Source organism: Mesorhizobium sp. B1-1-1, assembly GCF_006442955.1.
Classification (GTDB): Bacteria; Pseudomonadota; Alphaproteobacteria; order Rhizobiales; family Rhizobiaceae; genus Mesorhizobium.
In genome coordinates this window covers 223,109-337,618 of the sequence record NZ_VFWW01000009.1, presented here as the reverse complement: position 1 = coordinate 337,618, position 114,510 = coordinate 223,109, and the positions used below count along the sequence as shown (strand labels likewise).

Annotated in this window: 105 protein-coding genes and 18 pseudogenes (2 of these 123 only partly in view); 89 read left to right on the top strand and 34 right to left on the bottom strand. The window is 60.4% G+C overall.

The window, feature by feature from the left end; translation table 11 throughout:
• A pseudogene (locus FJ986_RS30960) lies at positions 1-369 on the bottom strand (alpha/beta fold hydrolase) (it extends 716 nt beyond the left edge of the window).
• Positions 370-562: 193 nt separating this feature from the next.
• On the opposite strand from FJ986_RS30960, the gene FJ986_RS20920 reads away from it, so the two are divergent.
• The 9 genes and pseudogenes from FJ986_RS20920 (at position 563) to FJ986_RS20880 (ending at position 7,089) form a co-directional block, all read left to right on the top strand.
• Complete coding sequence (locus FJ986_RS20920; RefSeq protein WP_181167750.1) at positions 563-1,375, top strand: hypothetical protein; 813 nt, start codon at positions 563-565, stop codon at positions 1,373-1,375.
• A 41-nt stretch (positions 1,376-1,416) separates the two neighbouring features.
• Complete coding sequence (locus FJ986_RS20915; RefSeq protein WP_140525824.1) at positions 1,417-1,812, top strand: phage holin family protein; 396 nt, start codon at positions 1,417-1,419, stop codon at positions 1,810-1,812.
• A complete protein-coding gene (locus tag FJ986_RS20910) occupies positions 1,809-2,726 on the top strand; it encodes a hypothetical protein (protein ID WP_140525825.1) in 918 nt (305 codons plus the stop codon). Before FJ986_RS20915 ends, FJ986_RS20910 begins: the two co-directional genes overlap by 4 nt.
• A gap of 53 nt (positions 2,727-2,779) precedes the next feature.
• Positions 2,780-3,124 carry a SemiSWEET transporter gene (locus FJ986_RS20905; RefSeq protein ID WP_224656178.1) on the top strand — a complete coding sequence of 115 codons (345 nt, stop codon included), beginning with the start codon at positions 2,780-2,782 and terminating at the stop codon, positions 3,122-3,124.
• Between the two features lie 83 nt (positions 3,125-3,207).
• Positions 3,208-4,125, top strand: coding sequence for an NAD(P)/FAD-dependent oxidoreductase (locus tag FJ986_RS20900; RefSeq protein WP_140525826.1), 918 nt, complete (start codon positions 3,208-3,210; stop codon positions 4,123-4,125).
• A gap of 303 nt (positions 4,126-4,428) precedes the next feature.
• Positions 4,429-4,950, top strand: a pseudogene (locus FJ986_RS20895) (ferritin-like domain-containing protein).
• Positions 4,951-5,032: 82 nt separating this feature from the next.
• Positions 5,033-5,329: a hypothetical protein gene (locus FJ986_RS20890; protein ID WP_140525827.1), complete on the top strand. Its 297-nt coding sequence runs from the start codon at positions 5,033-5,035 to the stop codon at positions 5,327-5,329.
• Positions 5,326-6,610, top strand: a pseudogene (locus tag FJ986_RS20885) (SDR family oxidoreductase). Before FJ986_RS20890 ends, FJ986_RS20885 begins: the two are co-directional and overlap by 4 nt.
• Positions 6,610-7,089: a DUF2269 family protein gene (locus FJ986_RS20880; protein WP_140501403.1), complete on the top strand. Its 480-nt coding sequence runs from the start codon at positions 6,610-6,612 to the stop codon at positions 7,087-7,089. The pseudogene FJ986_RS20885 and the gene FJ986_RS20880 overlap by 1 nt, the downstream one beginning before the upstream one ends.
• Positions 7,090-7,258: 169 nt before the next feature.
• On the opposite strand, the gene FJ986_RS20875 is transcribed toward FJ986_RS20880, so the two are convergent.
• Together FJ986_RS20875 and FJ986_RS20870 are read right to left on the bottom strand one after the other, a co-directional pair.
• Complete coding sequence (locus FJ986_RS20875) at positions 7,259-8,140, bottom strand: manganese catalase family protein (RefSeq protein ID WP_140525828.1); 882 nt, start codon at positions 8,138-8,140, stop codon at positions 7,259-7,261.
• A 227-nt stretch (positions 8,141-8,367) separates the two neighbouring features.
• The gene (locus FJ986_RS20870) at positions 8,368-9,213 is read right to left on the bottom strand and encodes an SIR2 family protein (protein WP_140525835.1); all 846 of its coding nucleotides are present in this window, start codon (positions 9,211-9,213) and stop codon (positions 8,368-8,370) included.
• 372 nt (positions 9,214-9,585) lie between these two features.
• On the opposite strand from FJ986_RS20870, the gene FJ986_RS20865 reads away from it, so the two are divergent.
• Positions 9,586-10,761: a beta-glucosidase gene (locus tag FJ986_RS20865; RefSeq protein WP_224656177.1), complete on the top strand. Its 1,176-nt coding sequence runs from the start codon at positions 9,586-9,588 to the stop codon at positions 10,759-10,761.
• A 73-nt stretch (positions 10,762-10,834) separates the two neighbouring features.
• Here the strand turns inward: FJ986_RS20865 and glf are convergent, their stop codons facing one another.
• The gene (gene glf / locus FJ986_RS20860) at positions 10,835-11,977 is read right to left on the bottom strand and encodes a UDP-galactopyranose mutase (protein WP_140501399.1); all 1,143 of its coding nucleotides are present in this window, start codon (positions 11,975-11,977) and stop codon (positions 10,835-10,837) included.
• A gap of 2 nt (positions 11,978-11,979) precedes the next feature.
• A complete protein-coding gene (locus FJ986_RS20855) occupies positions 11,980-13,152 on the bottom strand; it encodes a glycosyltransferase (RefSeq protein WP_140525829.1) in 1,173 nt (390 codons plus the stop codon).
• A 387-nt stretch (positions 13,153-13,539) separates the two neighbouring features.
• Here FJ986_RS20855 and FJ986_RS20850 point away from each other — a divergent pair, with 387 nt between their 5' ends.
• Positions 13,540-14,463 (top strand): hypothetical protein, encoded by a 924-nt coding sequence (locus FJ986_RS20850; protein WP_140501395.1) that lies wholly within the window; start codon positions 13,540-13,542, stop codon positions 14,461-14,463.
• A 242-nt stretch (positions 14,464-14,705) separates the two neighbouring features.
• Here the strand turns inward: FJ986_RS20850 and nadE are convergent, their stop codons facing one another.
• Positions 14,706-15,545, bottom strand: coding sequence for an ammonia-dependent NAD(+) synthetase (gene nadE, locus FJ986_RS20845; protein ID WP_140525830.1), 840 nt, complete (start codon positions 15,543-15,545; stop codon positions 14,706-14,708).
• Between the two features lie 156 nt (positions 15,546-15,701).
• On the opposite strand from nadE, the pseudogene FJ986_RS20840 reads away from it, so the two are divergent.
• The 3 genes and pseudogenes from FJ986_RS20840 to FJ986_RS20830 form a co-directional block, all read left to right on the top strand.
• Positions 15,702-16,213, top strand: a pseudogene (locus FJ986_RS20840) (DUF2243 domain-containing protein).
• A gap of 364 nt (positions 16,214-16,577) precedes the next feature.
• On the top strand, positions 16,578-16,760 hold the full coding sequence (locus FJ986_RS20835; protein ID WP_140525831.1) for a hypothetical protein: 183 nt from the start codon (positions 16,578-16,580) through the stop codon (positions 16,758-16,760).
• Positions 16,761-16,854: 94 nt separating this feature from the next.
• Positions 16,855-17,160 (top strand): annotated as a pseudogene (locus FJ986_RS20830) (hypothetical protein); the annotation flags it as partial.
• Positions 17,161-17,241: 81 nt separating this feature from the next.
• Here the strand turns inward: FJ986_RS20830 and FJ986_RS20825 are convergent.
• Positions 17,242-17,739, bottom strand: a complete 498-nt coding sequence (locus FJ986_RS20825) for an RES family NAD+ phosphorylase (protein WP_140525832.1) — start codon at positions 17,737-17,739, stop codon at positions 17,242-17,244.
• Between the two features lie 8 nt (positions 17,740-17,747).
• A complete protein-coding gene (locus tag FJ986_RS20820; RefSeq protein WP_140525833.1) occupies positions 17,748-18,098 on the bottom strand; it encodes an antitoxin Xre/MbcA/ParS toxin-binding domain-containing protein in 351 nt (116 codons plus the stop codon).
• Between the two features lie 421 nt (positions 18,099-18,519).
• On the opposite strand from FJ986_RS20820, the pseudogene FJ986_RS30955 reads away from it, so the two are divergent.
• Positions 18,520-18,750 (top strand): annotated as a pseudogene (locus tag FJ986_RS30955) (AAA family ATPase); the annotation flags it as partial.
• A gap of 59 nt (positions 18,751-18,809) precedes the next feature.
• On the opposite strand, the pseudogene FJ986_RS30950 reads toward FJ986_RS30955, so the two are convergent.
• Positions 18,810-19,679: pseudogene (locus FJ986_RS30950) on the bottom strand (ISNCY family transposase); the annotation flags it as partial.
• Between the two features lie 183 nt (positions 19,680-19,862).
• On the opposite strand from FJ986_RS30950, the gene FJ986_RS20810 reads away from it, so the two are divergent.
• The 3 genes and pseudogenes from FJ986_RS20810 to FJ986_RS20800 form a co-directional block, all read left to right on the top strand.
• Positions 19,863-20,114, top strand: coding sequence for a type II toxin-antitoxin system Phd/YefM family antitoxin (locus tag FJ986_RS20810; protein ID WP_140522731.1), 252 nt, complete (start codon positions 19,863-19,865; stop codon positions 20,112-20,114).
• A 2-nt stretch (positions 20,115-20,116) separates the two neighbouring features.
• Positions 20,117-20,560 carry a type II toxin-antitoxin system VapC family toxin gene (locus FJ986_RS20805; protein ID WP_140522733.1) on the top strand — a complete coding sequence of 148 codons (444 nt, stop codon included), beginning with the start codon at positions 20,117-20,119 and terminating at the stop codon, positions 20,558-20,560.
• Positions 20,561-20,731: 171 nt separating this feature from the next.
• Positions 20,732-21,352: pseudogene (locus FJ986_RS20800) on the top strand (ISNCY family transposase); the annotation flags it as partial.
• A gap of 364 nt (positions 21,353-21,716) precedes the next feature.
• Here the strand turns inward: FJ986_RS20800 and FJ986_RS20795 are convergent.
• Complete coding sequence (locus FJ986_RS20795) at positions 21,717-24,341, bottom strand: EAL domain-containing protein (protein ID WP_140523374.1); 2,625 nt, start codon at positions 24,339-24,341, stop codon at positions 21,717-21,719.
• Positions 24,342-24,552: 211 nt separating this feature from the next.
• Here FJ986_RS20795 and FJ986_RS30945 point away from each other — a divergent pair.
• The 9 genes and pseudogenes from FJ986_RS30945 to FJ986_RS20760 all read left to right on the top strand — a co-directional run.
• Positions 24,553-24,695 (top strand): annotated as a pseudogene (locus FJ986_RS30945) (IS630 family transposase); the annotation flags it as partial.
• Between the two features lie 403 nt (positions 24,696-25,098).
• Positions 25,099-25,254 (top strand): hypothetical protein, encoded by a 156-nt coding sequence (locus tag FJ986_RS30530; RefSeq protein ID WP_181165398.1) that lies wholly within the window; start codon positions 25,099-25,101, stop codon positions 25,252-25,254.
• Positions 25,255-25,275: 21 nt separating this feature from the next.
• Positions 25,276-26,172 carry a LysR family transcriptional regulator gene (locus tag FJ986_RS20790; protein WP_140501511.1) on the top strand — a complete coding sequence of 299 codons (897 nt, stop codon included), beginning with the start codon at positions 25,276-25,278 and terminating at the stop codon, positions 26,170-26,172.
• A 185-nt stretch (positions 26,173-26,357) separates the two neighbouring features.
• A pseudogene (gene wrbA, locus FJ986_RS20785) lies at positions 26,358-26,956 on the top strand (NAD(P)H:quinone oxidoreductase).
• A complete protein-coding gene (locus tag FJ986_RS20780) occupies positions 26,908-27,582 on the top strand; it encodes a DUF1003 domain-containing protein (RefSeq protein WP_224647543.1) in 675 nt (224 codons plus the stop codon). Before wrbA ends, FJ986_RS20780 begins: the two are co-directional and overlap by 49 nt.
• A gap of 149 nt (positions 27,583-27,731) precedes the next feature.
• Positions 27,732-28,337, top strand: coding sequence for a sulfite oxidase-like oxidoreductase (locus FJ986_RS20775; protein ID WP_140501506.1), 606 nt, complete (start codon positions 27,732-27,734; stop codon positions 28,335-28,337).
• Positions 28,330-29,076 carry a ferredoxin reductase gene (locus FJ986_RS20770; RefSeq protein ID WP_181165397.1) on the top strand — a complete coding sequence of 249 codons (747 nt, stop codon included), beginning with the start codon at positions 28,330-28,332 and terminating at the stop codon, positions 29,074-29,076. The genes FJ986_RS20775 and FJ986_RS20770 overlap by 8 nt, the downstream gene beginning before the upstream one ends.
• A 250-nt stretch (positions 29,077-29,326) precedes the next feature.
• Positions 29,327-30,013, top strand: a complete 687-nt coding sequence (locus tag FJ986_RS20765) for an antibiotic biosynthesis monooxygenase (protein WP_140522735.1) — start codon at positions 29,327-29,329, stop codon at positions 30,011-30,013.
• Positions 30,014-30,174: 161 nt separating this feature from the next.
• Positions 30,175-30,669, top strand: a complete 495-nt coding sequence (locus FJ986_RS20760; RefSeq protein WP_140522737.1) for an OsmC family protein — start codon at positions 30,175-30,177, stop codon at positions 30,667-30,669.
• Positions 30,670-30,852: 183 nt separating this feature from the next.
• Here FJ986_RS20760 and FJ986_RS20755 read toward each other — a convergent pair whose 3' ends face one another.
• Positions 30,853-31,398, bottom strand: coding sequence for a carboxymuconolactone decarboxylase family protein (locus FJ986_RS20755; protein WP_140501500.1), 546 nt, complete (start codon positions 31,396-31,398; stop codon positions 30,853-30,855).
• 113 nt (positions 31,399-31,511) lie between these two features.
• Here FJ986_RS20755 and FJ986_RS20750 point away from each other — a divergent pair, with 113 nt between their 5' ends.
• From FJ986_RS20750 to FJ986_RS30940, 7 genes and pseudogenes are all read left to right on the top strand, one after another.
• Positions 31,512-32,459, top strand: coding sequence for a LysR family transcriptional regulator (locus FJ986_RS20750; RefSeq protein ID WP_140501498.1), 948 nt, complete (start codon positions 31,512-31,514; stop codon positions 32,457-32,459).
• A gap of 192 nt (positions 32,460-32,651) precedes the next feature.
• The gene (locus tag FJ986_RS20745; RefSeq protein ID WP_281405129.1) at positions 32,652-33,242 is read left to right on the top strand and encodes a peroxiredoxin-like family protein; all 591 of its coding nucleotides are present in this window, start codon (positions 32,652-32,654) and stop codon (positions 33,240-33,242) included.
• 171 nt (positions 33,243-33,413) lie between these two features.
• Entirely contained in the window at positions 33,414-34,349 is a 936-nt protein-coding gene (locus tag FJ986_RS20740) for a LysR family transcriptional regulator (protein WP_140522739.1), read from the top strand.
• On the top strand, positions 34,346-35,077 hold the full coding sequence (locus FJ986_RS20735; protein WP_140522741.1) for a peroxiredoxin family protein: 732 nt from the start codon (positions 34,346-34,348) through the stop codon (positions 35,075-35,077). Before FJ986_RS20740 ends, FJ986_RS20735 begins: the two co-directional genes overlap by 4 nt.
• A gap of 250 nt (positions 35,078-35,327) precedes the next feature.
• On the top strand, positions 35,328-35,780 hold the full coding sequence (msrB, locus tag FJ986_RS20730) for a peptide-methionine (R)-S-oxide reductase MsrB (RefSeq protein WP_140501490.1): 453 nt from the start codon (positions 35,328-35,330) through the stop codon (positions 35,778-35,780).
• 2 nt (positions 35,781-35,782) lie between these two features.
• Positions 35,783-36,295 carry a peptide-methionine (S)-S-oxide reductase MsrA gene (gene msrA / locus FJ986_RS20725; protein WP_140522743.1) on the top strand — a complete coding sequence of 171 codons (513 nt, stop codon included), beginning with the start codon at positions 35,783-35,785 and terminating at the stop codon, positions 36,293-36,295.
• Between the two features lie 158 nt (positions 36,296-36,453).
• Positions 36,454-36,691 (top strand): annotated as a pseudogene (locus tag FJ986_RS30940) (SUMF1/EgtB/PvdO family nonheme iron enzyme); the annotation flags it as partial.
• Between the two features lie 234 nt (positions 36,692-36,925).
• On the opposite strand, the gene FJ986_RS20715 reads toward FJ986_RS30940, so the two are convergent.
• Positions 36,926-37,879, bottom strand: a complete 954-nt coding sequence (locus FJ986_RS20715; RefSeq protein WP_210239479.1) for an AraC family transcriptional regulator — start codon at positions 37,877-37,879, stop codon at positions 36,926-36,928.
• A 729-nt stretch (positions 37,880-38,608) separates the two neighbouring features.
• Between FJ986_RS20715 and FJ986_RS31200 the strand changes: the two genes are divergently transcribed.
• From FJ986_RS31200 to FJ986_RS20700, 3 genes are all read left to right on the top strand, one after another.
• Complete coding sequence (locus FJ986_RS31200; protein ID WP_347439607.1) at positions 38,609-39,181, top strand: zinc-binding dehydrogenase; 573 nt, start codon at positions 38,609-38,611, stop codon at positions 39,179-39,181.
• Between the two features lie 65 nt (positions 39,182-39,246).
• Positions 39,247-40,164 (top strand): NADP-dependent oxidoreductase, encoded by a 918-nt coding sequence (locus FJ986_RS20705; RefSeq protein WP_140501484.1) that lies wholly within the window; start codon positions 39,247-39,249, stop codon positions 40,162-40,164.
• A 1,161-nt stretch (positions 40,165-41,325) separates the two neighbouring features.
• Complete coding sequence (locus FJ986_RS20700) at positions 41,326-41,859, top strand: DUF1993 family protein (RefSeq protein ID WP_181165396.1); 534 nt, start codon at positions 41,326-41,328, stop codon at positions 41,857-41,859.
• 212 nt (positions 41,860-42,071) lie between these two features.
• Here FJ986_RS20700 and msrA (FJ986_RS20695) read toward each other — a convergent pair.
• A pseudogene (gene msrA, locus FJ986_RS20695) lies at positions 42,072-42,601 on the bottom strand (peptide-methionine (S)-S-oxide reductase MsrA).
• 257 nt (positions 42,602-42,858) lie between these two features.
• Between msrA (FJ986_RS20695) and FJ986_RS31195 the strand changes: the two are divergent.
• From FJ986_RS31195 to FJ986_RS20655, 6 genes are all read left to right on the top strand, one after another.
• A complete protein-coding gene (locus FJ986_RS31195) occupies positions 42,859-43,341 on the top strand; it encodes a hypothetical protein (protein WP_318013163.1) in 483 nt (160 codons plus the stop codon).
• 350 nt (positions 43,342-43,691) lie between these two features.
• Positions 43,692-44,198: a DNA starvation/stationary phase protection protein gene (locus tag FJ986_RS20685; protein WP_140501480.1), complete on the top strand. Its 507-nt coding sequence runs from the start codon at positions 43,692-43,694 to the stop codon at positions 44,196-44,198.
• A gap of 562 nt (positions 44,199-44,760) precedes the next feature.
• Positions 44,761-45,468, top strand: a complete 708-nt coding sequence (locus FJ986_RS20675) for a glutathione S-transferase N-terminal domain-containing protein (protein ID WP_140522747.1) — start codon at positions 44,761-44,763, stop codon at positions 45,466-45,468.
• Positions 45,469-46,576: 1,108 nt separating this feature from the next.
• Positions 46,577-46,759, top strand: a complete 183-nt coding sequence (locus tag FJ986_RS30935) for a hypothetical protein (protein ID WP_224656240.1) — start codon at positions 46,577-46,579, stop codon at positions 46,757-46,759.
• A gap of 391 nt (positions 46,760-47,150) precedes the next feature.
• Positions 47,151-47,552, top strand: coding sequence for a hypothetical protein (locus tag FJ986_RS20660; RefSeq protein ID WP_140522749.1), 402 nt, complete (start codon positions 47,151-47,153; stop codon positions 47,550-47,552).
• 153 nt (positions 47,553-47,705) lie between these two features.
• A complete protein-coding gene (locus tag FJ986_RS20655) occupies positions 47,706-48,980 on the top strand; it encodes an MFS transporter (RefSeq protein WP_224656239.1) in 1,275 nt (424 codons plus the stop codon).
• Positions 48,981-49,051: 71 nt separating this feature from the next.
• On the opposite strand, the gene FJ986_RS20650 is transcribed toward FJ986_RS20655, so the two are convergent.
• Complete coding sequence (locus FJ986_RS20650) at positions 49,052-49,465, bottom strand: hypothetical protein (protein WP_140501470.1); 414 nt, start codon at positions 49,463-49,465, stop codon at positions 49,052-49,054.
• A 341-nt stretch (positions 49,466-49,806) separates the two neighbouring features.
• On the opposite strand from FJ986_RS20650, the gene FJ986_RS20640 reads away from it, so the two are divergent.
• From FJ986_RS20640 to FJ986_RS20595, 7 genes and pseudogenes are all read left to right on the top strand, one after another.
• The gene (locus FJ986_RS20640; RefSeq protein WP_140522750.1) at positions 49,807-50,049 is read left to right on the top strand and encodes a hypothetical protein; all 243 of its coding nucleotides are present in this window, start codon (positions 49,807-49,809) and stop codon (positions 50,047-50,049) included.
• A 263-nt stretch (positions 50,050-50,312) separates the two neighbouring features.
• Positions 50,313-50,924: pseudogene (locus FJ986_RS20635) on the top strand (molybdopterin-dependent oxidoreductase); the annotation flags it as partial.
• Positions 50,925-51,103: 179 nt separating this feature from the next.
• Positions 51,104-51,574 (top strand): annotated as a pseudogene (locus FJ986_RS20630) (cupin domain-containing protein).
• Positions 51,575-52,035: 461 nt separating this feature from the next.
• The gene (locus FJ986_RS20625; protein WP_140565795.1) at positions 52,036-54,969 is read left to right on the top strand and encodes a lysozyme inhibitor LprI family protein; all 2,934 of its coding nucleotides are present in this window, start codon (positions 52,036-52,038) and stop codon (positions 54,967-54,969) included.
• A gap of 47 nt (positions 54,970-55,016) precedes the next feature.
• Positions 55,017-55,709, top strand: a complete 693-nt coding sequence (locus FJ986_RS20620; protein ID WP_140522756.1) for a hypothetical protein — start codon at positions 55,017-55,019, stop codon at positions 55,707-55,709.
• 796 nt (positions 55,710-56,505) lie between these two features.
• The gene (locus FJ986_RS20610) at positions 56,506-56,856 is read left to right on the top strand and encodes a DUF2200 domain-containing protein (RefSeq protein WP_140522758.1); all 351 of its coding nucleotides are present in this window, start codon (positions 56,506-56,508) and stop codon (positions 56,854-56,856) included.
• Positions 56,857-57,447: 591 nt separating this feature from the next.
• A pseudogene (locus tag FJ986_RS20595) lies at positions 57,448-57,616 on the top strand (DUF4158 domain-containing protein); the annotation flags it as partial.
• 169 nt (positions 57,617-57,785) lie between these two features.
• Here the strand turns inward: FJ986_RS20595 and gcvA are convergent.
• Positions 57,786-58,700: a transcriptional regulator GcvA gene (gene gcvA, locus FJ986_RS20590; RefSeq protein WP_140522762.1), complete on the bottom strand. Its 915-nt coding sequence runs from the start codon at positions 58,698-58,700 to the stop codon at positions 57,786-57,788.
• A gap of 170 nt (positions 58,701-58,870) precedes the next feature.
• Between gcvA and leuC the strand changes: the two genes are divergently transcribed.
• From leuC to FJ986_RS20555, 7 genes are all read left to right on the top strand, one after another.
• Positions 58,871-60,358: a 3-isopropylmalate dehydratase large subunit gene (leuC, locus tag FJ986_RS20585; protein ID WP_140522764.1), complete on the top strand. Its 1,488-nt coding sequence runs from the start codon at positions 58,871-58,873 to the stop codon at positions 60,356-60,358.
• Positions 60,355-60,993: a 3-isopropylmalate dehydratase small subunit gene (gene leuD, locus FJ986_RS20580; RefSeq protein ID WP_140522766.1), complete on the top strand. Its 639-nt coding sequence runs from the start codon at positions 60,355-60,357 to the stop codon at positions 60,991-60,993. Before leuC ends, leuD begins: the two co-directional genes overlap by 4 nt.
• A complete protein-coding gene (locus FJ986_RS20575) occupies positions 60,990-61,868 on the top strand; it encodes an isocitrate lyase/PEP mutase family protein (RefSeq protein ID WP_181165395.1) in 879 nt (292 codons plus the stop codon). The genes leuD and FJ986_RS20575 overlap by 4 nt, the downstream gene beginning before the upstream one ends.
• 114 nt (positions 61,869-61,982) lie before the next feature.
• Entirely contained in the window at positions 61,983-62,975 is a 993-nt protein-coding gene (locus FJ986_RS20570) for an ABC transporter substrate-binding protein (protein WP_181167710.1), read from the top strand.
• Positions 62,972-63,790 (top strand): ABC transporter ATP-binding protein, encoded by an 819-nt coding sequence (locus FJ986_RS20565; protein WP_140522772.1) that lies wholly within the window; start codon positions 62,972-62,974, stop codon positions 63,788-63,790. Before FJ986_RS20570 ends, FJ986_RS20565 begins: the two co-directional genes overlap by 4 nt.
• Positions 63,787-64,539, top strand: a complete 753-nt coding sequence (locus FJ986_RS20560) for an ABC transporter permease subunit (RefSeq protein ID WP_140522773.1) — start codon at positions 63,787-63,789, stop codon at positions 64,537-64,539. The genes FJ986_RS20565 and FJ986_RS20560 overlap by 4 nt, the downstream gene beginning before the upstream one ends.
• The gene (locus FJ986_RS20555) at positions 64,536-65,366 is read left to right on the top strand and encodes an ABC transporter permease (protein ID WP_140522775.1); all 831 of its coding nucleotides are present in this window, start codon (positions 64,536-64,538) and stop codon (positions 65,364-65,366) included. Before FJ986_RS20560 ends, FJ986_RS20555 begins: the two co-directional genes overlap by 4 nt.
• Before the next feature lie 661 nt (positions 65,367-66,027).
• Here FJ986_RS20555 and FJ986_RS20550 read toward each other — a convergent pair.
• Positions 66,028-66,471, bottom strand: a complete 444-nt coding sequence (locus FJ986_RS20550; protein WP_140522777.1) for a hypothetical protein — start codon at positions 66,469-66,471, stop codon at positions 66,028-66,030.
• A 68-nt stretch (positions 66,472-66,539) separates the two neighbouring features.
• The gene (locus tag FJ986_RS31190; protein ID WP_210239480.1) at positions 66,540-67,004 is read right to left on the bottom strand and encodes a metalloregulator ArsR/SmtB family transcription factor; all 465 of its coding nucleotides are present in this window, start codon (positions 67,002-67,004) and stop codon (positions 66,540-66,542) included.
• A gap of 161 nt (positions 67,005-67,165) precedes the next feature.
• Here FJ986_RS31190 and FJ986_RS20540 point away from each other — a divergent pair, with 161 nt between their 5' ends.
• The 6 genes and pseudogenes from FJ986_RS20540 (at position 67,166) to FJ986_RS20515 (ending at position 72,057) form a co-directional block, all read left to right on the top strand.
• Positions 67,166-67,675 (top strand): hypothetical protein, encoded by a 510-nt coding sequence (locus FJ986_RS20540; protein ID WP_140522779.1) that lies wholly within the window; start codon positions 67,166-67,168, stop codon positions 67,673-67,675.
• Between the two features lie 10 nt (positions 67,676-67,685).
• On the top strand, positions 67,686-68,225 hold the full coding sequence (locus FJ986_RS20535; protein WP_140522781.1) for a hypothetical protein: 540 nt from the start codon (positions 67,686-67,688) through the stop codon (positions 68,223-68,225).
• A gap of 172 nt (positions 68,226-68,397) precedes the next feature.
• Positions 68,398-68,829, top strand: a pseudogene (locus FJ986_RS30920) (ion channel).
• A gap of 198 nt (positions 68,830-69,027) precedes the next feature.
• Complete coding sequence (locus FJ986_RS20525) at positions 69,028-69,996, top strand: GAF domain-containing protein (protein ID WP_140522783.1); 969 nt, start codon at positions 69,028-69,030, stop codon at positions 69,994-69,996.
• 142 nt (positions 69,997-70,138) lie between these two features.
• A complete protein-coding gene (gene adh / locus FJ986_RS20520; protein ID WP_140522785.1) occupies positions 70,139-71,656 on the top strand; it encodes an aldehyde dehydrogenase in 1,518 nt (505 codons plus the stop codon).
• A 41-nt stretch (positions 71,657-71,697) separates the two neighbouring features.
• Positions 71,698-72,057, top strand: a complete 360-nt coding sequence (locus FJ986_RS20515) for a DUF779 domain-containing protein (RefSeq protein WP_140675469.1) — start codon at positions 71,698-71,700, stop codon at positions 72,055-72,057.
• Between the two features lie 46 nt (positions 72,058-72,103).
• Here the strand turns inward: FJ986_RS20515 and hemN are convergent, their stop codons facing one another.
• Positions 72,104-73,453: an oxygen-independent coproporphyrinogen III oxidase gene (gene hemN / locus FJ986_RS20510; protein ID WP_140675466.1), complete on the bottom strand. Its 1,350-nt coding sequence runs from the start codon at positions 73,451-73,453 to the stop codon at positions 72,104-72,106.
• Between the two features lie 160 nt (positions 73,454-73,613).
• Here hemN and FJ986_RS20505 point away from each other — a divergent pair, with 160 nt between their 5' ends.
• Positions 73,614-74,342 carry a Crp/Fnr family transcriptional regulator gene (locus FJ986_RS20505; RefSeq protein ID WP_140522791.1) on the top strand — a complete coding sequence of 243 codons (729 nt, stop codon included), beginning with the start codon at positions 73,614-73,616 and terminating at the stop codon, positions 74,340-74,342.
• 2 nt (positions 74,343-74,344) lie between these two features.
• Here the strand turns inward: FJ986_RS20505 and FJ986_RS20500 are convergent, their stop codons facing one another.
• Positions 74,345-74,881, bottom strand: a complete 537-nt coding sequence (locus FJ986_RS20500) for a hemerythrin domain-containing protein (protein ID WP_224680308.1) — start codon at positions 74,879-74,881, stop codon at positions 74,345-74,347.
• Between the two features lie 105 nt (positions 74,882-74,986).
• Between FJ986_RS20500 and ccoN the strand changes: the two genes are divergently transcribed.
• The 18 genes from ccoN to FJ986_RS20405 all read left to right on the top strand — a co-directional run bounded on the left by ccoN (position 74,987) and on the right by FJ986_RS20405 (position 92,922).
• A complete protein-coding gene (gene ccoN / locus FJ986_RS20495; protein ID WP_140522793.1) occupies positions 74,987-76,597 on the top strand; it encodes a cytochrome-c oxidase, cbb3-type subunit I in 1,611 nt (536 codons plus the stop codon).
• 11 nt (positions 76,598-76,608) lie between these two features.
• Positions 76,609-77,340 (top strand): cytochrome-c oxidase, cbb3-type subunit II, encoded by a 732-nt coding sequence (ccoO, locus tag FJ986_RS20490; protein ID WP_140522795.1) that lies wholly within the window; start codon positions 76,609-76,611, stop codon positions 77,338-77,340.
• A gap of 11 nt (positions 77,341-77,351) precedes the next feature.
• On the top strand, positions 77,352-77,501 hold the full coding sequence (locus tag FJ986_RS20485; protein ID WP_140522798.1) for a cbb3-type cytochrome c oxidase subunit 3: 150 nt from the start codon (positions 77,352-77,354) through the stop codon (positions 77,499-77,501).
• A 2-nt stretch (positions 77,502-77,503) separates the two neighbouring features.
• Positions 77,504-78,367, top strand: a complete 864-nt coding sequence (gene ccoP, locus FJ986_RS20480; protein ID WP_140522800.1) for a cytochrome-c oxidase, cbb3-type subunit III — start codon at positions 77,504-77,506, stop codon at positions 78,365-78,367.
• A 173-nt stretch (positions 78,368-78,540) separates the two neighbouring features.
• On the top strand, positions 78,541-80,100 hold the full coding sequence (gene ccoG, locus FJ986_RS20475) for a cytochrome c oxidase accessory protein CcoG (RefSeq protein ID WP_140522802.1): 1,560 nt from the start codon (positions 78,541-78,543) through the stop codon (positions 80,098-80,100).
• Complete coding sequence (locus FJ986_RS20470) at positions 80,097-80,615, top strand: FixH family protein (RefSeq protein ID WP_140522804.1); 519 nt, start codon at positions 80,097-80,099, stop codon at positions 80,613-80,615. The genes ccoG and FJ986_RS20470 overlap by 4 nt, the downstream gene beginning before the upstream one ends.
• Positions 80,590-82,875, top strand: coding sequence for a cation-translocating P-type ATPase (locus tag FJ986_RS20465; protein WP_140522806.1), 2,286 nt, complete (start codon positions 80,590-80,592; stop codon positions 82,873-82,875). Before FJ986_RS20470 ends, FJ986_RS20465 begins: the two co-directional genes overlap by 26 nt.
• Complete coding sequence (ccoS, locus tag FJ986_RS20460) at positions 82,875-83,030, top strand: cbb3-type cytochrome oxidase assembly protein CcoS (protein ID WP_140522808.1); 156 nt, start codon at positions 82,875-82,877, stop codon at positions 83,028-83,030. Before FJ986_RS20465 ends, ccoS begins: the two co-directional genes overlap by 1 nt.
• Positions 83,031-83,237: 207 nt before the next feature.
• Entirely contained in the window at positions 83,238-84,344 is a 1,107-nt protein-coding gene (nirK, locus tag FJ986_RS20455) for a copper-containing nitrite reductase (RefSeq protein WP_140522810.1), read from the top strand.
• 53 nt (positions 84,345-84,397) lie between these two features.
• Positions 84,398-85,267 (top strand): SUMF1/EgtB/PvdO family nonheme iron enzyme, encoded by an 870-nt coding sequence (locus FJ986_RS20450; protein WP_140522812.1) that lies wholly within the window; start codon positions 84,398-84,400, stop codon positions 85,265-85,267.
• An 885-nt stretch (positions 85,268-86,152) separates the two neighbouring features.
• Complete coding sequence (locus tag FJ986_RS20445) at positions 86,153-86,530, top strand: hypothetical protein (RefSeq protein WP_140522814.1); 378 nt, start codon at positions 86,153-86,155, stop codon at positions 86,528-86,530.
• Between the two features lie 122 nt (positions 86,531-86,652).
• Positions 86,653-86,910 (top strand): hypothetical protein, encoded by a 258-nt coding sequence (locus tag FJ986_RS30525; protein ID WP_181165394.1) that lies wholly within the window; start codon positions 86,653-86,655, stop codon positions 86,908-86,910.
• Between the two features lie 177 nt (positions 86,911-87,087).
• Entirely contained in the window at positions 87,088-87,429 is a 342-nt protein-coding gene (locus tag FJ986_RS20430; RefSeq protein ID WP_140522818.1) for a DUF982 domain-containing protein, read from the top strand.
• Positions 87,430-87,737: 308 nt separating this feature from the next.
• Complete coding sequence (locus FJ986_RS20425) at positions 87,738-88,448, top strand: c-type cytochrome (protein ID WP_140522820.1); 711 nt, start codon at positions 87,738-87,740, stop codon at positions 88,446-88,448.
• Positions 88,449-88,457: 9 nt separating this feature from the next.
• Positions 88,458-89,735: a cytochrome c gene (locus FJ986_RS20420; protein WP_140522822.1), complete on the top strand. Its 1,278-nt coding sequence runs from the start codon at positions 88,458-88,460 to the stop codon at positions 89,733-89,735.
• Between the two features lie 202 nt (positions 89,736-89,937).
• Positions 89,938-90,495: a cytochrome C oxidase subunit II gene (locus tag FJ986_RS20415; RefSeq protein ID WP_140522824.1), complete on the top strand. Its 558-nt coding sequence runs from the start codon at positions 89,938-89,940 to the stop codon at positions 90,493-90,495.
• Entirely contained in the window at positions 90,485-92,107 is a 1,623-nt protein-coding gene (locus FJ986_RS20410) for a b(o/a)3-type cytochrome-c oxidase subunit 1 (protein ID WP_140522826.1), read from the top strand. The genes FJ986_RS20415 and FJ986_RS20410 overlap by 11 nt, the downstream gene beginning before the upstream one ends.
• Positions 92,107-92,922, top strand: a complete 816-nt coding sequence (locus tag FJ986_RS20405) for a c-type cytochrome (protein WP_140522828.1) — start codon at positions 92,107-92,109, stop codon at positions 92,920-92,922. Before FJ986_RS20410 ends, FJ986_RS20405 begins: the two co-directional genes overlap by 1 nt.
• Before the next feature lie 160 nt (positions 92,923-93,082).
• On the opposite strand, the gene FJ986_RS20400 is transcribed toward FJ986_RS20405, so the two are convergent.
• Entirely contained in the window at positions 93,083-94,273 is a 1,191-nt protein-coding gene (locus FJ986_RS20400; protein ID WP_140522830.1) for an NnrS family protein, read from the bottom strand.
• Between the two features lie 247 nt (positions 94,274-94,520).
• Positions 94,521-94,877: a hypothetical protein gene (locus FJ986_RS30520; protein ID WP_181181900.1), complete on the bottom strand. Its 357-nt coding sequence runs from the start codon at positions 94,875-94,877 to the stop codon at positions 94,521-94,523.
• Positions 94,878-95,070: 193 nt separating this feature from the next.
• On the opposite strand from FJ986_RS30520, the gene FJ986_RS20390 reads away from it, so the two are divergent.
• A complete protein-coding gene (locus FJ986_RS20390) occupies positions 95,071-95,382 on the top strand; it encodes a hypothetical protein (RefSeq protein WP_140522834.1) in 312 nt (103 codons plus the stop codon).
• A gap of 57 nt (positions 95,383-95,439) precedes the next feature.
• Here the strand turns inward: FJ986_RS20390 and FJ986_RS20385 are convergent, their stop codons facing one another.
• The 3 genes from FJ986_RS20385 to FJ986_RS20375 are packed head-to-tail and all read right to left on the bottom strand — an operon-like array spanning position 95,440 to position 97,821.
• On the bottom strand, positions 95,440-95,694 hold the full coding sequence (locus tag FJ986_RS20385; RefSeq protein ID WP_140522836.1) for a DUF2249 domain-containing protein: 255 nt from the start codon (positions 95,692-95,694) through the stop codon (positions 95,440-95,442).
• A gap of 37 nt (positions 95,695-95,731) precedes the next feature.
• Positions 95,732-96,316, bottom strand: coding sequence for a UbiX family flavin prenyltransferase (locus FJ986_RS20380; RefSeq protein WP_140522838.1), 585 nt, complete (start codon positions 96,314-96,316; stop codon positions 95,732-95,734).
• On the bottom strand, positions 96,313-97,821 hold the full coding sequence (locus FJ986_RS20375; RefSeq protein WP_140523388.1) for a UbiD family decarboxylase: 1,509 nt from the start codon (positions 97,819-97,821) through the stop codon (positions 96,313-96,315). The genes FJ986_RS20380 and FJ986_RS20375 overlap by 4 nt, the downstream gene beginning before the upstream one ends.
• A gap of 156 nt (positions 97,822-97,977) precedes the next feature.
• Between FJ986_RS20375 and FJ986_RS20370 the strand changes: the two genes are divergently transcribed.
• The 6 genes and pseudogenes from FJ986_RS20370 (at position 97,978) to ric (ending at position 102,788) form a co-directional block, all read left to right on the top strand.
• Positions 97,978-98,418: a hypothetical protein gene (locus FJ986_RS20370; RefSeq protein WP_140522840.1), complete on the top strand. Its 441-nt coding sequence runs from the start codon at positions 97,978-97,980 to the stop codon at positions 98,416-98,418.
• A gap of 28 nt (positions 98,419-98,446) precedes the next feature.
• Entirely contained in the window at positions 98,447-98,995 is a 549-nt protein-coding gene (locus tag FJ986_RS20365) for an SCP2 sterol-binding domain-containing protein (RefSeq protein WP_140522842.1), read from the top strand.
• A gap of 108 nt (positions 98,996-99,103) precedes the next feature.
• A pseudogene (locus tag FJ986_RS20360) lies at positions 99,104-99,990 on the top strand (peptidase U32 family protein).
• A gap of 4 nt (positions 99,991-99,994) precedes the next feature.
• A complete protein-coding gene (locus tag FJ986_RS20355) occupies positions 99,995-100,597 on the top strand; it encodes a U32 family peptidase (RefSeq protein WP_224656235.1) in 603 nt (200 codons plus the stop codon).
• Between the two features lie 318 nt (positions 100,598-100,915).
• A pseudogene (mog, locus tag FJ986_RS20350) lies at positions 100,916-101,445 on the top strand (molybdopterin adenylyltransferase).
• Positions 101,446-102,023: 578 nt separating this feature from the next.
• The gene (gene ric, locus FJ986_RS20345) at positions 102,024-102,788 is read left to right on the top strand and encodes an iron-sulfur cluster repair di-iron protein (protein ID WP_224702965.1); all 765 of its coding nucleotides are present in this window, start codon (positions 102,024-102,026) and stop codon (positions 102,786-102,788) included.
• Between the two features lie 234 nt (positions 102,789-103,022).
• On the opposite strand, the gene FJ986_RS20340 is transcribed toward ric, so the two are convergent.
• The 10 genes from FJ986_RS20340 to nosZ form a co-directional block, all read right to left on the bottom strand.
• Positions 103,023-103,382: a hypothetical protein gene (locus tag FJ986_RS20340; protein ID WP_140522844.1), complete on the bottom strand. Its 360-nt coding sequence runs from the start codon at positions 103,380-103,382 to the stop codon at positions 103,023-103,025.
• A 186-nt stretch (positions 103,383-103,568) separates the two neighbouring features.
• Positions 103,569-106,682: a molybdopterin cofactor-binding domain-containing protein gene (locus tag FJ986_RS20335; RefSeq protein ID WP_140522846.1), complete on the bottom strand. Its 3,114-nt coding sequence runs from the start codon at positions 106,680-106,682 to the stop codon at positions 103,569-103,571.
• Positions 106,679-107,149: a (2Fe-2S)-binding protein gene (locus tag FJ986_RS20330; protein WP_140522848.1), complete on the bottom strand. Its 471-nt coding sequence runs from the start codon at positions 107,147-107,149 to the stop codon at positions 106,679-106,681. The genes FJ986_RS20335 and FJ986_RS20330 overlap by 4 nt, the downstream gene beginning before the upstream one ends.
• Before the next feature lie 117 nt (positions 107,150-107,266).
• Positions 107,267-107,545 carry a DUF2249 domain-containing protein gene (locus tag FJ986_RS20325; protein WP_140522850.1) on the bottom strand — a complete coding sequence of 93 codons (279 nt, stop codon included), beginning with the start codon at positions 107,543-107,545 and terminating at the stop codon, positions 107,267-107,269.
• Between the two features lie 465 nt (positions 107,546-108,010).
• Positions 108,011-108,883, bottom strand: coding sequence for an FAD:protein FMN transferase (locus tag FJ986_RS20320; protein WP_224656233.1), 873 nt, complete (start codon positions 108,881-108,883; stop codon positions 108,011-108,013).
• Between the two features lie 133 nt (positions 108,884-109,016).
• The gene (locus FJ986_RS20315; protein WP_224656242.1) at positions 109,017-109,577 is read right to left on the bottom strand and encodes a nitrous oxide reductase accessory protein NosL; all 561 of its coding nucleotides are present in this window, start codon (positions 109,575-109,577) and stop codon (positions 109,017-109,019) included.
• Positions 109,574-110,404: an ABC transporter permease gene (locus tag FJ986_RS20310; RefSeq protein ID WP_140522856.1), complete on the bottom strand. Its 831-nt coding sequence runs from the start codon at positions 110,402-110,404 to the stop codon at positions 109,574-109,576. The genes FJ986_RS20315 and FJ986_RS20310 overlap by 4 nt, the downstream gene beginning before the upstream one ends.
• A complete protein-coding gene (locus FJ986_RS20305; RefSeq protein ID WP_140522858.1) occupies positions 110,401-111,318 on the bottom strand; it encodes an ABC transporter ATP-binding protein in 918 nt (305 codons plus the stop codon). The genes FJ986_RS20310 and FJ986_RS20305 overlap by 4 nt, the downstream gene beginning before the upstream one ends.
• Complete coding sequence (locus tag FJ986_RS20300) at positions 111,315-112,664, bottom strand: nitrous oxide reductase family maturation protein NosD (protein ID WP_140522860.1); 1,350 nt, start codon at positions 112,662-112,664, stop codon at positions 111,315-111,317. Before FJ986_RS20300 ends, FJ986_RS20305 begins: the two co-directional genes overlap by 4 nt.
• A 37-nt stretch (positions 112,665-112,701) precedes the next feature.
• Positions 112,702-114,510, bottom strand: partial view of a TAT-dependent nitrous-oxide reductase gene (gene nosZ, locus FJ986_RS20295; protein WP_140522862.1) — the 3' portion only. The gene runs 117 nt beyond the window's last position; 1,809 of the gene's 1,926 nt are visible here — the last part of the coding sequence; its start codon lies beyond the right edge, outside the window — the gene reads right to left on this strand; the stop codon is at positions 112,702-112,704.

Below are 114,510 nucleotides of genomic sequence, written 5' to 3'. Positions count from 1 at the left end.
AATAACGCGATAACGCTTGGCTGCTTTGTCGACTAGACCGCTGGTTTGGAAGTCCTCAGCGGCGGAACCGTTCCCATGCAGGAGAACCAGGTCCCTGCCGCTTCCAGCCTCGACATATCGAAGGCGGACACCGTCGACCTCTATGGTCCTTCCTTTCGCGCGGACGGAAAGCGCTTGCTTGGTCGCTGCTCGATTGTTCAACGCTAGCAAGGCCACCGCCGCAACCAGGCCGCCGACCCAGACGCGTGATGATCGTTTCAGTGAGAATTGAAACCGGAAAGACAAGCTGCCGTGCTCCTTGCGTAGGTTGCGGCGACTGGCGAATCGCCGCTGGGACGTCGCACCCAAAAGGCTCACCGTTTTCGCCATCCGAACTGAGACGCCACAAGGTTGTTCCGGCGCCTGATCGCCTGACCTTCGAACGAGGCTACGGGCTTAGCTCGGCCTAGGGCTCCTCGAGATTGAGCCCGCGGAAGGTCGAATGACAGCCGGGGGAGGCGTTAGTCTTGCCAGCCGTTTCCACAGACTGGATAGCCAAAAGAGCACCGGTGACGAGTAACCCTTGGGCTCCAAACATGGCGACGTGCTCGCGTTCAACTCGCACGATCAACCCACGCAGGGGGTCTTTAAATCTAAGGGAGCTAAAAAAGTTTTGGCTGATGGAACATCGCGCGGTTCAGCGTGTTTGCTTTCGACGAAAATGGAGAAATCAGGCCGTGAACAGCGTCATTTATCTCATAGGTCTCGTTGTCGTCGTGCTGGCAATTCTCTCCTTCCTCGGTTTTCACTAGGAGCCATTATGCAACGCGAAGGCGATCCAGGACGTCCAGCATCCGATTTCGATACGGCAAAGAGCGAGCTCTCCGACCGGCTCCAGGAAGAAACCCAAAATGCCACCCGGTTGATTCACGACGCCAGTGACGAAGTCGTCAGCAAAGCTGGCGAGTACGCGTCGGAAGCGCAGGAGGCTTTGTCAGGGAAGGCGCAGGAAACGCAGCGCGACATGAGCGCGAGCTTAGCCGCTTTTGGGGGCGCGTTGCGGGCAGCAAGTGAGCATCTGGCCAACAGCGATCAAGCCACCGTTTCGAAGTTCGTGCTTACTGCCGCTGGCGGGCTGGAGCGCCTCTCGTCCTCTTTGCGGGACAAACCAGTCGAACAAGTCTTAGGCGAGGTCAGGTCCTTCGGGCGCGAAAACTCTGGAGTGCTTATCGCCGGGTCGGTTTTCGCCGGTTTGGCTCTGGGACGCTTCATCAAAAGCTCGCAACCCGCTGATTCGAGCGAAGCGGACGGTCGGCTGAAAAGCAGTGGCGCCCCAAAGACTGTAACGCGCCCGAAGACCACAGGCAGCTCTCCACGGGACGACCTCACGTCATAACGAATGCAGCCACTTTCTTGGCCGAGCACGGAGCATGACCGATGAACAACGATCAGGACGGCCGCAGTCTCGCGAGCCTTGTGAGCGACCTTACACAGCAAGTGACGACCCTGCTACAGACCGAAACAAGGCTTCTGCGGGCCGAAATATCCGAAAACGTCAGCAAAGCCGGGCACGGCGTGGTCGAAGTCGTAGGCGGTGCCGTGTGCTTGCTGGCATCGCTGGTGGTACTGCTCCAAGCGCTCGTGATCGCTTTGGCTAAGGCGGGTCTGGGGGCCGGGTGGGCCTCGCTGCTCGTCGGTGTCGTCGTGGCGATCCTGGGGGTGATTCTCCTTCGCACGGGAATGGCCGGCATTGCGCCTTCCGGATTGGCTCCTGACCGCACACAAGAACAACTCAACAGCGATGCGCGTGTGATCAAAGGACAAATGAGATGAGCGAGAAATCGGCAGCCGAACTCGAACGCGAAGCCGAGATTGCCCGCGCAGCGGTCGTCGATACCGCCGAATCCATCCGCAGCAAAATGACACCCGGTCAGTTGATCGACGAATTCACCGGGTTGTTTTCTGGCGGCGCAGGGACCGCCGCCCTCAGCAGATTCCAGACCCAAGTCAGCGACAACCCTTTGGCCCTGATGCTGGTTGGGACCGGCCTGGCTTGGCTGATGCTTGGCAGCGGTGCTTCGGCGGGTGGCTCTCCTGCAACCCAGGCTGTCAACAATCAGGCCGACACGGATGGGGGGACGTTCGGGGTCAGCGATGTGACGGGGGCTGCGGAAGGGCCGAGTTCCGGACAAGAGATCCCCAATGGTGGACCATCGGCGGTCGCAGAGATGCTCTCGGATGCCGGCGCGACCGCTGGCTCGATTGCGAGCAATGCAAGCGAAGCGGCCGCAACTGCGGCTGGCGAGACCAAGGATAAGGTTGTAAACACCGTGGGGCAGCTTGGCTCCAGTGCGAGTGATATGGCTGTGCAGGCGAGTCGAACCGCGCAGGAACTATTTGAGCGCGAACCACTGGCACTTGCCGTCCTCGGCCTGGCGGCGGGTACGGCTATAGGCGTGCTTCTGCCTCGCACAACCATGGAAGACGAGCAACTCGGCGGCTACCGCGACAAACTACTTGGCAGCGCCAACAGTGCTTTAGAGGACGGCGTGGAGCAAGCGAAAGAGATCGCTGCCGAAGCTTACGAGACAGTCAAGAGCGAGGCGGACCGGCAGGGCTCGAGCGGCACCGCCGACACGTTAGCCGGTAAGGTCGGTGAGGTCGTCAAGGCCACCGCAAAAACTACCGAAAAGGCGGTTCGAGATCGACTTCCCGAATCGGATCAGTCCTCCACGGCCAAGCCCTAAGCCATCTGCAGGGTGCCAGGGCAGCGGTCAAATTGAACTTAGAGACACCCGTCGTGAACAAAACCGCGCGCCGACGGTTTGATTGCATGGAAACTGAGACACTGGTCGGCTATCTCGCGGCACTATGTTCGATGGTGAGCTTTACGCCGCAAGCCTGGAAGATCATAAAGACGCGAGACACGGGCAGTATCTCCGCGCCTATGTATGCGATTACGGCAGCAGGGTTCGCCCTCTGGCTCATCTTCGGGTCCATGAAAGGCGAGTGGCCGATCATCATCACAAACGCCGCCTGTCTCGTTCTCTCGGCATTCATTCTTCTGATGACGCTCCTTCCTCGCGCGAAGAAGGACGCGGTCGCGGACGTGCTGGATCCCGCTGCCTCAAGGACTGAGCGATGATCTTCGTTTGGTTGCGTTCTGAGGTTTACGAGGCGCTCAGCGGTGGCAGCCAGGAATGACGCGCTCATGTCGGGAGTTCTCTTGTGGTTTCAGACGATGAAATCCGTCCTGGCGAATCATACGACTGCCTGGTCATCGGCGGCGGACCGGCCGGCCTGACCGCCGCGACCTACCTGGGGCGTTTTCGGCGCCGGATCGTCCTTGTGGATGCCGGCCAAAGCCGCGCAAAGTGGATACCGGTAACCCACAACTGTCCCGGGTTTCCTGACGGTATTGCCGGTGTTGAGCTGCTTGATCGTCTGCGGCAGCAGGCACTGCTGAGCGGAGTCGATCTCGTGGACGATACGATCCACGACATTAAGCGGGGTGGGACCGATTTCATCGCCACGGCATCGGTTCCCATTCGGGCTCGCGCGGTGCTCATGGCCACCGGTATTGTCGATACGCTTCCAGACACGCCCGACGCCGCCGATATGATCAAGGCCGGCACGTTGCGGCTGTGTCCGATCTGTGACGCCTACGAGGTCATCGACGGACGGGTTGCGGTGATGGGCCCGGCAGATCACGCAATGAAGATGGCGTTGTTTATGCGAAGCTACACAAGTGACGTCACCATGTTGGTCGAGACGACAACTCGATTCGACCCCGCCGCCGACGCCTTGCTCAAAAAGGCTGGAATCAAGGTGCACGCGTGCCTCCCGGGCTCGATCCGCTCTGCCGGCCATCAGGCGACCATCAGGCTCGTTGCCGGAAACACGCTGTCTTTCGATACCATCTATCCCGCATTGGGCTGCACGATGCGATCGAAGCTGGCCACCAACCTCGGCGCGGAATGTGACGAAATCGGCAATCTTGTCGTGGATTCGCGCCAGCGAACCGCAATTGCGGGCCTCTACGCCGCAGGCGATGTGGTTGACGAAATCAACCAGGTCGCGGTCGCCTTCGGACACGCGGCGATCGCCGCAACCGATATGCACAGCTATCTTGCGCAAAACGAGTGAACAGGTCCGCCCTCGTTCAGTCGTTCAGTCGTTCAGTCGTACAGGATGGCGCGTGGCGCAGCCCTCGCGGGGATATTCGTCGCTTCCCCGGCATCCTGGTGCCCCCCATTGGCGCCGTAAGAGCCTCAATGCGGCATTGGCGAGACAACACCTATTGTGTGCGCATTCAGGCACTGCCGTCGATGCCGCTTATTCGCAACCGACGGGGTGCCGGCGTCTGCTGGGGAAAAACGGCGGAACAAACAAGGAGCCGCCTCGTTTGAACGGGGTGCCGCCCGGCGCGCTTTCAAGCAGGAGATGAGGATGGCAACCAAGAAAGCTTCGCAGACAAAGGGACTTGAGGATCTCTTCCACGACGGCTTGAAGGATATCTACTACGCCGAGCGCAAAATCCTTCCGCCTTGAAGAAGATGGCGAAGGGAGCTGAATCCGAAAAGGTGATTGCTGCCTTTGAGAAGCATCGAGGTGAGACGGAAGGCCAGATCGAGCGCCTGCAGCAGGTGTTCGAGATCTTCGGCAAGCGGGCACAGGGAAAGACCTGCCCGGCAATCGACGGCATCATAGAAGAAGGGCAGGAGATCCTGGAGGACTTTCAACAGGCTCCAGCCCTGGATGCCGGGCTCGTGGCCGCCGCGCAAGCCGTCGAGCATTATGAGATCGATCGCCCGATATGGAACGCTGATCACCTGGGCCGGTTTGCTTGGGCTGAAAAAGGCCGTTCCGCTGCTTGAACAGTCGCTCAAGGAGGAGAAGGCGACCGATGAAGCACTGACGCAACTCGGGGAGGCCGGTGTGAACGAGAGAGCGATGCAAAAGGCGGCCTAGATATCCGCACTGGATCACGCCGAGGAGGTCCGTCATGGATGTCCGGCAACCCATGCCGCTTGACCAAGCATCGGTCGCGCCTATGTCCGCGGAACCGGCGTCGAGCAAAAGACAGCTCCTGTTCGAACGTCGCACCAAAGCTGTTGAGATCGATGAGATCGACCCAGGCGACGGCCGGGTGATCAACCATGATGGCGAGCAACTCGCTATCAGCGAGGCGGCAGACGGTTCGAGTGCCGGCTGCATCGACGGTTGGAACCCGGTCGACCGGATATGGTACTGGTCCTGCCACAGATGGGGATTCGACGAACAAGGCGTGCTGCCGGCAAACAGGCCGCCGGCGGCTCGAGCGACGCCGCAGGCCGGGCTCACGGGATGAAGATCCTCGTCACCGGCGCTACAGGTTTGATAGGCGCCTCACTATGCGCGCGCCTGGAGGCGGAGGGACACGAAGTACGGCGCGTGCTCCGCCGCTCCCGACCTGCCGGCTCTTCGAAAAGTTCGGACGTCATTTTGGACATGACGGAGGCGGTCCGACCGGAGGACTGGAGTTCGCCTCTTTCAGGCGTCGATGCCGTCGTCAACTGCGCCGGCGTTCTGCAGGACAACGCGCGGGAAAAGGTTCAGGAGGTCCATGCCATCGCCGCTTCCGCTCTCTTCAGGACCTGCGAACGGGCCGGCATCAAGACGGTCATCCATTTCTCGGCGATCGGTGTCGACCGCGATCAGCTGTCCGCCTTCTCCGCCAGCAAGCTGGCCGGCGACAAGGTATTGATGGCGCTCGATGTCGGCTGGGTGATCCTGCGTCCCTCGGTGGCGCGGCGCGGCGTCTTTGGCGCAAGCGCATTGTTGCGTGGGCTAGCCGCGCTGCCATTGTTGCCGGCCATGCCCAATACCGGTCGCCTGCAAGTCGTTCAGCTCGATGACATTGTCTCCACCGTTCTTTTCTTCCTCCTGCCCACGAGTCCTTCTCGCTTGACGCTGGAGCTTGCGGGGCCGGAGGCGCTCACCATGACAGAGCTCGTCAGTCGTTACCGCCAGTGGTTTGGATGGAAGAAGGCAGCCATATTCACCTTGCCCGGCTGGGTGGCGAGAGGCCTCTATCGTCTGGGCGATCTGGCTGGATGGCTCGGCTGGCGACCGCCGATCCGCAGCAATGCGCAAAAAAGAAATCACGCGAGGCGCTGTCGGTGATCCGCAGCCCTGGATTGTGACGACAGGCATTCACCCGGCAAGCCTCGCATCAGCACTTGCGGCCGATCCGGCAACGGTCCAGGAGCGATGGTTTGCCGGGCTCTATCTCATCAAGCCCGCGATCTTCGTTGTGCTGCCATTCTTCTGGATCATGACCGGCATCATCTCGCTCACGACAGGCTGGCGTAATGGCGTCGAACTGCTGATCGGCACTGCGGTGGCGCCCCACGCCGAGGCCGCGGTCGTGGCCGGTGCAATCGCCGACGCGGCTGTCGGCGCTCTGATCGCGTTCCGGCCGACAAGCCGCCCGGGTCTTTGGGGTGCGATCGCGATCTCGCTGTCCTACGCCATCGCCGGCACCATCCTGCGCCCGGATCTCTGGAACGAGCCACTCGGCCCGCTGATGAAAATCCTGCCGATCCTCGCCTTGCACTTCGTTGCGCTGGCGATCTTGGACGAGCGCTGATGCTTTATTTCGTGGTCAAATATCTGCACGTCATCGGCGCAGCCGTGCTGCTTGGGACAGGGGCGGGGATTGCCTTCTTCATGCTTCTCGCTCACCGGACCGGCAATGCCGCAACAATCGCGGCAGTTGCCCACATCGTGGTTGTCGCTGATTTCCTCTTTACCGCGACTGCCGTCGTCGCGCAGCCGATCACCGGCGTGGCCCTCGCCTGGCAGGCTGGCTATTCATTGAGGGAAGGATGGATCGTGCTGTCGATTGTGCTCTATGTCGTGACCGGCCTGTTCTGGCTGCCGGTCGTTTGGATGCAGATGGAGATGCGCAATCTGGCGACGCGCGCCGCCACATCTGGCGACCCGCCGCCGGAGCGGTACAACAAGCTGTTTCGGTTGTGGTTTGTCTTCGGTTTTCCTGCCTTCGCCGCCGTGCTCGCCATCTTCTGGCTCATGATCACGCGTCCCCTCATCGTTTTGTTCGATTGACGGTGACAAGAGCTTCGCTGGCCACTGATGGGCAGCAGGTCCTTTGGCCAGGTGGTGAGTTCGGGAACCAACACGGCTTCTCACCCTGAACAGAAGGCGCGACGCCATAGGTGCTTTCCGACGATTGGAGGGAGAAAGCGTTGCCATCAGCCTAAGCTGGAGAATGACACTAGCCGCGAGCGCCGTTACCGTCTGACCCCCTGGCGCGACTGGAGCCCCGGGTAGAACCGATCTGTTCGCTCTGTGCTCCGCTGTCCACGCGGGGGGAGCCAAGCATGGGTTCCTCACCCATCGGCTCGCCCGCGACCGTCGTGAACTCTCCGTTGCCGTCAATGGATTTGCCGCTCGACCAACGGCCCTCGGGCGGCGGCACGCCGTCGACGAAACAGTTGACGAAAGCATAGCTGACGTCGCGAAGTTCCTGTTCCTGGGGGAAGGAATTGGGAACCGGCAGTGAAGCCGCGAGCCCGCCCATGTCCTCGATGGCTGCTAACCATTGCTGCTGGTGCATCGTGTCGCGGGCGATCAGGAACGACAGCATCTCCTTCATGCCGGGATCGTCGGTCATATTGTAGAGGCGTGTGGCAAGCACTCTGCCACTGCTTTCCGCCGTGACATTGGCGATCATGTCGGCGGCGAGATTGCCGCTGGCGTAGACGTGTGAAGCATTGAAGGGCACGCCGTTTGAATTTTCCGGCAATGCCGCGAGTCCGGTGGAAAGGATGTGGCGGAAGTTCATGCCGTTCAACACGGAGCCGCCGATCGTATCGGCTGAAATGTCTTCTTGCAAAGACAGCGGCGCCCCTTCCAGATTCAACGCCACGGCCGTCGCGAGCATCTCGATGTGGGCGAGTTCCTCAGTGGCGGTGTTCAGCAGCAGGTCCCGATACTTGCTTGGGCCGCGCGCGCCCCAGGCCTGGAAGAAGTACTGCAGCGCAACTCGTATCTCGCCTTCGACGCCACCGATCGCCTGCTGCAAAGCACGAGCAAAGATCGGGCTGGGCGTTTCCACGCGCACAGGGAATTGCAATTTCTTGTCGGTGTAAAACATCTCATATTATCTCCGTTGATCTCGCCCAACCGACCGCAGAACCAGATGTTCCTTCTGTTCGACAGTATTTATCCTGACCATGTCGAGTTGGACGCGCGTGCGCGAAACGTGTGCAATCCGCTTCGGCAGGGCGCGGTTGTTTGGCGCAAGACCAAGATGAAGCGACCCGCGGGGTGATCGCCTTCACCCCGCCCTCAAGGCGGCCCTGGTGCCCGGTTCGTCCCCCCTCATGGACCCCTCATGGCGTCAAGCAGCTTGGAAAGAAACGCTGCTAACGCTTGTTCAGGCTGAGCCGCCTCTTCGCTCAACATTTCGATGCCCCATCGACCCAGCACCGCCTCCTGGACGACGCTCGGGCTAGGCATGAATACGAACGATCTGGGGCGGTCGGTCTCATAGCCGGACAGCCTCCAGGTCTGCCACAGGCGGTGCAAAAGCAGGCGAATGTTCATATCCGACATGCTGTAGCCGATGAAAAGGATCGTCCGCCCCAATGCATCCGCGCGGAATTTCACATCCAGCGGTGAATCGAAGGACAGCCGGTCGAAATAGTCGGTCTCGGCCAGAATGAGGGAGGAGTCGTCGTCGAAGTCGCCGTGGTATTTGACGATCTGGGTGACCCCGTTGCTGGCTTTGGCGATGTCTTTTGCGTTTGCCACCTTCACGTAGTCGCGGCTATGGACTTCGAAGGCGACCTCGAGGTTGCGATCGTAGTTGGTCGTGTAGATGATCGGGAAGTCCAGTGCCACGATCAGGCGGTGGATCTCCGAACGTCTCACTTTCTCATGCGAGACACTCCAGTTCCGATCCATCCAGCTTCGCAGCGGTCCGATGGTGCCCCGCTTCAACCGGTAGAACTCCGCCAGGGTCTGGTAGCTGACGTCCGACGGCGCGATGATGCCGTCATCGATGCCCAGGTCCTCGACCAGATGATCGATGAGCTTACGCCAGGAGGGCAGGCCGACACTCATTGACACGCCAGCCCCAACGAACAGGATCGCGCGCCGCTCCCTGACGGAACGCGCGAGTTCCTCGATGGGGAAAGCATGGACAAACCTCCGACCGATAATCATCCCAACTACCGGGACGGTCGCCGGTTCCATTCTCGTGCAGGCGGTGACCCGCCGTGGGGTTTGCGACGCGCCGGGGAACAATCATCCGCATGGGGTTCGTAACGGGCGCAGCCGGAACAAAGCATTGTGCTCGCGGTTTAGCTCCGGCGCCGATCGCCAGCGGAGAAATGCATCAATGACAATCAAGGAGCCGGCACACTCGGGTAGGCTAGCCTGGCCGCACACAGCCAAGCGCGGCATGGACGAGCAGGACAGAAGCCAAGCAGAGGCTCGCGCCAGTCGGCATCCTGAAGCCGATCCTGTCGACGAATCGCGTAGCACCGTGAACTGTAACGAGCTACGGGCAAATCGCCAGACCCGCGAGAGAGCATGATGGCCAGGCCGGCCCCCACCGAACGATCCGGCCCGGTCCAGGATGTGGTAGACGATGGTCAACACCGAGCGGTCGGCCGAACCTTCGAAAGCTTCTTCATGGCCGGCTTTGAATGTTCCTCCCACAGGCGGAGCGACGGTGTCCGGCTCGATCTTGTTCGCGCTACCTCGCACAACATCCATGCCTTGGCGGACTACCGGAGCTGTGCCGAGCTCGGGCTTCGAACGATCCGAGACGGGTTGCGCTGGCACCTGATCGAAACGGCGCCGGGCATCTATGACTGGTCGAGTTGGGCGGCCATGATCGAAGCGGCTCGTGCCGTTGGCGTGCAGGTGATCTGGGATGTTTTTCATTACGGGTCGCCCGATCACATCGATCAGGGATCGCAGGAATTCATCGACGCCTACGCCGCTTTTGCCGCGGAGGCCGTGCGGTTCCATCGCTCCTTCACGGGCACCTCTCCGCTGCTTTGTCCAATCAACGAAATCTCGTTCTTTGCCTGGGCCGTCGAAGTCGGCTACTTCCCGCGTGTCGGCCCAAAGAAGCGCGGATGGTTCAAACGGCATCTCGTTAAGGCAGCGGTCGCGGGCATCCGTGCAATGCGACAGGCCGACCCCGACTGTCGATTCGTCTGGGCTGAGCCGCTGATCCATATCGCGCCTCGCGACGGCAGCCGAGCGGAACGGCAACGCGCGCAGAACGCCCGGCGAGGTCAGTTCGAGGCGTATGAGATGCTGATGGGACAGGTCGAGCCTGAACTGGGCGGCAGCCAAGATCTTGTCGACGTGATTGGCCTGAACTTTTATCCTCACAACCAATGGTATCTAAACGGTCCGACCATTCCCATGGGCCACCATGAATATCAGGCGCTGTCCGAGATGTTGCTCGAGGTCGCTCACAGGTTCCGCAAGCCGATGTTCATTGCTGAAACCGGGTCCGAAGGATCCGCCGGGCCAGCATGGCTGCATTATGTCTGCGATGAGGTCCGCGCCGCGATGAAGCTGGGCGTCCCCATCCAAGGCATTTGCATTTATCCCGTGACAGCCTATCCGGGTTGGGACAATTCCCGCCACGCCGAAGTCGGCTTGTTTTCTACCGTGCACGCGGATGGTTCGCGCAGCATCCGGCAGCCAGTTGCGGACGAGCTGGCGCGCCAGCGCCTTCTGTTCGCGTAAGCCCGGCCATCACGCGTGCAGCATGGGCCTGTCGGGTAGAACGGCATCGCGTTCGGCTTCGTCCGGCAAATGGTTACGGCGCGAGCACAGCAAATGTCGGCGCCTCCAACGAAGCCGAGGCCGGCAGGGTCTTCTGTATCCTCGCGAATGTGGCCAAGGCCTGACCCACCACTTGATCCATGTTGTAATAACGGTAGGTCGCTAGCCGTCCAACGAACCAGACGTTTGGGCAGGCGTCCGCCATTGCCTCGTAGCGTTTGTACAGCTCCTCGTTTTCGGCTCTCGGAACAGGATAATAGGGATCGCCTATATCGGTCGGGTATTCGTAGGTGAGGCTGGTTTTCGGATGCCGTTGGCCTGTCAGATGCTTATACTCCGTGACGCGGGTGTAGTTTTCCGTCTGCGGATAGTTCACCACCGCCACTGGCTGGAATTGTTCGCAATCCACTGTCACATGGTCGAACCGCAAGGAACGGTAAGGCAGACGGCCGAGCCTCCAATCAAAATATTCATCAATCGGCCCAGTATAGATCAGCTGCCGAAAGCCGATCTTGTCGCGTATCTCGCCATAGTCGGTCTGCAGCATCACCTTGATTTCAGGCCTGTCCAGCATCCGCTCGAACATCCGCGTATAGCCGCCGGCGGGCATGTTCTGGAACGTATCGCCAAAATAGCGGTCGTCGCGGGTGGTGCGGGTCGGCACCCGTGCCGTTACGGATTTACTCAGTTGGGACGGATCCACGCCCCATTGTTTGCGAGTATAGCCGCGAAAGAATTTTTCGTAGAGTTCCCTGCCCACGGTGCTGACCACCACGTCTTCGGCGGTTCGGACCTCCTCCACCGTTTCTCGTCGCGAAGCGAAAAATTCTTCCAGTTGTTCGGAGGTGAGATCAAGTCCGTAGAGACGATTGATCGTGTCGAGATTGATCGGGATGGGCAGCAGTTTGCCGTCTACCGAAGAGAGGACGCGATGTTCGTAGGGCCGCCACGCCGTGAACTGCGACAGATAGTCGACGATGGATTGCGCGTTGGTGTGGAAGATGTGGGGACCATAGCGATGGATCAGGAGTCCCGCTTCGTCGTAGCAGTCATAGGCGTTGCCGCCGACATGATTTCTGCGGTCTATGAGCAGGACACTTTCGCGGCGTTGCGATGCAATGCGCTCGGCAAGCACGCTGCCGGCAAAGCCGGCTCCGACGATCAGCCAGTCGAACATCGTCAGGCTCTCCTGCGCAGCGGAACGACAGTTTTCATCGCCTGGACACCGTGGATGTGTGAGGTCATGGCATCCCAAGTGCGTTCCCACGACTTGTCGGCGAGATAGGCATCAACTGCCCTCACCTGCAGGTCTCTGGGGCGGGCAAGCATGCAGCGAAGCTTGGTCGCAATGTCGTCGGCGTCGACGATCTCGACGAGACCAGCCGCACCGTAGGTGCGAACGACATCAACGATCGCGGTGGAGATCACGGGCAGTCCGGCCGCAAGAAACTCGGGTGTCTTGGTTGGGCTGATGTATCGCGTTGCCTCGTTGAGCGCGAACGGCATCCAACCGACTGCCCAATGACGAAGATAGCTCGGCAGGTCGGCATAGTTCTTGGGCCCGAGCCAATGCAAATTGTCTGCCCGTGGCAGGGTCGCCGGATCGATCTTGACCACCGGCCCAAGCATGACGAACTGGATGTCGGGCATCGCGGCAGCCGTCTGGCCAACAAGGGCGATGTCGAGCCGTTCGTCGATCACGCCGAAATAGCCAACCCTTGGATGGGGAATGGCTGCCTGGTCGGATGGTTCCTCGCCCCCCTCTCTCGCCATGTTGAAATGAGCAGCGTCGATGCTGCTTGGAAACGCAAAGATCGAACGATGCTGACTGCGCTTTGCCTCATAGAGGCTTTGCCCGCCCGTGAAGACCAGATCGGCACGGCGGAACAGCGCTCTTTCCAGCTGTGCCAGTTCCGCGGGCGCGTCGCGGAAGGCGGACAACTCATCCATGCAATCGTAGACACACACATTGCAGCGCAGATGACTGCTGAAGCGCAGCGCCATTGGCGTGTAATACCACGCAATCAGCCGGTCATGAGGAACGGGTGCGACGAGTTCATTGACGAAGCTTCGCTGGATGGCGTCCACCTTTGTCGCGGATGTTCCAAGCGGGACGACCGGCGTGACAACCCTGATTGCCGGAGCTACGTCGTTCACGCGCATGAAGGGACCGCGGACATCTTCGAAGGCTGGTTCTTCGAAGTAAATTACCTGTTGCTGCCGGGCGGCGAGGGTCAGGAGGTGCTGTGGCCTTTGAAATACAAAATTCCATCGGAGATGTGAAAAGCAGATAACTACTGCATTGTACGCAATAGACGTGATTTTTTTTGTTTTTGCCGGCGCGATTTCCATATATTTTCCCTTTTAATACGAGTCAAGTCTCGAAGAATTAACCTAGGTTAATTTTCGACACTCCTGCCTGATGCTTTCAGTTCCATCTAACTTTCGATTTAGTAAGTTGTTCCCGCGGTATTAATTGATTTGCGTGGCCGATCATCGGCCTCAACGATCAGAGGTAGGGCCGCTCGACTGCTTCGCGGGCGGTCCGAATGCGGCACGAGATCCGCTGGAATTGGGACCACGGCGCCCTAACGTGGCGCTTTGTCACTCCTCGAGCTGTTGAAGGCCTGTGGGAAAATCGACACGTGTTAGCCGACGCTGCTAGAATAAGAGCGCCTCGAATCAGTTTGTTTGGACCTGGGTGTCGGAAGCTGAGAGAGGCTGTCGAGGTTTATGGACATGCAGATCAATTTTGAAACGCACGTCTTTCCGTTGTTTCACCCGCAGCAGGTGGACGACCTGAAAGATCCTTGTCCCGTATTCGACGGAACGCTCTGGCACATGTTCGGATCGAGCGGCACCGTCACGAGCGAGGAATGGAAGATACTGCACGCCACAGCGCCGGATCCGCGTGGCCCCTGGACCGAGCATGAACCGATCGCCTTGCCGATCACCGGCTCGGGTGTGGCGGCGCCCGGTGTCATCCACGAAGGCGGGGTTTTCCACATGTTCATCCAGACCGAATTCATGAAGTCGGGTGGGCGGTGCGAGCATGCGGTGTCTAATGATGGTTTCCACTGGGTTGTTTTGACGTCGGCGATATTATCCCTGCCGGACACCGATGAAGATGGCATCTACGATCCCCATCCGGCGGTCATCGGCGGCAAGCGCTACATCGTCTACTCGGGAATGCCGAAATTCAGCAGGGTCCCGCAACCCGACGTCTATCTCGCACGCAGCCAGTCCGACTCCTGGTTCGGACCATGGAAGCGCGCTGGCAAGATCCTGGACCACCTGGACGTTCCGCATCACAACGCACGCGAGCATCCCGACTATGAATGGGGCATCGAAGGCGCTCAACTGGTCGAGTTGCCGGATGGACGCGTGCTGCTCAATGCAACCTGCTTCCTGCCCGAGGGGCCGCGCGGCAGCCGCCAGCGTGTATTCTTCGCAATTGCCGATCGCGTCGAAGGACCTTACGTGTCCGTCGGCCCAGTGCTGGATCCGGGCGAGCCGGGAGAGAACGGGCACTCGACTGTGATGATAGAGGGCCGGCAACTGACGCTGTTCTATCAGAGCCGGCGCGAGGCAACGAATCACAGGTGGCGCTATGGGCTGGCCACGTGCGACCTGGATCAGCAGATTTTTTCAAACGTCGCTTAACCCAGCGCGCCCGGAAAGGCGCCATCACCGCGACGGACAACCGTCCCTACGCAGTGCTCGTTTCGATCGAGAGTCGCCCTCGGGGCCGACGGCCGATGCATTGCGCGCGATAGGACGGCTCAACTTATTCGCTGAATCCAAGTGAGCCCGAGGGCGGGATTCGGCACCTGACGCTGTCGGATCGGACGTGGAAGATCTGGCGGCGGTCGCAGCAATAGTGAGCATCCATCCCGAGAGTCCGGCTACTGTCGTGATGGACCGGACGAGGCGACGGGCGCCACTGGAAGCGCGCGCTTGTGTGCGGTGCCGGCGTGCGCTTGAAATATGCGCGTGCGCGCTGCTTCGTCGATCTCCCGACCTTCAAGGAAATCGTCGATTTGATCGTAAGTTACGCCATAGGCATCTTCGTCCGGGCGAAGCGGAATTAGGTTCTCCAGGTCGGCAGTCGGAATCTTGGCAACTAATTGAGGCGGAGCGCCCAGATGCGCCGCCAAGGCGCGAACCCTACGCTTGTTCAACCCGGAAAGAGGAAGGATGTCGGCAGCACCGTCGCCGAACTTGGTGAAGAAACCCATCAGTGCTTCGGCCGCATGATCGGTACCGATGACCAGCCCTCGGGTGGCGCCGGCAAGCGCAAACTGGGCAATCATCCGCTCACGAGCCTTGATGTTGCCAAGCAAAAAGTCCTCTCCGCCGGCATCGCCGAGGTCGGTGCCCGCAAGCTTGATCGAATCCAGCATCGCGTCGGCGGCGGGCTTGATGTCGACCCGGCGCACTTCGTCTGCTTGTATTGTATCCAGTGCCCGCTGCGCGTCGCTCTCGTCGGCCTGTAAGCCGTATGGAAGCCGAACGGCCAGGAATCTGGCCTCATATCCTGCCGTTCGCAGTTCCTCCACGGCCCGTTGCGCAAGAAGAGCGGCAGCAAGCGAATCTACGCCACCGCTTACGCCCAGAACGTAGGTGTTGAGATTCGAGGCACGCAGATAGGTGCCGAGAAAATCGATGCGTCGGCGCGTTTCAAGCGCGACGTCAAAACTGGACGAGACTCCCAATGCTCCTATAATCAGTTGTTGGTCGGTCATGCGAAGTTGCTCCTGACATCATAGCGTTCTGTCCAGTCGCATACCACAAGGTCGGTGGCGGTCACCGTCTCGGTCTGCCAGCTGAAGCGGTTCTCAAAAAGCGATGATGACGCGCCGGTAGCGCAAAAACGGTGATGTACATTGGCGGGCTCGACGTTGGGTCCCCTTAGGAGAAAAAGGAACAGCGACGAAGAGCCTCACAGGTTCCCGACCTCGGCCGGAATCCTGCTCGGGCTCAGGCTGGTTCTTCGAGGGAATCGTTCTGCATCAGTTGCTCCAGTGGCATCATATGGCGACCAGCCGGCTATCCCGCCGCAATCTTGAGAACCTTCGGTTCAACACGTCCCTCGATGGCTGGTTCCACGCCGGCACATACGTGTTCGTCGCATTAGGTCTCATTGTGCTATGGCGTGCGGCGCGCCAACCTCATCTCGGGTGGTCAGGAAAGTTGCTACTTGCAACGATGCTCATGGGCTTTGGCATATTCAACCTGGTCGAGGGAGTGGACGATCACCAGCTTCTCGGCACACACCATGTCAACGAAACCGTCCCGCGGTCCCAGTGGGTCTATTGGGACCGCGGGTTGTTTGATTTGGGGTGCGCTGATGCTGCTCGGCGGGTGGGCCTTGTCAAACGGCAAGCGGAAATCCTGGCTGTGGCAGCTATGAAGCGTTGGACTCTAGCGCTTATTTCAGGATGCCTTGGAACCGGATTGTAGCAGCGATGTTGTAGGCCTCTCGAGAACGCGGGGAACTGAAGGCGAACGGGCTCGGTATGAACGGCTCTCGGGCGAGCACGTGAAGGAGTGTGAGACGGGGGACAGGGCGGCCGCCATTGAGGAGGTGCAATCCCGCTCTCATGTCCGGCTTTCCTGGTTCAGGTCCTGGCCTTCCACAATCAACCCGCAAGGGGTTCGCTACGCAAGCGTGCGACCTCTGCGGCTGCGCCTTCAAGGTGACCGCGGCCATGCCCTGAACACGTCGGGCGCCTGTCGAGCGGGGATGGACCCCGCCCAAAGACGGGAGCCAAACGATGTCGCACAATTTCACCCTTGCTCAGCACCATGCCTTCAATCTCGCGCAGACCTTGATGGTCCCGGTCACGCTCTTCCAAGTCGATGGCGAGTTCGGCGTCATGGTGTCGAGCGAATATGACGGTGACAAGGGCACGGTGGTCCACGAATACGATCCTTACGAGTACCGCCCGGCTCACTAAGAGGGGATCGTTGCCTGCCACTTGCGCCCGACAGGGCGCAAGTGAGGCTTCGCCGCGTACACGCCCCGGCAATGACGACGAGGTCAACGGCCTCTATAGCACCACGCTGATGCGCACCGGTGCCGATTCCGAAATCGAGCTTGCCATGACGGTCACGCCGCTCGGAGCGATTTCGCGCCTCAAGCACGCGCTCGACGATTTCGAAGGAGAGCGCGAGCGCTATCGCCAGCGCCTCGCCGACGCCCGCCGCCGGCTTGCGTCGTACCAGTCCCGGGATGATAGTGCCGAGTTCGCCTTCGCGGGTGAATTGGCCGACAAGCGGCGGCAGCTTGCTGAGGTGGAGGCGGCACTGGCGACGGATATTGAAGGTGCCGGGGCGACCGACGCAATTGCCGCCTGATCGAATGTGCTGGCCGGTCACGCCTCGCGGCGTGGCCGGCCTTTCTTCTTGTTAACCATAACCGGCTGTCCTCGATCGCCGCTATCGCGACAGGCGGTTTTCATCGTCGATCAGGGTGAGACGGCAGGGCGCCACATCGCTCCATGTCCAGAGGACGAGATTAAGGCCGTCCTCCGTCGCTCCGGGGGCGAAGCTTCTGACGAGCAATCCATGATAGCCAGCCGCGACAAGTCTTCGTGCGAAGGCTTGCGTCTTCGCCTCTCCGGTTGCTTTCATCTGATCGCGCCAAGTCGTACCGGCGAGCCCCGCCGCATCCATCCCCTCCGCACGCAGGCGCTCATGGTCGCGGCTGTCAAAAACCGCCTCGATATCCGCATCATAAGACACGAGTGTCGTCGGCTGCAAACTGCCGGCCCGATTGGCTTCGCGCAACGCCGTCATGACCGACAAGGACATATAGAGCGCTTGCGTTCCTTTCCGGTTGAAACGGCCACCGTAAAGCTCCGCGCCACGGCCAGACATCCGCTCGCGTGCATAGATCGGATTCAGCGCCCGATAGAGTTCCCCCTTGAAATGCATCGACCGGATCAGGCGTGAACGCCGGCGTCGACCGCGTCGATATAGTCGAGCACGTCATCGGCGCGCCCATCACGGACCAGTTGCATCGCGGTCAGGCCGGAAAAGCCGGGCAGGGGCTCGGAGCGATACCAGGCATAGGCCATCAGCGCCGAGCCGAAGCGGGGCTCGACCTTGTTGACGATCTCCGACATCTCGCGCAGCCGTCGCTGCGTCTTGTCCGAGCCAATGCGGTCCTTGCGCTGGATGGCATCCTTTCCGAGACCGGCGGTTCGGGCGATCTCCTCGCTGGTAGTACGCAAGGCGTCTGCGATTTTGCGCGGTGAAAAAAGTCCGCCGTCAGCATATTGGGCAAGTCCCATGACGCTTACCTCCATTCCTGTATGTCAATAATTATGACGCAATATAGCGTCAGAATAGCGGGGTTCAATCCAAATTTGGGAAGAAGGCTGAGAAGGAAGGGGAGGGGAAAACCTGCTCGCAGATCGAGCGGACCGCTGACGCTTGCGCTCAACCGCGCCGCTCGCGATCCCGGCCACGTCGTCCTTCGCAGGGCTGTTAGCCCCGCTTGTCCTGCCGGGCAGGGATGCTCGGCCGCAGTTGCACCGGCCCGCTCGCTCCGCGGGCCGGGGGGTGTCTTCGAGAAGAAGACGAGAAAGGACGCAGCGACGGGCTGTGTCCGGCAACCCCGTAAGGAGCATTTCCATGGAACTGAAATTTGTCGATCCGCGCGCGCTGAAGGGCAACCCCCGACAAGGCGCGACGTTCCAAGTCCAGCCCGCAAAAACCAGCGCGCTGAAAGCGGCACGGGAGGCTTGGGAACGCGAAGGTTTTCGCGTCGTTGGTGGGGCGCTCGCCGGCAAGGCGGCCGAAGGCCTGGAAAAGGAAGCGGCAATCGCGGCGCGCACATTGGCGTCATGGGAGCTTCGGTGGGGGAGGGGTACTGACCTCCTCGACGGCAAGACCGTTTTCGTGATGGACGAGGCCGGAATGGTTGCGTCGAGGCAGATGGCGTTGCACAGGATCTGGGCCAGTTGTTGCGGATCTGCGGCGACAAAGGCGCTGTCCTCGACCGCGGCCGGCCTGGCGAAGCGGGCATTGTGAGCTGGTAGGTAGGTCTGGGCGATGAACCGGTTGGCGGCCTCGATGTCGGCAATTCCGGCCAGCGCCAGCTCCCTCGGCAGCCGATCCTGCAAGGTGGAGAACATCCGCTCCGAGCGGCCTCGCGCTTCAGGGGAATAGGCTGGAATATGTTCGATACCCAGCCGCTCGAGCGCCCGGCCGACCTGGGTCAGCCGGCTTTTGTCGACCGCCTCGCCGGCCTTCAGCGTCACGAAATAGTGGCTGCCGCGATCGCTGTAGAGGCTCGATGGCAATCCCTTGGCGACGAATGTCTCCAGAAGGCCCTGAAAGCTCGACGCCGTGCCTTCCTCCTCGATCAGGAAGGCCGAATAGATCGTGCTCGTCGCATCGTCCATCGTCACGATCAGGTCCAGCATCGGCTCACCCACCAGCCATCGATGACGGCTGCCATCCTGATGCAGCATCATCCCCTCGCAAGGCTTCCTCTCCCGCTTGCGCCGGTGAGCACCGCGCCGCTTGGCCCGTTCCACAAGGCCCGCCGCGTGGAGCTGCGTCTTGATGAAGGTGTAACCCCAGCTGAAATGGTGATCGCGCAGCAGGTGCTCGTGGAAATGCTTCACATTCCAGCCGAGGTAGCGATGACGGTAAAGCTCCAGCATCTCCTCAATCGCTTCCGCCGGCACCCGACGCGTCGAAAGCTTGCCCAAGCGCCGATCCAGCAACCCTGCTTCCCCAGCCTCTTCGTACCGGTCGCGGTAGCGTCGGAATTGCCGCTCCGACATGCCAAGCAACTCGCCTGCCTCCATCATCGAAAGATCGCCACCATTCCAGCGGCTCAATACGTCTCGAAACTTCTGCATTCTCCGGTCCTGTAGCCACGCTGCCCGCTTCATCCCCAGCCTCCATCCGCTGGCGATAAAACCGGACAACTCACGTGCTACCTAATCCGGACAACTCATCTGCTTACGACAGTTGGGCTACGGCCTTCTTGTCAAGGCTCGCTCCATAAGCTATATGACTACTTTGGTCACAGGGCTGTCAAGATGAAAGAGATTCAGCTTAAAGACGTGAAGGCGACGTTCTCGCATGTGGTCGACGAAGCGGTTGCAGGCGCACCGACGGTTGTCACCCGTCACGGCAAAAGAGAGGCTGTCGTAATCAGCTATGCGGACTACGAGCGCCTTTCCCGTGTGCCATCGCTGGGTTGGTTGCTTACAAACTCGCCCTTGGAGGACGGCGACCTGCCAGCGCGAAGCCGAAAGCCCGCACGGGCTCTGCGTGACCCGGCGTTTTGACGTTGTACCTTCTGGATACGAATGTCGTCAGTTTGCTCGCCCCCTCGAGACGCAGGACACCCTCCGATGAAAGACTAGTTGCCTGGATCGTCGACAGATCCTCCGACCTTTGGCTGTCCGTCATCACCTCGGCTGAGATCGAGGACGGTATTGCGAACGCCAAGCGAACCGGTGCCACCAAAAAAGCGGCCGCGCTCGCTGAGTGGTGGGGAGAAATTCGTCACTACTACGGTAGCCGCATTCTGCCTCTTGATCTCGAGACGGCAACGATAACCGGGCAACTTATGGCAGTCGCCCGCGGAGCTGGCATCTCTCCCGGTTTCGAGGATATCGCGATTGCTGCCACAGCCACGCAACACGATCTAATCGTGCTCACGGACAATGAAAAGGATTTCAGACCGCTCGGAGTTCGGTATCAGAATCCGTTCATCGGGCTTCCCGGTTAGCTTGTCCAATCGAAATATTGAAGTTCACATAAGTATATGAATAGTAATCACAAATGTTAGTTCCATAATACATGTTATGCGACTTATGGGTATTGCCGCAAAATAGAAATGTCTTGATTCCGCAAAGTAGGAATGTCGCCCTGCTCGCCGATGAGCGAGGGAGACGGCGGGTTGGGACTGATCTTAATGAGCGAGCGCGAGCTGCAACGCATCGAGGTGCTGTCGAAGGTTTTGGAGCGGCGCATGACGGTTGTCTCGGCGGCGCATGTCCTGGATATGACAACGCGCCAGGTCCAGCATCTGCTGAAGGCGTTCCGGACTGAAGGCGCCGCGGCACTTCGGCACAAGGCTCGAGGACGACCGTCGAACCATCGATATGTCGCCGGCATCGGTGAGTTGGCGGTTCGGCTGGTTCGGGAACACTATCTCGACTTCGGGCCGACCTTGGCGGCCGAGAAGTTGGCGGCGAACCACGGCCTGATCGTGTCGCGAGAGACGTTGCGCAAATGGATGGCGGAAGCCGGAATCTGGCTGTCGCGCAAGCAGCGCCGGACATTCCATCAGCCTCGTTTGCGTCGAGAATCTTATGGCGAGCTGGTGCAGATCGACGGCAGTGATCACCGTTGGTTCGAGGAGCGGGGCGATCCATGCACCCTGCTCGTCTTCATCGACGACGCCACGAGCAAGCTCCAGCAGCTTCGCTTTGTGAAGTCGGAGAGCACCTTCAGCTCCTTCGAGGCGCTGGAACTCTATCTGAAGGCACACGGCTGCCCAGTCGCATTCTACTCCGATAAGCCCCAGTCCCCTGGTCGATCATGAGAACCTGAAAGAACCTACCCGGCCTGTCGTATCCGAAGTGAGCCGCGAGCCTTCGGTTCTGCTTCCTTCCCTTCGAGAAGCTTAAGGATGTGACCAATCTCCAAAAGCTTGCCAGTGACGCCAGCGGCTATCGCCTGCGTCATGCGGCGCGAGGCATCAATGCGTCGCTCAATTGTAATACCTGGAATGGAGGCCACCGGGCTGGCGTGAGCCTCTGCCTTGTTAGAAAAGCCATTGGTCTGGCGCGTGAAATGGCGCTAGTACATCCGCTTGGTCATGCGCAGGGGCCGCAAACGGGGGTTGGCGGGCGCCGATGCTCGTCGCGCGCGCGCTGATCTCATGATGCTGCGAGCATTCGCCGGTTGTTTAACAACTTCGTGATGCCGTGTGCGGTCATTGGTCGGCTCAGCGCATAGCCTTGCAAGATGTCACAGCCTAAATTCTTGAGGACCTTGGCCTGCTGCATCGTCTCGACACCTTCGGCGATGACCTCCACGCCCAAGGACCGGCCAATCTGCACAATCGATTGTACGACCTCTCGCTGCTGGGCTGACCTGGCGATTGGACCAACTAGCTGGCGTGCAATTTTCAACCGTCGCGGTTGAAGCTTGAGCAAGCTGACAATCGACGCATGGCCGGTGCCGAAATCGTCAATTTCGATGTCGATTCCGAGTTCCTTGATCTGGTTGACGTTCCAGATCATAAGCTCATCGTTGTCGTCGAGGAAGATTGATTCTAGAAGTTCGAACGAAACGGTTCCTGGTTTTATCGAAAGTGACGTCAGGCTGGTGATCAGCTCCTCGTCCTGAAGCCGTCTCGCGGAGACGTTCACCGAAGCGCGCGGAACCAGGAGGCCGGCCCTCTGCCAGCGATCAAGGTCGTGGAGGGTTTGTTCCAGTACTAGTCGGTCAATAATTGAAACGACATTCAACTCTTCAGCAATCTTGAGGAACCCGGCTGGCGTCTGAAGTCCGTCGGCGGGATGGTTCCAGCGCGCCAGCGCCTCAACGCCCGCAACCTCCAGCGTTTTGGCATCGAACTGTAGCTGGTAATGTGGAACAAACTCGTTGCGTTCCAACCCTGCGAGGATCTCGTCGGCTACCCGTTTGGTCCGGATGATCTCAGAGTGGAGGTCCTGGGTGAAGAACTCATATCGATTGCGTCCCCGACTCTTGGCCCGGTAAAGGGCTATATCCGCGTTGACCATCAGGCGTGGGCCGTCGATGGGACCGTCCGCATCGACTGCGATCCCGATGCTAACGCCGATACGGCATTGATGGTCCTTGTAGGGAATCGGCTGCCGCAATCTATGTATGATGCGGTCGGCCAGCTGTTTAAGCTGATCAGTTGAGATATCGCGTCTGCAGACTACCACAAACTCATCGCCTCCGACTCGGGCAACGAAGTCTGATGAGCGAACAGTTGATGTCAGCTCCTTTGCGGTATGGATCAGCACGGCGTCGCCGATGGCATGGCCGAGCGTGCCATTTATCTGTTTGAAACGATCGAGATCAAGATGCAGAAGCGCGGCGCCGCTGCCAGGCGTTGAGCCTGTGACGGCGTAGCTATCGAGCATCGTGTCAAGGTGGCGGCGATTCGGAAGGCCGGTCAGTGAGTCGTGAAGCGCCGTATGCTCATTGCGCGCTGTCGCCGCCTCAAGCTCAGCACTCCTCGTTTCGGCGAGATCCTTTGCCCGTTCCAGTTCCCGTGTCTGGATCACATCCGCCGTCACGTCCCATTCCGCGCCAACCATTTTGTGATCGGTGCCGTCCCTGTAAGTCTTGGCACGCACGCGGACGTGTCGGACAACTCCATTGGGAAGCACCACACGATATTGCGAAGAGTATATGCCGGTTGCGATCCCTTGCGCGAAATCCCGCTTAGCCTCGTCGAGATCGTCAGGGTGGATCGATCTTGACCACTCTTCGAAGGTTCTTGGTTCGCCATCTGCTGACTTGCCATAGATTTCGTTCAGGCGGTCGTCCCAGAATATAATGTCCGAGTCGAGATCCTGCTCCCAGACGCCAATTTGCGAGGCGTCAAGCGCAAGCTCCAGCCTCTCTGAAAGCTGTGCCAGTCGTCGTTCGCCGCGGCGCAGATCGGCGTAATGCTTATACCGCTGATTGAGAAGCCGCCCCGCAAAGACGATCGGAACCACGACCAGGGCGCCGCCGATGAGCATTGTTAGTCGCAAAATCCAGGCGTTGCGGGGCGTGGTGTTCCAGCCACCCTTGGGAATGGCGGAAATTTGCCAAGATCCTGTCGGCAACCGCACCTCGGAAGTGACGGGATCTTGTTCCGTCACGTACGCGGGACCGTAAAATCGCGCCCCGCTTCTCCCGAGAGCGTCCTTACCTGTCAGAGCGATTTCGATTGGCAGGTTCTTGTCTAAAAGACCGCTGTCCGCGTACAGCTTCGGAACGTCGATCACGGCGGCCACTATGCCCCAGAACGTCTCGCGAGGGCCGTCACGGTCAAGGAAGACAGGAAATCGCCCGATGAATGCCTGACCTCCTTGTTTGAGTTCTACCGGCCCGGCTAACACCAGTTGCTTGTTATCGCGTGCCCGAAGTACTGCTTCGCGCAGCTTTTCGTCTTCGCGGAAGTCCAGCCCTATCGCTTTTTCATTGCCTTCCCTCGGATACATCAACGAGACGACCAGGTCAGGGGCGCCGGCAATGTTTCTGATCTGTGTCTTCTCGCGAAAGAGGCTCTTTGCCAGTTTGGCAAAGCGAGCTTGGCTCATGTTCGGTTCAGTAACGATCGTCGCGACCAGACCACGCGCCAGTTGAAGGTCTCCGTTGACATTACCCTCAAGTTTGGCGCGAACGAGGTTCATCTCCTTCGCAACGTCAACGCGCAATGCCTGCTCGGTTACAATGCTGTTTTGATGGTCCGCAAAAATTCCGGCAGTTAACAGCACCGCAAGGGCGATCACTGCCGGAAGACTGGTCCAGGTCATCAAGGTGCGGAAGCGCTGATGAATAGCAAATGGCAAGATGGAATCTCGGTCGCCCTGATTTCCAGTTGGCGCAGGATATCGGAGCCGACTTAATCGAATCTCTTCGCCTCTACTCAAAATTTATAAAAGACACCTGGAAGACTAACGCGTATCTGGCGTGCGCTGATCTCGCCAGCAGGCGCTTGCGTTTGGATCCTCGCAGACCGGGCCCGATCCCCAGTGCCTGTTCGATGAGCCGTGGATCAAGGCCAACATGGCTCGCTGTCATGTTGGCGGCCGAAGTGGAAGCGGCTGTGCGCCCTGGCTCCGCGCGGCCATTGGCGCACCCTGACCTTCCGTGGCGCGCTGCGCTGTATGGGTGCGCGGCTGCTCCACGAATATAAGGCGATCAGCGCGGCCGGCATGGACTAAGCGGCGCCCCGCGGCAAAAAGATAATCAGCGGCCAGAGCTAACGACCGCACCTGAGCGACGAGCGGTTGAATGATACCGGCGTTTCGCGGTTTGACACCAACTGCGCTGCGCGCTGAATGAAGAGGCGCGCTGAGATCAGAAGCGTGGGGGCGGCTCGTAGCGAGGGACCGTGACTTCCTAATCGCAGGGGATATTGCCGCCGACATCCCATAGCGCCGCCAGGAGCACGCAAACTACCTACTCTCATATGCCGAGAGGCGGTGTCTCACAGATAGACGATTATGTTGAGAGTCGATAGGCACTACTTCCCAGGTGTTGCAGAGCATGGTGCCGCTGAGGAGACCGATGAATGCCTGGAAAGCCGCACTCGCGACCGCAGTCGGCCTTTTTCGCTTCCAACGAGCACGGGGGTTTGGGGTCGCCGCCGTCTGCGCTGCGGTGGCGGTGGCCGCCGCGCTCGATACGATCCTGGCCCTCGTGCTGGATCCGACCTCCGTGTAGCCCGCCGCGAGCCACCAAGTGATGAACGACCGACTCTCAGCACTCAGACTGTTTGCTCGCGCCGCGCGCGTCGGCAACTTCTCCCGTGCCGGGCGCGAACTTGGCCTGTCGCAGCCGTCCGCATCCAGGCTGATCGCTGCGCTCGAGGAGGAGGTCGGCGCGACGCTTTTTAGCCGCACCACGCGAGCAGTGACGCTGACCGAGGCCGGCGCGACGTACTTGATGCGCGTCGAAACGATCCTCGCAGCGCTCGACGATGCCGACCACGAGGCGCGCGGAACAGGAGAGTTGCGCGGCTCGCTTCGCGTCGGCACGCCGACAAGTTTCGCGCTCAGGGAGATCATCCCGCGGCTTGGCGCGTTTACGAAGCAGCATCCGGCGCTGAAAATCGAGCTCCGAGTGACGGACCGCTACCCAGACCTCGTGACTGAGGGCCTCGACGTGTCGTTGCAGTTCGGCGCCCTCCCCGACTCCAGCGCGATGGCGCGCAAACTCATCCACCAGCCAAGGGTACTCACGGCCTCGGCAGGCTACTTACAGGAGCGCGGCACACCCACGATGCCGTCGGATCTCGTGCACCACTCGGTGATCATCAGTCCAGCGCATCCCTCGCCGACTTTCTCCTTCCGCAAGGGCGGCCGCATCACCTCCGTGCGCGTTGATAGCGCGCTCTCGATCACCACCAACGAAGTAGCCACGGCAAGCGCTGTCGCCGGGTTGGGGGTCGCCGCATCGAGCGAAAACAGCGCGCGGGCAGAGCTCGACGCCGGGAAACTTGTTCGGGTGCTGCCCGACTGGGATTTCGGCTCGATGGAACTGAATGCGCTCTTTGTCAGCGCAAAGACCATAAAGCCCGCCGCCCGTGCGTTTACCGACTTCCTTCTCAGGGAACTCCGCGCTGCAGACGATCGACCATAGGATTGCAGCGATAGCGCGGCATTCCCGGCAGTTATTGATACGATACGTTTACCCTTCCTGCCCCGAAACTTAATGCTAGCAAAGCAAGCACCCGACCGGACGCCCTCGCGCCGGAGGTTTTCTGCATGCTTCGAAATAGCCGAAGACGCGTAAGCGGGCGGCGGTCAATACGATGAACGGCTCCCATGGCCAAAGTGCTAGTACTCTACTGCTCCTCCTACGGGCACATCGAAAAGCTCGCACACGAAATCACCGCGGGCGCGCGCGAGGCGGGCGCGTCCGCCGACGTGAAGCGAGTGCCTGAACTTCTATTTCCGGAGGCGCGAAGGCAGCCAACGACAACCTCGACCAGACCGCTCCAGTCGCGTGCATCGACAACCTCGCCGTGTAGGACGCGATCGTCTTGGGCGCAAGCAGGCGCTGCGGCAGGATGTCGTCCCAAATGGCAAGTTTCCTCGACCAGGCTGGCGGCCTATGGGCGAAGGGAACCCTCAATCGCAAGGTCGGCGGCTCCTTCGCGTCATCGACGACGCAGGATGGCGGCCAGCAGACGACGCTGTTCACCATCATCACCAATCTGCTCCACTTCGGCATGACGGTGGTCGGAATGAACTGCGGGTTTGCCGGCCAAAGGAAAGTCGATGAGATCGCCGGCGGTACGCCTTACGGCGCCACGACAATTGCCGGCCCCGACGCGCAGCGGCCGCCGACCGAGAACGAGCTTGCCGGCGCCCGGTGCCGGCGACGAGCCATCGCGGATATCGCCACGAAATTTCACGGCTAAACGACGCGATCAAAAACGCGGTGGGGCGCTGGCGCGTCGACCGTGCAATCAAGCGGAACGGTGCTGGCAACGTGGAAGAGAAGGTGGAAGACCAGGACGGCATGGAACAAGCCGAGCATGACCTGCTCGCCGACCTCAGGCGAGCGCGTCGCTCATTTCGTCTCCAGGACATGGATGAGTCCGCGGCGGCTGCGTGCCTGACGCCCGGGCAAAGGATAGCTGACGCCGTCGCCAGCGTCATGGGATCGTGGAGTTTCATCATCGTGCAAAGTGCGATCCTGGTCGTCTGGATAGGGGCCAACCTAGTCAGCGCGATCAGGGGCTGGGACCCCTACCCGTTCATCCTTCTCAATCTCGCGCTTTCTTTCCAAGCGGCCTACGCCGCGCCAGTCATCATGATGAGCCAGAACCGGCAGCAGGACATCGATCGCAAGGCCGCGGAGAATGACTACCGCATCAACGTGAAGGCGGAGCTCGAGATAGAGTTGCTGCATGAAAAGATCGACCAACTACGTGAGCGCGAAGTCCTGAAGCTGACGGAGGCCGTCAGGATGCTGACCGAGCTGCTGGAGCAGTCGGCGTCGGGCGCACGCGAGGCCGATGCGGAAGGCGGACGGCGATCATAACGCCCGGCTATCGACTTCATGGCGTGACGTCATTTCCCATTCGCGGCGCGGAATACTATGTTACGCCGGTACCTTGCTCATCCGGCGCACTACGGCTTGGCGTTGCGCGGGACGACGCTCTTTTTACCTGCCGAGGAAGGATGTCCGCCATGGTTACTCGCGGTTTTACCGGCCGCCAATCCGGATCGGAACTATCGGATCGGATTCCCCCGGGACAGCACCTCGTCGACAATTTCCCGGTGCTTACGGCCGGTCCCACGCCGAGGATCGAGCCCGCGGACTGGACATTCACGCTAAAGGTCGGACCTCGTCCGGTCAAAGCTTGGAGCTGGTCGGAGTTCAACGCCCTCCCACGAACCAAGATGACGCGAGACATCCACTGCGTGACCTCCTGGTCGAAGCTCAACACCGCGTGGCAGGGCGTGGCCGTCGACGATATCCTCGCCGACGCCGGCCTCAGCGCACCCACTCCGTTTGCGCTCGCCCATTGCTACGACGGCTACTCCACGAACGTGCCACTGGCGGACCTCGCGACGGGCAAGGCGATGATCGCACTCGAGTACGAAGGCCAGCCACTGCCGCGCGACCACGGGGGGCCGGCGCGGCTCTTCGTGCCGCATCTCTACTTCTGGAAGTCGGCGAAGTGGGTAAACGGGCTTCAGTTCACCGAGCGCGACGAGGCCGGCTTCTGGGAGCTGCGCGGGTACCACATATACGGGGATCCGTGGCGCGAGCAGCGATACACGAATGACTGAAGCGATTGGCACAACCGCGCGATGGCAGAGCTGCGCGATTGTCGAGATCGCGACGAGAACGCCGGCTATAAAGAGCTTCTTTCTTCGCCTATCCGAACCGTTCGAGTATACGGCCGGACAGCACGTTGACGTGCGGCTGACTGCACCCAACGGCTACACTGCCATGCGCAGCTACTCGATCGCGTCGGCCCCGGGCAATTCCAAAGTGATCGAGCTGGCGATCGAGCGCCTCGCGGACGGCGAGGTCTCCCCGTTCTTCCACGACGTCGCTCGAGCAGGAGATATGATCGAGCTTCGCGGGCCGCTTGGCGGTCACTTCCTCTGGCCGGGACCGACAGCGAAACCGCTGCTCTTGATCGGCGCGGGCTCCGGCGTCGTGCCGCTGATGGCAATGATCCGGCATCGGAAGGCCAGCGGCGAGCCAGTGCCTGTCGCGCTGTTGCTCTCCTCCAGGACCTGGCGTGACGTGCTTTTCAGGGACGAGCTCCTCGAGCTCGAGAGGTCGCTTCCCGATTTCGCACTCGCCCTGGCCTTGACGCGCGAGCCGGCGATGCGCAGCAGCGACTTCAGCAGGCGGATCGACGCGGCGATGGTCGCCGACGTCGCGGCACGTCAGCCTGTCTCTCCCGGCAGCGTCTTCGTGTGCGGGTCGACTGCTTTCGTTGACATCGCGGCGGACGCGGCGCTCGCATTGGGACTGGAAGCGAGAGCGATCAAGGCCGAACGCTACGGCGCTTGAGGGACCGTTCCTTTCGTTTTGCGAGAGCATAATTTTCGCAAACGCCAGATTATCCGTGCGGCCTGCAGCGACTTTAGTGGTTGAATGCGAGGACCCGCGCAGTGAATGAACGGGAGCCACTGGGGTGCTGTCCAAGGCGACCGATGTCGACGGCTGGAACGTCTTCTGCCGTCAAGAATATGTGCCTTTGTCGGGCCATTTCGACATTGGGACTGACTGCGTCGAAGCACTCTAGAGACGGGATACGAACATGTTTTCAGTGATTTTCGAAGTCCTCCCCAATAAAGAGAACTGGGATGACTACCTCGACAGCGCCAAGATGCTGCGCCCCGAGCTGGAGCAGGAAGAGGGCTTCGTCGACAACATCCGCTACAAGAGCCTGATCCGCGAGGGCTGGATCCTTTCGCTTTCGAACTGGCGGGACGAGAAGTCGCTCGTGCGCTGGCGCACCCGCAGGCATCATCACGAACTCCAGCAGAAAGGCCGCGACGAAATCCTCGCCGACTACCACCTGCGCGTGGGTCAGATCACTGCCGACAATCAGCTGCCGACGGGGTACGCCCTCACGGAGCAAAGGCTCGATGAGACTGAATTTGGGGAGGGCACGACGGTTACGCTGATCAACGCGACTCGCCCCGCGCAGTGGAAGCAAACCAACAACCCGTACGATTGTGCCGAGTGGCTTGGCCTGAATCCGTGGGCCGCCGACAGCACGTTCTGGGACATCTTTGACGCCGTACTCACGCCCGGCGACCTGATTCTCCTCATATCGTGGAAGAACGCCGCTGCCGCGCAGGCTTATGAGGACGCTTCTGCGCCGAATAACAAGGCCAGGATCCGAAGAGTGCGGATCGTGCGCGACTACGGAAAGTATGACCGTCGCGAGGCGCCTCAGTACTACGCGGATGCCGAAGGTGGCGAGACCCTCCACGCCTGATACCCACTGTCGGGAACCGTCGACCCGCAGCGTGATAAACCCTACGTTCGCAAAAGTGCGGGCCGCGGGGGAGCCAGGTCGCGCTCGCGAGGCCGTAGCTACGATACCTGGTCAAGGCGGGCCTGCCAAAAGGCCCTGTCGAAACCTGAAAGGAAAGCACGATGACGAACTCGAATGATGGCGCTCCCCACCCGCAGGCCGTGGTAGGCGGCGATCTTGACGGCGCCGGCGCGCTCAACGGCCGCGCCGGCGCATCGGAATTCTCCATTGGCGGCCTCAATGGGAGGGGCGGCATCACGGCCGGGGCAAACCCCTACGAGCTGCTCAGCGCTTCGCTCGCCGCGTGCACAGCGATGACGATACGGCTGCAGGCGCGAAGGCGGAAATTCCCGCTTTCTCATGTCGAGGTGGCTGTTTCATATCACCACGGCATCGAGGGCAGCCGCGACTCCTTCGAGCGTTCCATCCGGCTCGAAGGAAACCTGAGCGACGAGGAACGTGCCCAACTGATGCAGGCCGCGGACATGTGTCCGGTGGGGCGGACGCTTGGCCTCAGCGCCGACATCCGCACGAACGACAACGTCAGCGTCGGGCGAGCGGCTAGCTATGACGACGACTTGCGCAAGCTTCCGATCCCGAACATCGACCCCGACTAGAGGCATAATGCCGAAGAATGTGAAGCGGTTTTCGGGCAACACCATGCTCAACTTCTCCGATTTAGAGACGAATTCAGATTTCAGGTCGATTCGACCTGAAATCATCTGCTAGCGGGCCGCGAGGTAGACGGCGAACGCATCGGCATCGTCGCGTCGAGCGCCGGAGAGCGGCGTCACCTGGCGTTAGACTGCCTTCGCGGGCCTCACCTCCGGAAAATCAATCGGGGTCCGCACTGCATTGTTCACGAAGTTGGTCAACAGGAACTGAGCAGTCAGCGCGATCATTTCGAGGGTACTAGCATCCGTCCAGCCCGCATCCTTGACCGCCGCAAACTGGGCGTCGGAGAGTTTGCCGCGCGTCTCGATAAGCGCCTTCGCGAAGGCGACCGCAGCTTGGCGCTTGGAGTCGCTCGATCGGCCCTGCCGGTTTAGATCGATTTCCTCCGGAGGGATCTTCGCGAGGTTCGTTGAGACATAGCTGTGCGCTGCAAGGCAATAGTCGCAGCCATTTGCCTCCGAAACCGCGAGCGCGATGCCCTCCCGGGTCTTCAGATCGAGGGCCTTGGACAGCGACCCCATCAGACCGGCCCAGCCGCCCAGAACGTTCGGACTGATGGACATGAGGCGATAGTGGTTCGGTACGAAGCCGAGCATCTTGTTGATGTTGTCGAGGATTGGCTGGGATTCGGCAGGCGCGTCGTCGCGACCCGGGATAGCGATGCGGGACATTTCTTCTCCGTTGGACTCTGGCCGGCTCGGTTTTTGAATTGCTGTGGTAGCCTCTGCCGTTCGGCGCCATAATTGCCTAATCGTGAGAAATGGCCTCTCGGAGGGTGAGAGAAATGGACCGGTTTGAAGCAATGTCGCTTTTGGTAAGGTCGGCGGAGGCCGGCAGTTTCTCCGCGGCAGGCCGTCAGCTCGGCGTCCCTCTACCGACCGTCAGTCGGAAGGTCGCCGAATTGGAGACCCACCTCAATACCCAGCTGCTGGTCCGATCGACGCGGAAACTGTCCCTGACCGAAGCGGGGCTCGCCTACGTCGCCGCCTGCAAACGCATCCTGGAACAGGTCGAGGAAGCCGAATCGCAGGCCTCTGGGGAGTACACAGTCCCGCGCGGTACGCTCACGATGACCGCGCCTATTGTCTTTGGGCGCTTCCACGTAGTGCCTGTCGTGAATGAATTCCTCGCGCGTTTCCCGCAGATCAGCATTCAACTGACGCTCACCGATCACACGATCAACATCGTCGACGAGCACATCGACCTGGCCGTCCGCGTCGGCATGTTGCCCGATAGCACACTCGTCGCGACGAAGGTGGGCGAGATCAGGCGTGTGGTGTGCGGCAGCCCCGACTATTTCGCCGCCCATGGCGTCCCGAAAACGCCTGACGACCTGGCCGAGCACATGTGCGTGACGTTCACGGCACTCGCAGCTGGGATGACGTGGGTTTTCAAGCCGCGCGGCAAGGCGACGAGGAGCGTGCGTCCCTACTGTCGGCTGAAGATCAACACGGCGGAGTCCGCGATCGACGCGGCGCTCGCCGGCGTCGGCGTGACGAACGTGCTCTCTTACCAAATCGCGAGGCCTGTGGCCGCGGGGAAGCTCAGGATCATCCTGGAGGACTACGAGCCTGACCCGATCCCGGTGCATCTGGTGCACACCGGACAGGCGATCCTGCCCCTCAAGCTGCGGCGCTTCATGGAGTTCGCCGCTTCTCGGCTGCGCAAGTCGCTTGCGGCCGACCTGGCCAAGCTCTCCGCGCCAAAGATATGCGCAAAAACGACGAAGTAGCCAACTCTCTCTCGGGCGATCATTCATGCATGAGAAAAATAACTCAAACTCGCGCGGCAAGACTACCGGAGCCACGCTGCACCAGCGATTATGCTAGTGGCATGCCGGGCCGCGCGCGACGAGCCGAAGATGTTACTCCAAGACGAATTGGACGCCGTTAGAGCCGAGGATTTGGCCAGGACCCCGCCGAACGTGACGCTGGTTCGGCAACGGGCGGTGGAAGCGCTTGCCACATCCGGATTGGCCGAGCGGGCCGCGCAGGCCGGGGATCAAGCCCCTCCGTTCCGGCTGCATGATGGGCATGGCCGGGCATTCTCATCATGCGAGGCGCTGCGTCGAGGCCCGATGGTTCTCTTCTTCTACAGGGGGAGATGGTGTCCCTACTGCACAGTCGACCTTCGCGCGATCGAGGCGTGCTCTCACGACATACGCAGCCTCGGCGCCTCGCTGGTTGTCATCTCACAACAGACGGCCCACAACAGCCTTGAGACGCAGAGGTGGAATGCCCTTTCATTCGCGAGCCTGGTCGACGCGGGTGGCAAGGTCGCGCACGCTTTCGGCCTACGCTGGAGGGCCTCCGACGAACTGCGTTTCGTCGAGAAGGAATGCGGCATAGATCTCGCGACCTTCAACGGCGATCCGAGCTGGACGTTGACTATGCCGGCCCGGTACGTCGTTGCGCCCGACGGAACGATCAAATACGCCGATATCAGTGTCGACTATACGCGACGCGGCGACCCGTGCGATCTGATTCCGGTCCTCGCCAACCTCGCTGCGCACTAGCCGCTTTCTGGGGCTCCAGAAAGCGTGTCCGGGCGTCCAAACGAATAGACCCGGCCATTCCAACGTGCGCCTGCAAGTGGCATCCATGCTCCGTTGTTACGGCGTGCCCCGCACGCCACCGGGTGCATAACCTCGCCATCATAATGGTCAGCCACTTGACGGAGAAAACACATGGAGCTTCATCAAGTCCGCTACTTCCTCGCCGTCGCGGCCACCCTCAACTTCACTCGCGCGGCCGAGCAGTGCAACGTAACGCAGCCCGCCCTGACAAAGGGGGTGCAGAAGCTTGAGCAGGAGCTCGGCGGCGAATTGATTTACCGTGAGCGCCAATTGACGCAGCTCACCGACCTCGGAAAGGAAGTCCTTCCGATGCTGGAACGCACATTGTCCTCGGCGGAGGCGGTGTGTCGCAGAGCCCAGGAGTTCCAGCGCAAGGAGGTCGCACCACTGAAGATCGGCCTCGCCCCCTCCATCTCGGCGTCGCTCGTGCTCGATCCGATCGCGGAGATTGCAAAGTTCGTGCCTGGACTTCACGTGGAGCTGTACGAGGGTGTAGCGCAGAGACTCGTCGATTTATTGCTTGAGGGGGAGATCAGCGCCGCAATCGTCGGTGACGTGCCCGACATGCCCGCCCGCATCGACGACTGGTTGCTATTCGAGGAGCGCTACGTCGCAGTTCTCGCGCCAACACACCGCTTGGCGAACCGTCTATCGATCGGTATCGACGACCTCCGACAGACCGTCTTGCTGGATCGCGCGGGATGCGACGTCGCCCCAAAAATCCAACAGACGTATTTTCCAAAGGGACCACCCCATCTCGGCCACTGCAGCGGTCATGAATTGCACCTGCAGCACATGGCGGCGGCTGGCTTCGGCGTGATGCTCGCACCAGAGCACATGCCGCGCCTTCCCTCACTCAAGACCATTCCGCTCGAAGGCGATCAGGTTTGGCGGGAAGTCCGGTTGCTGGCTGTGCAGGGGCGCCGCTACTCGCCGGCGCTGGACGCTTTTGTCAAGGTCGCGCGGCTTCGCGACTGGTCGATCGATGTCCCCCATCGCGGGATGCTGGACCCAACGTTTCCGAAGGCGGCGGGCGTGCCGGCATGACCGCGGCACGCACGCCGCCGGCCAACCGCTTCCAGCCAACCGATCCGCAGTTTGACGCCAAACGGATGCCAAGCCAGATCGACAAGACACTCGCCCAGATTCGTTCGGAGCTGTTGACGAGGTTCAGCGAAGCGGACTGGGCGTCATACAACCACCTCGTGGGCTGGCTTCGCGATATAGACGTGGTATCGTACGCGTTGAAGGTCGGAGATGCCGCGCCGGACTTCCTCCTTCCGGACGCGGACGGTCGTCTTCACTCCTCCGACCAGCTGCGCCGGGGCGGCCCCCTCGTCCTGAGTTTCTTCCGAGGAGACTGGTGTCCGTTCTGCACCGCCGAGCTGTGCGCCCTTCAGGCGGCGAAGGAGGAGTTTGAGAGCGTCGGCGCAACTCTCGCGGTCGTGACACCCGAGACGGGACAATTCCCGCGGCAACTCAAGCGAAGTCTGGGCCTAGACCTGAAGGTACTGTCTGACGTCGACTACGGCGTTGCGTTGTCGTATGGCATATTGTTCCGGGTGCCTGACGAAATCAAAGCGCACTATTCCGGGCTCGGTTTCGACTTCGGTGCGCGGCACGGTTCGCCAGTCTGGATGCTGCCCATTCCCGCGACTTACATCATCGACACGGAGGGCCGGATCCGCAGCGCGTCCGTCGAACCCGACTTCACGATGCGGGCGGAGCCGGCGCAAATCTTGGCCTCGCTGCGCCGTGCCGCTTCCACGTCTTAGCCGGAGGGGTCCGCCACCCAACACCACGACCTGTTGCGGACCGCGGCCGGTGGGCGCGTCGCCCCGACAGGGATCGACGGCTTTGAACAAGCATGTCGAGGACGGAATCACTCCGACCGACGGCTCGCCAAAGCAGTGCTTCTTGCCGCTTGCGCTGCGTCGATGGCATCGTTTCGATAGCCCGAGGTGATTAGACGCTCGCCAACCCGCTACCTATTCTTCCAGCCTGCGCGAGAAGGAGCTCCGCGAAATGCCGACCTATAGGAAAAACCCAGCGACGGTCTCGAAGCTGACTCCGGAGCAGCACCGCGTCACGCAGACTGACGGGACCGAGCGCCCTTTTGCCAACGAATACTGGGGCAACAAGGAGCCTGGCCTCTACGTCGACGTGGTTTCCGGCGAGCCGCTGTTCGCATCTTTCGACAAGTCCGACAGCGGCACCGGGTGGCCGAGTTTCACGCGGCCTCTCGAGGCCGCGAACGTCGTAGAGAAGGACGACAGCTCGCATGGCATGACACGGACCGAGGTCCGCTCCAAGCACGGCGACAGCCACTTGGGCCACCTCTTCCCGGACGGACCGCTCGACAAGGGCGGGTTGAGATACTGCATGAACTCGGCCTCCCTTCGTTTCATCCACCGCGATCAAATGGAGAGCGAAGGGTACGGCCAGTACGCGAAGCCCGTTGCAAAACAGGAGGTCTGACAATGGCAGCGAGTACAGAACGAGCGATCCTTGCCGGCGGTTGCTTCTGGGGAATGCAGCAGCTGATGAGGCGTTTGCCCGGCGTCGTGTCGACACGGGTCGGATATTCCGGCGGTGACGTCAAGAACGCCACCTATCGCAATCGCGGCACGCATGCAGAAGCTATCGAGATCATCTTCGATCCAAGCAAGACGAGCTTCCGCGACCTGTTGGAGTTCTTCTTCAAGATACACGACCCGACCACGCCCAACCGGCAGGGGAACGACCGCGGCACGAGCTACAGGTCTGCGATCTTCTACACCAACGACGAACAGCTACGCGTCGCGCAAGACACGATCGCCGACGTTGAAGCCTCAGGACTGTGGCCGGGCAAGGTCGTGACCGAGATTTATCCCGCTGGCGATTTCTGGCAGGCGGAGCCCGAGCACCAGGACTACTTGGAACGTTACCCGAACGGCTACACCTGTCACTTCGTCCGGCCGGGTTGGAAGTTGCCGCGAAGGAACGCCGCCTGAGGGCGGCTGCGGTACGTGTGACCTGCGGCGGGCACATCTTGACTGCATGTGCCTCACAAACCGTTTTGTTAAATATTCCCGCCGCCGCGAAGTCGCCCACACACGACAAGGCTGCGAGATTTGGACGGCCGGACACAGCTTTCAGATTCCAAGCGCGGATGCATCAGATGTTCGGCGACGCCTGGGAATGGACACGCACAGCCCGTCCTCGCCTCACCGGGGTTCCGCGCGGTCGAGGGCGCGGTCGGCGAATACAATGGCAGTTCATGTCCGGGCAGTTCGTTCTACGCGGCGGATCTTGCGTGACGCCGCCGGGATACCTCCGCGCGAGCTATCGCAATTTCTTTCCGGCACACGCGTTGGCAATTCTCAGGACTTCGCTTGGCGGCGGACAGCTCGGTCCGCCTGTTCGCGAACGACTTGAAGGCGCTCCGCCGGAGGATCGCCGAAAGCCTTCTGTGAGTTCCGCGACGTCGCCTCGGCTGAGAGAAAACGCGGAGCCGTGATGATCTTCGTGTACCACCTGAAAGCCTTGATGTCTCAAAGCGTCCCGTGGCTGCTGGGGGCGCTGGTGCGTCCAGCGCACCTTACCGCGGTCGCGCCTACGCAATCCCGGAGCGAACACCGGCGTCAGGCTGCGTCGGATTCCTCGATCGCGTCTTCGATCGGCGTAGCGCTGTTGGACCAGGCTCGCTGCGCCTTGGCGCGGTACTCTGATGGGTCGCTGCCGTAATATCTGCGGAAAGTGCGCGTGAAGCTGCTTCTACTCTGGTAGCCGGCGTTCAGGGCGACCTGATCGACAGACAGCGCATTGGCCGCGAGCAGGTCCGCCGCGTGACGCATCCTCACGCGGCGGAGCAATGACATTGGAGACTCTTCGAAGGCGGCGGAAAACCTAGCCATAAAAGCCGAGCGGCTGAGACCGACGGCATGAGACAAGCTCTGGACAGTGTGCGGCGCGGATGGGCGCGAGGCCATTTCGGCAAATGCCCGTGCGATCGGAGGATCGCTCAAGTTCGAAAACCGCTCCACCCACGCGTTCGTCGACACCAGGCTGCGCCGGAGCAATGCGAGGAGAACAAGTTTCAGCAGTGCCGCCGACATCGGCCCTCCACCAACCTCCTGGGCTGCGAGCTCGGCCATCGCGTAGGTCATCACTTGGTCGAGCTGGTCGTGCACGTCGAACCTCTCGACAATGGGCGTTGCCAAGGAGGCGAACAAGTCGAGCGCCGGACCATAAGTGGCCCGGAAGGCCCCGCACGCAAGCACCAGTGTCGGATCACCGTCTCCGACGGTGTGCCGCTGAGACGACCCCAGTGTGAAGCCGCCGTTGTTGTGTTTGCCGGCGTTCCTTAGTGCGATCGGATGCTCCGTTGCGGTGATCGTCATCGCTCGCCCAGGAGGGACGACTACCAGCGTGTGCGGTATCAGGCGTATGGGCGTTTCATGATCACGGAGAATGAACCCGGCGCCTCGAAAGCAGTAGTGGATGGTGGAGGTTGCCGCGCGGGCAACCGCCAAGTGGGCTCCCGCCGCAAGCGTGCACTCCGACAGGCTGACTAGGGTGACGTCCAAAGTGGTCATCAACTTGTCGAGGTCTTGTCGCGATATACGCCAGAACGGCTCGCCTGCCACGTCCAGAAGCCTTCTTTATGGTGCTCAGGCCCAGCTCGACTGCGAGACAGCGGGACGATGCCATCTCGCCCACGCCTTCGGCCTGCGCAACCGGGCGAAGGGCCATTCACGCTCCCACCTGATGTGGGATTGATCGGTTCGATCTTCACTGCCTTCAACTGAAGACGCTGAACAATCACTCAGTTGCAGCTGACGGAGTAGTGGCTGAAGTCGAATTAGATATATTCAGGCGCAACATGAATGATCCTGCTGAGCGTCTCAGCGACCGGCAAACTTTATAAATTCACACAAACCGATGCCCAGGCGCCTCAACAGGAAGCCCCGAGTCTCGGTCGCACGGCCGAATTCGCGACCGACCGATCGCGACGCACCAGTATCGGACGTCAGCGTCATACCTACACTGTGCGTGCCGCGCGGCCACGCGGCTCCTCGGTCTGCGACAGTATCCGGGACAGTCCGGCAATGAGCGTCCTTGCAACGGCCCTGGGCAATTGTGAGCATGGCACCTTTGGATGACGATACCTCGCGCCTATCGAAAGCATGTCCAAAGGGAATTTCTAATTTCGTCCGCCGCGTCCGATCTTTGAGTCTGGCTGGGCCGGCCGAGCACACGCGGCCGCCTTGACATCGATTGAATTTATTGCAGCGCGTCGCGCGTGGGCTGCAAAGGAGCGCTCTATGGACTCGCGATTATGCCGCGACCAAAAAGTGGTTTGCAACTTCCTGAGCAACGAACAGAGCGACAAAATTTTCCATACGTCCGTCGCGGCTTTCTCGACGTTGCCGCTCCCCGCGGGCGCTGCTTCGCTGGCGCCGGGCGTCCTGGCAGGAACGGCGGCAAAGATCGCCGCTCTCGCGGAAGCATCCCAACCCACCTCCTCCCAAGCCGTGGATGCTTCCGCGAGTACTATCGCCACCAGATTGCCATCGCCAACGCCCTTCTATCTTTCATTCGGCCGGAACGAAGCCGGCTTCGTCGAGGTAACGGCCAACGTGATGTTTCCTGCGGAAGCGCTGATACCGCGCCCGCTGACCATCGCCGGCCCGGCCGGAGCACGGCCCACCAATGGATTGGCGGTCGACTTTGTCGTCGAGTCCAATCGTGACCAACTGAATGAGATTGTCCAACGGGTGCGGGACGGACGATTGCGGACGAACATCGACAAAGTCGTAACCCTCGACGAGGCGATCGCCGCGTTCAACGTGACCGAGCGACGTAAGGGGAAGACGATCATCCGCATTCGTCCGTGAGCGAATCGCGCTCATCGATGAAGCATTTCCGCTAAGCAGACAAAAGACCCGAGGAGACAATTCCCATGAAAGCGATCGTAGTGACGGACCAGGCTGCAGGAACGGCCGGGATGAAGTTGGTGCAGCGGCCCGAGCCGCAGGCGGCGATAAACGATGTCGTCGTCGAGATCCATGCGTCGGGGTTCGTCCCGACCGAGCTGACGTGGCCCTCGACCTGGACCGATCGCGTCGACGGCGACCGGACGCCATCGATCCCCGGGCACGAACTGGCCGGAGTGGTCACCGCCCTGGGCTACGGTACGACGGGACTGTCGGTGGGCCAGCGGGTGTTCGGCCTCGCCGATTGGTATCGCGACGGCACCCTGGCGGAGTATGTAGCCATGGAAGCGCGCAACCTCGCGCCATTGCCGGGCGATATCGACTTCACGGTGGGCGCTAGCCTGCCGATCTCGGGCCTGACCGCGTGGCAGGGACTGTTTCAGCACGGCCGTCTTCAGGCGGGGCAGAGCGTCCTTGCGCATGGTGCGGCCGGCGCCGTCGGGTCGATGGTGACGCAGCTCGCACGAGAGGCCGGCGCCTACGTCATTGGCACCGGACGCTCTGCCGACCGCCAGAAGGCGCTCGACTTCGGCACAAACGAATTCGTCGACCTCGAGAACGACACCCTGGAAGACGTGCGCGCAGTCGATCTGGTGTTCGATGTCATCGGCGGCGACATCCAGAAGCGGTCCGCGGCGCTGATCCGAGCCGGAGGCACGCTGGTGACCGTCGTCGGCCCGGCCGAGACGCGGCCCGTGGAGGGCCTGGCGGTCGACTTCGTCGTCGAAGCCGATCGTGCCCAGCTGAGCGAGATCGTCCAGCGGGTGCGGGACGGACGGCTGCGGACGAACATCGGCAAAGTCGCGCCCCTCGACGAGGCGATCGCCGCCTTCAACTCGACCGAACGACGCGCGGGGAAAACGGTCATCCGCGTTCGCCCGTGAGAGACACGTGCCGATCGATGCACGCAGCCAGCCGACGCCTTAATCCTTACCGGTCATACCGTTCCTGTCGCCGTGAGTGCAGGGTGACGGTCGGGAGCCGATTCGTCCGCATGGGGGCCATACCGGACGATGCACCATTCGAGGGAGTGGCTCCAAACAATGCGGCTCCGCAAGCTTGTGGCAAGGAGTTCCTCAATGGGTCTTGATGGATAACGGCGCGATCCGAGATGTCCTAGAGCGGTCGATAGAAATTGCCTTATGAGCTGCGAAGCGTCTTCGTGGCCCGCGTTGCCAACGTCCTGACGGTGGGGCGTTGCGCCGCGTTATTCGATCGCCGTGCTTCCAGGCACACGCTTCGCTCGCCGTCTGCCGGCAGACCACCGCCTATTGGCTGCTAACTTTGTTAGGCTGATGAGCAAGGAGACAGAAGGTGAAAAGGGAGATCCGGGACAATCCGCCATGAGCCGGTTTGCATTGCCTCTAGATTCGAAGACGGCGGGGTCGTCCTGCACACATTGGTGTCATAAGAGCTGTCCGGCCTGGGTACGGATCGCGGCTGGCGCATGGCGTTTTCGAAGCATTGCAACGCGACGGCAAAAGAGCGATCGCGAAGTGCCCCTTCATGTCTTCCTACGCCGCGCCGCACCCTGAGTACGGTGCGTTCCTCGACGGCTGATCGAAGACCGACGCGACGCCGGTTGCGACCGGAGCTTTTGGACAACGATATCCCATTCCTATCAAATGCATATCCAAAAGGAATTTCTAATTTCGTCGGTTGAGTCGGATGCTGACGTCCATTCGCCCGGTCGCGATGCGTGGCCGCCTCCAAAGCGATTGAATTCGCCAGCCAAGTCATAGTGTCTTCAGCGAGCGACAAAGGAGACCTCCAATGAAGTTACCGAGGACTGTCAGCCTGGGCGTTGCCATTGCGCCGGTCGCCGGCACCGCAGTGGCGCTCGCACAGGTCAGCGGAGCGGCTCCAGCCTGCCGCACGCGTAGGCGCTCACCTGCTGCGGCGGTTTCTCCGAGCCAATGTCGAGTCCGGCAGACTGGCGTGGCTAAATCGGAAGATTGATGGGCTTATTGTGACCACTCGTTCCCGTCAGCGACCTTTCGGGTCCGACGGACGTTCAAAGTACAAACGAGCGCATGGAGATTGGCGTGTCCTTCTCGGTCTATGACATCACTGTCCCTGTCATGGTACATGGCCTGAACGTGATGGATGATTATCTCGACCACGCTCAAGCGCTCGAGCGGAGCAAGGGATTCGATCCCGGGAGGATCCTTGGCGAACGGCTCACGCCCAGCATGCTGTCTTTCGGAGGACAGTTCTCCGTAAGCTGCAACAAGGTCGACGCGCACATGGCGAAGTTGATGCAGCGCCACCCGCCGGCACCCCGCACCACGGCGATGATGTATCCAGCATTGAAGGGGCGGCTCGTTGAGACGCGCGGCTTTCTACAAAACGTGCAGCCGGAGGAAATTGCCGGCGCGCAGTCCCACACATACGAGCTGACGCCGCCTATCGTGCGCGGGTGGTACGGCGGCGACGACTATATCCGGCACCTGGTTCTGCCTGACTTCTTCTTCCACATCTCGATTGCTCACGCGATCCTCAGGCGGCTCGGTGCGGCTATTGGGAAGCGCGACTATCTCGGTAACCTCACTCAGCAGAGCGGCGGTGATTACTCGTGAGGTGGTGGCGCGACGCACGATAACAGCCGATGCCTTCAAGCCTGGAAACGAGCTCCAGGCACATCAGTAGTGAGCGAGTTGCGAGAGGTCATTGGCGCGCGACAAGGCTTAGTTGAATTTGAGGCCGATATAGCCGAGCTGGGAGCTGCGGGTATCGACCCTCTCGTTTAGGTTCGGGCACAAGGGGATATGGCAGGCTCCTGGAAGGCGCCTCAGTCCTCCGGTCCCTCGACGGTCCGCGTCGCCTGGCATGCACGAGCCGACGGCAGTCGCCAGTTTGGCCGGATAATGGCAGCTTTGGCCGCCCGGGTGCCGTTGCAGGTAGTCCTGGTGCTCGGCCTCGGCCTGCCAGAACCGCTCCTCGGAGTTGATTTCAGTCGTGACAGGACCGGGCCACAACCCAGAGACATCGATTTCTGCGGCCGTCGCGAGCGCCGTCTCCTTCTGCCGTTCGTCGGGGGTAGAAGATGGCAGCTAGCTTGGTCCAAAGTCGCTCCTGCTCGTAGGTTGTCGGGTCGTGAAACTGGAAGAAGCGTTCAAGGATGGCCCGGTAGCTTACCACCGCGGGATCGAAGATGATCTCGATTGCCTCTGCGTGCGCTTGATGGTTGCCGTAGGTCGGATTGGGGAGGTCGCCGCCAGTGTAGCCGACGCGTGTCGAGACCACGCCTCGCACTCGCCGGGACATGGCCTGCATGCCCCAGAAGCATCCACCAGCCAACACCGCCTTTTCCGTCGCCATGTTGGAGTTCCTCTGACCGGCCACACGCCGTAGTGAGAGTACCGGTCGCCGACATGGTAAGATCATAGAAAGCGGACATCCAATCGATAACCGGCCGGGATGAGGTCGTCACGGACAGTCCTGCTACCCAGCCTCCGACAGGGCGCCTCCACGACCGGCTCTGACGTGCAGCTCGCTACGTGGAAAGCGGAGAACGAACTTACAAGCGGCTTGGGCGGTTTTGAAGGCTGACCGCCGGTATCTGATGAGCGTGATCTTTGTCTGACATCATTTGCTTTTGGCGAAAGTGGAAGAATTCGTCGCCTACAATTCCCGACCGGCATGAAATCCATACAACGTTTTCATTGGCCTGGATTGGCGGCTTCGGGCGAAATCTGAGCGCGCCAGAAACAACGCAATTTTCGATCCTGGGCAAACACACATTGCAGAAGAACTCCCGCAAACCAGAAGGACACCTACTAATGAACCTGAGACCCATTCTGTTCGGAGCATTGGCTTTTTCAACGCTTGGTGGCGGGGCTTTCGCAGGCGCTCTCGACTCGCCAGCGATGATGGCGCCGTTTTTCAATGATGCAGGAATGAAAACGATGAAGCCCAAGGCCGAATTCGAGGCCGCGTGGAAAAGCATGTCGAAGAGCGATCAGGACGCGATGATGAAAGAGTGCCAAGATGAGGCAATGAGCAAGCCTTACGCGGAATTTTGTGCGAACCTAAAGCCGCTAGGCGGCGCGAACCATTAGGCCGAAGCCCTTGATCGGCGACGGGCCTCGCGCCCGTCGTGCATGACTTGGCTGCAAGCCTACATCGAACGGCAACACTCCGTCAGTGGAAGACGGCTCATCATAAGCTGCTCGAGTCGACTTGATCGAGGCGTTTGCGTCCCCCCGCCCTGGGATCGTCGCGTGCGGCGTGGCGCCTGACGAAATGCCGGACCTTCCACATCGCTCGAACAGGTCGGCGGCTATGCGCTCGAGAACGTCAATAAAGCGATCGTCGCCCTAACCGGCGGTTTGACGAGCACGCGCCCTCCCCGCTCGTTCCACGCACGCCAGGGACTCCCACGTACAAAGACAATGAAAGGGCTGCCAACATGACAACAAATGTCCAAGAGCTGCCGAACGGCGAGCGAGACGAGCCGGCGGTGCGAAACTCGATTGCGACCTTCGCGGCAAAAATCAACCAGCTCCTTGCTGACGCTCTGTCGCTCTATCTCAAAACCAAAAACTTCCACTGGCACGTGAGCGGCCCCCATTTCCGGGATTACCACCTCATGCTGGACGAGCAGGCGAGCGACATTCTCGACCTGATCGACCCACTCGCGGAGCGCGTCCGCGCGGCCGGCAGCAGGACGATCCGCTCGCTTGGGCAGGCGGCGCGGCTGCGAACCATTGCGGACAACGATGCCGATGGCGTTGCACCGGTCGCTATGCTCGCCGAGCTCATGGAGGGCAACTTGGCCTTGGCGGCTTCGATGCGGCTGGCGCACAAGCTCTGCGACGAGTTGGACGACGTTGCGACGGCAAGCCTTCTCGAAGGGTACATAGACGCCGCCGAGAAGCGCGCGTGGTTCTTGCGCGAGGCGGCGCAGCCGCACTGATCATCGACGGATGCACTGAGCCGAAAGTTCAAAACACGATGGCGCGAGTCTGAAGCGGCGGCGTGTTCGCCAGGACTCACATTCGTTCATATCCAGAGTGAGCTCTGGTCTAGGCGGAAATCGGCGTGCGCGGACAAATACGGTCAGCGCACGCATTTCGACCGCCCACAGAATGGATCGGATGCCTGAGTTGAGCGACACGGACGAATTGCAGTGACCTCCAGCCGCGTCGAGACTGGCGCCCGCCGCTTCAGCGCCTTCCGGTGAAGTGGAATTCGATGTCGACCTTGTTCGTGATCGGGGGCGGGTCAGGAGACGTCCGCGCCGCGGGCGTGGCGTCGGGACCCGGCGCGAAGGTGATGCTCGCCGAGGGCTGCAGGTCGTGGTGCCGGTCGCGATCGAGTGTAGGCGTCAGGCGGTCGGGAATGAAATCGATAATGCAGCGGCACTTCCGTAGGGACGAACGCATTGGCAATGTGGCGTCGGCGGCTTGGTCCAGTGGCTCCGTCGACCCGGCGCCCGGCCCTTGTGCGCAGTCTGTGAAATCCTGAAGGTGAGTGCGATGATCAGCTTCTATTTCCACCCTACGCCCAATCCAGCCAAGGTGGCCCTGTTCTTGGAGGAGTCTGAGCTAACGTATGAGCTGGTGCCGGTCGACACCAGCAAAGGCGAACAACACCAGCCCTCATTTCGCGCCGTCAATCCCAATGGCAAGGTCCCTGTGATCGTCGACCCAGAAGGCCCAGGCGGAAAAAAGGTGCGGGTTTTCGATTCCAGCGCAATTCTGCTGTACCTGGCCGAGAAAACAGGCCGCTTCCTTGGTCAGCCCGCCGACCGGGGTGAGCTTTTGTCATGGCTTTTCTTCCTAGCAACAGGCCTGGGGCCCTTCTCGGGACAGGCTGTGCATTTCCAGTTTGCGGCTCCCGACGGCCTGGACTACGCCGTCAACAGATATCGCCGCGAAGTGGAGCGCCACTATCGCGTACTCGACAGTCAACTCGTCGGCCGCGACTATATCGTCCGGTCCGACTACACGATCGCCGACATGTCCGCCTGGGGCTGGATAGACCGTGCCTCACGTGTGATGAAGGGCGCCGACGATCCCTTGGCGCCGTTCCCGAACGTCAAACGCTGGTTCGCCGCAATCGATGGTCGGCCCGCCGTCGCGAGGGCGCGTGCGGTCGGAACGGATCACGAGTTCAAGAAGGTGAACGACGAGGAAACGATGCGTGCGCTCTTCCCGTCGAACTACGTCGCGGCCGACGGCTAGACCAGAGGCGACCGGATCTCATCCGGCCGCAATTGCGAGAATGGAAACCAGAACAGTACTGCATTTCCCAACGTCTGTTACGAAACTTAGCGTTCGGTGCGGGGTGTCTAGGGACCACTTGTCGTGTGGTGTCGCGTTCGCGGGTCTGTTCCTGTGACCGATATATTTTGCCGCCTGAGCGGCGAAAATCTAGGAGGATGTAGATGAACCTCGACGCGAGGGACATGGTCGTGGCTGTTTCAGATCTCTTGAGACGCGGCTACGACCACAAATACCGGATAAGGATGGCCAACTCTACGACCTGACTGCCGAGAAGCCCGTAGGTGGCGGCGGCGCCCGCGTTGATGGCGCGATAAGGTTCGAGAGCCCGCCCGAAGCGGGAGACGGTTCCAACATCTATGCGATCACCGACAGGGGGGGCGGCAGCAAGGGCTTGTTGATCGATACCTTTGATGCCTTGGACCAGGAGCGCTCGCGGGGGCTTGACGAACAGCTAAACGCGAACCGCCCCACACGTCACGACAACGGAGACTAAATAGCGAGCCGATATGGCCTGCGAAAGATATTTAAGGAGGAATTCGATCGGGATCCCGAGCGGTTTGTGCTGCGCATCGGGTTTCCTGACTTCCCCCCGTGTCCGTTAGGGCAGTCATCCTCCATGCTCGGGTTCGACACGGTGAAGCAATCCTACGTCTGTCTGGTCGCCAGCATCCTACGAGATTCCAGGGTTGAGAGAATCCCTTACCAGGGGGCTGACGTTCCCGACAACGAATGAGCGCGCAGTGGTCGGGCTTGCCGACACTGTCACCACAGCGCCGGCCCGCGGCGCCTCCTTTAAAACGACGTGAGATGAATAAGCAGATCGTGAAGCAAACAATGCTGTCGCTCGAGGCGCGCGACCTCGAGAGCGCGAGAGAAAAATACCTGGAGTATGTCGCGAGCGCCCGGCTGGATAGAAGTGAGCCGATCGAATACGATGAACAAGCGCAGGCGGAGCTCGCAAGCGACCTGTCTGAAGCCTTCGACGACACTGTTCACTCGCACTCCGACAAGATCGAGAAGCTCGACGATAGACTTCGGACCAAAGAGCAAGGTCGAAGAAGGCGCAATGCTGAAGCTACACGGTCGGTTTTTCGTTGTTGCCGTGCCGACGGCCAAATTTGCGTGCGACGGCAACGAAATTATGGGCATCTCCACGCAAGCGCCGATCTATGCTGAGTTGGAAGGCAAGCGCGCCGGTGACACGGTCTCGTTCAATGGAAGGGACCTCGTGATCGAAGAGGTCGCCTGACGGCTGCGACGCCGAATGTTGAAGGCAAGCACCCCGGCATAACGCGCGGCAAGTGATCCGGCTCTTGTGGGGTGGCTAGGGAATAAGCTGATGACGTAAGGTCTGAAGCACGGTCACGTCGTGCGCCTGAAGTGCACTCCGCACTTACTGTCGGCCGACGCTCTACGCCGCATTAACGCTTCCATGGCGCGCCGGGCGACTGGAATGGAAACGATAACAACCCGGCATTTCTAATGGTCAGCCTTTCGGGATAGCTCTGTGCAATTAACCGAGCTGACCCGAGAGACGCATGGAGTGGCCGCTAGCGTAAGGCGTCGTGATCGCCCTCTTAGATGATGCGCTATCCACGTCGCAAGGACCCGCCCAAGCAAACAAGCCATAGGAGTCACCAATGTCGTTCCGCTTCATCACCAAGTCTATGCACGCCTACCTCATCGATTATCCCGTCGCTGTCGTCTTGATCGCAGCACCGTTTGTGCTGAAGCTCGGCCAGAGCGGACCGATCGCGGTGTGGCTTTCGGTTGTTGTCGGTGTCGCGGCGCTACTCTTGCCCGCCCTTACCGACCATCCCACCGGGCTCGTCCATATCATTCCCTACTGGCTGCATCTTTGGGTCGACCGGGCCGTTGGCGTCGTGTTTGTCATCGCACCGTTCGCCTTCAAGTTTGCTGGGCTCGACGCTTGGTACTACTGGGTCCTCGCTGCCGCTGTCCTACTCACCACGTCGGTCTTTAACGCGCCTGAGGAGCCAGCCGCGACGCATTTGGGAGCGGACAGGCGTAGGGCGGCTTGAGGGCGACGATTGTCGCAGCGCTCTTCTGCGCCGCTAAGAAAACCATATGCACCGGCTAGTGGAAGGTTTCGTTCCTCGCTGCAATCGATGCCTATCGCTTCCGCAGATCTTCTCGAGTGACGCGCAGCGCAGCCTGGAACGGACAAAGCTCAATTGCGTGAGGCAGAAATGCACGGCTCGGTGCAAGACGTGCCACCAGTGATCAATGAGGCTCGCCGGGGCGGAATGCGCCAGCTGGCTTTCATATCCGCCATGGTGTCCCTGGTCGCTTCCTTTGCCGTAGCGGCCGCTCCAATCCCGCTCTACAACACCTACCGGGCGGAGGACGGGTTCACCAACGCCGGCATCTCTATGGCCGTGGTGGCGTACGCCATCGGCACTATCGCCTCACTGTTGGTGCTGGGACGTCTGTCCAATCATCTGGGCCGCCGGCTCACTTCGATCGCTAGCCTCGGTCTGCTGCTGCTGGGCTGTCTGCTGTTGCTGAATGTGCGCGACATCGAAATCCTGCTGGCCGGTCGGCTCCTGGTGGGTGTCGGCACTGGGTTGGCCAGCAGCAGCCTGACTTCCTACATCGTCGACGCCGCGCCCAGCAGGCCAGAATGGTTGGCCTCCGTCGCCTCCAGCCAGGGACCGATGCTGGGCCTCACTGTCGGCGCCATCGCCTCCGGTGCTTTGGTCCAGTTCGGCCCTTGGCCACGCGACCTCATCTATCTGGTTTGCGTCGGCTTTCTATTGCTGTCTGGTGGACTCATCTCAATCAGCCCGGAAACCGCAACTCTGACCCCGGGCGCTTGGCGATCGCTGTTGCCTCGGGTGGGCGTACCGGCCCACGTTAGGCATCTGCTCCCTGTGGCGGCAGCGGTGTTCCTGGCCACCTGGGCGACCGGAGCCTTCTACCAAGCGTTCGTGCCTGCGCTGGTGGAAGATCAACTCCAGACCCGCAGCCCGCTCATTCTCGGATTGGTGTTCGCCGCCTATATGACGCCCAGCGTTCTCGGCGCTCCTATCGGCGGCCGGTTCACATCGGCGGTCGCCCAACGCGTCGGAATGGTCATCTTCCTGACCGGAATGATCGGCGTCATCACGGCGATCGCCGCCGGCACACTTGTGTTTTTCATCATCGCAACCATCCTTGCGGGCGCCGGCCAAGGCATCGCCATCAGCGCCGCGACACGCGGTCTGTTGCGCGGCAGCACGCTAGCCGACCGCGCACCGATCTTCAGCGCGATCTATCTCCTCTGCTACAGCGGCGCCGCCTTCCCCAGCCTCATCTCCGGCAAGCTGTCCAACACTTTCTCGCTGCCGCAAATAGCCGTCGGGTACGGAGGGCTTGCCCTCCTCGCCACCTTGTTCGCGGTCATCGGTGCACGCAACCCGCACGCTTACACGACCGCGAACGACGGCTCATCGCGGTCGATAAAATGACCCAGAAAGAGAACGCCAGGACGGAAGCACAGTTGGCTGTCGCGCACCATGCTCCGCGCCGGCAAGCCGCTCTAAGTCTCCCGCCAGCCGGTCGAGCAAATCGCCACGCATCGCCAATATTCGCCCTGCTGCCTCTCCTCCCATTTGCTCTCATTGGCGACCCGGTGGTCCTGCTGGATGGGACGGTCGTTACTGATCACGAAAAGCAGGTTTACCGCGAGGCTCCGGGCGTAGATGCGATAATTGTCCGGCGTGATCACGACGTCGGGATTGGTGTTGCGCTCCTGGAGCCATTCGATCGTTTGATCGACCTTGCCCTCGGCGGGCTCTTCCCAATTTTCGATATCCTGGTCGAGCGTTTGCTGGACCCTATAGGTGTACTGCAGAAACTGTACCGTCGGCTGATCACTGGCGTGCTTGATCAGACTCGCCACAAACTCCGTTTCCGTGACTGGGTAGAGGACCGGTTTTCCGACGGCGGTCATCCAGGTACCTCTTTCGCAACCGCCATTCACGTCTCCCTTTAATCCAGTAGTTTCGCGCGGGCGAAGCTTTTTCTTCACCCTTGAAGAATTTGACCCGACCGACAAGGCCTGGCTTGAGCCATTCGGCCTTTTCTTTTCAGGCCCTTCGACACCGGTCCGCCTATCTGCCCCGTTGCCGATGCTCCCAATAGGCGGCGGGCTTCTGTGGACGCACCACTGGCGGCGCGGTGCGGTTTCGGCAGCGGACGAGCTTAGCGTAAAAGCCATCGCGAAATGGAAGAGCAGCCCGCCTTGACGTAATGTTTGGCATCTCGGGGATGCGCGACCGGTGGGGAAGTCCGATGAGAGTAGCAATATTTTTCGCGGCGATCGTGATCGCTGCGACTGGTGGTGCCTTTGCCAAGGAGAAGAAAGTGGTGGTCGGTGATGCTGCGGCCCTGTGTTCTACGAAGCATTCGACCAAGAAGCCGGTGAGAGATCTGGACTGCGGTTTGACTGGCACGGCCAAATTGCCGGATGGAACAACGCCGGAAAAGCCGCGCCTCGGATACGACACCGATCCGTGGATCCTAAATGGCTTTTAAAGCTGGCTTCAGATAGCCGCCAACTTGCAGCGTGGCCGGATGGAAGCGTTTTCAGGTACTTGGAACGACACTCGCATGAAATTCCAACACAACCACACGAGTATCCCCTTTTACGCGAAATGCGGGGTCCGATTCCACGGTCATTGCCGTTCAATCGTATCCGTCCTGTCCATTTCGCCTGTGGCGGAGCTTGTTGAACCGCAAACCGAGTGTAAGGCGTGATGCGGAAGATTCCGAGCCGCAACCCTCGCCACGACAACAAATGGGGCGCCCGCAGCATGTCGCTGGCCGACGCCATGGATCCCAAAAACATCCTTTGTTACGAGATGAACGGGACTCCCTTGCCGCCTGATAATGGCTTCCCGTTGCGGCTTATAGCGCCTGGCTGGTATGGGATCGCGAATGCGAAATGGCTACAGCGTATCGATGTGCGCGACCAGCGCTTCGAGAACCGTTTCATGGGACGCGACTACGTCACACGGCGCGAGGAGGACCACAACGGCGAGACTGTATGGGTGGAGACTTCTGTCGGGCGGGCGCGGCTGAAATCGGCACCGGCCCGGGTCACTCATATCGGCAATGACTATCGCATTGTCGGGGCCGCCTGGGGCGCGCCGATCGACCGGGTTGAGGTGAAAGTCGACGATGGGCCGTGGATGCTGGCGGCCATCGATGAGACGGACAAGGCGGACTTTGCTTGGAAGATATGGTCGGTCAACTGGCCCAAGCCCTCCGCCGGGGAGCACAGCGTCACCTCGCGGGCGGTCAGTACAGAGGGGCAAGTTCAACCGGCTATGGACGATCCTTTGATTGCAAAAAAGCACACATACTGGGAGAGCAATGGCCAGGTAACGCGGCACGTCAATATCGTTTGAGAAGCGTGCTCGAAAATTCCCTTGGGTGAAGCGCATGCGCGAGACTCGCATGCGCTTTCGCCAAGGGCAGCGGTTATACTGAGCCGACAAATCGCTTGCCTAGGTGTGACGCGCGGACCTTGGCGAGCCCAACCCGGCACGCCGCCGGAATGGGTAGCCCGCCTAGACGGGAGGCTACCATGAAAGTTGCATCGCTACTTGCAGTCGGCTGGATCATATCCTGCGCAATCGCCCCCTTTGCTTCGGCCGAGGACGCGCACACTGTGACCACTCCCAGCGAGGTTAAGTGGGGTCCGGGCCCCAAAACGCTTCCTGCTGGAGCAGAGTTGGCAATCCTGTACGGCGATCCGGCCAAGGAAGGTCCGTTTGCCCTTCGGCTCAAATAGCCGGCTGGGTATGCGATCGCGCCCCATACGCATCCGGGGCTTGAAGTTGACACAGTAATATCGGGAACCATTAATCTTGGCATGGGCGAGACCGCCAACCGTAGCGCCGTCAAAGCAATTCCTGCGGGCAGCTACTTCGCTTTGCCGCCAGGCATGGCGCATTTTGCATATTTCGACGAAGAGACGGTGCTCCAGCTCACCACTAACGGCCCGTGGGGCATAAAGTACATCAATCCGGCCGACGATCCTCGAAAGACGAAATAGCTACGAAGGCTCGAAAACGACAGGGTGGTGTGGACCCAGACGAGGTCGCCGCCGGCACTGACGAGACTAGCCAAGATAGTCTCAAGTGCACAACTTGCGCGCGCTGGGCAAGCGGGCATTTTTGGCAATGAGACGAGAACTCGCGCGGCTGCGGAGAAGTCAAGACTAGCTGCAAGAGAGCAGGGTTTCCGAACGCAGATCAAAACCAAGACAAGGGAGCTTGCCTCGCTCGTCGGACAGAGTCGCTCTCCGAAAGGCGTACTTGTGTCGATACGTGAGATGACCGAGGCTATCCTGCCTTGCCTATAATCGGATTTGTACGTCGATACTGCGGGATTCTGGGTATCAGGTGGCGCGGAGGTTTGGGCGGGAGCATCCTTCTGCAGGCAACCGATCCCGATCTGCGGCATGGCGGTTGCGGCAGTGGTTGTGCTGGAACGACACTTTTCCGGAGGGCGGCTATGCGAATTTTTATGACGCTCTGCGTCGCAGCCGCCGCTCTCCTTTTGGATGCGCCACAAAAGGCTGCAGGAGCAAGCTTTGATTGTTCTCGTGCGAGACTTTCCGTCGAGCGCATGATCTGTGCTGATGCATTGCTCTCCGATCTGGACGAGAAACTGTACGCGGCTTTTCAAGCGATTGACGGCCGGAAGGCACCGGAACTCGTGGCTGCTCAGAAACGTTGGATCAAGCAGAGAAACAAATGCACCGCTCCGACATGCGTTTCCACTTTGTACAGGGAGCGGATTTTCGAACTGTCCCAACTGGGTGCCACCGCGCAGGCAGTTCCAGGCAGCACAGCGGCATCTGCGTCTACGACACCTGCTGCAAGACTGGCGGGGGACGCTCGCAAGCAGGTTCTGAAGCTTCCGAGCCAAAACGATATTTACGTTCAGAACGCCGACGTGCTTGTTCAATTGATTCAAAAATTGCCAAGGGACATTCGTGATCTCCGATTTTTCCAGAATTACGACATAAGGTTAAGATCGTATTTTCAATTCCTTACCGCAGATCAGCAGCAAAGATATTCCAAGGTAATGGACGATTGGTGGCAGACAACCTTGAAAGAAATCGGCGGGCATCCCATTGCTGTTAGCGACATCACTCTCCTACAACTTATCGCGCCCAATTTCCCTCCTGAGCGTCAGGCGCAATTGCGCGAACTAGTGGGCAGTGCTCTTTCCTCTGGTCCCGGTCCCGCCCTTACGAACGCGGACACGCTATCGATCGAGGACGGAGTTGCTGTCGAGCCTACGGATCGGGAGATTTGGGAAGGCACTGCGCCGTGCGCGCCGAAGAATACGACGTATGACTTCGTTGTCCTTGGGTCGATCGATAAGGCGAATTCCGCCTATGTGATGTCGCGGGGAGATCAGCAGACGATCGTGCGATACGCAGCAAAATACGACCTGACCATCGGCACCATCGATCTCTCCGAAATGAGCATCATCCGCAACAATGATTTCGTCACGCTTCCCAAATCCGCGAACGTGGAACTTGAGGATGGCGGATCCACGCTGGCGATGCATCTTGCGCCATCCTGTGAGGTGCGTTTGCAGAGAAAGAAGTTTCCTGAGGCGGTCCTGCAGGCGATCTCGCACGCTAAAGCCGATCCGGCATATGTACCGGCGCAAGGCCTTCCGTTCTGCGTGAGCATGTTGGCGTGGTCGCATCAGATTCAAACTGGCGCGCCTAAACTCGACCTGACCAAGAACATTACGACAGACCCCCCCATGAAGCTGCTGATCGCCAGCGCATTCCACGATTCGATGACCAGGAAGTTCCTGGGGCGTCCGCTGACCACACTGGATACGCGACAGAAAGGAGACCAGGAAATCTGGTTCAGATGGACGGAGCTTGCGCGCGAGTGCCTGGCTCATCCGCTCTATTTCGACGACAGCCCCGCGCTGGTGAAAATAATACTTCCGTACTTGAACCATCTAGGTGACGAAGATGGCGAATTGGCGATCATCTCCACCGTGGAGAACCGCGTCAAACAGGTGGCCCAGGCTGGGGCAAATTTCAGTGCGACGGCCGATGGCTTCATGAAATTGCGGGCATATGTCTCGCCGCTCGAGATGCAATTGGAGCCGGTGCTGATGCAGGTTCGCCAAGCCGTGCTCAAGCCCCTGATCGACCGCGAGGCGGAGATCGCAATCGTCGCCGTGCATGCGGAGCCACCGGCAAAGCAAGGCAGTCCAAGACCGCTCGACAGGTTGAGCGTCATTGCGGATATGATCGACGCCCTGAGAAGTGCGGACCAAGCCGCAGAAGTCGCTTCGGCTGAGACCGTCGCTATCGGGATCGTCAATGCGGATTTGACGGAGATAATCGCGCTCGGCCGCACCCATGTCGAGTACGTCGGGGCGGACATATTCTCGCTCAGCCACCTGCAACAGTGGAAGAGCAAGACCGAAAACGAGCTCGGGAGATTTTCAGAATTCGCTTCCTACAAGACCGCCATGCAATCTGCCTCGCAGGAGATAGACGGCGTAATTCCGCAAGTCGTGGCCGGGCTGGCGAGCGTCGTGACCCAAGCCACGGACATCGGCGAGATCGGGACCATATCGAGCGCCGTCGCGGAGCTCCAATCCGGCCATTCCGACGTCATGACATCTCCCATGTGGCAGGCTTACATGCGCGGCCTCGACGGATGGTTTGCGGCCCATACGACGGGCAGTGCCGCGGTCGCCGGGACATCACCAGCCAGCCATGGCCAGAATGTGGCTTCGATCTTCCACTCCCCCGAGTTGAAGAATCGGCAGCTTGTGGGGGCGATTTTTGATCACGATTTCTTAGCGCTCAGAAACGATCAGGCGGACGCCTTCGCCGCTATCGTGGGGATGGTCAGGCCGATCAATCAGGCCTGCCCGGGAACCCTCACGGAAAAATTATTGCGAGCAGTGCTTCAGCGAGGACTGGGATCGGGCGTATTCGGGACCAGCGAAGATGCTCAGAACAACAATGCAGAGTTCCTGTTGCAGGAGGGGCAGTGGCTTGGAAAAGCCCTCAATAACCCCGGGCAGTTCATGAACGACATGGTCCGAGACGCGGCCGCTCAGGATCGCGCCGAGGCCGATGGACAACTCGTCACCGACATTTCCTGTAAAGACCCCGACATGCAAACCTTTTTTGCAAATGCCGAGGAATTCCTCGCAGACCCGACAAGCGGAATTCCAAATGATAAACTGGGCGTAGCCGAGATGTGTACGAAGGCCCTACCTGCAAACCAACCCGAGACGGCGCCTTATTGTGCTTGCGCAGGTCCTATTCTTGAACAGCGGTTGACTGCGGTTGAAGGCGCTTACCTGAAGTCCGATCCGCGCCGGAACTACTCGACCGTGGTCAACCTTCTGCCGAGCGTCAGTGAGGATCTAAGAAAGTGCCAGCAGTAGCACCACCTTGTTCTTCTGGTACATTGGCCGCGCGACTGATAGTTGCCATGCTGTCGGTTGGCATGTCGCTTGCGCCGGCACGGGCGACATCCCTCTACGACTTCTTTGTCAACTACCGCAGGCAGGATACCGATCTTCAGATCGCATTCTCTACAGAGGTTTTGCGCAGCGCGCGGCTCCAGAACGGAAAGCTGGCCGGCTGTATCGAGAAGAACTTTGTGAAGCACGGCCCGGCCTTCCTGCCCGTCTACGATGCCTTCAAAATCAAGCTTTATTCGACAATCACCCCCGCAAAAACCGGCGTCGAACAGTCCATCGTTGAGGCGATTTCCGAAACGTGCAATCCGGCCGCGCTGGCGGCATACCCCGACCTGGCGCGCGATAACGTGAGCGTTCATCCTACCGACGCTTTCCATTCCGAGTACCAGGACGATGCCGCCAGGCTGGGTGCTGCCACGATCGCGGTGAATACTCAGCTGGCGCGCGTCACTTCCGAGGGCGATGACGCCTATGCTGGCTGTCTGAACGAGAAGCTCGTTACCACTGACGGCGCGATCCCGGACGCGTTGGGTGATGACAAGACGGCATGGGCCTTGGGTGCGGAAGGACAAATTCTTGGAGCAATCATCTATTTCTGCAAGGAGCAGACGAATACTGCGTCCCGGAGAAGCCGGGGCAGTACCGTCCCACCGCCGAATCCGACTTCCACGACCCGATCTTCCGGAACCAACTGCAATTGATCGAAAGCGTAGCTGTTCAGCCGGGCATTGCAGCGGTTCATGCCGGCCCGGACAAACCAGCCGCCGATTCCCGTCGGCCATCCCCGCACCGGATCATAGGGCAGTTCCTCTAGCCGGAGCAACTCCGCTTTGCCCGATCGGTCCGATGAGAGCACCTCTCCCGCCAGTGGGCCACAACGTCCGAACACCGCAATGGTTATCGTTCTGATGAGAGGGCGCGCTTCGGGCTTGTTATCTTTTGAAAAGCCTCGAGGGTGGCTCCGCAAGAATGATGCGACTTCCGTCCGGGTCTGAAAACTGAGCGATTCTTCCGTCAAGGTGAAATTAGGGGCCGCAAGCGAGAGGTCGGCTGTCGGCATCGAGCAGCTCATCCACGCTCCACTTGACGGCGCGTGCCACTCCAGCCGATGTCGGGCTTATCTACGTCGATGGCGGGACCTGCCCCTGACCACGCTTTATGCGCGGCCTATGCAAGACCAGATGCCCTTCGCGTCGGATTTGATTGGTAGTCGCGCATTCTCACCGCAGCTGCCCAGAACAGGGCGGGGGGAGAAGCTCAAGATTTTGTCGAAACACCGCTGCTTTACATTCGCGGCGCGGATGAGCCTGGCGACATCAATCGTTATATCGACGGCTTTTCGTAGCGTTGGCATTCGCAGCATCCGCTGCGCCACTATTAAGGATTGCGGGCACCTTGCGCCCGAAGAACAGGCTGCTACGACACGCCGTGAACTTATCGTTTCCTGCGCCTCGTCGGGATGATCTAAAATACCACTTGGCACCAAGAGGGCGATGAATGACGAAACACCGCATCTATTCGATGAGCTTCGCCAAGGTGTATCCCCTTCTCGTCGCCAAGGCGGAGAAGAACGGCCGCACAAAGGCTGACGTCGACGAGGTAATTCGTTGGCTGACAGGTTACTCGCAAAAAGCGCTCAATGGCCAAATTGAGAAAAAGACGACCTATGAGGACTTCTTCGCACAAGCGCCCAAAATGAATCCATCGAGGTCCATGATAACCGGCGTCGTTTGCGGAGTCCGGATCGAAACTATCGAAGAACCCACAATGCGGGAGATCCGATATTTAGACAAAATGGTCGATGAGCTCGCCAAGGGCAAAGTGATGGACAAGATACTCCGCGCATAGTTCGCGCAAAGCGGTTTTCGACCCGACGCAGATCAAACCTCGGCGGATGCGCAAGGGGAATGCCGTCTCCTGCGGCCGAGCCCCACGTCTCGGCCGATGGGGAACCCCGCAACGGCCCAAGAGTGAAGTGCCGAGCATGCGTTCTTCAATATAGAAGGCGCGCTTGCTTCGGTCGGGACCTCTCCGAAGGATGTCGTCGTCGTACACGTCTTTGTGCCCGATCGTCAGGACAAGGAGATCGTCAACCGGCTTGTGGCCGAAAAGTTCCGCGGTATCCATCCAGCAAACACGACACTGTGTATGCCTTTGGGAAAGCCCGAACTGAAAGTCGAGATAGAGATCACAGCCTATCGGCGTCGGCGACCGGAAGAGCCGGAAAATAGACTGGCAGTTCACCTCGGCTGACGACTACATGGGGTGCGTGCATCGATTGCAGCAGGCATGAGGCCATCCGCCAACGTGCCGCTGCTTCTTGCGGTTATTAGCTTGCGAGAACAGCCGACTCATCAGTTTGATGAACATCGTCACAGCATCGTCGGTGAGCTTCTGGCCCAGATTCATGCGCCCGATCAGCGAGTCGCGACGGCTGGCATGATCCGCCACTATTCTCTTTCGCCCGGCCGATTTGCTGGAAAACCAGCTACGGCGCCGTGAACCCAATCAACTCGGCTTTGCCATCCAACTTTGCCTAATGCGCTACCCCGGCCGGCCACTGGCCCCTAATGAGGTTCCACCGAAAGCGATGCTCGACTATGTTGCCGGCAAATAGATGCAAGTCCGGTCGGCTACGCGAGCGGCTTTGGAAATGTTCGAGCCAGCACAAATCCGGGACCGACAGCCACGGGCAAACGGTGCGATTGATCGGGTCGCGCCACACATTTCAAAACCCCTGCGACCGGCGCCACCCAACCTCAAGCAAGTCACCGACTTCAACGAGCTCCATCGGCGGCCTCTTCCAACTCGGTCGCCTGCTGCACAATCCAGTTTTCGAAAGTGCGGATCAGGAGCGTCCGCCGCGTCGCGCGCGGATACACCAGATAGTAAGCGCCCTGCGTCGGCACTCTCAAACCGAAGGGTGCGATCAGGCGTCCCGTGCGCAGATCGTCCTCGACGAAGGCGCGCTGCGCCATCACGATGCCGAGTTCATCGGTAGCCGCCTGGTAGGCGAGCGCCGAATTCTCGAATTTGAGGCCGCTATTGCCGTCGACCGTCGTCACGCCAGCGGCATGAAGCCAGGCAGGCCAGTCATCCGGTCTGTGCATCGAACAGAGCAGGACGTAACGGACCAGATCCTTCGGCTCGACGAGAGGCGATGAGCTGCCAATCAGGCCAGGGCTGCAGACCGGCAGCACGATCTCCCCGAACAATCGCCTGCAATAGAGGCCCGGTGGAGGCTCCGAGCCGGAATGGATGCAGACGTCTATCTCCTCGCGATCGAAATCGACCTGCTGGTGCGAAGTAGTGATCTGCACGTCCACATCCCGATTGAGTGCGTGAAAACGGGCGAGCCGCGGCACGAACCAGCGGATGGCGAAGGTCGGGGGCAGCTTGATGCGCAATCTGTTGCCTTCCGGTTTTTCCTGAATGCGCCGCGTCTGCGCCTCGATCTGGTCGAAGGCGACGCGCAGCACAGCAGCCAGAGCCGCCCCCTCGGACGTCGTCTCTACTCCGCGCCTGAGCCGTAGGCACAAGGTTGTGCCGAGCCAGTTCTCAAGCTGGTGCAGATGGCGGCTGACCGCACCCTGGGTCACTGAGAGTTCCTGGGCGGCGCGTGTCAGGCTGCCGTTGCGCGCCGTCGCCTCAAAGGCGCGCAAGGCATTCAAGGGAGGAAGTCGGCGCGACATGTGCTATGCCTTTTCCTGATGGCAAAAGAGTAAATTGTGGGTGTACCCTAGGGCCGGAGGAGGTTACCGTCAGCAGAAATCTACTCTAACGGACGCATTATTGCGCGAACACCGGGCGGAGCCAAAAGCCAGAAGTCGCGGGTTTCACGACTCATGTGGGAGGAAAAGTCATGCCAGTTCACGCGCCGCCGACGCAAGCAGATGGCTTAGCAGCCGTTGCAACGTCTTCGGCGCGAGCTTCGGCCTCCTCCACTGGGCCGAAGACCGTCTTCGAGAAGATCTGGACCGCCCATCTCGTTCGGCAGTTGGATGACGGGCGCGACCTCATCTTCGTCGACCGGCACGTGCTGCAGGAGACGACGTGCGCCGCCGCTTTCGCGGGTTTGGAAAAAACCGGACGGCAAGTGCGTCATCCGGAGCTTACCCTTGCAACCCAGGACCACATCATCTCCACGGCGCCGGGTCGTACCGAGAACACCAATCCGGAAGGCCGCGAGCTCCTTTCCCTGATGCGGACGAATGCGTATCGGCACCACATCCGCCACTTCGGCGTCGGCGATCCGCGCCAAGGCATCGTGCACGTGATTGCGCCGGAACTGGGAGTTGCACTGCCGGGCAGCGTGCTGGCCTGCGGCGACAGCCACACCTCCACCGTCGGAGGGATCGGCGCGCTTGGCATCGGTGTCGGCACCAGCGAGGTCGAGCATGTGCTCGCGACGCAGACGCTTGCGCTCGCGCGGCCGGAGACCATGCGTGTCTCCTACGAGGGTACGCTCGGGCCGGGCGTAACCGCCAAGGACATGATCCTGCGCACCATCGGCGAATACGGCATCGCCGCAGGTCGCGGGGCGGCGGTCGAATACGCGGGGCCGGCGGTGCGGGCGCTCTCCGCAGAGTCGCGGCTGACACTCTGCAACATGTCGATCGAGTTCGGTGCGCGCCTCGGCCTCATAGCCCCTGACGAAACGACCTTCGACTATGTCCGTGGCCGCGAATTCGCACCCGCCGAGGCGGATTTCGAGCTCGCGCTGGCCTATTGGCGAACGCTGCGGACAGAGGCGGACGCCGTCTTCGATCGCGACGTCACCATCGATTGCGACAAGATCGTTCCACAGGTTACCTGGGGAACGACGCCGCAAGACGTCACGGGCATCGACGGGCATGTCCCCTACCCCGCCTCCTTTGCCGATGTGAAGCGCCGCGAACTCGCTGCTGCCGCAATTCGCTACATGGGGATCGAGCCTGGCAGTTCACTCGAGGGTATCCCGATCGACATCGCCTTCATAGGCTCCTGCACGAACTCACGTCTTGCGGATCTCGAAGCGGCGGCGGCCGTCGTGCGCGGGCGGAAAGTCGCTCCGAATGTTCGCGCGCTCGTCGTGCCGGGCTCCATGTCGGTGAAACGCGCAGCCGAAGACAAGGGCCTGCACCACATCTTCCGTGAAGCGGGCTTCGAGTGGCGCGATGCGGGTTGTTCCATGTGCGTAAGCATTAATGAGGATGTGGTCGGTCCGGGCCTGCGCTGCATGGCGACCAGTAACCGCAATTTCGAGAACCGGCAGGGGCCGCGCAGTCGCACCCATCTTGCGAGCCCCGCCATGGTCGCCGCTGCGGCGCTCGCTGGTCACATCACCGATGTCCGTAAGGGGAATGCATGAGAGAGCCCTTCGCCAGTGTCAATGGCGTGGTGGCAGTGATGCCGCTGAGCAACGTCAACACGGACGCGATTATCCCGTCGGCCTATCTGCGGTCCGCGATGGCCGACCTCGGCAAAGGCCTCTTCGGCGGCCATCGCTATGATGAGGCCGGCCGCGAACGGCCGGATTTCGTGCTCAACCGGCCGCCGTTCCGCGCTGCAAGCATTCTCCTGGCGGACGAGAACTTCGGCTGTGGAAGCTCACGCGAGGCGGCCGTCTGGGCATTGCAGCAGTTCGGCATCCGTTGCGTGCTGGCGCCGAGCTTCGCCGACATCTTCTACGAGAACAGTTTTCGCAATGGCCTGCTTGCCGGCTTGATCGACGCAGAGACATTCGCCGCGCTGGCCGCAACGGTCGAGAGCCGTCCCAGCAACCCAGTGTTCACGGTCGATCTGACGATGTCGGAGATCGCTGCGCCGGACGGGCACATCTACGCTTTCCGGGTGCCGGCGATGCGCGCTGAGGCGTTGGTGCGTGGCGACGATGAAATCGACACGACGCTTCGCCACGCCGCCGAGATCGAGGCTTATTATGCCGCCGGCAAGACAGGTCGCGGCTGGATCTACCGGCCCGTGGAAGGGGAATGGAACACATGACGCGTACGACCATCCGTGAGGCGCTGGCACAGGAGACGCCGCTCGTTACGCCGCTAGCACATGACGCGCTCTCCGCCAGGCTGATCGAACAGGCCGGCTTCAAGGCCTTCGCCATAGGCGGATCGGCGTTGCTCGCCGCCCGCCATGCCTATCCCGACATTGGACTGATCGGGCTGACCGACATGGTCGAGGGCATTCGCGATATCGCGGCTGCATCATCGCTGCCCTTCTTTGCCGACGCCGATGACGGTTATGGCGACGTGAAGAGCGTGGCGCGTACGATCGCCGCTTATGAAGCGATCGGCGTTCGCGGACTTCTCCTGGAAGACCAGAGTCGTGACCATAAGCAGCAGCGTGCCGACAAGGCGGCCGCGGTGGTCGAGGAAGCGGTGATCGAGGCGAAGCTTCGTACCGCCCTCGGTGCACGGAGGTATCCCGAGACTTTTATCATTGGCCGCACGGACGCCTATGGCCCGCTCGGCCTCGACGCGGCTATGCACAGGGCGGAACGCTTTCTTTCCGTGGGAGCTGACGGCATCTTCATCGCGGGGCTCCGCACCGAAGCGGATTACCGGAAGGTTGGTGCCGCCTTCAAGGGCGCCTATCTGTCGGCTGCCATGTTCGAGGGCGGCGATACGCCCTGGCTAAGCCCCGCCGAACTCGGCGCCATGGGCTTTACGCAGGTGTCCTTTCCGGCAAGCATCATCTTTCGCGTGGTCGCGGTCATGCAGCAGGCAGTCTCCGCGCTGCGGCGCCATGCCGAGGGGACGGAAACACTGCAGCCGCTCGCCAACGGCGTGGCCGTGCGCGGGATCCTGGATCAGGCAGTCAATCTCGACCACTGGCGGGCGATCGAAACTCCCGGGGCGAGGTAGGACGTACTGGAGTCGCCTTTCCGAGGGTATGAATGCCGCGCAAGCAGTGGCCTTGGCATGGCAAAGAGAGTCACGGGCTTAGCGACGCCCGGAGAATTGAAAAGGGAGGAACTTATGAAAGTATCGAATGCATTCTCGCGTCTAGCGGTTCTCGCTGCGGCCAGCCTGGCGCTGGCGGGCACGGCGCAAGCCGAACAGATCGTTGTGAGCAACTACGGCGTCTCGGCAAACGGAATGCCTTTTGCCGTGGCCATGGAGAAGGGCTTCTTCAAGGAAGAGGGCGCCGACGTTACAGGCATCCTTTCCTCGGCCGGCGGCGGCACGACGCTGCGCAATATGCTCGCTGGCGACGCGCCATATGCGGAAGTCAATCCGAATGCCATCATCGCGGCGATCCAGCAGGGCGCCGATATCAAGATCATCAGCGACAACGTGCTGACAGTTGCAGAATTCATCTGGGCAGTGAAGCCGGATTCGCCGATCCAATCGGTCAAGGACCTGAAGGGCAAGAAGATCGCTTTTACCAACCCTCGCTCCACCAGCCAAGGCTTGGCAGCGCTGGTCTTGCAGGCTGGCGGCCTCAAGACTGAAGACGCCGAGCTCGTGAAGACTGGCGGTTTCGGCGAAGGCGTTGCGGCGCTGGACACCGGGCTTGTCGACGTCGCGCCCATTCCAGAACCGCTGTGGTCGAAGTTCAAGGACAAGTATCGGCCTATCGCCAAGGCCTCCGATCTGCTGCCGCCCATCGCCAATGTGCTCGGTGCCGCTGCTGGCTCGGCGGCCGAGAAAAAGGGCGATTTCATCAAGGCGGTGATCCGCGCCCGCCGTCGCGCGGTGGAGTTCATGGCGCAGAATCCCGATGAGGCAGGCGACATCATCGCCAAGGTGTATAATCTCGAGCCAGAAGTAGCGCGCAGCGCGGTCAAGAACCTCGTGGACAGCCGTACCAACGGCATCGAATATTGGGGCACGGGGCAGATCCACCTGGACGGGCTAGAGAAGTCCGTCGAGGTGCAGAAGATGATCGGCGCCCTGAGCGGCGACGTCGACCTCAAGGCAATAATCGATACCCAGTTCCTGCCAGACGATATCAAGGAATTGAAATGACCATTTCGCAAAGCGCACAGGTCGCGCTGCGCGGCGTAGACAAGGTGTTCACCCGGCCGGGACGGCCGGGTGACACCGTTCACGCACTCGGCGCGATCGATCTTGAGTTGAAGCAGGGCGAATTCTTCGCCGTGGTGGGGCCGTCCGGCTGCGGCAAATCTACCCTACTGGAACTCGTCGCGGGACTTTCGACCGCGACCCGCGGCGAAGTCACCTTCGAAGGCCGGCCGATCGCCGGCCAGATACCGGATGGCGTCGGCGTCGTCTTCCAGGAAGATGCCTCCTTCCCCTGGCTTACGGTCGCCGACAATATTGCCTTCGGGCTGCGGCGCATGAAGATTTCGCATCAGGAGCGCGAAGAACGGATCGCGCGGGCGCTCGCGATGATGGGGCTCACATTCTTTGCCAAGAGCTATCCTGCCCAGTTGTCTGGAGGTATGCGCCAACGCGTATGCATCGCCCGGACGCTAGTGACGGAGCCGCGGCTCATTCTGCTTGACGAACCGTTCGGCGCGCTCGACCAGCAAACCCGCCTCCTGATGGGCGATGAGGTGCTGAACCTCTGGCGCAAGACCGGCGCGACGGTCTTCCTCATCACCCATGCGCTCGATGAAGCCGCCATGCTTGCCGATCGCATCGGGGTGATGTCGGCCCGACCCGGACGGCTCATCGATATCGTTAAAACGGACTGGCCGAAGGATCGCGACAGCCGCATCGTGCAGGAGGAGCGCTTCGGGACAATTACAGCCCGGCTCTGGCGTTCGCTGCGCGAGGAATCGCTCAAGGCGATCGGCAAGATGGAGGGGGCGGCATGAAGAGCGCCACATTCTGGCGGATCGGTATCGTCGTCGGCTTCGTCGGCCTGCTCGAAGTCTTGTGCTTTGTTGGGGTCATCCCCCACCTCACGATGCAGCCGCCGCACCGCATCGTCATCGATCTCGTCAAGATGTTGGCCTCGGGCGCGCTCAATGCCGCGATTGCCAAGACGTTGGGCAACGCCGCAATCGCCTTCGTCATTGCCGTTGTCACCGGGGTCGCGAGTGCTATCGTCATCCATCAGTTCGAGCGTGTGCGCGACACACTCGACCTGGTCTTCGCGACCTACTATGCGATCCCGGTCTTTGCTTTCTACCCGCTCCTGATTATCCTCTTCGGGCTTGGTGACGCACCGCAGATCTTCATCGGAACCATGCTGGGCGTCGTCGCTGTCATCGTGAATACGTTGAATGGCCTGGACCGGGTGCCGCGGGTGTTCCTCAAGACCGCCAAGATGGGCCATATGTCTGCGGTCGAGACCGCGTGGCGCATCACCCTGCCTTGTGCAGCACCTTATATCCTCACGGGGGCCAAACTCGCCGTCGCCTATTCGCTGATCGGCATCATCGGCGCCGAATTCATCATGTCGACGGGGGGGATGGGCTACGAGATCAGCTTCGCCTACAACAACTTCGACAATGCGATCATGTATCCGCTCATTCTGCTGATCCTGATCGTTTCGATCACCATCAACGCGCTTCTCGCCCGCTGGGAGAAGAAGCTCATGAACCGGCGGGGGCTTCGATGAGCAGCAAACTGCCTCTCAACGCGGTCGTCTCCGGCAAGGTCGATACGGTTGCGTCGACCGAGACCCGGTCAGCCGCACAGGACTTCCATATTCCCGACGGCCTGCGCAACGGCGTCACCCTCGTTGTCGCGCTGCTCGTCTTCTGGCAGATCCTCTATTGGATCGTGGGAGAGGTCGCGCTGCGCTCGCCGCTCGAGACGCTCGGCTTCACGGCCCATCTCGTCACAACCGGGCAGTTCTGGGTTCATCTTACCGAGACCGCCCAGGCCTTCGGCCTCGCGCTCCTGTTGGCGGTCGTCATCGGCCTCGCGATCGGTTTCACGCTTGGCCTGAACGGCGCCATCGCCGAGGTTCTCGAGCCCATGCTCGTCGCAGTCTATTCGATCCCCAAGATCACGCTCTACCCGATCCTGCTGCTCGCCTTTGGGCTTGGCATGTCGGCGAAGGTCGCATTCGGCACGATCCACGGCGTCATTCCTATCGCACTCTTCACGATCAATGCAGTGCGAAACGTCAAGCGCGTTTACGTCAAGACCGGGCACGTCATGCGCCTGAACCCTGCCGACATGATCGCGCGCATCGTCCTGCCGGCCGCCATGCCGGAGATCTTCGCCGGCATCCGGATTGGCTTTTCGCTGACGCTGATCGGGACGCTGCTCGGCGAGATGTTCGCCTCACAGCGCGGCCTCGGTTTCCTCCTGATGAACGCAATCGGCTTGCACAACATAGACCTCATCATGGCGCTCACTTTCCTGCTCGTCGTCATTGCGGGCGTCTCCAGTAGCCTGCTGCTTTATCTCAACCAGCGGCTTTATGGACGCGCCTAGCTAAGCCCCGGATCTTTTTGTTTTGAGCGTGCAATCTTTGTCGAGCTTGGCTCTTCAGAAACGACCCGGCGCAACCATGGAAGTGCTCGCCGATAAGACAGCCGAAACGCCGCATTCGAGACGGATGAGGTTGTAGCCAGGATCGTACGGCTGGTCGTGCCGCGAAGGCTTCACCGCGCCCGCTCCAAGGCGGATATACTGCCTCCATCACGGCACGGTGTCTGTGCTTGTGGCCGAAGAGGTGCAGGATTGCACGAGAGGTCAAAGCATCGTTCACAGCGCCTCCGTCAAAGAGCCAGTCGATTGGATGATGGACGAGCACAAGGCGACTGTATTCGGCACCAGCCGTTTGTAGGACTCAGAAAGATGTCGCTGGCCCTGTCGTCTTCAGTACGGCCAAACGGTGCCATGACCCGAGAATCTCTCGCCGAAGAGCTTGAGAGTGCGGCCGAGTGCCATTGCGGACATGTCGCGGCCGGATCTTCAAATCATCCTTCGCCGCGGTGCCTTGATGTTCCGAAACCTCGCTGGCTTTCCTTGAAGCCGGCGACGGACGATGCGCTCGCCTTGATCGCCTCTGTGATGAGGATCTGGGCTTGGAGATTACTTCTCCACAGTTCTCCGGGCAAGGGCGGTCAGGCGAAGCGCAATTTCATCCGGCTCATCGCGCGCGGCAGCGCTGGAATGTTTCCGGATCATCGGACGACCAGGAAAAGCCGTGCAGGGACAGGCTTATCCTGTTGGGCTCCGAACGCGAGAGCTCGACCGTGCCTGCGCTCATCGGGCTGCCGCCCTTGTAGCATTGGGCGGCAACGCGCAGCGTTTTTCCGTCAACGTGCGGTTCGCCGAATTCGCAGCCGACCTCATAAAAGGTCAATCCCGACGGCAGAACCTCCAGCACATCGACTTCCCCGTTCTCCTGCTCGCAGCGCAGCGGATCGGTCGACCATTTGCCGAGGAAGTCGTTCGGCATCTTGGCTTGGACGGCTGCCGGCAGGAACGACGCCAGTGCGACAAGGACCGCGAGCGAACGCTTAGCCCCGGCGCGGCGATGGCTGTCCGAGCTGGATTGCCTTTTCAGCATGACCGATCTGGTCATAAGCATGGTTCTCTCCTTTCTGCTGCCCGCCCATTCACAGCCGCGCCGGCCCTATTCAGGATTGACAGCGGCAATCAGGCAGTCCTTTCCTTGACCTTGTTGGTTCTGGGCCTTGCGCGTTTCGGCGGCGCGGATGCCGTCGCCTTGGCCTTTGCAGCCAAGCTCTTCGCGGCTGAGGCCTTTGCCACCGGGATTTTGGCGACTTGCTGATCCTTGGCGCCGGGCGCCTTTGCCTTCCTGGCCAGTGCCTTGCTCTCGCGGCGGATCGGCCGGCCTACCGGGCAGATCTCCTGCACAAAGCCGGTTAACGTCGAGGCCAGCGTGTTAGGCGCCTGGCGGTAATAGACGAACTTGCCGCGCTTTTCGCTCAACACCAGGCCGGCATGCTCAAGCAATTGCAAATGCTGCGAGATCGACGGCTTCGACATGTCGAAGCGCCCGGCGATGTCACCCGCGCTTAGTTCGTGATGCGCAACATAGGCAAGGATCTTGCGGCGTACCGGCGAGGACAGCGCCTCAAAGATGAGTTGGATGGACATACGACAATGCTACACGACAGCAAGTCGATTAGGCAATCAATTAATTGTTGACGCATTGACGATAAGCTGATTACCTAAATGACGAAACGAATTCGATCGGGGCTACAGGGGCGGGAGACAAGGCTGACCGCCGATGGCGGACGGCAAAGAAGGATGGCGAGATGCGCCCGGCCCTGAAAACCTTGCTCAAGATCGCCTTTGACATAGTCGCCACGATCGCCTTCTTCTACCTGGCCATGCTCACGGTGCCTTACGCGGTCGGCTTTCCTGTCGCCGGGCTGATGCGTCTCTTCTCATTAGGTGCTGGGTTTGTGGCGAACACCTGGATCGGCCACCAGTCCTTCCTGACGGATGCCCTGCTCGACACTTTGGGCATCACGTATCTGATGTTGGTCTTCGCCGTCGGCATTGAGATCGTGCGCCGGCTGGTCGGGTCCCGATCGATCTGGCTCTATGTCGTCGGCGCCTTCGTCACGATGGCGGTCTATATCGGCCCCGCATCCACAGCACCCCGTCCGGCTAGTGCCTTCGCGCTGGCACTACCGCTGATGATGGCCGCTGGATACGGTGCCGGCTACTGGCTGGTGACCATCCGTCTGCGCGCCGCTGTCATCCAGTTCGCCAGGCGCCTGATCTGCGGCCCCGACGCCAAACCCTGCGTGTTCTCCTGAGGATATCAAAATGTCTGCTTTGCGCCTTACATCTCTTTTGCGTTTTTCAACTCTGGGGTTCTTTACGCTGTCGGCATTAGCGTTGCTCGCCATCGCCACCGGCAGCGCTATGGCGGCGCCGGCGAAGGATCTCTACAAGCTCTGCCGCCAAGTGAAGAACGACGACGAGGTCCTCCCCTATTCGCACGCGCTTTACGCCGGCACGGTCAGGGCGTTCAAAAAGCTGTTTCCAGATGCCAAGATCGTGCCGGAGGAACCGGAACTCGAAACCCAGGTTCACTATCGCTGCATGAATGGCAAGCTGCTGGCCTGCTTCGTGGGCGCCAATCTGCCCTGCACCAAGATGAACGCCTCACGCGACAATCCTGGCGCTGACGAATTCTGCAAGGCGAACCCGAATGAAGACTTCGTGCCGGCCGCGGCGAGCGGCCACGATACCGTCTATTCCTACAAATGCCAGGACGGCAAAGCTGTGGTCACGGGTGATACTTGGGCACTCGACGAGCGCGGCTTCGCCAAGAAGCTTTGGGCCGAGGTAATTCAACATTGAGTTTGGTTTTGGCGCCTCAACGCTCTTCACCTCACTTGGGCCGAGACAAAGGGGCGGCAATTCCAGAGCATCAGTCAGGGCGGCTTCGGGAGGGGCAACGACACTGCATGCCCGTTACAGATTTGATCTCGCACGACGTCTGGTCGTGAGCTCGAATGGTAGAGACTCGCCTGTGGCTCTCAATCTCCTTATCGGTACCATCGTGATCAGCCTGACGGTACTGATTCATATCTTTGGCCTCATCGAGGTCACACACCCGGTGGGGGGTGCCTTGTGTCCCGTTTTCGCATGCACGGGCGCCGCAGCCGCATCGTCGCGATGACGCGTGGTGATGGGTCTCTTTGCCGTCATGACGGCAAAGATCTGGCTTTGGGCGGGGTTGTACCGGATGCTCAACATCTTCGCCGACTTTGAAACTGCATTGTACTTTTTCCACCATCACCTTCTCGACTGTTGGCTACGGCGACATAGTGCCTGCCCTTGCGTGGCGTGTCCTGGCGGCACTCGAATGCGTTAACGGGTTCTTGCTCATCGGCTGGTCGACCGCCTGTCTCATCGCAGCCGGCACCGCATCGGACCGTCCAAGGCGGGCGAGCATTTCTGACCAGTTGGTGCTCAGGTTTGCTCCCGATCAATACTGTACGGGCATTCTGTTGGTACGCTCTTACGATCGGGTCAGCCATGATTTGGCCGACGATCAGCAGGAGGGAGAGATCTGCCTTTCTGCTTCTTTGGACGAATTGACTATGACCTGATCGAACCGCAGACCGGGAGGAAAGACATCAGAGTTGGGAGGATAAGCATGGGAGAAGATCTATTCGGTCATCATGCCGACCGCATCCAGGCGGCGATTGCGTCGGACGCTGCGGCGAAATCCGCCCTGGTTGCCTCCTGGCGACGGTCTTCCAATTTGCATCGACTCGAACCAGCCGATTGCAGGCCTCCACATTATCTGACGGAGGCCGAACTGGGACAGGCCCGGCAACGAATCGAACCTCTCATTTGCGCTGCCCAAGCGAGTCTCGACCGTCTCTATCTCGCAGTAGGCGGCGTGGGATGCTGTGTCCTGCTCGCCGATCGCGACGGCGTGCCTGTCGAACGGCGCGGCGCGCTCGTGGACGACGAGACGTTTTATTCCTGGGGTTTGTGGACTGGCTCCGTCTGGAATGAGGAAAGGCAGGGCACCAACGGGATCGGCACCTGTCTGGTTGAGCGACGCCCGCTGACAATTCACCGCGACCAGCATTTCCATACGCGCAATACGCTGCTCAGTTGCACCACCGCTCCGATCCACGATCATGAGGGGAATCTTGTAGCCGTGCTTGACGTGTCGTCCTGCCGGGCTGATCTGACCGAAGCCTTTGTCAATCTCATCTCGATGGCTGTGGTCGACGCGGTGCACCGGATCGAGATTGAGAACTTCAAGATGGCATTCCCGAAGGCGCGAATTCTGCTGGCGCCGGTGACCAACAAAGGCTCTGGCGCGCTGATCGCCGTTGACGCGGACGATCTCGTGGTCGGCGCGACCCGTTCGGCCCGCCTGGCGCTTGGCATCACACAGCAGTGTTTCGACAAACCAATGCCTGCCGCCGATCTGCTCGGCTGGGCTGAGATCGGCCCTAAAGTTCTCGCTGAGGCAGAGCGTGGAGCCCTCCAGCGTGCGCTCGCGCGCGCTGACGGGAACGTCTCAGCCGCAGCTCAGGCGCTTGGGATCAGCCGGGCGACGCTTCACCGCAAGCTCAACCGTCTGGATGTCCGCCGGTCACACTGACGCCCAAGCTCTCATAACTGTCGCAATTCTGCGACACATCCTACCCGACCAGCGTGACCGGCGCGGTGACAAGCACCGCCGAAAATCGCAAGTGTCTTTCGAAGCGTCGCATCCCGCGACGTCAGCTTTGGGAGGAAGACGCATGAACAAGGTTGAATTCTCACGCTCGGTCAAGGCGCCCTTCGACAAGCGCTATGGCAATTTCATCGGTGGCAAACGGGCCGAGCCCCGCTCTGGCCGCTATTTCGAGAACTTCTCGCCGGTGAATGGCCAGCTGCTATGCGAGGTAGCGCGCTCGGACGGCCAGGACATCGAGGCGGCCCTGGACGCCGCCCATGCCGCCAAGGACGCCTGGGCGCGCACCAGCGTGGCCGAGCGCTCCCTTATCCTCAACCGCATCGCCGATCGCATGGAGGAAAACCTCGATCTCCTCGCATGCGCCGAAACGTGGGACAACGGCAAGCCGATCCGCGAAACGACCGCGGCCGACCTGCCTTTGGCCATCGACCATTTCCGCTATTTCGCCGGCGCGGTGCGTGGCCAGGAAGGCAGCCTTTCGCAGATCGACGACGACACTGTCGCCTATCATTTCCATGAGCCGCTCGGCGTGGTCGGCCAGATCATCCCGTGGAACTTCCCGTTGCTGATGGCATGCTGGAAACTTGCTCCCGCGTTGGCGGCCGGCAATTGCGTCGTCCTGAAACCTGCCGAGCAGACCCCGGCTGCCATCCTGCTCTGGGCCGATCTCATCGGCGATCTTTTGCCGCCGGGTGTGCTCAACATCGTCAACGGCTTTGGCCTCGAGGCCGGCAAGCCGCTGGCTTCGTCGCCGCGCATTGCCAAGATCGCCTTTACCGGCGAGACAACGACGGGCCGGCTGATCATGCAGTATGCCAGCCAAAACCTGATCCCGGTGACGCTCGAGCTCGGCGGCAAGTCACCCAACATTTTCTTCAAGGATGTCGTCGCCGAAGACGACGATTTCTTCGACAAGGCGGTCGAAGGCTTCGTCATGTTCGCGCTGAACCAGGGCGAGGTGTGCACCTGCCCGAGCCGCGCGCTCATCCAGGAATCGATCTACGACAGGTTCATGGAACGCGCCCTCAAGCGCGTCGAGGCGATCGTGCAGGGTGATCCGCTCGATCCGGCAACGATGATCGGCGCCCAGGCTTCGTCCGAGCAGATGGAAAAGATCCTGTCCTATATCGATATCGGCCGCCAGGAAGGAGCCGAGTTGCTGACCGGTGGAGCGCGCAGTCTTCTGCCCGGCGATCTGGCCGGCGGCTACTACGTCCAGCCTACGGTGTTCAAGGGTCACAACAAGATGCGCATCTTCCAGGAGGAGATTTTTGGGCCGGTGGTATCGGTCACGACCTTCAAGGACGACGACGAAGCGCTCAGCATAGCCAACGATACGCTCTACGGCCTCGGTGCCGGTGTCTGGACACGCGACGCCAACCGTGCCTATCGCTTCGGCCGCGCGATCCAGGCTGGCCGCGTCTGGACCAACTGCTACCATGCCTATCCCGCGCATGCGGCCTTCGGCGGGTATAAGCAGTCCGGCATCGGCCGAGAGACCCACAAGATGATGCTCGACCACTACCAGCAGACGAAGAATATGCTGGTCAGCTACAGCCCGAAGAAGCTTGGCTTCTTCTGATCGGCTCAAGGGCGCGGCTCCGCAGGGGACCGCGCCCCAAGCTGGATCGAAAACCTAATGCATACCAGGTCACGGCAACGCCGGCAGCGCTTGAACTGATCGCGGAGATCGTTGCCGAGCACGGTCCAGTGCTGTTCCATCAATCCGGCGGCTGCTGCGACCGCTCTTCGCCGATGTGCTATCCGCTGGACGAATTGATCGTCGGCGATCGCGATGTCTTGCTCGGCCATATCGGTGATGCGCCGTTCTACATCGGCGCATCGCAATTCGAGGCCTGGAAGCATAACGATCTCATTATCGACGTGGTGCCAAGCCGAGGCGGCATGTTCTCGCTGGACAACGGAAGGGAGAAGCGGTTCCTGACGCGGTCGACGATCTGCGCTGTCCAGATCGGGATGTAGGCCTTTCCATACGATTTGGGCGAGCATTTCTGACCGCAGCCGATGTTCAGACCGCCACGGAATGCCTCGCCTTGCCGGTTTCGAAATACTTGTCGAACTTCGCCGCGACGCTTCTGACAAAGGGGCGGCTTTCCAACGGCACGACGAAGCGGTCACCGTCAAGTTCAAGCAACCGGGCAGGGTCAAGAAGGGCGGTGGAACTCGCTCTGCCGAGAAGCCTTTGGCCAGCTTCGCCAAAGCGCTCGACCAGGTCGATCGCTGAAAAGCCGGAATCGCACATCAGCCGCTCGATGATCCACCCGCGAGCGCGGTCGTCGTCGGACAAAGCAATTCCGCGGACCGCAGCCAACCCACCGTCATCCACCATGCGGCCATACTCGGCGGTCGAAGGCATGTTCTGTACATAGCCTTGCCGGAATTGGCTGATGGATGACGGGCCGAGGCCGATCAAGGTTTCGCAGCGATCCTCGGTGTAGCCCTGAAAGTTACGACGCAACATCCCCGCGTGCGCAGCAAGCGCCAGCGCATCGCCCGGTTTGGCGAAATGGTCGAGCCCGATTGCTTCGTATCCCTGGTCGAGTATGGCGCGAGCTGCCAGTTGCGATTGAGCGAACCGCTCCTCCGGGCCTGGCAACCAGGCCTCGTCGATCATTGTCTGATGTTTCTTGAACCATGGCACATGGGCATAGCCAAAAAGGGCGATCCGATCGGGTTCGAGCGTCAGCGCCTGCATGACAGTGGACAAGACACTCTCCCTGGTCTGGTGCGGCAAGCCGTAAAGCAGGTCCAGGTTGACCGACTCGACGCCGCGTGACCGAACGCCGTCGACGACTGTCTTGGTCTGCAAGAAGGTCTGTTCGCGATTGATGGCCTTCTGCACCTTCGGATCGAAATCCTGGACCCCGAGGCTCGCCCTCGTCATGCCGATTTCGGCAAGTGCGTCGAGGCGGGCTTCGTCCATATCGTTGGGTTCGATTTCGACGCTGATCTTGGCGCCGGGAAGAAATGAGAAGCAGTTGCGCAGAACGGCTCCCAGCGCGACCATGTCCTGTGGTTTGAGCATCGTCGGTGAGCCGCCACCGAAATGGACGGCACGTACCCGGCCCTTGCCTCCGGCGAGACTTGAGACGGTGGCGATCTCCGCATGCAGTGATCTCAGATATTTGGTGACCGGTTCGTAATGGCGTGTCTGCTTGGTGTGGCACGCACAGAACCAGCAAAGCTTGTCGCAATAAGGGGTGTGCAGATAGAGCGAGATCTCGTCGCCCTTGTTGAGCGCCTTCAGCCAGTCGCGACAAACGGCGGCATCGACGCCCGGATGAAAATGCGGCGCCGTCGGGTAGCTCGTATAACGCGGCACGTTTTCACCAAGCCTGGCAATTAATTCTGGCCGCATCTCGATATCTGCTCCGATGTGTATTGCACGATCCTGCTCACATCGGACAATGGCAGCCTTGATCTCGGTCAATGATATCTCGCCGCGGACAAACTGCCGCAACGGATTTCTCGGGCCGATACTATATCCTGCCAGTACTTTGGGTTCGCGGACGACCACGATGACAGTGCGTCAGGATGTACATAGCGCCGGCATTCCCGTGCTTTGCCAGTCATGCGAAGCGCGGCATCATGGCGTTTGCGGCGCGCTCGATCCGGACCAACTGGTGGGCCTCGCCAAGACCTCATCGAAGCATACCGTTGAAGCGGGCGTGGAATTGATCGGTGATGCCGAGGCCATCGACAGTTACGCGAATGTGCTTTCCGGCGTGGTCAAGCTGACGAAGAGCCTTTCGGACGGACGCCAGCAGATTGTCGGGCTTCAATTTGCTCCCGATTTTCTGGGCCGGCCCTTCAAGGTGGAAAGCGCGATCAACGCCGAAGCCGCAACCGCGGTCTCCCTGTGCTCGTTTCCAAGGGCCGTCATCGAACGGATGATGAAGCAATCGCCGGGACTGGAGCATCGTCTCTTCAAGCAGACGCTGAACGAACTCGATGATGCCCGCGACTGGATGGTGATGCTGGGCCGCAAGAGTGCTTCGGAAAAGGTGGCGAGCTTCCTTCTCATGATCGCCAAGAACATCGACCCCACGCTTGATCCGACCGCCCAGTCGACACGTTTCGACCTGCCTTTGACCCGCGCCGACATCGCCGATTTCCTCGGCCTGACGATCGAGACTGTCAGCCGTCAGCTGAGCCGGCTGCGATCAGATGGCGTGATCCGCATCGAGAACAATCGGCATGTTAGTGTCGATAGCTTGAATCGGCTGCAGAGCCGCTCCGGCGCCTAGGCTCAATCGACAAACCCGATCATCGGCAGGACATGCTCGCGCTCGAAGGCGATATGCCGGCGCAGGCTTTCGAAGAAACCGCGCAGCATGAACCCAACCGCCTCGGCGTTGTCGATCGTCTTGCCGTGGCCGATCGCCAGCAACATTTCGGTCACCTCACCGGCAAAGCACTCGTCCTCGATATGCTCGGCGCTCAATCGCCTTGCTGAACCAAGGTCGGCATCACTGCTGGCCAACGCGGCCTCGTAGGCGGGAAAGATGACCGTCTCTTCGTATCGATGACTGTCGCGCAACAGCGGAACGATTGCGTTGGCTACGCTCAGGCACGCCAACGTGTCGACCTTGGGCAACGTGTCCGCGATCCTTTCCAAGACGTCGCAGAGCTGCAGTTTTTCTAGGTGTGCACGTTTCATCACCGCAGCAAACGCTGTCGGTATCGAATTTTTGCCGGCTGCATGCGGCGGAAATGGTCCCCCTGCTGTCTGCGAGTTCAACGGCAATCTCCTGATCGTTCGCAGGACCAAGCCTGCCCACTCCAAATGCAAATGACTTTGACATGGATCAAGGCGGCGACGTGCCGGCTGCGGAATTGGTGTTGCCGCGGATTGGCGCCCGCGCAGGGAATCCGAGGTCGGGGATATGTCATGAAGTTCGGCACACAAATCTTCGCGTTGAGCCTTTTTACATTCGCGGCTTTGGTGGCCGCCGGCTTCGGCGTGGACCAGCCATTCCGGCAGCACATGTGGGTGCTGTTCTTCGTGCTGCTCGGTTTTGTCGCCATCCTCATTCGCAACTCAAGCTTCGAAGTGACCGCACCGATCGACCCTTCCGCCTACATGGACGGTCCGATCCGCTACGGGGCCATCGCCACAATGTTCTGGGGCGTGGTTGGCATGCTGGTCGGCGTGGTTATCGCGCTGCAGCTGGCCTACCCCGATCTCAACATTCAGCCTTGGTTCAATTTCGGCCGCTTGCGGCCGCTGCACACTTCCGGGGTCGTCTTCGCCTTCGGCGGTAATGCGCTGCTGTGCACCTCATTGTACGTCGTGCAACGCACTTGCCGCGCCCGCCTGTTTGGCGGCGATCTCGCATGGTTCGTCTTTTGGGGCTACCAGCTTTTCATCGTAATGGCCGCGACAGGCTACTTGCTCGGCATCACCGAGAGCCGCGAATACGCCGAACCCGAATGGTACGTGGACATCTGGCTGACTATCGTCTGGGTCGCTTACCTCATCCTGTTCCTTGGCACGATCCTGAAGCGTAAGGAACCGCACATCTACGTCGCCAACTGGTTCTACCTGTCCTTCATCGTGACCATCGCGATGCTGCATGTGGTCAACAACCTTTCGATGCCGGCCTCTTTGCTCGGTTCCAAGAGTTACTCCGCCTTTTCGGGGGTCCAGGATGCGCTGACGCAATGGTGGTACGGCCACAACGCGGTCGGCTTCTTTCTCACCGCCGGCTTCCTCGGCATGATGTATTATTTCGTGCCCAAGCAGGCGAACCGGCCAGTCTATTCCTACCGGCTTTCGATCATCCATTTCTGGGCGATCATCTTTCTCTACATCTGGGCCGGGCCGCATCACCTGCACTACACCGCCCTGCCCGACTGGGCGCAGACGCTCGGCATGGTGTTCTCGATCATGCTGTGGATGCCGTCCTGGGGCGGCATGATCAATGGTCTGATGACGCTGTCCGGCGCCTGGGACAAGCTGCGCACCGACCCGATCATCCGTATGATGGTGATGGCCATCGCCTTCTACGGCATGTCGACCTTCGAAGGCCCGATGATGTCGATCAAGGCGGTCAACTCGCTATCGCATTATACCGACTGGACCATTGGTCACGTGCACTCCGGTGCGCTCGGCTGGGTCGGCATGATCTCGTTCGGCGCGATCTACTACATGGTGCCGAAGCTCTGGAACCGTAACCGGCTCTATTCACTGCGGCTGGTTACCTGGCACTTCTGGCTGGCGACCCTGGGGATCGTCGTCTACGCCGCGGTCATGTGGGTGTCCGGCATCATGCAGGGCCTGATGTGGCGCGAATACGACGAGCAGGGCTTCCTGGTCTACTCCTTCGCCGAAACGGTCGCAGCCATGCACCCCTACTACGTCATGCGCGCCATCGGTGGCGCCATGTACCTCTCGGGCGCCCTGGTCATGGCCTGGAACATCGCCATGACCATCCTCGGCCACCAGCGCGAGGAGCAACCGATGCCTGGCTCCGTTCCCGCCCTTCAGCCTGCCGAATAAGGAGCCAGAACATGGGCTTGATGGATAGACATGCACTAATCGAGAAGAACGCCACGCTTCTTCTTGTGGGCTCCCTTCTTGTTGTGACAATCGGCGGCATCGTTGAAATCGCACCGCTCTTCTATCTCGACAACACGATCGAGAAGGTGGAAGGCATGCGCCCCTACTCGCCGCTCGAACTTGTCGGGCGCAACATCTATGTGCGCGAAGGCTGCTACCTCTGCCACAGCCAGATGATCAGGCCGTTCCGCGACGAAGTCGAGCGCTACGGCCACTACAGCCTGGCTGCGGAGTCGATGTACGACCACCCCTTCCAGTGGGGATCCAAACGCACCGGGCCGGATCTCGCCCGCGTCGGTGACCGCTATTCGAATGCCTGGCACGTCGCGCACCTTGCCGACCCCCGCTCGGTCGTCCCGGAATCGGTCATGCCGAGCTATGCCTTCCTGAAGGACGCGCAGATCGAGGTGAAGAACTTCTCGACGCACCTGGTTGCGAACGCGCGCGTTGGTGTCCCTTACTCGGACGACATGATCGCCAACGCCAATGCCGATTTGAAGGCGCAGGCCGACCCGAATGCCGACACGTCCGGCCTCGAGAAGCGCTATCCCAAAGCCAAGGTCGGTGACCTCGACGGCAATCCGCAGGAGGTGACCGAAATGGATGCCCTGGTTGCCTATCTCCAGATGCTCGGGACCTTGGTCGACTTCAAGAACTACGACGAAGCCGCCGGCTACCGTTGAGGAGTTTATCCATGGATTACAATTTGATGCGGGAGTTTGCTGACAGCTGGGGTCTGGTCGCCATGGCACTCTTCTTTGTCGGAGCAATTGTCTTTGCCCTGCGCCCTGGCAGCCGCAAGCTGGCCGACGAAGCTGCCCGGATTCCCCTTGAGGACGAGTGATCATGAGCGACGAGCACATCGATGAAATCTCTGGCGTCTCAACCACCGGTCACGAATGGGACGGCATCAGGGAGCTGAACAACCCGCTTCCGCGCTGGTGGGTCACAACGTTCTACGTCACCATCGTGTGGGCGATCGGCTACACCATCGCCTATCCGGCATGGCCGCTGCTGCACTCGGCGACAACGGGTGTTCTCGGCTATTCGAGCCGCAATGACGTCAAGAACGAGCTGGCGGCGGCGGAAGCAGCGAAGGGCAAGTACGTCGCGGCGGTGGAGTCGAAAAGCATCTCCGAAATCGCCGCGGACGATGTCTTGCGGGAATTCGCGGTCGCGGCCGGCGGCGCCGCATTCAAGGTTAACTGCACGCAGTGCCACGGCTCCGGCGCCCAGGGTTCCAAGGGCTTTCCCAACCTCAACGACGACGACTGGCTGTGGGGCGGCAAGGCCGAGCAGATCCAGCAGACGATCACGCACGGCATCCGCTTCGCTTCAGATCCGGACACGCGCCTGTCGGAAATGCCGGCCTTCGGCGACATCATCACCGCCGACCAGATCTCCCAGGTCAGCGCCTACGTCGCCAGCCTGTCCGGCAAGGTCCGCGATGCAACTCTTATTCAACTCGGCGCCAAGGTCTTCGCCGAAAACTGCGTCGCTTGTCACGGCGACAATGCGAAAGGCAACAGGGAGCTCGGCGCGCCCGACCTGACCGACGCGATCTGGCTCTACGGGTCGGGCGAAACGGCAATCGCCGACCAGGTTCGCGCACCGAAGCAGGGCGTGATGCCAGCGTGGGGCGCGCGTCTCGGCGAGACCAAGGTCAAGGAGTTGGCGGTCTACATCCATTCGCTCGGCGGCGGGGAATAGGTCGGGGGCCCTCTTTCCTGCCCTTCGCCGCCTGAGCGACGCGGCCCGGCCAGTCCGGGCCTCAATTTTTTCGGCATTCCTCGATTGACCTGCATCAACGCGGGTCTGTCCATGCCGCGGCAAGGTTGTCCAGCGCACTCAAAGTCACGGTCTGCGCGCAAGTGGAGATACTCGTGCTGGACAAGACGCAGATAGAACGGCTGGAAGCCGAGGCGGTCAATTCCGCCAAGACCCGTCAGCCCCTTTACGCTGCGCGCAAGAAAATTTTCCCAAAGCGCGCCTCAGGCAACTTTCGCCGCTTCAAATGGCTGGTGATGGCGATCACGCTTGGCATCTACTACCTGACGCCGTGGCTGCGTTGGGACCGCGGTCCATTTGCCCCGGACCAGGCCGTGCTGCTCGATCTCGCCAATCGGCGCTTTTACTTTTTCTTTGTCGAGATATGGCCCCAGGAATTCTACTATGTGGCCGGCCTTCTTGTCATGGCCGGCGTTGGACTTTTCCTGATTACCTCGACTGTCGGCCGTGCCTGGTGCGGCTATGCATGTCCGCAGACCGTATGGGTCGATCTGTTCCTTGTCATCGAACGTGCGATCGAGGGGGACCGCAACGCCCGCATGAAACTTGACGATGGTCCCTGGACCGCCCGCAAGCTGATGCTGCGCGTATCGAAGCACGCCGTCTGGCTGGTCATCGGTGCGGCGACCGGCGGCGCCTGGATTTTCTATTTCGCTGATGCACCGACACTTGTGGGCGAGCTTTTCACCGGTACCGCCGCGCCTGTCGCCTACATCACCATCGCCGTGTTGACGGCGACCACCTACACGTTCGGCGGCCTGATGCGCGAACAGGTCTGCACCTATATGTGCCCATGGCCGCGCATCCAGGCAGCCATGCTCGACGAGAATTCGCTCACCGTCACCTACAATGACTGGCGCGGCGAACCGCGCTCGCGTCACGCCAAGAAGGTGCAAGCCGCAGGGCAGTCCGTCGGCGACTGCGTCGACTGCAATGCCTGCGTTGCGGTATGCCCAATGGGGATCGACATTCGCGACGGCCAGCAGCTCGAATGCATTACCTGCGCGCTGTGTATCGACGCCTGTGACGGCGTCATGGACAAGCTCGGCAAGGAGCGCGGGCTGATCTCCTACGCGACGCTCTCCGACTACAACGCCAACATGATGCTGGCGACCGCAGGCGGCTCCAGTTCAATCAATCCGTCGCTGGTCAGGACTGCCGTCGGCACCTTCTCCGATCAGGTGGCGCATTTTCACATTCGCAAGATCTTCCGGCCGCGCACCTACGTCTACATGGGCCTGTGGTCGCTGATCGGGCTGGGCCTGCTCTATTCGCTGCTGACGCGCAATCGGCTTGAGCTGAACGTGCTGCATGACCGCAATCCGCAATTCGTCACGCTATCCGATGGTTCCATCCGCAACGGCTATACCGTCAAGCTGCTCAACATGATCCCTGAGCCAAGGACCATCGCCGTCACCATGCAGGGCCTGGAGGGTGCCGACATGGTCGTCGTCGGCGACGACATCCCGGCCGGCCGGTCTTTCGCCGTCCCGGTCGAACCCGACCGCCTGAAAACGTTGAAGGTCTTCGTTCGCCAGCCGGCGGACCAGATCCACGCCCCGGCCCAGACCTTCAAGCTCCGTGTCGAGGACAAGGCGAGCTTCGAGTCGAACGAGTACACCGCCACATTCAACGCGCCAGAGGCCGCCAAATGACCGCCAATGCCCAAAAGCCTCGCGAATTCACCGGCAGGCACATGCTGGCCATCATTCTCACCTTTTTCGGGGTGGTCATCGCGGTCAACCTGACCATGGCCACGCTCGCCAATACGAGTTGGACCGGCCTCGTCGTCGAAAACACCTATGTGGCCAGCCAGCAATTCAACAAGGAGGCCGAGGCCGGCCGCGCCCAAGCAGCGCTCGGTTGGACCGGCAAGCTGACCATCGCATGGGGCGAAGTCCGCTACGGCCTCTCCGACGCAGCCGGCAAGCCGGTTCCTCTGCACGGCGTCAAGGTGCTGTTTCGTCATCCCGCCTACGAGAAAGAGGACGAGTCCGTCACGCTCGCGCTTGCCTCCGGCCAGGAATTCGCAGCGCAGCATATGCCGAAGGACGGTGTCTGGATCGTCGAAGTCGACGCCGATGCCGGCCAGGCACGACCCTATCGCGACGTCCGCAGGATCATGATTTCTCATGGAGGCTGCAGTGAGCTGCTGTGCACCGGGCGCTGAAATGGCGCTAGATCTGAACGGCGCCACATCGGTCCTGCCATCCAGCCAGGAGATCAGGTTGGCGAGCCGATCGCTTGGCGACGATCTTCGGCAGACCGACCTTTCAGTGCCGACGGTTCATTGCGCCGCCTGCATCCAGACGATCGAAGCGGCACTTGGAAGGCTCGATCACGTCGAAAGCGCGCGCGTCAACCTGTCGACGAAACGGGTCGCGGTCCGGTGGCGTGGAGACGAGGTGCCACCCTTCGTCGCCGCGCTTGGCAGGCTGGGCTACGAGGCGCATCTGTTCGCACCCGAGATCGACGACAAGGACAAGACGCTTGCCGAACTGATCCGCGCAGTCGCTGTTGCCGGCTTTGCGGCGGGCAACATCATGCTGCTTTCGGTTTCGGTCTGGTCCGGCGCCGAAGGTGCTACCCGCGACCTGTTTCACTGGGTCTCGGCGTTGATCGCCATTCCTGCCCTCGCCTTTGCCGGCGGCATCTTCTTCCGTTCGGCCTGGAATGCTCTGCGCCATGGTCGCATGAACATGGACGTGCCCATCGCGGTCGGTGTTTCGCTCGCCTACGCCATGAGCCTCTATGAGACGGTCAATCATGGCGACCACGCCTATTTCGACGCGTCGGTATCGCTGCTGTTCTTCCTTTTGATCGGACGCACGCTGGATCATGTGATGCGGGAGCGTGCCCGGACTGCCGTGAAAGGCCTGTCTCAGCTGGCCGCGCGTGGCGCCATGGTGCTGCGCGGCGACGGCGCGCGCGACTATTTGCCGGTCGGCGAGATCGAACCAGGCATGCGATTGTTGATCGCAGCCGGCGAGAGGATCCCCGTCGACGGCAAGATCATCCAGGGAACGTCGGATTTCGACTGCTCGCTGGCCTCGGGCGAAAGCACGCCGAAAAACGTGGCGCCGGGCGAAGCAGTACAGGCCGGCGTGCTCAATCTTACCGGCCCGCTGATGATTCAGGCGACAGCCGCCGCAAAGGATTCGTTCCTGGCGGAAATGGTCCGGCTGATGGAGGCCGCCGAGGGCGGTCGCGCGCGCTATCGCCGCGTCGCCGATCGCGTCTCGGCGCTCTACGCCCCGGTGGTTCATCTCACCGCCTTCTTGACATTCCTGGGCTGGATGGCGGGGACCGGCGACTGGCACCGGGCCGTGACGATCGCCATCGCGGTTCTCATCATCACATGTCCATGCGCGCTCGGCCTCGCCGTGCCGATCGTTCAGGTGGTCGCAGCACGACGCCTGTTCGAGAACGGCATCATGGTCAAGGATGGTTCGGCCATGGAACGCCTGGCGACAATCGACACGACGGTGTTCGACAAGACCGGCACGTTGACCCTTGGCCGGCCCCGGCTGGTCAACGCTTCGTCGATCGATCCAGGCATGCTGGCGATCGCAGCCGACTTGGCCGCACATTCCCGTCATCCATTTTCAAAGGCCATAGCCGGCTTTGCCATTTCGAGCCGGCAGCACAAATTCGATGCGGTGACCGAGCAACCAGGTTTCGGGATCGAAGCCACCGACGCCGGAACCATCTGGCGTTTGGGTCGACGCGGATGGGCCGGCTGGAAGGCTCGCACTGGCGGCGAAGGCAAATACGGCTACGGCGGAACGGTGCTGACGAAAAATGGCATGATTGCCGCATCCTTCGTTTTCGAGGATGCGCTGCGCGCCCACGCCAGAGCGGCCGTCCAACGGTTGGACGATGCCGGGGTATCGGTGGAAATGCTGTCGGGCGATACCGCTAAAGCCTGCGCCGAGGTTGCGGACGTGCTGGGTGTCGATAACTTCGTTCCCTGCCTGCTGCCGTCCGGCAAGGTCGAACGCATCGAGAGTCTGGCGAGAGATGGGCACAAGGTTCTGATGGTTGGCGACGGGCTCAACGATACGCCGGCGCTGAGCGCGGCCCATGTCTCGATCGCACCGGCCAGCGCCGCCGATATCGGCCGGAATGCAGCGGATTTCGTTTTCCTGCGCGAAAGTCTTCTGGCCGTGCCTCTCGCGCTGGACATCTCGCGGAAGGCAGGAAGCCTGATCCGGCAAAACATCGCCATCGCGATCGTCTATAATGCGGTCGCGGTACCGATCGCCATCCTTGGCCACGTTACGCCCTTGATAGCGGCGATCGCCATGTCCGCCTCATCGCTGCTTGTCATCGGCAATGCGCTGCGACTGCGATCGTCGAAACCAATCTCACCGGCCAGCGATATTCGCCACGATAGGCTGTCCAACTCCAACGAACGGGTCGGACCGTAATGACCACACTGACCTACCTCATACCTGTCGCGCTGTTTCTTGGAGCGCTTGGCCTGGGGGGCTTCCTGTGGGCTTTGAAAACTGGCCAGTACGAAGATCTCGACGGAGCCGCCGAACGGATTCTGATCGATACGGAAGATAAAAGCGGCCGCTGATATTCAAGAAGTGGCCCGTGACGGCGCATCCTTGCAGAAAACGGCGACGCCAAAATTCTCCACTTCAAATAGTGACACATAAGATCGCTGCGTTCCGAGCTGTTGTTTCCGCGATTAACATCACCAATTTGCGCCAACGCAAAGAAACGCTAGGTCAGGTCAGGTAGTTTCTCCTCATCCACAATGGTCGAGAGACAGGAGATTGACATGATTACGCGACGCGAAGCCCTCTTCGGAGCAGCGTTTGGCGCTGCCGCCGTTGCGGCGCTGCCCGCATTGTCGGCAACGGTTACAAAGGCAGAGGTGCGGGGGCTGCCCCGCGAAAAGATCATGCTCGTTGCGCCGCCTTTTGTGCATTCGCATGACCAGATTGCCAAGGGCGGACCGAAGATCGTCGAGTTCACCATGACAATCGAAGAAAAGCCGATCGTCATTGATGCCGACGGCACAAAGCTCAACGCGATGACCTACAACGGCTCGATCCCCGGCCCGCTGATGGTCGTGCACCAGGACGACTACCTCGAGCTGACGCTCATCAATCCTGAAACCAATTCGCTTGCCCACAACATCGACTTCCACGCCGCAACCGGCGCTCTGGGTGGCGGCGAGCTCACGCTGATCAACCCCGGCGAACAGGTGACCCTGCGCTTCAAGGCGACGCGGACGGGAACGTTTATCTATCACTGCGCCCCTGGCGGCGCGATGATCCCCTGGCATGTCGTGTCTGGGATGAACGGCGCGGTCATGGTGCTGCCGCGCGACGGCTTGAGGAACGACAAGGGCGAACCGGTCAAGTACGACAAGATCTTCTACGTGGGCGAGAGTGACTTCTATATCCCGCGCGACGAGAAGGGCAACTTCAAGAGCTACGAATCCGCCGGCGACGCCTACGATGACACCGTCAAGGTGATGCGCGGGCTCATTCCCACGCATGTGGTGTTCAACGGCAAGGTCGGATCGCTCACCGGCGACAACGCCATGAAGTCGAAGGTCGGCGAAACCGTGCTGATCGTCCACTCACAGGCCAACCGCGATACGCGGCCGCATCTGATCGGCGGCCATGGCGATTACGTCTGGGAACAGGGTAAATTCGCCAACCCGCCGGCCAAGGATCTGGAAACCTGGTTCATTCGTGGTGGTTCCGCGGGCTCGGCGCTCTACACCTTCCTGCAGCCGGGCGTCTACGCCTACGTCAATCACAATCTGATCGAGGCCGTGGAGCTCGGAGCGACCGCTCACTTCAAGGTCGAGGGCGATTGGAACGACGACCTCATGACGCAGGTGGAAGCGCCCAAACCCGTCGCCATGAACTGAACGGCCCTCGCATTTGCCCGGACAGTGATCCTGTCCGGGCTTGGACAAGAACTATGTCGGCTTTCATCCTGAAGCTCGTGCCAATGGCCGTGGTGGCCGCAGCGGTAGCGGTAGGACTCTCGATACAGGCCGCCGATGGCCAGCGACAGCCCCACGCCATTGCCACAACGGTTAGCCTGTTCCCCGGTTCGATCACCTATCCGATGCCCGGCGAGTTCCTGAAGAACGGACGACCGCAAACCAATCCCAAGGTCGAGCAGCAACTCAACGGTCCGCTTGAGATCATGACTTATCAGGTCAGCGCAGCCGACTATACGGATTGCGTGTCGGCTGGGGCCTGTCGGCCGGCGGAGGAGACCCGCTCAATCCCGCATGACGCACCCGCAACGACAGTGAGCTATCTCGACGCCGTTGCCTACGCCCGGTGGTATTCAGAAGCAACAGGTGACCAATGGCGGCTGCCCACCGACGAGGAATGGGCATTTGCGGCAGCTGAGCGGTTTGCAGGCGAATTCGAAGGTGTCGAAAACGATGCCAACAACCCTGCCAGGCGTTGGCTCACCAGCTACCAGGCAGAGCTTGACCTCAATCGCAAACCGGACCCGTTGCCCAGGAGCCGGGGTTCCTTTGGTGTGAATTCGCGTGGCTTGGCCGACTTTTCCGGCAACGTGTGGGAGTGGACTTCGACCTGTTATGTCCGCACGACGCTGGCCGAAGACGGAAGCGGGGTTGTGAGCGCGGTCGACAATTGTGGCGTCCATGTCCTTGAAGGCCTTCACAGAGCCTATATGTCGAATTTCGTAAGTGACGGAAAAAGCGGAGGCTGCGCCGTCGGCTTGCCCCCCGACAATCTGGGATTCAGACTGGTGCGAGGGCATCGTGGATGGGCCAACCGTTTCCTTAGCTATCTCGGCATTACCTGACAGTCAGGAGCAAGTGCTGCGTTCTGGTTTCGTCGGTCGATTGCTGCTCCGGGCTCACGGTGTCTTTGGCCTCATCTATGCTGTTCGATAGATCAGGATAAAGCCGGCAAAAGCCGCCATCCGGCCAGCACCCGCCGCTCCAGTTGGGGACGAAGGCGATCAGAATTCCCAGTGATCCCGCAAGAAGGACGGCTACGAAGATGAACAAAGGCGCCATTTCCAGCTTTGAACTCTCGCCCAGTGTGCCCGAGCGCTGGTCATCAGAGCAGGTGTCAAAGCGCCCACCGCACCCGTTCCGAGCGCGCATAGCCCGGCAGCGGTCGGCACCATGGCAGGAAAGAAGATCGGCGCCGAAATGAAGGCAACTTCAACCGGCACGAGGCCCATGCAAGATGGAGGACCAGCGCAGCCCACGGTCGCCACGCCTGGCGGATAGCGGCCACGGCCATAAACAGTCCTGAGGCGCTGTCGTCATGAGCGGTCGACCACGTGCCCAGCGCGACGGCCGAGATGACTATTGCCACGATGTCGAGTTGGGCAAATTGTGTCGGCAGCCGGTCGTGTCTTGGCGGACGAGCCAGTTGCGCGTGAAACTCGGAACGATCCTTCCGCCGATGAACGAGGGTGGTTCACCTTGCGTCAATAGGTGAAAAGCTCGTCCTCTTCGACCTCCATGAGTAAGGAACCACATAAGCGTCCCGAAATTTGCCGAGGATTTGGTGGCCGTCTTGAACGCGGTTGATCGCAAGCGAACGCTTGGCAACGCTTGATTGATCCTTCGCGCTCAAACATTCCCGGCCGCTTTGGTTCGGGTGTTGATTTGCTTTGTGGGGTCCGTTCAACAGGGAGTAAATAAATCCTTTCGAGGGGGAGGAAGCCCCATGCTTGCAGCGCATACAGACATCGCGCGCGGCCATCGAAGCCACCTTCCTGCTGCGGCATCGCTCCTTTGCTGAAAGAGCCGCATTTCGGCGCGATATTAATCATACCCGAAGCGTAACCACGGCATCACACGACCTTCTGAGACGGCTTCACCAGTCCCAGAACGATGACACCGTCCGACCTTGGGAAGATGCAGACCCGGCTCCCCTTACCATCTCAGCGTTCGATGCCGATATTCTCCGCGCTGTGTTCCGAGATTTGGTCTCGGGAACGAACGCGCCCGAGTGTCAATGGCGCGATCTGGCTAAGAGCCTGGTACTCGAATACGTCGGGTGCGTGCCGGTCGAAGTTGGCTTGGTGGATTGGATCATCAGCAAGTAGTTGTCCCTGCCGGCGTCAGTTTAGCCTGAATGACGAAGCTCAGGGCTCTCGGGCGCTTTCTGGCCTTGGGAACCATCCAGGGCACCCGGAGTTCGGTGCTGAACTACTCGTGCAGACCGACCATGGCAGAACTCGACAAAGCCCGGCAGCAGGCCATAGCCCACCTTGTTCGCCGGTGGATCAAGACAGAGGCGTTCCGCCGCCACCTTCGCCAGTTGCTGGGGCTGCGGATAGACCACGATCTCCCCCAGGAGCATCGGTCCCTGCTCGAAGAACTGAGACGGAAATACAGCGAATGGTCTCATGGCCCCAAGGTACGAACGGAAAAGAGACCCCAAGGGGTGGACGGTGGTCGACCAAAAGACCGGGAAACCCGCTGAACCCGAGGGTCACCCAGCGGTCGGCCTTGAGGTCACCTTACGCGACGGACCTCGTGATGCTCCTGAACGCCTCTGAACTCAAACGCAGGCTCTCCTATCGGAGCGTCAGCTGATGGCCACCTTGATGGCCACCCACTGGTTCACCCCACCGGTCCCGTCAGCGGCAACCCGTCAGGCATGACGTACATGGTCAGCAGCGTAGAGGCTGCCGCCGAGCATCTCCTTCAGTGGAGTAAGCGTGGCCCTAAGTGGAAACAAGCGGTGCGCGCTTGCTGGGCCGCTCTGGCTGGCCAAGCGACACCTCAGGAAGGCTCGAGAGTGCTTCAAGCTGGCTGCTATCGAGGAGGGGAAATTCCGAGGTGCCCCATTAGGGGGCTGACTGAGCAAGGAAGGCCCGCTGCCGGAGGGACGGACAACGGGCCTCAAGCGGCTGCATCCTCGGGGAATCGAACACTCTGCAAAAGCAACCTGTACGGCGCAGAATGGTTCCGCATGGAGTTGCCGGTTCAAGCGGGTTAGTATGAGCTAGGATCCTTCGGTCTGGCTGACAATACGCGTCGATGCCCCAGAAATCGCCTGGAGAAACCCCAAGCTGCCCCGCCCGTTTCCGACCCCGCGTTTCTGCCAAACACTGCGGTTCAGGCTACCTTTCCGGCTCAAGCTCCATCTGCTTCGTCTCGTCCTCTCCAACGCGCTCCTCGACCCGTTTGCGGCAATTTCCGTGGCCCATCAGCTCATGTCTGTGAAAACAAGCGAGTTGCCGCTGCGGGGGTTCCATATCCTTGCTGTCTTGGTTATGGTCTCAGCCAGGCCGATGGAGCTTAGGTATGAGCAACCCAATTCCGCTCGCTGTTGTTGCGTCTCTGTTGCTCACCTCCGTCTCCGCACTTTCGCAAGACAATCCGCCAAACAACGCTCCAGACACAATGGAAGCTCGCGTGCAGGCCTGCACCATTTGTCATGGCGACAAAGGCAAGGGCACCAGCGACGTCTATTTCCCGCGACTGGCGGGCAAGCCATCCGGATATCTCTATAATCAGTTGCTCGCGTTCAGAGCGGGACGGCGCCATTATCCGCCGATGAACTACTTGCTCGAATTCCTGCCGCAGTCCTATCTCAAGAAGATGGCGGACTATTTTGCCGACCAACGGCCGGCCTTGCCTGTTGCCGCGCCCCCCGACGTCTCGCAAGACGCTTTGATGCATGGCAAGGAACTGGTGACACATGGTGACTCAGCGCGCTCCATACCTGCGTGCGCGAGCTGTCACGGCCCTTCGCTTACGGGCATGGAGCCTGCAATTCCCGGCCTTCTTGGTCTGCGCCCAGCCTATGTAAGCGCTCAGCTCGGCGCCTGGCGCTACGGGACCCGGACGGCGACTGCTCCTGATTGCATGCAAGTCGTGGCAGGGCACCTTACGGAAGATGATGTGAGATCCGTGGCGGCGTGGCTGTCTTCCCTGCCGGCCCCGCCGAATGCCGCGCCAGCCCCGAAAGGCACCTTCACATTGCCCTTCGATTGTGGAAGCCAGCCGAACTGAGAGGACGCTATGCTGAAGCCCAAAGTTCTCGTCGGCCTCCTGGCGTTTTCAGGCGCGGTTTCGTTTGCCGCCCTCAAGCTGGACGACGCCGCCTGGGCGCAAGAACGGACATTGACAAACCCGGCGGCCACTATTCTCAAAGGCGAGTATCTGGCACGTGCCGGAGATTGCATCGCCTGCCATACGGCGCCCGAAGGCAAGTTGTTTTCAGGCGGCCGCGCCATGCTCACCCCCTTCGGCACACTCTACACTTCCAACATCACACCGGATCCTGAGACCGGTATCGGCCAATGGACGGCCGACGAGTTTTACAGGATGATGCATACCGGGCGTTCACGGGATGGGGGATTGATCTATCCGGCAATGCCGTTCGCCTCCTACACCAAGGTGACCCGGGAAGACAGCGACGCGATTTACGCCTATCTCAAGTCTGTCGAAGCGGTGAAACAGCGAAACCGGCCCCATGACCTCAGTTTTCCATACAACAACCGATCACTAATCCTTGGCTGGCGTACCTTGTTCTTTACCGAAGGCGAATATCAGCCCGATCCAAGCAAGTCGCAGGAGTGGAATCGCGGCGCCTACCTCGTCGAGGGGCTCGGGCACTGCGGCATGTGCCATACGCCGATCAACGCCCTTGGAGGCAACTCTCAGTCCGACGCCTTCAAGGGCGGTCTTATCCCGATGCAGAACTGGTATGCCCCATCCCTCACCTCGAACAAGGAAGCGGGGCTCGGCGACTGGAGCATCAAGGACATTTCCGATCTGCTGCGCACCGGGGTCTCGAACAGGGGCGCGGTCTACGGGCCGATGGCCGAAGTCGTTTACAACAGCCTCCAGTATCTCAGCGACGAAGACACGCGCGCAATGGCCGTCTACTTGAAGAGCATCGCTCAGGACAGCGCCCCCGATGTCGCTAAACCTTCCGTGCCGCCGAGCGAAGGAAGCCTGCTGATAAGCCTTGGCAAAACGGTGTACGATCAACGATGCGCAAGCTGCCACGGCGCGCGAGGCGAAGGGGCTCCGCCACATTACCCGCCATTGGCCGGCAACCAGTCCATCCAGATGCAGTCGGCGGTGAACGCGATCCGGATGGTACTGAATGGCGGTTATCCTCCCGGCACCGCCGGCAATCCGATGCCGTATGGCATGCCTCCGTTTGCCGGCACTTTGTCAGACAACGAGGTGGCGGCGGTAGTCACTTATGTCCGCACCTCGTGGGGCAATCGGGGAGCAGCGATCAGCCCGTCGGAAGCAAACCAGCTGCGCTCTGCGACATTGAATTGAGGGCCGGATGATCAACTCTGATGAGCCGACAGGCGCAGCCGGATCCGAAAAGGAGGCACTGGAGCGGATATTACGATCGGGCCCAGGCGGAGCTTTTCTCCTCGCCGGTATTACGACCGCCATTGTGCTTGGCATGTGGTTGACGTTCTACCTACTCGTATTCATCCCCCACGCCAATCCTTAGGGCTTCGAGGCTATCCAGATGACCGAGGATCCTGTTGACCATGCCGGGGCTGCGATTCGCGCCGAGAAAAACTGGGCAATAATCGCGGTCTTGATCATCGCCTTCCTCGCCGGCATGGCGGCCTTCGCCGGCATCCATCAGGCGACGATGCCGCAGGCGCGGGTGGAGACCGCTGATCCAACCACGCTTCACATTTCGGGTGAGTTCGTCGAATCCAACCTTGGTAGCGCCATCGAGCCTGACGGTTCAGTAACTGTCCGGGCAATCGGGCAACAATACTCCTTCGCGCCACAGTGCATTCTCGTCCCGACTGACACGACGATAACCATCCGCGCCACCAGTGCAGATGTCATCCACGGCCTTCTTATTCAGGGGACGAACGTCAACACCATGCTCGTCCCCGGCTACATTTCCGTGCAGAACGCCCGCTTCCGCAAGCCGGGCGAGTACCTGATGCCATGCCAGGAATATTGCAGCTTCGGGCACGAAGGAATGTGGGGGAAAGTCAAGGTCATTGACAAAGCCGAGTTCATGACCATGGCAACCAAGCAAGAGAGGGTGAGCTGTGTTAAATAGCCGGCGACTGATACTTGCTCATTTTTGGCTTGCGTTTGCGGTTTTTGGGCTCGCGCTTATCATGGGCGCCTGGCAGATGTTCATTCGAAGCCCGCTTCATACCTGGATCACCAATCCGGAATGGTATTATCGCTCGCTGACGGCCCACGGAACCATTATGGGTTACGTGTTCCCGACGCTCGTGGCCATGGGCTTCGGCTACGCCATTTCCGAAAGCGCGCTCAAGCAACCACTCATCGGACGGCGATGGGCCTGGGCGGGCTTCTGGCTGATCGTGATCGGCGCAGTGACGGCGATGGTTCCCGTGTCGCTTGGCCGCGCATCCGTACTCTACACGTTCTATCCGCCGCTGATTGGGAGCCCATTCTACTATATCGGCGTCGTGCTGGTGGTGCTCGGGTCATGGATATGGGTCGCACTCATGTCCATCAACCTGAGGATCTGGAAGCGAAACAACCCGGACGCGCCGGTGCCTCTCGCCATGTTCGCCAATGTAGCGGGCGCATATCTTTGGGCCTGGACGGCCGTTGGAGCGGCGCTAGAGCTTTTGTTCCAGATTTTGCCGGTAGCGCTCGGCTTGAAATCGACCATAGACGCTGGGTTGGCCCGCGTCTTCTTCTCATGGACGCTTCATGCCATCGTCTATTTCTGGCTGATGCCTACCTATATCGCCTATTACACGATCGTGCCGCGGGCCATTGGCGGGAAGCTCTACAGCGACTCCATGGGCAGGATTGCCTTCATCCTCTTTCTGGTCGTTGCGATGCCCATCGGCATCCATCACGCTTTCGCCGATCCGCAGGTCGGCGCCGGCTTCAAGTTCATCCATTCGGCGTTCACGGCGCTTGTGGCCCTGCCGACCCTGCTGACTGTTTTCACGATCTGCGCATCTGTCGAAATCGCAGGTCGCCTGCGTGGGGGCAGAGGACCACTGGGATGGATCGCTACATTGCCGTGGAACAATCCGATCATGCTGGCAACGGCATTCTCCTTCGTGCTTCTGGGTTTCGGCGGCGCCGGAGGCCTCATTAACATGAGCTATCAGCTCGACACCACGATCCACAACACGCAGTGGATAACCGGCCATTTCCATCTGATCTTCGGCGGCGCGATCGTGATCATGTATTTCGCCATCGCCTACGATCTATGGCCACATCTGACGGGGCGCGCGTTCATCGACTTCCGCCTCATGCGCCTGCAGCTCTGGCTATGGTTTCTGGGCATGATCATTACAACTTTCCCGTGGCATTATGTTGGTATATTAGGCATGCCTCGCCGCATGGCTTACTTCGATTATACCGACCCCGGACTTGCCTCCGAAGCGATGTCAGTGAGCATGTCGGCCTTTGGGGGGCTGATCCTGCTGATCTCCGGCGCGATCTTCATTCTCATCCTCATACGAGGCCAGCGCGCCCCGGCGATGGATGCGGGCGAATATCGCTTCAGCACGGCCGTCCATGCTCCCGTTTCTGTGCCCGCTGCCCTTAACAGCTATGGCCTTTGGCTGGCACTGATGATCGGGCTCACTGTGACCAATTATGGGTTCCCAATCTTGCAACTCGCGTTCAGGCAGGGCACCTCTGTTCCGGCTGTCTACATTGGAGCCCGATAATGTCGACGGAACGCCTCTTCTCAGCGACAAACCCTTGGGTCAGGTTGAGTATTGGTATCACGGCCGCGCTGGTGGTCTTGACAGCCCTTGGCGGCTTCATCCTGCTTCCCTATGCACAGTCTGATCTGAAGCTGGCTGGCTTGTGGGACGCAATATGCAGTGCTGCCGGCATTCCCAAACTGACATCGGGTGCCAGGACCGTTCAGCCCACGTTCAAGACCTCGGACGTCATCATGACGTCAGCCATGCTCGCCAATCCTTCGAACGAGTCGATCAACCGCGGTGCGACGCTCGCTCAGCAATGCGCGATATGCCATGGCCCGACGGGCGTCAGCCGCGCCGATTCGCCCAACCTCGCAGGGCAATACCCAGCCGCCATATACAAACAGCTAAAAGACTTCAAATCGGGCGCGCGCGTGAACGCCGTAATGAGTCCATTCGCGCCTCATCTTGCCGACCAGGACATGATCGACCTCGCGGCCTATTATAATTACCTGCCGCGATTGCCTGCCTATCATCCCTCGCAAAAGGTTCCTGCGCCTCGCATCGTCATCAATGGAGCCCCAATGCGCGGAATTGCGCCTTGCGGCTCGTGTCACGGCAGTTTGGACAACAAGGCCGGCAGTCCGTGGCTCGAAGGCCAGTCGGCCGTCTACATCAAAGCTCAACTGCGCGCTTTCGCAGACGGAGGTCGTCGCAACGATATTAGCCAGCAGATGCGAAATATTGCACGCGCAATGACGGACGATGAAATGGAGCAAGTAGCACAATACTACGCATCTCAACCCCCGGATAAGTATAAGCCGCAACCTTGAAGGCGTTCAGCAGCGTGGGTAGCATCTTCCACTGGACCGAACCGGCGGCCCTATGCTGTCGCAAAAATAACTTCACGAATTGGGTGTGAAGGCAATCGGCAGCGACGGCATGGCACCCTCGGATCAGCTCAATCAGGCGCGCTGCGGCATTGATCGTCGCTTAGGATGTGGAGCGGCAGTCTGGCTTCGTCTTGCGCAGGATGAGCATTCTACGGAATGCTGTGACAAACAGACCGAAGGCGACAACCCACATTGCTCCCGAGAGGTTGGTCAAGCCTGTCCCGTAGTCCGGCAACAGTTCGACGAGGAGGCGCGACAGGCAGCAAGTCGTCATCGCTATGAACGCACCGGTCGTCGGAGCCGAAGACGCGAAGGCGCGGTGGCTATGCTTACGGATCATGCTCGCCATGATAGCGAGGGCCATCGTGCCAATGGCGCCGATCGTCCATGCGTGGACCGCAGCCGCCTGTCCCAGCCACTCCGGTGCTAGAATGTGGATCGCCAGAAGTCCGAAACCCACGATGATCCATCCATATCCTATGTGAAGGGCAAGAGCCGTCGCCGAGGCCGCGCTTCGCCAACCATTCCATTGGGCGGCTCGCATGGTCTGACCGCAGGCGGCGAGCGCGCAGGCAACGCCGGTGAGTTGTGCCTGCGGCGCAACAACCCACAAACCAAGGGCGCATGCCGCAATAGCCGCTGCCGCGTATTCCAAAACGGCAGAACGGTTGACGGAGATTCGACCGCCCGCGCTCTCGACATAGGCCACCGTCAACGCCGGGACGACGCGTCCTCCGATGATCATGACAAGTCCGACGATCGAAGCCAAGGCTAGCCGCAGCGCAAATTCTACTTGGTAGGACGCCGCCGCAAGTATGTTGCCACCACAAAAGGCGAGCAGCAGAAACAATATCTTCAGGTTGCGGCGGTCGCGGCTCGCGATCACCCGTCCCGCCGCAATCAAGAGGAGCGTCAGCACCAAAAACGCATAGAGGGCAAGCCCGGCCGAATGCGACAGAAACAGGAAAGTCCCCCGGCTGCACAGCCATAGGGCGACGAGCAGACGCGTGGTAAGTGGCGAGACTGCGCGTCGTCCTGTCCATCGAGGCAATGCCGTCAACAGAAAGCCAGTCAAAATGGCTGGAACCATCCCGAAAAGAAGCACGTCGCGATGCCAATCGCCGGGAGATATCCCGGTCGGGCCGATGGCCTGTATTCCGAACGTTGACGGCAGCCAGACCGCCGGGCCTACAATCGCGTCCAACCCCGCGATTAGAAAGAATGGCCGAAACGGCGCCGACATCCGCCTCTGCTTCGCGTCGAAAATAAGCACACTCCCGTCGGCGGCCATGCGACAATTCCTCTACAGGGATGACTGACACGACGTCCTCGTGCCGCTTCTCAACTCGCAAGATCGGCGGTCGGAAAAAACTCAATGCGAAGGCAATACCGTCGATGATCGGTCTACGTGTTTGCTCCAGCGCAAACAGGCAGCAAAAATAGTCGCTTATAATCAAAACAATTTTCGAGACCGCGTCTGCCGATTGGCAGGGCGCGCGTCGTCTGTTCGCGTTGCGACCGGCTGCGAAACGTCTGCCCTAGGAGCGAAGAAGATGAAACAAAACGTTCCATTGAGTAGTATTGACGACTGTTCCCGGCGCTTTGCTGGCATGGCCGTTGTCGGCAGGCTGGCAAATTTGATCAAGGACGCCCGGCTCGATTGTGAGTGCCGTTCCAGACTCGACGAGACGCTGGCGCGATTTACGGCTCTGGAAGTGCGGCGCGCGGCACGCGAGCATCTTGCCAACGCCCGCTGTCAACGCGAGCGCATCGAAGCCATTCTCTTCTTCCTGCAGGATCTCGATGAAATGGGCGCAGCCGAACGGGATCGCAGCGTCTACATGGATCTCGCTCTCCTGTTGACGACATCGCGAGCACCGCAAAGGAGGGTGCATTTTCGATGCGGCAACTCAGTTTATCTGCGGTGCAGACGGGCCATAGGTGATCAGCGGCAAGAACTGGTGAAGGCTTCAGGCGACCCTGCTAACCTGGTTCCGCCGATCGCGGTCCAAAACAGAGCCCGCGGCCACCTCCGACAGGGTGAAACTCAACACATTTCACAACGGAGAAATCGCACTGAAGAAATGCATGATGCCAACAATCGCCATGGTCCTCTTCATCGCCCCGGCGCTTGCGGCGGGAATGCATTCCGGCACTCATGACGGCCATGAACTGATGGTTATCGGTCAGCCGGGCATGGCGGCCAAAATAGATCGTACCATCGCGATCAGCATGGTCGAGAACGAAGATGGATCGATGGCGTTCGATCCGGTTTCAGTCACCGTAAAAAGAGGCGAGACGGTGCGTCTGGCCTTCACCAATGAAGGCGAATACGACCACCTGATACGGGGTCATTATGAGCTTGGAATGAAGGGGGCCCTCACGGTCACTGCCACCTGAGTCTTGAGTGACCAGATCGGTCGATCGGCGTGTGCGACCTCTTCGTAGAGCTCGACATCACTGCGCAGGTTGAGGTCTTCCTATCTCGATCAGCCATTCTGGTGGCCCCGGTCTAAGGCAAAGCCAGATGTGTTCGCCAGCAAAGAACGCTTCGAACTGACGCCTGAGTCTATCAGGATCAAAATCGAGAACGACCACGAATGTCTGACCGGGTTTGAGTCCGTCGAACATTGACAATACAGCGGACTGCTTCCTTTCAGGTGGAAGTTTCCGTACGTCATATGTCGCGCCTTTCGACGTCTGCAAATTCATTGCTATCCTTGCACGTTGAGCCAATCCATCAGGATGATCACGCGGCGGCGACTTTCTTTTCGCCCCAACGCGTGAGCTTGTCGCCCGGGTCAACGCCCGCCCAGCCAATCAGTCGGGCAGCCATCTCGACTACCATTTCCTCGATCGAGGCAAGCTTGACATAGAACGGCGGTACCGGCGGTGCGATGACTGCGCCCATCCGTGCTAGTCTCAACATCGCGTCGAGGTGCCCTTCATGGAGCGGCGCCTCGCGTGGAACAATGACCAGCCGGCGCCTTTCCTTCAGGACGACATCGGCGGCCCTGGTGAGAAGATTGTCGCCTAAACCGTGTGCCATAGCTGCCAAGGTCCGCATCGAACAGGGAACGACGATCATGCCATCCGTTCTGAAAGAGCCGCTGGCGATTGGTGCGGCGAAGTCCTGATAGGAATACGCGCGGTTGGCGACGGAGGTCAGTTGGGCAAGGCCGTCGGTGCCGAGCTCATGTGGGATCGCCAATCGCGCGCCCTTGGAGACGACGAGATGCGTCTCCACCCCGGCCCTGACCAACTGACGTATGGTCTCCAGCGCGAGCACGGAGCCGGATGCACCTGTCACACCGATTATCAGCCGTTTGGTCATTGTTGCCCCTGAGCGGTCGTCTGCGAAACAAACTCGTTCCATCGTTGAGACACCTGCTCCTCGATATGAGTTGACATCGTCAGCTCCTTTCCCCATTCGCGAGAGGTCTCGGACCCAATCTTGCGCGTCGCATCGAACCCGATCTTTCCCCCAAGCCCTTCGAGGGGTGAGGCGAAATCGAGCTGGTCGATAGGGGTTCGGTCCACCTGCATCAGATCGCGCGAGGGATCCATCCGGGTGGCGACCGCCCACATCACGTCCGGCCATGATCGAATGTCGATATCGTCATCCACCACGATGACAATCTTGGTCATCGAAAACTGCGGCAGCAGGGACCAGAACCCCATCATCACGCGCCTGGCCTGTCCGGCATACTTCTTGGCGATCGAGATGACCGCAATCCTGTAGGAGCAGGCTTCCGGCGGAAGCCACACATCAACGATTTCCGGTATCTGCTGGCGCAGGAGTGGCTTGTACACATCGAGCAGTGCCTCGCCGAGAACCGAGGGCTCGTCGGGCGCGCGCCCGGTGAACGTGGTCAGGTAATTTGCCCCGTCGCGAACGCGAACGCGCTTGAGGTTGAATACGGGGTATCGCTCCGGCGTGTTGTAATATCCCGTGTGATCGCCGAAAGGGCCCTCCAGCGCGGTTTCTGTTGAAGAGACGGCACCTTCAAGCACGATTTCCGCACTGGTTGGCACGTGAAGCATGATGCTCTTGCAGGGCGCCAATCCGACTCGGCGATTATTGATCATCCCGGACAGTGCCAGCTCCGACACGCCTTCAGGCGCCGGCATCACCGAGGCGATCAACGTCGCGGGATCTGCCCCGATGACGACCGCCACCGGCATCTCAAGCCCCCTCGCCTGCCATATGCGATGGTGGGCTGCTCCACCTCGCATGGGCAGCCATCTTACGATGGCACGATCACGGGCTAGCACCTGCATCCGGTATATGCCCAGATTGTATGTGCTCGGGTCGTCCTCGCCAGGCGGGCGAGTAATGACCACTGGCCATGTTATGAGTGGGCCTGCGTCTCCCGGCCAACAAGTCTGGATGGGAAGAAGCGAAAAATCCGGATCGGCGTCGCGCCACTCTCTGGGCGGGGAGACGATCTTCGGCCGCGCCACGAGTGCACCCCGCGCCGCAGGCAACATCTGTCGGGCCTGACGAAGGTTCTGTGGAGCCTGAGGCGATCTCATCCACGCAAGGAGCGCGCCGAGGGTTTCCAGACCGTGAAGGTCGGTGCCAAGGCCCCAGGCTACACGTTCCCGGGTGCCGAAAAGATTTGCGACGACGGGAAAGGCTGACTTGACGCCGCGATCGTCGACAGGCGCCGTAACGCGGAGCGCTGGGCCTTTCGAGGCAATCACCCGCCTGTGTATCTCGGTCAGTTCGAGCCGTGTCGAGACAGGGATGCCAACCTCACGAAGCTGCCCGTTCCGATCGAGGAACGAAAGGAATGAGCCAAGATCTGAAAACAAGGGAAGGCAGCGGTGATGCATAGCGAAATCCGGCCCGACCGGTTCGTCGGCGATCGATTTTGCCATCAGGGCTGACGAAGAACTTTGCGCTAGCGCAAAGAGCGAACGATCCGTCCCCGCTATTTTTCCCTTCTCACATCATTTCCGAGGAAGGCGATCGAGCCAAAAGGATTTCACATGGCAGGCAATCTCATTAGCGAAACTGTCGAAGCTTTGCGGTCCGTAATTTCCCTTCTCGCGGATCGCCGGCAGAGCATGGCAGCGACAAGGGACTTTTGGGCAATGGGTTTGGATGAGTGTACAGGCATCCTGAATGGCATCGGTTTGTCACGAAGCGAATTCGATGAAGCCATGCGGCTACCCTACGCTTCGCAAGACCTGCTTTCTTCCGCGATGCGTTCGATTGACATCGATCCTGACAGCTTTCAATCGCTGGAAGCCGCGCACCGTTTCATGTCACGCATCTGCATCGCCTGCCAGCATCGCCGCCAGTGTCATGGCCACCTGGCCGCCTTCGATTTCGAAAGCCACTATCAGGATTTCTGTCCCAACAGTGTCAATTTCGCGGACTTGCTGGCAGACGGACGCAGGAAGTCGATGGCCGGAAGGGCCTGCTGAACGAGCTCATGTGGATAGGATGTACTGAATGGTGACGATCAGCACGGAACCGACGTTGCCGGCGGTCATTCGTCATCTTTTCCCACCTTTTGCCGGACTTCCCCTCGGGCCGTTGCTGACGCTATCCTTGCGCTCGATGGCTAGGCGCCAGCCCCGATTGTTCGACCGCCTGGGCGAACATCGAACAGCTTGCGATTTCATCGACCCGGTCGACCTCGCCTTCGCATTTACCGTCGTACCGGACGCAGAGCGTTCGATCGTTCGTGTCGTCAGGAGAAGTGAGGCCGCGACATCAAACGTCCAGATCAGGGGACCTCTTCTGACACTCTTGAGCCTGCTCGACGGCACGCTGGATGGCGATGCGCTTTTCTTCAGCCGGATCATCTCGATCAGCGGCCGCACGGAGGCGGTGCTCGCGCTGAGGAACACAATCGAGGACGCCGAGCTTAGCCCCGCGGACCTACTCGGCCTGCGTGGCTTCCTGGCTCGTCTCGCCAATACGGGCATTCTCGGCGCATTGAGCGTCGCACGCCAAATGGCCAATCGAAATTCCAGACGCGAGGCGCCAGAGGCATGACAAGCGGACGCATGGAACTTGTCTGCCCGGCCGGAACCCCGCCTACATTGAGGGCAGCCGTCCAGGCAGGCGCGGACGCAGTCTATTGCGGATTTCGCGACGAAACGAATGCCCGGAATTTCCCCGGGGCTCAACTTCTCCGGGGAAGAACTGGCCGAGGGCGTCCGCTTCGCGCATAACCACGGCAGCAAGGTTCTCGTCGCCATCAATACATTCGCGCGTGTCAACGATGTTGGCCTGTGGAAAAAGGCAGCGGATACCGCAGCCGAATGCGGCGCAAATGCCATCATCGCGGCGGACATAGCCGTCCTTGATCATGTCGCCAAGAACCATAAACAAATTCGTCTTCATCTGTCGGTACAGGCTGCGGCAGCAACGCCGGAAGCAATCGGATTCTACGCGAAAAGTTTCGGAGTTCGTCGCGTCGTGCTGCCGCGGGTTCTTTCGGTTCAGGAGATCGCGGCGCTCAACCGCGCGATCGACGTGGAGACGAAGCATTCGTGTTCGGCGGCCTTTGCGTGATGATCGAAGGCCGATGCTATCTTTCTTCATACGCGACGGGAAAATCGCCAAATCTGAATGGCGTCTGTTCGCCACCCGAAATGGTGAGTTACGACGACGAGCCTAACGGCACGGCAGCACGGCTTTCAGGGTTCACGATCGACCGCTACGAGTTCGGCGAGCCAGTAGGCTATCCCACTTTGTGCAAGGGCAAATTCAAGGCCGGCGGCAAGACCTCCTATTTGTTCGAGGATCCCGTCAGCCTGAACGCTGGCGGGATGATTGCCGGGCTGAAGGCCGCCGGCGTAACCGCCTTGAAGATCGAAGGACGCCAGCGCGGCAAAGGTTATGTGACGGAAGTGGTCCGCGCCTTCCGGAAGGCCGTTGACGCGGTCGAGCAAGGCGGCGACGCCATTGAGATCGATCGGATTCTTGCTGGCCAGTCGGAAGGTTCCCGGCAGACGGCAGGAGCGTACAGCAAGAAGTGGAGATAGCACCTTGTCCGCAATTGCGTTGACGCTTGGGCCGGTCTTCTTCCACTGGTCGCCCGACCGCCTCACGGACTTCTACCGCAGGATCGCGGACGAGGCTCCGATCGACCGGGTCCATATCGGCGAAGTCGTCTGCGGCAAGCGGATGCCGTTTTCCGACCCCGTATGGCCTGAGATCATCGAACGCCTCGAGCGTGCCGGAAAGGAAGTGGTGCTGTCTACCCTGGCAGCACCGGCGACCGTTCGGGAACGCAGAAGCATCGAGGACCTCTGTGGCGACGATCGGCTGATCGAGATCAACGATGTCACCGCCCTGCCGTCACGCTCCGGCAAGCCTTTCGTGACAGGTCCGTTCCTGAACGTTTATAATGGGTCTTCCGCGCAATTCCTCATTCATCGCGGTGCCAAAACCATATGCCCGCCAGTGGAATTGTCGCTCGCCGCCGTCGGCGCCATGGCCAGCGCATGTCCCGAGGCGGATTTCGAGATTTTCGCCTTCGGTCGGCTGCCGCTCGCGCTTCCGGGCGATGCTATCATGCGCGCATTTACGGCCTTCACAAGGATTCGTGCCAGTTTACCTGCGAGAAAGACCCGGACGGTCTTGCCGTAGACACGCTCGACGACCAGCAGTTCCTCGCGATCAATGGCGTGCAGACGCTCTCCAACCAGGTGCAGGCCTTTTGCCCCGCACCCGCGGATCTCGCCTCCAGAGGCGTCCGGCGCATCCGCCTGTCTCCGCACACGTGCGACATGATCGAGGTGGCAAAGACGTACAGAGCTCTTGCCAATGGGAGAGAGGATCGCGAGGGGGCCCGTTTTATTCTCTCGTGCCTCGATCTGCCCGGCACGCTCGTCGATGGATACGCCCATGCCAAGCCCGGATGGCAAGCGACCGCTTCGATCTGAAGGTGGATCTCGAACAGAAAAAATGACCCAGATTGCAATCATTACAGTGTCAGAACGTGCAAGCCGCGGCGAATATCAAGATCTTGGCGGGCCTGCCATCGAGCGCTGGCTTCGACGTGTCGTAGCATCGCCTTGCGTCTTCATCCGCCGCATAGTCCCTGACGGCGTGGAAAGTGTCCGGAATGTGCTCATCGAGCTTTGCGACCAATGCGGCGTTGATCTTATCCTGACGACTGGAGGGACCGGTCCATCTCCAAGGGATCTTACCCAGAGGCAATGCAGCAAGTCATCACCAAGGAACTTCCCGGTTTTGGCGAACTCATGCGGCAGGCCAGCATGCGGCAAGTCCGCACAGCCATTCTTTCACGTCAGACTGCGGGAGTCCGCGGCCATCCGCTGATCATAAACCTGCCAGGCAAGCCGGCTTTAATCGACGTATGCTTGAACGCCGTCTTTCCTGCCGTGCCTTACTGTCTCGAACTGATCGGCGCAGCGCCAATCATACCCGAGCGATGTTCGGATGATCCCGTGTCGACAGCGCTTTTAGATTAAGAGCTGCGGACAATCACCTGATCCATCGGATCGTAGCTGCGAGAGGGCGACAACGAGGGAATTCCTGATTGTTTTCTCAAGCGAGTTGCGATGCGTCACACCTGTTTGAGCTTTGAGAAGCAACATTCGACCAGAGTGGCTTGGCGCACCGCGTGTTTGCGATCACATGGCGCAGGCGATCGGCATCGTCGGCCATTGCGACTTTGGCTGGCCGCCGATCAGAGCATAAGCCTGCGGCCTTTGCGCGACGGCCGGATGAAGCGCACCGGATGCCCTCATGCCTCCTGCGGCTGAAACAGCGGAAAACTCTGTTCAATCGCCGAAGACATCGGGCCTATCACGCTAGGCGATCAGGTGCGCACCCCTGCCCGGACACGCAGGATCCGAACTTGATAAATTGCTATGTTCTTTGAGCCAAATGCCCTGAACTCAGCCGCGCCGCACGCACTCAGGCTTCCCGCTGGGAGGCTGACGGCGACAGCTTGGTGATCTGCTCCTCTTTGTTCCAGCGCAAAGACGCGGACCTTTATCTGGGCAATTCATGGTCCAACGGTTGGCACGATTTCGTCCTCGAGACATTGCGTCGCGTCGAATGGGCCCGCTTCAAGTTTCAAAGCCGTTGTGTCGAAAATGCATGGAGCTTCGTCATGAACACCCAATTCCCAGTTCCAGAACTATGGGAACGCACGGTCGGCGACATAGCCGCAACGCTGCCTGGCGCCACCGCCGTTTTCCGCAAATTCAAGATCGACTTCTGCTGCAATGGCGATCTCACCCTCGATGGCGCCGCGCACCGGCGCGGAGTCGATCCCGACGACCTTGAGCGCGCGTTGGAGGCACTTGGTACCGACACTGCGGGTACAGCGGCGCCGGCTGCGATGGACAGCGATGAACTGATCAACCACATCGAAGCCTGCTACCACGAAGCGCACCGGCGCGCTCTGCCCGAGCTCATTGCACTGTCGCGTAAGGTTGAGGCGGTGCATCGCGAACATCCGAAGGTGCCGGCCGGCCTTTCGGATGCGTTACGGCAGTTGCAGAGCGAACTGGAGCAACACATGGCCAAGGAAGAGGCCATTCTGTTTCCAGCAATGCGGCAGTGGGGCAAAGGCAAGTTCGATATCCCGATTTCGGAACTGCGGCACGAGCACGACGACCAAGGCACCTTGCTTCGGCTCCTCGAAAGCCTCACCGGCGACTTCGTCACGCCCGACGGAGCCTGCCGCTCCTGGCAGGCGCTCTACGTCGGCACGGCTCAGTTTGCCGAAGACCTGATGGAACACATCCACTTGGAGAACAACATCCTGTTCCCGCGGTTCGCGGCAACGGAAGGCCGCGTCTAGCCGCCTAACGTCGACGACGACTGCAGCTACGCGGATCGCATAGCGAATCCTCGGCTGATGGTCTTGGTACTGAGGTAGCCACCGTGTTGTCGTCAGCACCAACTCGCTGTGGACCAACGCGCCTTTCCAGTTCGTCCAACCTGTCCCTGATGTCGTTGGCATCGGCCAGGTCTTCGCCCTGCCCTATCCTAGTTTGGCCTGATCTCACGACGGCCAATGGCGTGGCGGAAATGCCTAGTGGCGGTCGCTAAAATAGCTACGGGCTCGCGATAACACTTCCTCAGCGGTGACCGCATCGACAAATTCCACGCCAACGACACGACCCTCGGCCTTCTGACGGCATATGCGCTCGAGCAAGCCGACACAGCTCGATCTATTTCCGATTATAATCCATTTCTTCCGAGCTTCCAGAAAGCCAAGAACCTCCCCGAAGAAATCATCGTCTCGACGTTGGCCTTTCTGACCATCATGCGTCAGCCGCATGTCACCGATGAATTCAGGTTCTCCAGCGACTGACGGCGTTGCAGCGTCTTCAAAAAGGAACACTTTTGCTGTTCGGAATTCCAGCCACACAACAGCGTGATCGATTGACATGCCCTACCCCAGCTATCCTACGAGATATCCGGTGTGGGCGCTTGCCGCGCATTTGATATCGTTCGGCGGCATCGGCAGTGAACAGGCATGGAAGGGATGCACGGCCAGAAAGCGCAGGCGCACCCTAGGCTTCGGACCGAGTGCAATACCACAGTGGCTTAGATGCACCTCCATGACCATTGTCCCTCAACTCAATCCAGCGAGGACTCGCACGGGTATTGGCGGCAAATCTGTCAGTTCAGTGCCCAGGGCATCATTGACGGCGTTGACCACGGCCGCCGCGACCGGGATTGTCGCGATCTCTCCGACGGCTTTGGCGCCGAAGGGGCCGGTCGGCTCACCCTCTTCGGTGAGCAGGACACGCATCGGCGGCATCTCGGAGGCATTGGCCAATGTATAGCGGCTGAAGCTGTCGCCACGCATTCGACCAGTGACAGGGTCGATCGCAACATCCTCGTAAAGGGCATATCCGATACCGATCTGGATTCCCCCATGGAGTTGGCCTTCCACCAGCATGGGGTTGATCGCTCGGCCGACGTCATGGGCGGCTAGATAATCTGTCACGCGTACGCGACCGGCGAGTCCGTCGACCTCCACCTCAGCAAAATGCGCTGCGTATGAGCCTGAATTGGCCTGGGCGCGATAGGTCTCGGTCGCCGTGGGCAGTTCCGCCCCGCGGACCGTCAAGCGGGCAGCGAGTTCTGAAAGCGCCAGGCCCGAGCCGTCCGGGCGGCGCACTGCGCCCGCCTCCAGCCTCAATTCATCAACTTCTGTATTCAATTCCAGGACCGCCGCAGCCCGGATCACTTCCGAGAGTGCCACGCCTGCAAGTCGGATTGCTTCGCCGCAGATATAGGTCATGCGACTGGCCCGTGTGCCGAGATCATATGGACAGCTATCGGTGTCGGCGGGAACGATGGCAATGTCGCACGCCCTAAGACCCAACGTCTCGCCCGTGATCTGCGCAAGCGTCGTGTCGGCCCCACAGCCGAGGTCGTGGAGCGCGCAGACGAGTTCCGCTCGCCCGTCGGGCAGGAGGCTCAACCTCGCCGTCGTTTCCTCGTGGAAACCGGGATAGCAGCCGTTGATGTGAGTGGCCGAGGCTACCCCCACTCCTCGCCGCCACCGGCCTCGTCCGGCATCCGTCTGCCTACGCGCCTGCCAGCCGAATGCATCGGCCCCGCGTAGCAGACATTCTCTCCCCCGAGCGTTGCCAACGTTGAGCCCTTGCCAAGGTTCAATCGCGTTAGGCTCAACCAGATTCCTCAGCCGCATCGCCACCGGATCCACCCCCAGCCGCCGCGCGGATATATCAAGCGTGATCTCGGCTATTGTGTGGATCTGGGGGGATCCGTAACCGCGAAAAGCGCCTGCCGGGGCGGTGTTGATGTAGACTGCGCGGCCCGTGTAGCGCTCGGCGGGAACGTCATAAAGCCGAACCAGTCTTTGAAGCATCGAACTGGGCAGATAGTTGCCGCCGGTGCAATAAGCGCCGATGTCCACCAGCGTCTCGGTGTCGCGCGCCAGGATTCGGCCGTCGGAGCTAAGCGCGATCCGCATCCGGCCGACAACGCTCGACCGCGTGCGGGTCGCGGTGAAGGTTTCATGCTGGTCGTAGCGGATCATGACAGGCCGCCCTAGTACCAGCGCAAAGAATGCACACAACGGATCGAGAATCGGCTCGGCCTTGCCGCCGAAGGAGTCGCCTATGGGAGTCTTCACTACGCGTATCTGATCTGGTGGCACTCCCAATGCCTGGACGACGACAGCCTGCACTCCAAAAACGCTCTGACACGGCGAAAGGATCAAGATTCGACCGTCGGATTCAGGCTTGGCAATACAGGCGTGAGGTTCAAGGGCACAGTGATGGCTGCGCGGAGTCGTGACATGTGTTTCCACCACCAGGTCAGCCGCCGCAAATCCGGCATCAAGATCGCCATGCGTAAAGCTCTCGTCGGCCACGGGGTTCATGAAAGCCGGGATGCCATCGTCCCGCATCGCTGGCCCGGCGTGACCGAGCGCAGCTTCAGGATCAAATATAGCGGGGAGATCTACATCTTCGACCGCCACCAACCGTGCGGCGTGCCGCGCGATCTCCTCCGTGTCCGCCACCACAGCCGCAACCCGGTCGCCAATATGGCGCACCACCGCCGGGAACATTCGCTCGTCTGCCAGCGCCTCCTGTCCGGCGAACCAGATCGAGCTGTTGTAGTATCGTGGGGGCGTGTTTTCATGCCAGAAGACAGCGTGTACGCCCTCAACCGCCAACGCGGATGCAGCATCGACACAGGCGACGCGGGCATGTGGATGCGGGCTGAAAACGAGCGCGCAGTGCAGCAATCCTTCGACATGCAAATCGGCCGCGAAGCGCAATGCGCCCGTGACCTTTGCCACACCGTCAACGAGCGGCACCCGATGGGAGATCTGGTTCATCCCGCTGCTTCCTCGAAGAGCCGATCCACGTGGGCTGAGCCCCAGGGCCTGCGCGATCAGGTCGAGGCCGAGTCCGGCGATCGCGCGGCGCTTGTATATCTGCGAATTCCGGCCGGGAATGGCCGTATCGACATCGTCGACTAACGCCGCAATGAAGTCGCGCAACGTGGCGGCACCGAGCTTACGGCCCGCGAGCGCCCCCTCTGCCTGGAGCAGTCTGCTAGAAACGGGACCAAGCGCTCCGGCTGCGATCCGCACGACACCGAAATGGTTGCTCTGAAACTCAGCCAGCAGTGCGAGATTGAGGCGCGAGATGGTCATGTCCTGCCGAGATCCGAGCTTGACGAAGGCGCTTCGCGGCAGAAGGCCGCTTGCTGGCAAGATCACTTCCGTAATCAGATGACCGGAGCTTGGAAGGTGTTCGCAGAGCGCGGCCTCGTGTTGTGTCCCGTCGTGCTTGAGCAGCACCAGTCTTGTTCCCGCGGCGACCAACACGGGCATCAAGTCGGCGGCTGGGGCGGCATTGGCGATGTTGCCACCGATGGTGGCCCGGTTGCGGATCTGGACAGACTCGCACTGTGCGGCAGCCTCGCAAAGGGCCGGAATTCGTACTCGCAGCCTGCAATCCGCGGCAAGCACCGCGACAGTGGTGGCACCTCCGATGCGAACATCCGAGCCATCCGTGGAAATGAAGGCCATGCCCGCCACACGGGCGAGATCAACCAGCAGTCCGATTTCGGGGAGCGGACGGCCCGCGATCAGCATGTCCGTCCCTCCGGCGACGAAATGCACCGGCCCCGCTTCCGCGGCGAGCGTCGCCCGCAACTCGGCCATGTCGACGGGCGCTGAGACCGTGAGCGCATTCATCGCCCTGCCCCCTGGCGAGCGGCGGCTGCGGTAGCGACCGCCTGCACGATGGTCTCGAAGCCGGTGCAGCGGCAGATATTGCCTGCTAGTGCATGGCGGATTTCGGCTTCACCTGGGCTGGGATTGGCATGTAAGAGTCCCTGGGCTGCCAGCAGCATTCCCGGCGTGCAGTAGCCGCATTGCACGGCACCCATCTTCAAGAAGGCCTGCTGCAGATCGTTGATGCCGCTCCCACAGAGTCCCTCGATGGTGGTGATCTCGCGCCCCGCGACTTGAAAGGCCAGCATCAGGCAGGAATCAACCGGCTGGCTATCCAGCAGCACCGTGCATGCGCCACACTCGCCTTCGCAACAGCCTTCCTTGACACCCGTCAGGCCAAGGACGTCGCGAAGAAAGCTGCTCAATCGCGAGATTGGCAAGATCTCAGTCTCGATCGCCTGACCGTTAACCTTCAGCGACATTCTCATGGCGAGGAACCTTCCTCGCCTTAGATGTTTCGAATGTTTGACCTAGGCGGCGGCCAGACCAGTCGGTGGCGACGAAAAAGAAACCTTGCAAAGTGCTGCCGGACGTTGGGCTGGTCATCAGCTGCCGCAGCAACAGTCGCAGCCAGACGATTGCGGTCTGCTGATTTCGACGCGCCAGACCTCCGGCCCTCGCTCAAGGTATTCCCAAGCGAATACACCGGGATATCTGGCCTCGATCTGATAGTGCAGAGGTCGTGGGTCGTGGTCGTTGACGATGATGAAAGAAGAACCCTCGACCAACGCGGCCGCTACCCCGAAGATTCGCGGGTGACGATCTATCGGGGCGATGGTCCGCACGTCGATCAAAAGTGTCGATGCAAGTTCTGGGTCTGCCATGTCGATTGGAATTCCCGGCCGCCAGAAACGTTGGAGCCAGGAGACGGCGGCGATGGTCGATCCCGGCGCGAAAATCTACCCCGTGGTCAGTCAGCCTATTTGTCGAAACGCAAACAATTCCGAGAATCCTGGAGGAATTGGGAAATTGCCGCTTGTCGGCATTCCGCAAAGAGCCGTACGGGCGAACGGCTAGCATGACTGACGCTCCGTCCGTCCTGAGAAAATAGATGCCCGTCCTTCGCGGTTGTACCAGTGACCCAACGGCTCCGCGTTCTCGCCGGCAGTGGGAGGCCAGGTACCTGTGCCGACTGACTGGCGATTTCTAAAGGTGAGCCAGTATCGCTTTTTCTCGATTATCTCGCAGTCTTGCGGGAGAAGACTCACTTGGCACCCGATCCTGGCAGAGCCGCCTGACAATGCGGGCAATTGGACTTGTACCTTTGCCGCCCATCCCCACTCCCCGATTTAAGACTTGACGTGCGTCCATAGAGTGTCTTGCGACAGAACATACGCGTCTACGCCATCGAGGCGTCGGACCGCACCGGCAATTGTCTCCACGTCCATCAAGCTGAAGGCGGTCGACAGTGCATCCGCAATCGTGGCAGTCGGCGCGACGACGCTCAGGCTCGCATAGCGTTGGGGAGTGGATCCGGTTCGCGGATCAATAATATGGGTGAACCGGCCGTCTTCATCGAACTGAAAGCCGGCCGGGCTCGAGGTGGCGACGGCGCTGTCCGTCAGCGGCAAGACTTTCAGAATCGAATCGGAATTGAAGGGATCAGTTATGCCAATGCGCCAAGGACGGTCCTCCGGCGCCGATCCGATCGCACGGCCCTCGCCCATGTTGACGAGCGCGTGCTCAACGCCGCCGGCACGCAGCAGATCGACAACCTTATCCGTTGCGTAACCCTGCGCGATGCCGTTGAGCGTGAGCGCCGACCCGGCCATCGGCAATTCTATGCGATCTTCCGAGTAGGCCAATCTGTCGAAGCCGACCCGATCAAGGGCCTCTTGCATGACCCGCCGCGACGGCCCGGCCGCAGTGGCTCCGGGATCGGAAAAGTGGCGTTGATAGGCCAGCCACAATGGCTGCACCGTAGGATCGAAGGCGCGCCCGGTAAGACGCCAGACGTCGTTGCAACGGCGAAGGATTTCGACGAGATCCGTTGCCGGCGAGACCAGGAATCCTTGGCGATTCAATCTCGAAAGGTCCGAATCCTCACGATAGAGGCTGAAAATCCTTTCCAAGCGGCGGACTTCGGCGGCAACTTGGTCAACGAGCCTCAAGGCCAAGGCTCGGTCGGGATGGTTGATCAGCAGCGTTGCCTGGGCGCCCATAGCTTCTCCGCGCCACGAGACGGCCGACGGTGTCGCCAGAGCTTTGCGACCGAGCGGAAGCAAGGCCATTCCAGCAGCCGCAGCAGTTATGCCAATGAATCGACGGCGAGACATATGGGAGATCATGGCGCCCTCAATTGACGTTGTCGGGATCAAGCGATTGCGGGTCCGAGCCCCGATCGGAAACCGTCTCAGACTCCTGCCCCAGAACGTAATCGCGCGGCAGGTCGGTGAAGTTCAGGACCTGGCCACCATGCTCGCTGGCAAAGGCCCGGGCGGATTCGCTGGAGGAGAAAGGCACCGCTTCCGCAGCTCCCATGCCGCCCTTTTTGTCGCTCCCGATGACGAAAAAGGCGTCCTTGGCATTCACCCAGTTGTTGATACCTGGATTATCCCAGTTGGGTGCTTTCGCCATGTCGGACACGTAGACCGCCCGTATGTCCTTGGGTTCCTCTGGCAGCATGGTAAAGGCGATCGTGTCGCGGGCCGAGGAGAACCAGATGGGCTCGTCATACTTGGCAAGGATAACCTGCCCTTTCGGGCCCGGATGTTCGAGGATGTTCATACCGCAATAGCGACCCATCGCATCTTCGGTCATGGCGAACGGCGCCGGCATCTTGTCCGGGCCGCGCTGACAGCCGGCTATGGCTATGAGGCTTCCGGCGAGGAGTCCCAGTCCCAAGCGCATCCTCACAACTCCCTCGTCGAAAATATGAAAGCGGCGGCGGCCATCGGCGCCACCGTCCACGCTGCTAGTGTCGCCACGAGCGACAAGGAACCGAGCCCGACACTCTGGACGGTTCCAGCCATGCCGGATGCCGAACTGATCTCGGCAGTGCCCATGAGATTCAGCAGCCTGTACGCATCGGTCGGATTAAGAAGAAGCAGGGCATTTAGCATGCCGGCGGTCACGAATCGCCCTTGATCGGCTACCAGCAATCCCAGCAACCCCATGTCGTAGATCAGCACAAACAGGAGCCAGATACCGATCGCGATCCCACTCGCGGTTCCGTGGTCGCGTGAGAGCGCGCTCACAAGATAGCCGATCGCCACAAACACGGCTCCGAGCAGCACCGATGAGGCCGTCATTGTTCCGAAGGCGAACCAACTGGCGCCGCCAATCGACTTTCCGGTCGCCGCCAGCGCAATCGCGGCAACGCCATACCCAATGAGGGTCGCAAATGCCAGGATCGCAAGATGGCCAAGGAACTTGCCGAGAAGCACTTGCCAACGCCGCACGGGATAGCTCAGCAACAACGTCATCGTGCCGCGCTCGATCTCGCCGACAATCGCATCATGGGAGATCAGTAAGGCGATGAGCGGAACGATGAATATGGTGAGGCTGGCCAGGCTCACCACGACAACGTCAAGAGCGCCGGCCCCGACATTGCCAGTTGGCGCACTGCCGAGAAACGTCAGGGTTAGCGCGAGCGCCGCCAACAGTGCTGTCGCTGCCACCACCCAGCGGTTTCGCAGCCCTTCGCGGATTTCCTTGACGGCCAGAAGCGCGATCGTACTCATGCTGATGGTCTCCCGCCGAGGAAATGGGCATAAAGTTCATCGAGGCCGGGCGGCACCATCTCGATGTCGTCGAATGGCACTTCGGCGCCGCCTGTCCGGCGCAGGAACGCGATCTTGCTATCGGGGGACGCGTCCAATTCGATGGTATGGCCGTTCACCTGCCGGAGATCCGGCCCATTTCCCATCCAGTCCCTGATGCGCTGGACGCCGCCGTCGGTAGCCCTCATCCGAATGACCGTCGGCAGGCGAGAGATCCGCCGCAATTCATCGAGCGACCCGTCCGCGATCTTCTTGCCTTCGTTCATTATAATGACGCGCGTGGCGTTTCCTTCGAGCTCGTTGAGGGCGTGCGACGACAGAAGGATCGTTGTCCCCGCATCCCGCATTTCACGCACGATCCGATAGAATTGCTGGCGCAGTTCTGGATCGAGGCCGGTGGTCGGCTCGTCCAGCAGAAGAACCCGCGGCGTTCCGATCAGCGCTTGCGCCAATCCCAGCCGCTGCCGCATGCCCTTCGAGTAAGTTCCAATGCGTCGGTCCGCAGCATGCGCAAGACCGATCCGATCCATCAGCTCGTTCACGGAGCGCGGGCTCTCGCCCTTCAATCCAACGTAGAATCGAAGCATTTCGCGGCCAGTCAGAACCGGATTGAACGAAACGTTCTCCGGCAGATAGCCAAGATGTCTGCGAACGGCGGAATTTCCGGCTGACGTATCCTGCCCCAGCACGGTCACGGAACCTGATGTGGGCCGGCTCAGCCCAAGCATGAGCTTGATCAGGGTTGTCTTGCCCGCACCGTTATGTCCAACGAGGGCGACGGTCTCAGCATCACTCAGTGCGAATGAAACGTCATCGACGGCCCTGACCCTGCCAAAGTGCCTGGCAACGGAGTTCAATTGAATGTTGACGCTCATGGGCTCTCCTTCGTGTCAGCCGGCTTCATCAGAGGATGGCTGTCGACGACGCCGCCGGGGAAGACTGCGGGAAATCGGGTCTGCGCCCAGCGGATCACCTGCACCGCGGGGCTGTTGACGAGAACCTTCGCCGCCGGCGCTGTCCAGAGCACTTTGTCGATCATATCGTTTGGTCGGTAGGAGTTGTCGCCGATACCGTCGCCGTTCAGGTCAAAAGCCGGGTTGTCGCTCCAGTAGTTACCTCGGCCGCCGCTCGACCACTCAAGGTAGCGCGTACCGACATATTTCACCTGGTTTCGATTGCGGATGAAGGCGTTACCGGCCATCTCGTTGCCTTCCGAACCGGCCGTAAAATGCACGCCGATCTCGCAACCCTCGAATCGATTGCCGCGAAAGCGGTTCTTGTTTGCATTGTAGATGAACACGCACTTCTCGGGGCCTAGGCGGGTAATGGCCCCTGTCGGAGTCACCACCCTGTCCGCGTCGGCCACAGGAAGTCCGTCCGTGTCGGCGAAACGCTGTCCGTTGCTCGCCCATCTTCCGATCGGCTGCCTTCGGCCGCGAACCACGTTGCCGCTTATTTCTGAGCCATTGGCATAATTGAGCAGCAGCCCGTTGTCGCGGTCGCCGTCGGACAAATTGCCCGTGACCCGCAGCCTACTGGAATACATGATGGCGTAGCCAACAACATTGCCGACTGAAACGTTGTCACTGATCACGCTGTCGTTTGTGTACATGTAATGGATGGCGAACCGCACATCGTGGAAGGTGTTCGCGCTGAATTCATTGTGTTTGCTGGCAGTCGCAAAAATGCCATCGCGTCCAAAGCTGATCTGGTTGCCGACGACCTTGGCGCCTGGCGCGTTCCAGACGGAGACGCCATTTCCAGCCTGGTTCGTCCGCCCTGTGCGCATGCCCTCTATGCGGTTACCCCTAGCGACGGCGCCCGCAGCGCCATGGAGATATATTCCGTAGAGGTTGCCGAGGATCGTGTTTCCCTCGACCATCACGCCCTTGGCCGTCTCTTTCACGAACACGCCGGCGTCCATCGCATCCAAGTCGGACCCAGAACCAACAATCTCCAAATCGCGCACCGCAGCATTCGCGGCCTCGACGGTGATCACGTTGCCCTGGCCATCACCCTCGACGATTGCGCCCGCCTGGCCTTGCAGGGTCACCCGTTTGTTGATGGATACAGGACCGCGATGTCTGCCGACTGCGAGCAACAGCACGTCGCCGGGGGCGGCGGCATCGACGGTCGTTTGAAGGGGCGTCTCATCGGCCGGCACGGCGATTTCCGCCGCCCCGGCATCGTTACCAGGAATGGCGACGAGAAACGCCGCCATTCCCAAAGTTCCGAGGGTGGCCAATCGAGCCATGCTGTCACGCCGCCTGCGGCTCGACGAACATGCGGCCCTGCATCTCCATGTGCATGGCATGACAGAACCAGGAGCAGTAATACCAGTAGACGCCTGCGCGGTCGGCCGTGAACGTCACCGAAGCAGTTGCCTGGGACGCTACTTCCATGTTGATCCCGTAGTTGACGATTGCGAAGCCATGGGTGAGGTCTTCCACCTCATCGATATTGGTGACGTAGACCGTGACCTCGTCGCCTTGCTTGACGGAGAAGCTCTCCAGTCCGAACGCCGGTGCAGCCGACGTCATGTAGACGCGAACCTTGTTTCCGTCGCGGATGACTTCGCTATCCGCCAGCAGGTCAATGCCGTCAGCAACTGCCTGTTTTACCGCGTCAGCGAAGAACGGGTCCGCCCGATCCCATGCGCTGACGGGGTTTATTTTCGACCGGTGAACCAGCGTTGCGTCATGTGGTTCGGCAAAGCTCGGCCCGTCATGGACGAGCGCCATGGTATCCCCCGAGATATCGATGAGCTGGTCGTTCTCAGGCTTGAGCGGGCCGACGTTGAGGAACCGGTCCTTGGAGAACTTGTTGAGGGAGATGAGCCATTTGCCGTCCGCCTCCTTCGTCTGCCCCATCGAGGAATGGTTGTGGCCGGGCTGATAATGGACGTCGAGCTTTTGGCGGATCGGATCGACCTTCTCGCCGGCGAAGGAGCGCTTGGCATCGTCGATATTCCATTTGCAGATCTGGCTGTCGATGAACAAGGTGGTGTAGGCATTGCCCCGGCCATCGAAAGCCGTGTGCAACGGCCCAAGACCGAGCTGGGGTTCGGCCACGACGGCATCGCGGGGCTGGATCTTGTCGTCGAAGAGATCGTCGAACTTGCGCACATCGAAAACCGTGCAGGTGGGCGACAGCTTGCCGTTGGCCACCACATGGATTCCGTCTGGCGCGGTATTGATGCCATGCGGGCTGTTCGGAACGGGAACGTAGCGCGTGTAGGGCGAACCGTGGCGTCCGTCGATGACCGGCACGCCGCCGATTTCCTTGAAATCACCCTTGGCGACGGCTTGCTCGATGCGCTTGAGATTGAAGATGACGACCCAATCCTGCTCTTTCGCCATCGTCTCGGCCAAATTGACACCTTCTTCGGAATTGTAGCAGGTGGCATAACAATATTTGCCCTGGTAGTCGGCATCGACGTTGTCGAGATTGCCGTCGACCATCACCTGCCATGCGACCTTCATTGTCTCCCCGTCAACGGCGGTGAAGATGGCGTGGTACTTCGTCTTGTCGTCGAGGACTTTACCGTCGTTCGGGATCGGCACCCGGTCCTCGCCATTGCAGAAAACGTAGCCTGTCTTCGGATATTTCTGGACGCGCAGCCCGTGCACGGTGTGCTGGTTCGGCAGCTGGATGATCTTGTCGCATTTCATCACGTCGAGGCGGATACGGGCCACGCGGGTATTGGCCTTGTCATTCGCGAACAGGTAGCGGCCGTCATAGGTGCCATCCGTAAACGAGAGGTGCGGGTGATGAAGATCGCCGTTGAGGTAGATGCCGCCCTTGTCCTTCAGGAATTCCTTGGTTTGCGGCAGCAGCCCTTCGGTCAGCACCTTGCGGCTTTCGTTGGTCAGGCCCCATCCGGTCGCGCTGCAGCGGTTGAAGACGGGGATCCGCATCAGTTCGCGCATCGAAGGCGCACCGACAATGCGGACTTCGCCGCTTTGGCCGCTCGAAAAGAACACATAATATTCATCGAGCTCGCCTGGCATGACCTCGAACTTTTGCCCTCCAGACGCAGCGCTCTGTGCCGCAGCCGGCGACACCAT

Coding starts and splice junctions, on each gene's coding strand:
- FJ986_RS20390 (WP_140522834.1), top strand. CDS start 95,071: ATGATGCCAACAATCGCCATGGTCCTCTTCATCGCCCCGGCGCTTGCG.
- FJ986_RS20325 (WP_140522850.1), bottom strand. CDS start 107,545: ATGGCAGACCCAGAACTTGCATCGACACTTTTGATCGACGTGCGGACC.
- nadE (WP_140525830.1), bottom strand. CDS start 15,545: ATGACCGACCAACAACTGATTATAGGAGCATTGGGAGTCTCGTCCAGT.
- FJ986_RS20385 (WP_140522836.1), bottom strand. CDS start 95,694: ATGAATTTGCAGACGTCGAAAGGCGCGACATATGACGTACGGAAACTT.
- ccoN (WP_140522793.1), top strand. CDS start 74,987: ATGAAGTTCGGCACACAAATCTTCGCGTTGAGCCTTTTTACATTCGCG.
- FJ986_RS20685 (WP_140501480.1), top strand. CDS start 43,692: ATGACAACAAATGTCCAAGAGCTGCCGAACGGCGAGCGAGACGAGCCG.
- ccoP (WP_140522800.1), top strand. CDS start 77,504: ATGAGCGACGAGCACATCGATGAAATCTCTGGCGTCTCAACCACCGGT.
- FJ986_RS20755 (WP_140501500.1), bottom strand. CDS start 31,398: ATGTCCCGCATCGCTATCCCGGGTCGCGACGACGCGCCTGCCGAATCC.
- FJ986_RS30530 (WP_181165398.1), top strand. CDS start 25,099: ATGAATGCCTGGAAAGCCGCACTCGCGACCGCAGTCGGCCTTTTTCGC.
- FJ986_RS20300 (WP_140522860.1), bottom strand. CDS start 112,664: ATGGCGGCGTTTCTCGTCGCCATTCCTGGTAACGATGCCGGGGCGGCG.
- adh (WP_140522785.1), top strand. CDS start 70,139: ATGAACAAGGTTGAATTCTCACGCTCGGTCAAGGCGCCCTTCGACAAG.
- FJ986_RS20370 (WP_140522840.1), top strand. CDS start 97,978: ATGGCAGGCAATCTCATTAGCGAAACTGTCGAAGCTTTGCGGTCCGTA.
- FJ986_RS20305 (WP_140522858.1), bottom strand. CDS start 111,318: ATGAGCGTCAACATTCAATTGAACTCCGTTGCCAGGCACTTTGGCAGG.
- FJ986_RS20715 (WP_210239479.1), bottom strand. CDS start 37,879: ATGACCACTTTGGACGTCACCCTAGTCAGCCTGTCGGAGTGCACGCTT.
- FJ986_RS20750 (WP_140501498.1), top strand. CDS start 31,512: ATGGACCGGTTTGAAGCAATGTCGCTTTTGGTAAGGTCGGCGGAGGCC.
- FJ986_RS30520 (WP_181181900.1), bottom strand. CDS start 94,877: ATGCACCCTCCTTTGCGGTGCTCGCGATGTCGTCAACAGGAGAGCGAG.
- FJ986_RS20575 (WP_181165395.1), top strand. CDS start 60,990: ATGACGCGTACGACCATCCGTGAGGCGCTGGCACAGGAGACGCCGCTC.
- FJ986_RS20380 (WP_140522838.1), bottom strand. CDS start 96,316: ATGACCAAACGGCTGATAATCGGTGTGACAGGTGCATCCGGCTCCGTG.
- FJ986_RS20470 (WP_140522804.1), top strand. CDS start 80,097: ATGACCGCCAATGCCCAAAAGCCTCGCGAATTCACCGGCAGGCACATG.
- FJ986_RS20485 (WP_140522798.1), top strand. CDS start 77,352: ATGGATTACAATTTGATGCGGGAGTTTGCTGACAGCTGGGGTCTGGTC.
- FJ986_RS20890 (WP_140525827.1), top strand. CDS start 5,033: ATGTCCGCGGAACCGGCGTCGAGCAAAAGACAGCTCCTGTTCGAACGT.
- FJ986_RS20640 (WP_140522750.1), top strand. CDS start 49,807: ATGAGAGTAGCAATATTTTTCGCGGCGATCGTGATCGCTGCGACTGGT.
- FJ986_RS20765 (WP_140522735.1), top strand. CDS start 29,327: ATGTTTTCAGTGATTTTCGAAGTCCTCCCCAATAAAGAGAACTGGGAT.
- FJ986_RS30525 (WP_181165394.1), top strand. CDS start 86,653: ATGGCAGAACTCGACAAAGCCCGGCAGCAGGCCATAGCCCACCTTGTT.
- FJ986_RS20570 (WP_181167710.1), top strand. CDS start 61,983: ATGAAAGTATCGAATGCATTCTCGCGTCTAGCGGTTCTCGCTGCGGCC.
- msrB (WP_140501490.1), top strand. CDS start 35,328: ATGCCGACCTATAGGAAAAACCCAGCGACGGTCTCGAAGCTGACTCCG.
- FJ986_RS20550 (WP_140522777.1), bottom strand. CDS start 66,471: ATGCTTATGACCAGATCGGTCATGCTGAAAAGGCAATCCAGCTCGGAC.
- FJ986_RS20375 (WP_140523388.1), bottom strand. CDS start 97,821: ATGCATCACCGCTGCCTTCCCTTGTTTTCAGATCTTGGCTCATTCCTT.
- FJ986_RS20625 (WP_140565795.1), top strand. CDS start 52,036: ATGCGAATTTTTATGACGCTCTGCGTCGCAGCCGCCGCTCTCCTTTTG.
- FJ986_RS20310 (WP_140522856.1), bottom strand. CDS start 110,404: ATGAGTACGATCGCGCTTCTGGCCGTCAAGGAAATCCGCGAAGGGCTG.
- FJ986_RS20740 (WP_140522739.1), top strand. CDS start 33,414: ATGGAGCTTCATCAAGTCCGCTACTTCCTCGCCGTCGCGGCCACCCTC.
- FJ986_RS20535 (WP_140522781.1), top strand. CDS start 67,686: ATGTCTGCTTTGCGCCTTACATCTCTTTTGCGTTTTTCAACTCTGGGG.
- ccoO (WP_140522795.1), top strand. CDS start 76,609: ATGGGCTTGATGGATAGACATGCACTAATCGAGAAGAACGCCACGCTT.
- FJ986_RS20910 (WP_140525825.1), top strand. CDS start 1,809: ATGAGCGAGAAATCGGCAGCCGAACTCGAACGCGAAGCCGAGATTGCC.
- FJ986_RS20875 (WP_140525828.1), bottom strand. CDS start 8,140: ATGTTTTACACCGACAAGAAATTGCAATTCCCTGTGCGCGTGGAAACG.
- FJ986_RS20820 (WP_140525833.1), bottom strand. CDS start 18,098: ATGGGACTTGCCCAATATGCTGACGGCGGACTTTTTTCACCGCGCAAA.
- FJ986_RS20450 (WP_140522812.1), top strand. CDS start 84,398: ATGTCGGCTTTCATCCTGAAGCTCGTGCCAATGGCCGTGGTGGCCGCA.
- FJ986_RS20565 (WP_140522772.1), top strand. CDS start 62,972: ATGACCATTTCGCAAAGCGCACAGGTCGCGCTGCGCGGCGTAGACAAG.
- FJ986_RS20405 (WP_140522828.1), top strand. CDS start 92,107: ATGTCGACGGAACGCCTCTTCTCAGCGACAAACCCTTGGGTCAGGTTG.
- FJ986_RS20760 (WP_140522737.1), top strand. CDS start 30,175: ATGACGAACTCGAATGATGGCGCTCCCCACCCGCAGGCCGTGGTAGGC.
- ccoS (WP_140522808.1), top strand. CDS start 82,875: ATGACCACACTGACCTACCTCATACCTGTCGCGCTGTTTCTTGGAGCG.
- FJ986_RS20505 (WP_140522791.1), top strand. CDS start 73,614: ATGACAGTGCGTCAGGATGTACATAGCGCCGGCATTCCCGTGCTTTGC.
- msrA (WP_140522743.1), top strand. CDS start 35,783: ATGGCAGCGAGTACAGAACGAGCGATCCTTGCCGGCGGTTGCTTCTGG.
- FJ986_RS20660 (WP_140522749.1), top strand. CDS start 47,151: ATGTCGTTCCGCTTCATCACCAAGTCTATGCACGCCTACCTCATCGAT.
- FJ986_RS31190 (WP_210239480.1), bottom strand. CDS start 67,004: ATGTCCATCCAACTCATCTTTGAGGCGCTGTCCTCGCCGGTACGCCGC.
- FJ986_RS20415 (WP_140522824.1), top strand. CDS start 89,938: ATGACCGAGGATCCTGTTGACCATGCCGGGGCTGCGATTCGCGCCGAG.
- FJ986_RS20870 (WP_140525835.1), bottom strand. CDS start 9,213: ATGATTATCGGTCGGAGGTTTGTCCATGCTTTCCCCATCGAGGAACTC.
- FJ986_RS20320 (WP_224656233.1), bottom strand. CDS start 108,883: ATGGGCGCCCAGGCAACGCTGCTGATCAACCATCCCGACCGAGCCTTG.
- FJ986_RS20610 (WP_140522758.1), top strand. CDS start 56,506: ATGACGAAACACCGCATCTATTCGATGAGCTTCGCCAAGGTGTATCCC.
- FJ986_RS20335 (WP_140522846.1), bottom strand. CDS start 106,682: ATGAATGCGCTCACGGTCTCAGCGCCCGTCGACATGGCCGAGTTGCGG.
- FJ986_RS20775 (WP_140501506.1), top strand. CDS start 27,732: ATGGTTACTCGCGGTTTTACCGGCCGCCAATCCGGATCGGAACTATCG.
- FJ986_RS20790 (WP_140501511.1), top strand. CDS start 25,276: ATGAACGACCGACTCTCAGCACTCAGACTGTTTGCTCGCGCCGCGCGC.
- hemN (WP_140675466.1), bottom strand. CDS start 73,453: ATGCGGCCAGAATTAATTGCCAGGCTTGGTGAAAACGTGCCGCGTTAT.
- glf (WP_140501399.1), bottom strand. CDS start 11,977: ATGTTCGACTGGCTGATCGTCGGAGCCGGCTTTGCCGGCAGCGTGCTT.
- FJ986_RS20330 (WP_140522848.1), bottom strand. CDS start 107,149: ATGAGAATGTCGCTGAAGGTTAACGGTCAGGCGATCGAGACTGAGATC.
- FJ986_RS20795 (WP_140523374.1), bottom strand. CDS start 24,341: ATGACCTGGACCAGTCTTCCGGCAGTGATCGCCCTTGCGGTGCTGTTA.
- FJ986_RS20850 (WP_140501395.1), top strand. CDS start 13,540: ATGCAGATCAATTTTGAAACGCACGTCTTTCCGTTGTTTCACCCGCAG.
- FJ986_RS20400 (WP_140522830.1), bottom strand. CDS start 94,273: ATGGCCGCCGACGGGAGTGTGCTTATTTTCGACGCGAAGCAGAGGCGG.
- FJ986_RS20650 (WP_140501470.1), bottom strand. CDS start 49,465: ATGACCGCCGTCGGAAAACCGGTCCTCTACCCAGTCACGGAAACGGAG.
- FJ986_RS20735 (WP_140522741.1), top strand. CDS start 34,346: ATGACCGCGGCACGCACGCCGCCGGCCAACCGCTTCCAGCCAACCGAT.
- leuC (WP_140522764.1), top strand. CDS start 58,871: ATGCCAGTTCACGCGCCGCCGACGCAAGCAGATGGCTTAGCAGCCGTT.
- FJ986_RS31200 (WP_347439607.1), top strand. CDS start 38,609: ATGGACTCGCGATTATGCCGCGACCAAAAAGTGGTTTGCAACTTCCTG.
- FJ986_RS20675 (WP_140522747.1), top strand. CDS start 44,761: ATGATCAGCTTCTATTTCCACCCTACGCCCAATCCAGCCAAGGTGGCC.
- FJ986_RS20705 (WP_140501484.1), top strand. CDS start 39,247: ATGAAAGCGATCGTAGTGACGGACCAGGCTGCAGGAACGGCCGGGATG.
- FJ986_RS30935 (WP_224656240.1), top strand. CDS start 46,577: ATGCTGAAGCTACACGGTCGGTTTTTCGTTGTTGCCGTGCCGACGGCC.
- FJ986_RS20865 (WP_224656177.1), top strand. CDS start 9,586: ATGGCCAGGCCGGCCCCCACCGAACGATCCGGCCCGGTCCAGGATGTG.
- FJ986_RS20835 (WP_140525831.1), top strand. CDS start 16,578: ATGTCGCACAATTTCACCCTTGCTCAGCACCATGCCTTCAATCTCGCG.
- FJ986_RS20420 (WP_140522822.1), top strand. CDS start 88,458: ATGCTGAAGCCCAAAGTTCTCGTCGGCCTCCTGGCGTTTTCAGGCGCG.
- FJ986_RS20365 (WP_140522842.1), top strand. CDS start 98,447: ATGGTGACGATCAGCACGGAACCGACGTTGCCGGCGGTCATTCGTCAT.
- FJ986_RS20825 (WP_140525832.1), bottom strand. CDS start 17,739: ATGCATTTCAAGGGGGAACTCTATCGGGCGCTGAATCCGATCTATGCA.
- FJ986_RS20810 (WP_140522731.1), top strand. CDS start 19,863: ATGAAAGAGATTCAGCTTAAAGACGTGAAGGCGACGTTCTCGCATGTG.
- gcvA (WP_140522762.1), bottom strand. CDS start 58,700: ATGTCGCGCCGACTTCCTCCCTTGAATGCCTTGCGCGCCTTTGAGGCG.
- FJ986_RS20770 (WP_181165397.1), top strand. CDS start 28,330: ATGACTGAAGCGATTGGCACAACCGCGCGATGGCAGAGCTGCGCGATT.
- FJ986_RS20880 (WP_140501403.1), top strand. CDS start 6,610: ATGCTTTATTTCGTGGTCAAATATCTGCACGTCATCGGCGCAGCCGTG.
- FJ986_RS20430 (WP_140522818.1), top strand. CDS start 87,088: ATGACGTACATGGTCAGCAGCGTAGAGGCTGCCGCCGAGCATCTCCTT.
- FJ986_RS20540 (WP_140522779.1), top strand. CDS start 67,166: ATGCGCCCGGCCCTGAAAACCTTGCTCAAGATCGCCTTTGACATAGTC.
- FJ986_RS20620 (WP_140522756.1), top strand. CDS start 55,017: ATGCTGTCGGTTGGCATGTCGCTTGCGCCGGCACGGGCGACATCCCTC.
- FJ986_RS20525 (WP_140522783.1), top strand. CDS start 69,028: ATGGGAGAAGATCTATTCGGTCATCATGCCGACCGCATCCAGGCGGCG.
- leuD (WP_140522766.1), top strand. CDS start 60,355: ATGAGAGAGCCCTTCGCCAGTGTCAATGGCGTGGTGGCAGTGATGCCG.
- FJ986_RS20340 (WP_140522844.1), bottom strand. CDS start 103,382: ATGTCAATCGATCACGCTGTTGTGTGGCTGGAATTCCGAACAGCAAAA.
- FJ986_RS20555 (WP_140522775.1), top strand. CDS start 64,536: ATGAGCAGCAAACTGCCTCTCAACGCGGTCGTCTCCGGCAAGGTCGAT.
- FJ986_RS20915 (WP_140525824.1), top strand. CDS start 1,417: ATGAACAACGATCAGGACGGCCGCAGTCTCGCGAGCCTTGTGAGCGAC.
- FJ986_RS20855 (WP_140525829.1), bottom strand. CDS start 13,152: ATGGAAATCGCGCCGGCAAAAACAAAAAAAATCACGTCTATTGCGTAC.
- FJ986_RS20425 (WP_140522820.1), top strand. CDS start 87,738: ATGAGCAACCCAATTCCGCTCGCTGTTGTTGCGTCTCTGTTGCTCACC.
- FJ986_RS20560 (WP_140522773.1), top strand. CDS start 63,787: ATGAAGAGCGCCACATTCTGGCGGATCGGTATCGTCGTCGGCTTCGTC.
- nirK (WP_140522810.1), top strand. CDS start 83,238: ATGATTACGCGACGCGAAGCCCTCTTCGGAGCAGCGTTTGGCGCTGCC.